Origin of the sequence: Cyclobacterium sp. SYSU L10401 (assembly GCF_010993705.1) — a bacterium.
Taxonomy (GTDB): domain Bacteria; phylum Bacteroidota; class Bacteroidia; order Cytophagales; family Cyclobacteriaceae; genus Cyclobacterium.
Map to the genome: position 1 here is coordinate 940,817 of NZ_WOFO01000001.1, position 115,343 is coordinate 1,056,159.

Genomic DNA, 115,343 nt, shown 5'->3' on the forward strand with positions numbered 1-115,343 from the left:
AAATCCATCCAAGTTGCGTTCATTGGTTTCTGTATTCCAATATCGGTATTGGCGGTATTATCTATCTCTTTGAAGGAGAAAATCAGAACGTTTAATAATTACCGACTATAGGAGAATGTCGGTTGTATCACTTGAGTTTTGTCTTTCTCGAAATTCTCGCCAGTATTTTTGAATCTCTTCTTGATGGCCTTGGCCAATTAAATTGATATCAGATTTTACAGCTATAGATTTTAGTTCTAGTTTTTCAAACCCATTAAAAATAATGAAGTGGTCTAGTCTAGGGTTTGAAATTTGATATTTAATACTTTTATGGTCCTCAGTAGAAATGGTAAAAAAATCATCATTTATATGAAGAATTTTTGATATTGATGTTCCCATCAAATCATTATGAATGATAAAAAAATTATTATTAATTAGAACCTCGTTATACATACCACTTAAATCCGTGAACATCCAAGATCCAATAATTTCTTGGTTATTTTGACTATTTGGAGAACATTGAGCAAATAAAACGGACATTATTAAATATTTGCAAGAATGGATTATTGTTTTTTTAAACAAAATCATAGACTGGTTTTTCATTAAAGTAAAAGCTTGGTTAATCTAAAATAATACAACAAGTCCTTAATACTGTTGAGTTTGGCCGTTTTGATGAAAGCATCGATGGTGGAGATGACGTGCGACTTGTTTTCCGGATCCAGGTTTTGGATCTCCTTCAGTTTTTTGAGTGTTTCGTTGTCGATCTGTTCGCATACCCTATCCTTGACCAGGTAATCCATGGTATAGCCAAGGACATCGGTGATCTTGGCGGTCCAGGTCAATTAAATGGAAGTTTTCGCTCCCTTCGTACTTGCCAAAGATATCACTGGAAGTTCCGATGAGGTTTACTTGGTTTTTCTGCTTGGGGACATCCATCTGCCTGTAAATCCATAAGGACGCTTTTTTCAGAGTTATATAATAGTGAACAATAAAAATACATCAGTACTATGTAAAATACAATTAATTTATTGCTTGTATGCAAAAATTAAAAGAGTTAGTACGGGGAAATTTGTAGGAAAGCGGCAAAGAGCTGCTCAGTAAAAAAGCAGCCAACGGTCATGAAAAAACTGGAAAAAGAGCTGTATATTAGTAAGGAAGGTTATATGGAAGCCTTTCTGGTGAACGAAACGGCAGAAAATGTCTGGTTTGATGATTTCACGGTGGAGACGACCCTTTCTCCCGTCATTCAGGAAACCCACTATGACCCCTGGGGTTTGGAGTTGACTGGTCTGGGGTACCAAAGAGAGGGGGTGAAGGAGAATCGGTATTTGTATAATGGGAAGGAGCTGCTGGATGATCTGAACCTAGGGTTGTACGATTACGGGGCACGTTATTACGATCCGGTGATAGGGCGATGGACCAGCGTGGATCCCATGGCAAGTGAAAGGGAATGGCTTTCTCCCTATAATTATGTGCAGAACAATCCGATGAATAGGATTGATCCTGATGGGATGTTGGATGAGTATAATTACGATATTGATTCGGGGGAATTTGAATGGATTAGTGATTATGGAGGAGAAGAACGTCAGTAGGTGAACGTTGTAAATAATGAGGGGGATGTGTTAATAAAGGGAAGTGTTCCGGGCAATAAAGTGCATGCGTACAAGCTTAGAGATGGTGTAGGCATAACAAATTATGACGCTATCCTGGATGATAGAACATATAATAGAAATAGTGGCTATGAGTATACATTTGCCGAATTTAAGTTCAGAAATAAAGTCAGAGGGTCAGATGATGTAATTGGTAGATTTTTAACTAAAACCGAAAGAGAAGGCAAGGCGATTCCCCTGATTTATCCGGAGGAATAAAAGTTATACGGTCATGTGGTTATGAGATTGAAAATGACAATCTTAGCGATAGATCAAAGCTTTGATGTAATGCCTTCTTTTTTCACAGGAGGAGCTTCCCTTAGAAAATTTGGGACGTCTATTAATGGGATAGGAAATGTTAGTAGTTCTCCGTTAAAAGGGAGCAGTGGTGTATCTGCCCTGACTAATTCGAGTGGATGGAATAGATTTTTACAGGCAAACAATGGTGTTTATTCTGGACAAGGGTGGCAAAAGAAAGCGGCAGCAGATTATTACAAATCAAACTTTTACAAGAAATGAGAAAGGTAAAATGTCTTGTGGTAGCAGTTTTTGGTTTAATGATTGCGACCTGCTGTACAAATAATCATGTAATAGAAACAATTGGAATTGACAGGATTGATACCAATGGTATCTATTTTTCGTATGAGTATCTGGATAAAAAACATATGGGTTCTTTTCCATTGGACCTTATTGATGAGAATTTTTACTCAACAGATAGCTTAAAAATCAAGATTGATAAGAATAATCCGGATGAGTTCGAGTTTGTCTCAGTAATAAGAAGAAAATGGCCAAAAGAAGAGGTATACATCCCGATAGACCCTTCAAAGGAAAAAATATCCCAATATCATTCGATTGATAAAAAACCATTGTTTGAAGGAGTAACAGACGATGCAAGTAACAATAGTGTAGTACAGGAATTTTTAAAAAAAGAGCTATTACAAATCCAACGGGAAATTTCCGGTCGCAAGGCAATTTACCTCATAATTGATGAGCAGGGCAAAGCATTTGTGGAAGAGATAGTAATGGCTGATGACACAACTGAAAATAATTTAAGAAAGATAGTTGAAAACATGCCGTTATTTGAACCTGGAGAGCATAAAGGGAAGAAAGTCAAGGTTTCCTACTTGGTAGAAATAAAATAAAGAAGACCATTTGGTGGTTTTTTTATCTACAGAGAACCATTAGGCTGTCCATTCTAATTTTTGCAAAGAAGGCTTTCATAAATGACGGATACTATGATATTGTACTGGAGGCACGTTTTTTTAGATAATTCTTTGTCTAACCAAAGTAAACGATCAATAACTATCTTCTGTGGGTTACATCAAAAAATGCCTTCAATAGGAATGTGGCTTTAGCCCATTCCTTGAAATTGCATTTAAGATCCCCCGGCTTTAGCCAAAATTTACGCGCATTATAAATGAATGACTGATATTCAATGCCTAATAGCCTAATAGTTTGGCTGAAACCAATAGCTCTGGATTATCCCATTGCCTGGAGCTATATGGCAATTGAGTCCAATAGATACAACTTTCTCCGCAATACTTGCTGATTTCTGCTATCAATAAAGTGTCTGGTTTATCGATTTTTTATTGCTTTTCTAAGCGCCGAAACGGTTCAGAACCTCCTAATTTGTACAGGCCTACGTTCAACGTGCGGATATAAGTTCATTGCCCTATGGCGGTACTATTTCTACCTCAGGCCGGGAAAATTTGAAAGGTTTTTTAGATAAACTCTGTTGGCACCCTAGCCGAACAGTAAATACGGGAAATTACGCAAGGCCTGCCCTGTTTTTCCGATCAGGAAAGCACCAGGGATGTTTTCAGCAAGCGGTAAGCCAACTCTTTTAGGGCATTTTCTATCCTTTCGGCCTCTTCCGGACTGGGTTTTTCCCTGCCGGAAGAGAAGGCATCGAAACGGTCTGTTCCAATACCTGCGTAGGCAGCCAATTGCTCCTTATTCAGGATGGCGAATTCGCTAAAAAAAGCGGGACATTGGTAGTAATGGTTGAACTCGACGGTTTCCGGGTCCAGGCTTTCAAATTCCCAGAGCAATTTTTTCAATTGAGTTTCCAGCCCCGGAATGCTTGGGGCAGATTGGGTCAGTGGATTGTTCTTGTAGGTGAGGCTGCCTTTATAGGTATTATTTTCTTTGGTAATTAACAGGTCGAGTTTAAGCGTGTTCATTGCAGTCTTTTTTTGGTTGATGGGATATTTGTTTTCGTACTCCCTTATTCGACCCTTTAAGGTAGGCAAAAAGTACAACAAGATCAGTAGGGGATACGATACGCTCAGCGTTTTTTTTTAAAATCCATGAATCGCTTCCCATGCCTGCAGGCGGTGTTTTGCGTTTATAGGGGTTTTGTTTTAATTTTCGACCCGCCGAATTAAATGATTGAGATCCAAACCTTCACTTTTCATTCTCTCTGCGAATCCATTTTGAGAGAGCTATCATCATTTGCAAAAAAAACTTTATGCCCATTCAGCTGTTAACACTATTCAGGTAATTATTCCGATACCCGGATAAATTCAATTGAGGCATTGGGGCTCATTGATTTTGTTCCCAAGCCGGTCAGTTATGCCATTACATTTGTTAAGCAATAATAAAATTCATGAAGAAGTTTAAAAAGTCCGAGATTGTACTTATGGTTCTGGTGGTAATTCTGATCGGGGTATCAGAATACTACTTTCTCATCGCAAATGAACCCCTCAAAGCCATTTTCATTGGTTTATGGTGCCCGACCATACTGGGCTTTTTGATCATATTTAACATGAAAAGGTAAAATGGAAAACTTAGACGTAATCATATTGACAATGGTAGTGGTAGTATCCTTTGTGGTATTTATTGTCACCTCTGTGCAGGAATTTGGCAAAATGGAGGAAGAACCCTGGGAATATGAAAAGGCCACCGGCCCCAGCAGGGCTGCCTTGTTCAACGTGTTGAGTTCCCTATTTGAAGATGATAAAATTCCGAGGAAAAACAGGGAGGAACTAAGGAAGACCATACAACGCAGCATCTCCGATATGGAAACGGATGGGGTCTATTTCGATAAAACCAAAAAGAAATCCGGTAAAAAGAAGAAATTCAAAAAAGAAGGGAAAAATGGTGAGAATAAGGCCAAATAATACATCTAGATAAATTTTTAGTTTGTCAAATCGAGTTTGATCATATACATTGAAGCATTTATTTTTTAAGAGTGGCTATTCTTTGAGCACTATAGAAAATGAGAAAAAATGATGATCGATTACTTTCGCTGCAAGCCCCTGCGCTGCTCCATTTATCTAGCCATAACCAATAAGTGCAGGGACCGAGACCGGAACATCTCGCCAAAGACAAAACCCCCGAAAAGCTACCCATCCACCGGCTACCACTAGAAAGTACCAACCCATCTGACAGCTTCGACTACCTCATTATGCACAAGGCCTGGCACCGGCATGTTAGAAGTGCCAGGAAACCGGAGGTGGGTGATGAGAGGGTGAGGGGGTAAAAATTATTATCTTGAGAATCTTAATTTTGGGACTATACGGTCACTGTAAAAAGGGGTATGGTCCATGTCAATTACAGTCAGTCTAATGGAATTTTTAGAAGACTTTAAAACTTCCAAATAACTTTTTTCCCAATAAAAAGCTATCATATCATCAATTGGGAGATCATCAGGCTTTGTGGTTTTCTCTTTTGGAATTGATTTGTTTCGTAGCTTGTATAAGCTTTTTCCGGATTCATCAATTATATCTAATTGAAATTTTTCAATATATATTGTTCGTTGGCATTCATTTATAATTTTAACTTTAATATACAGGTTGGGCGAATGGTTACGGAGATCATATTCCGCTGGGTGTTGGTCTATTTTAATCTTTAAATCCTTTTTTTGTTGTTTGATTTTTTTCATCCAGATGTTTGTAAACTGAAAAACCGATATGTCAAATCAGGGAGGTTACTCCGGTGACTGCTCCAACAATTGCAATACCTAACGAGTCCATTCCCAAATATACCAATAATTCCCTGTCCTTTTCCCCCACCTAATCCCTTGCGAAATTAGTCGCATGGGTCAACTAACCGTTTGCGAAGCCATTTCTGAGATGCCGACGCACTCTGCCAGGACACAGGAGGCTTCTTTTCCCTAATTTCGTAATCTGAATCCAAACAGGAAATGGGAGGCATTGTGGAATTTTGACTAGCCGGGCTTTAGCTAGATGCGAATTTGTGGACCTTTTGTATGTTGATTTGCTGTAACTCCATACCGAGCTGCATGCACTGGAGCATCGTGGCTTCTTTATGCCGATTTTGATGTCCTTATACGCGAAAAAAAATTCAATCAAATCGATTCGGAAAAAAGCAAATCCCGTGTGGTCGATGTTGTTGTCAATGGAAATGATTTCGTTAGTTTTCTGATGAATTTGGAGAGTTTTCCCGGGCCGTGGATTGGGTAGCTTTTCTATACAGTATTCCCAGGCAGTATCATTAATTTATTCACGAAATTATCAGCGAGGTTTTTATTAGCCTGGCGGCAAGCTCCTGAAGGGCTTTTTCCAATCTTTTTGCTTCTTCCTCCGTAGGTTTTTCCTTACCTGATGAAAAAGCCTCAAGCCTTGCTGTCTCTATTTGTGCGCTCATAGCCAATTCTGCTCGATTAAGAATAGCAAATTCACTGAAAAAAGCAGGACATTGGTAGTAGTGGTTGAATTCGACGGTTTCCGGGTCCAGGCTTTCAAATTCCCGGAGCAATTTTTTCAATTGTGTTTCCAGCCCCGGAATGCTTGGCGATATGGGTTTCCACCAAAAAGCGACGGTTCGTCCATTGCAAGCAGAGCCAAAACTCAGGAAAAGCCATTCTTTTATTGGCTTTCCCAGGAGCGTACCCTTCCAAAGACAGCTTTTGCTACATAAATTATCCGTAATGTCTGGCGTCGAGATGCAGGTGGTGCCCGCCAGAGGGAATAGGGATGCGGTCGTGAGAAATTCCCTGCGCTGGTTTGACAGGCATATAGTCGCTTCCCTGCGGTTGTTGCCTCAATTGGGATTTGCCACGAAGCGGTATTCGCTCGGAGGCAGGAGATTCGTATAAGTACCGGGTTAGCTCAGGTACCGGTACCGTCAGGCTTTAGGCAAAATAAGGGATCCCGACACTCCGAAGCTGACAGGATCCAAGTTGGATGGATGCAGGTGGTGGTTTCTTGTACCGAATGCAGGGTGTTTTGAATGCGGGCCGCATTCAGCGGAAAGCGTGCTATCGGGTTGAGAATCATTGCTTATTTACGATGGTGCTGACCATTAGGGCTGTTGCGATCAATGACAATTGACCCAAACTATAGTTATTGATCTTTTTTCGAACCACTTTCATGTCAACCGGTACCTCATTTGATTCCCATTCCAGGATGAGGTTTTTGTAGAGAGAGACGGTTTTCGAGGCCTTTCTTCCTTCAAATAAGGCTTTGAGTTGTTCCTTGCGCTTTCTACTTAGCAGCGAGTTGGCCTTATTTTTCACAAAGCGGTAGAAATTTTTACTTACGGAAACGTTTCCACTGGAATAATTTTCGTCCCGGATTTCTGCTACTTGTTCGTTAAGCTTCGCAATAAAGCGCCTGTAGAAGTCGTCGTTTATCTTTACTTCCCGGTCGATTTTGCTCATTATACCGAAAAAAGGCCTACTTAAAAAGGGCGTGGTTGCCCAGAAAAAACGCCTGTTTCTATCTTCTCCCTCAAAGATATACCGCTTCATCCGGCAGGTTAGCAGAAAATACGCGTGTTTGTCCCCGCTGTTTTTTCCTGGAAAATCTGACAAGGTTTGGTAGATGTAATCCGAAAGTTTTTTTACATCAATACCCGTTAGTTTGGCCGCTTCAGGCAGGGAAAACTCGTAATTCTCCCGAAGAATCAAGTCAACCAACTTTTTGTTGTCCGAATACCTGATGTTGTTTGTTAAATCGGGAAACACTTTATCCCCTCCGTCGCCGGTAAAAAAGGTAATGTTCCCACCGTATCGATCAAAGACTTTTCGGCAAAATTGGTTCAAATAATAGTACCGCGTAGGTTGGATTCCCATTTTAAACCGGATGGTTTCGGCAATGTCCTCACTGAAATTGGCGGTACTCAAACCGATTTTTTGCCAGTCTAGCTGCAAGCTAGCTGCAATTTCCTGGGCAATCACCACATCGGTGGTGGCCGATTTTTCCTCATCTTCAAACGTAACTCCCGTAACCCGCGCTCCTCCCTTGTGCAGTCCGGCGGCTACCGATCGAGAATCCATACCGCCACTGAGTGAGAGGATATTTTGTGCCGTAGCTCGTTGCTTGCATGCGGTAAGGAATACCGAGGCCATGCCATCCAAAGCAACTTCATCTACCTGGGAAATTGATTTGGCGGAAAAATCATAGGAATAACTCCTTTCAGTGGCGGTGATCTTGCCTGCCTTGACGTCCAAAAGCAGTTTTTCGGAGAGTTGGAGGTGGAAGACCTGATCAAAAAGCGTATGGGTGGACAGGTTGTAGTCAAAAACGAGGAATTCGGCGAGATGTAGCGGATTTATTGGAGCCTGTAAATACCCTTGCACAAATCGAATATCCCGCGATACAATCCATCTTCCGTTGCGGCTGCCGTAGTAAAGGGGCAGGCGATTCAGGTGGTCCCCAAACACTTTTACGGTATGGGATTGGAGATCTATTACATACAGGTAAAACTCCCCATCCACATCAAAAAGGTATTTCTCAAGTTCATCCTCAGAGCTGAGAAGTTGCTGAATACCGTCGAAAAGCGCCGAAGTGGGCCGATCGTAGACTTTACCCTCCAAAACCAGGACCGTATCCGTTGCCGTCCTACGAATGCTGTAGGGATATTCGTACGTGCTGTTTACCGTTACGGCCAATTGTTCATTGGAAAACAAAACAGTATGTGTAGAAGCGGAATTTTCCCATCCGTCTTCGTGTGAAAATAAAGATAATCCGAGCATAATTGGAAAAAGGTGAACCAGTAGCGGTGCTAGAAAATTTAATTTGATTCGGTTGAAAATGTTTTTAAAGGTATAAAAATGTATTTTAAATTCCAAAAAAAGAATGTAAAACGATTTTTTTTAAGTTAAAGACAGCAGACCTTCCGGAGAAATGGCATGCATTGCGTTTTGAATCAAGGTAGGTTTTTTTCTCTATGCATAAACTATTGAAGAGGGTTCACCCGTACGTTTTACGTGTTCCTAATAATCCAGCGTTTCGACAGGTTCAAGCTGATTATTGATCCCATCGGTGAAAATGGCCGCATGGGATTTTTTGTGGGGAAGGATTTGAACTTAGTTTTCTCCGTTTGGTATCTGTTTCGGTGTATCTCCAAAAGCCAGGTGTACGGTGATCTTTTTTTTCGAAAACGGTTTGCCATTCATTGGAATACCGGCAAGGGGGGTACAAGTGATTCTGGGTAATCGAATCGATTTGGAAGAAAGCGAGATGACGAGTACGGCCAGGATGTCTGGGAATATTGACAGGTTGTTGCGGCCTTTTTGCTCTGAATTTTTCCATGCCGGTCGGAAACAGACATAGGCCTGCTGGAGAGCAAAAGTAAGGCATAAATTATTAACCTGTCTGTGGTTGTCTGGCCTTAGAATACTACCGATGCAACCTCCTCCCATCGATCGGATCTTCCCCGTTCCTTGCAGCGTGGCATTTCCGTGGGTATTGTCAAAAGGGATGAAGCGGATCCTTTACGCCTTTTCGCAGAAGCGATGACCAAACGTAAGAAAGCCCAGAAAGAGAAGCATCCATTCGGTTTGATTTGGTTGTTTTTTGACCAGGACAATTGGTCGCAGCTTTCGGAGACTTTGGACAAAATGGAAAAGGAGGGTTAAATTAGCGTATAACGTATGGTACTTAAAGCAGTTAGGAACCTGAGCTATTGCGCATTACACAAAATCAATGTATCTTGAACCATGCATCCTTACATCCCCCATCTGCTGGAAGATATCGCCAGGGCCCACCGAGACCGGGATTCCCTGCAAAAAGAACCTGTTCTAAGCATCGAGGAGGAATTTGAAGCAATGGAACGCTGGCTTTCCGAGGTGCCGACCACTACTTTTGGCCATTATTGTGGGTTGAAAGCCGCTGAATTCCCTCTTGCCGAACAGCTATCGGAAGCGGATATGACATTGGTCCTGGAAGCATTCAAAAAAATGATGTTTTCCTGGAACCTGGATATTGATCTTCCGAAAGCGCTTCCCCTGTCCATTGCCTATACCATGACGATAGACACCCTTAATCAAAAAACCGCCATCGTTAGCGAGGGTTTTATGTCCTTTGATTACTGCTCCGGTTCTCCGGAGGAATGCGTTTTTAAGGAATATTGTTCCTGCCTAAAATACATAGACGATTTCGCTGCGGACAATGATGCGTAGCTTTCTATTGGAGGATTTTTGGCTTCGTTCCACACTTTGCGTCTCATATCTTGGTAATTATAAGATGAAAAGCTATCTTGTAGTGCATAGATGAGATAAAAATGAAACCTTATAAACCCGAAGAACTTCCCTTGACCAATTTAGATTGGTCTTCTTTGGTTGATTTACTCAGTACTGCAAATCGGCAACTTACCCGATATGACGGCTTACTTCAATCGATCATAAATCCTGAGGTATTGCTATCTCTGCTTCGGACACAAGAAGCGGTATTGTCTTCAAAAATAGAAGGTACTCAGGCGACATTAAAAGAAGTATTAGAGTACGAGGCAGATAAGGCACAGTCTTCTGAAAAACAAGGTGATATTAGAGAAATTATAAATTACCGAAAGGCACTCTTTACAGCCAAATCCAGATTAGAGGTGCTTCCTTTGTCTCTTAGATTGATTCGTGAGATGCATGCGGTATTGATGCAAGATGTCCGTGGCGAAAATAAAGCTCCTGGAGAATTCCGGAGAATCCAAAATTGGATTGGAGCCCCTGGCAGCACGATTGAGACAGCACGATTTGTTCCCCCAACAGTCCAAGATATGCTCAATGGTTTGGGTAATTGGGAGAAGTACATCCACTTCGAAGAAAAAGACCCTCTGGTACAGTTGGCAATTATCCATGCCCAATTTGAAATACTACATCCATTTTTGGATGGAAATGGAAGGATTGGAAGGATTCTAATTCCTCTTTTTTTGTTTGATAAAAATATTATCCGGGAACCCGTATTTTATCTTTCAGATTATTTAGAGAATCATCGAAGGGATTATTACGATGCGCTGAAAGATATCACAGATTCAGGAAGCTGGACTAATTGGATAAGATTTTTTCTTGGAGCGATTATTAGCCAATCTAAGAAGAATAACGATCAAATCCGGCAAATAGTGGCACTTTATGAGTCAATGAAGGAGAAAATTGTAATTGCAACCCATTCGCAATTTGCAGTAAATTGTCTTGACTTTATTTTCAATCGCCCAGTATTCAACAGTGGGAGATTTTACGAAGAGTCAGGAGTTCCGAGAGCATCTGCTTCCAGGCTGCTTGTTGCTATGGAGGCAAATAATTTGATCAAATGCATTGAAAAAGGAGCGGGAAGGCGTCCCTCTTTATATGTTTTCGAACCTTTGCTGGAAATTGTCAACCAGTAGTGATTTTGTGTCTCATCAAATAGCTATAAAGTATTTTGCGTCTCATATTTTCGCTTCTATGAGATGCTACAGCATTTGTGTCTCACGGATGAGTTACAAAAGAACGCATCTGATTTGCTAGAAAAAAGTCTGCTATCAATCAGACTTTTGAAACCAGAGCCGAAATTTCCGATTCCGCTCCGCTACATCAGAATAAACTTTCCCCCCAGCGTCTAAAATCAAAAAAAGCCCCGTCTTTTCCAAGAAGGAGCCTTTAAATTGTACCTTGGGCCGGAGTCGAACCGGCACGAGTGTTACCTCATTGGTGTTTGAGACCAACGCGTCTACCAATTCCGCCACCAAGGCATTTCAAACTAATCCCGTTCCTCGCCGAACGGGATGCAAATATGGGCAAAGAATTTTTCTCAAACAAAATTTTTACCGCCTTAAAACCTGAATATTTTATTTTTTACCTACCAGCAAATCCAGCCCATCGCCACAGATGGCTTCCATTGGTCAGGCAGGCTATTCCTGACTTTCAAAATTAATGAAAATCGGGCTGTCGTATTTTAAACCCAATAAATCCGCCCCGTGGCCATGGTTGATGCCTATCTCCAATAACCCCAGACTGTTGAAAAAAGCCCAGCAGTCTCCGGGCTCTACCTCATCGTAATTCTTTTGGATACTTTCCAGGGTTTCACGGCCAAAGGCAATCTGAAAATTGCCCGGATTGAGTTTATCAAAAACCTCCTTCGGGATGTTGGTGATCAGGTTGCCGTAATGGTCTATGCGTACCACATAGCCTACGATCTGCTTTTTGCTGGCTTTAAATTGCCTGCTCATCATTTTTTTGATGTTCTGAAGCGGCCCGCCAAAATCATGAATGGCTGCTCCACTGGCTACCTTGGCAGCAATAGGTGCAAGGATATCCTTGGCGGGAAAGCTGCTGTTCCTGATATGGATATCTGAAAATTTCACTACGATTCCCGGATCCTGATCGGCCAGCATGCTCAGTACCCCATTGTTTGGACCTATAAAGATGTGTTCGTTTAATTTGATCCCAATATAACCATCCGTGATGCTGCTGGTGGTATTCAGGGCCACCAAATGAACAGTCCCCTTGGGAAATTCGTTATAACTTGCACGGAGTACAAAGGCAGCATGGGCAATGTCATAGAGGGCAATGTCATGACTGATGTCCACAATAGAGAGTTGTGGATTGATGGATAACATTTTGGCCTTTACCACTGGTACGTAGTAATCTGCGTTTCCAAAATCTGATATGAATGTTACCAATGCCATACAAGCAAGTCAATTAAAAATTCGTACTTTTGTATAATTAATAAACAAAAATAAGCATTTTAAATTTGTTTTTAGAATCAGGTAAACAGAAGAAAATATATTGGTAGAAAAAGTCATTACATTGGAAAACATTTCCCTCCTGGACTTCCTTGGATCGGAAAATGAAAACATACGGCAGATATCGGCTGCCTTTCCCCAGAGCAAAATTGTTTCCAGGGGCAATGAGATCAGGATCAAGGGCCAGGCCCCGGAAATTCTAAAAATCAATGATATTCTCAACATGCTATTGGAGCATTTTAACCGGTTTGGCCAGGTCACTCCGGACAATGTGAAAGAATATATAGCCCTGGAAGGCACCCCTCCCAGCCAGGTGGAAACCAAAAATGATATCATACTTTTTGGCAACAAAGGTCTGGTAGTCCGGCCCAAGTCGCCAAATCAGAAAAAACTGGTAGATGCTTCTTATAAAAATGACCTGGTTTTTGCGCTGGGGCCTGCTGGTACGGGCAAAACCTATATTGCCGTGGCCCTTGCTGTCCGGGCATTGAAAAACAGGGAGGTGAAAAGAATCATCATTACCCGTCCGGCAGTGGAGGCGGGAGAAAACCTGGGATTTCTTCCCGGTGACTTGCAGGAAAAACTGGATCCCTACCTCAGGCCCATCTATGATGCCCTGGGGGATATGGTCCCTGCAGAAAAGTTGCGCTTTTATCAGGAAAACAGGGTGATAGAAATTGCCCCGCTGGCCTATATGCGGGGCCGAACCCTGCACGACGCCTTTGTGCTCCTGGATGAAGCCCAGAATACCACCAGTGAACAGATCAAAATGTTTTTGACCCGGATGGGGCCCAATTCCAAAGTGATCATCAATGGAGACCAGTCCCAGGTAGACCTCCCACTAAAACAGAAATCTGGATTAAGGGAGTCTTTGCGCATACTCAATGGCGTAAAGGGAATTGGGGTGGTCAATCTTTCGGGTAGGGATGTAGTCCGGCACCGACTGGTGAAATCCATTATTGAAGCCTACGAAAAGAGTGAATTGGAAGAAAAACAGGTTAAATGAGTATTTCCATAAAGAAAATCACAGACCAGGCCAGTCTGGAAAAAGCCTTCAGGATAAGAGAGCAGGTATTTGTAATAGAGCAGCAAGTGGCTCCTGATGAAGAATATGATGAATTTGAGCAGGATGCCTTCCAGTTTCTGGCCTATCAGGGACAGCAGGAAGCAGGGACGGCAAGGTGGAGATTTACAGACCATGGCATTAAGCTGGAGCGTTTTGCTGTCCTGAAGCCATTCCGGGGAAAAGGCATTGGTGATGCCCTGGTAAAAGCTGTGCTAGCCGATATCAGGAAACATCCCCTTAGCCAGGGAAAGACCATTTACCTGCATGGTCAGGTACAAGCCATGGGGCTGTATGAAAAATCCGGCTTTCAAAAATCCGGTGAGCTGTTTGTGGAATGCAATATCGATCACTACCTGATGAAACTTTTGCCCGAAAATAAAGTATAATTAACAAGTTATTCAATTACACCTTTTAATCGTTACTTTTATAATGAGACATGTAAAGCTTACTTTGGTTTTTATCGCAATGATTGGAATGGCTTGTCAGCCTGCTTTTTCCCAGAACCTGACAGACCCCACCCTGCCGGAAAATGAAATCAAAATCAATATCGTCAACACCATTGTTATCGGGTCACTTGAATTGGGCTATGAGCGTTTCTTGGATCAGAATCAATCCCTGGGCCTGGAGTTGATGTTTATGGACAGGTTTTCCTACGTTTCTGACAGCGGGGAGGGGGAGGAATTCAATGCCACCAGTTTTATGCTCTCCTATAACTATTATTTTGTCACAGCTTCCGATCCCTCAGGATTCTATGTATTGCCATTTTTGAAATACCGGAATGGTACCTTTTCAGAGACTGGGGAAAACAATCAATTGATTGAAACCAACCTGAATAGCTTTATGATTGGCTTTGGCGCCGGCTACAAATGGGTACACAACGATAAATTTGCCCTGGGTCCCTATGTAAATATTGCCCGTGGATTCAATAGTGATGTGAGCGACCGTTTTGATCCTGTAGAATTCAATGCCGGCTTTAGCATAGGGTTCAGGTTTTGATTATACCTCAATACTGAATTGAACTTCAGTGTTTTACATTGATTTTTTTAATTATTTTCCTTAACTTTTTCGGAAGTTATGGAGGGTGTCCATGGTTCCGAAAAGGCTGTTGGAAGCTTCGGGGAACAAGTGCCTAGGTTTTATTTTCACTTTTTTTATGAAGTTCAATGAATTTCCGTTCGTCAGGTACACGGTGTTCTTTGTTTTAGGAGTGCTGGTGTACCCGTATTGGGGTCCATTTCAGCCCGAATCATTTTTTATTTACCTGTTGATTTTTTGGGCAATTTTTACGGCTTTGTCCCTGGTATATCGGCCAGCACTCAGAAAAGCCTATTATTTCGCCATGCCTGTTTTGGCATATGGCTGTCTTTTTTTGGCCGGTATAAGTGTGGCGGCAATGCATGATGCCAACAATGACCCCCGGCACCTCATCCATCAGGAAAACATATCCGGCTACCTGGCCAAAGTATTGGAGCCAGATCAGAAAAAGGCAAATAGTTTTGGGAATTTGGTGGAAGTGGCAGCCGTAAAGACCCCTGCCGGATGGGAAGCGGTAAAGGGAACCGTACAAATTTACCATCGCTCAACAGCTGCTTTGGAACCTGGGGCTGTCCTGATGATAGCCGGTGCCCCGCAAAGAATTGCCCCTCCCAAAAATCCGGCAACGTTTGATTATGCCACTTTTATGGCCAGGAAAGGAATTTACCATACTCACTTCATTGATACAGACTTCAACCTGATCGCCAGAGAAGAATTGTCCTTTTGGCGGGGAGGGATATTGGCTTTGCGGCAACACCTGGAACAGAAAGTACAGGAATATGTCGGAGATGCGGCAGCCGTACAGATTGGCAAAGCGCTGCTTTTAGGGCAAAAAGAAGACCTGGATGAGGATATAGGTGACGCTTACGCAACTGCAGGTGCCATGCACATTCTGGCGGTTTCGGGATTGCATGTAGGCATCATCTATGGTTTTTTCTATCTTTTCTTTAAACCCCAGCGGATGAAGGGCTACAAGAGAGCCGTTTTTTTGGGTATGATCGTGATCCTGATTTGGGTTTATGCCGCCATTACGGGCCTGTCACCATCCGTTTTGCGTGCCGCTACCATGTTTACCTTTATTTCCATGGCGCAAATAAAATCCCGAAGCCCCTCTATTTTTAACCCCCTGGCCCTTTCCGCTTTGGTGCTACTGGTCTACGATCCCTTTTTGGTTTATGCGGTAGGCTTTCAGTTGAGTTATGCGGCCTTATTGGGGATACTTCTTTTTCAGCCCTTTATTGCCAGGCTTTGGTATCCGGAATCTAAATGGCTCAGTTATTTCTGGGATATACTCACGGTGGGCCTGGCCGCCCAATTGGCCACTTTCCCTTTGGCCATTCATTATTTTCATGTTTTTCCTACCTATTTTATGCTGTCCAACCTTATGGCCATCCCCGGAGCTTTTCTGGTCATGTCATTGGGTATTCCTTTTTTGTTATTGTCCTCCTTTCCCCTACTGGCTGCTGTGATGGGATATTTGCTGGACCTTACGCTGCAACTGCTAAACCTTGGAATTTTTAGCCTGCAGCATTTGCCTTTCTCTAAAATCGACCATTTGTATTTTCAACTTCCGGAAATGATTTTGATCTGGTCCTTGTTATTTTTTATCTACATGCTGGTTGAGACCAGGAAGAAGCAGGCACTTGTCCTGGTTTTTATCAGTCTGTTTTTGTTTTCAGGATACCGGATATATACCAGCTTCCAAAGGATGAATCAACAGTACCTGGTCATTTACCAACTGCAGCAGGGCATGGCAGTGGATTATTTTTATCAGGGACAGTTGTATGCCCTGGCATGGCAGGTCAATCCCGGAGATTTTAATTATCAAATCCTTCCCCACAGGATCAAAATCACAGGTGTTTCCCGGCATTTTTTGCTCGTCAGGGATAAAGGCAGGGAACTTCACCTGGACTTGCCCTGTGGGCGGCACCTTGCATTGGACAAGGAAACCCACCTGCCCATAGATAGGAGGGGAATGGAACTTCACCGTTGGGAAGCAGGAAACTGGCGCAGGTATGAACCAGCAAAGTTCCCTGAACCACTGCCAAAGGCAGCCCTGAAAATAAGTCTTAACAATAGGCGGGCATCCTTGTGATTGGCAGGGAAGGGAATTAATTTAAAGGAAATTTTAACATCAACGGGAAAATCCCTTTGTTTACAGGAATGGATCAATTGAAGACTTTGGCAATTGCCACGCTGAAAAAGCATTTCGGCTACCAGGATTTCAGGCCTTTGCAGGAAGAGATCGTGCTGTCCGCTGCCCGGGGGCAGGATACCCTGGCCCTGATGCCCACCGGTGGAGGTAAATCCATTTGTTTTCAGGTGCCGGGCCTGATGAATCCAGGTATCTGCCTGGTGATCAGTCCTTTGATCGCCTTGATGAAGGATCAGGTAGATCAATTGCGTAAAAGAGGCATCAAGGCCATGGCGATCCATTCCGGTATGAGAAAGCGGGAAATCGACACCCTGCTGGACAATTGTGTCTATGGGGATTATAAATTCCTTTATGTTTCTCCAGAGCGCCTCAAGACAGAAATATTTATAGAGCGGTTCAAAAAAATGGAGGTCAACCTGATAGCAGTGGATGAGGCCCATTGCATTTCACAGTGGGGCTACGATTTCCGGCCGGCGTACCTGGAAATCGTAAAAATCAGGGAACTTGCCCCGAAGGTATCGGTCATTGCGCTAACTGCTTCCGCCACTTTAACGGTAAGGAAAGATATTTTAGAAAAACTCAACCTGAAAAATCCCGGAGTTTTTGTCCAGTCTTTTGCGCGATCCAATCTATCCTATGTGGTCCGCTGGGCAGAAAACAAACTGGAGCAGGCCGTGGCTATTTTGCAGAAGGTTCCGGGGAGTGCCATTGTTTACCTCAGAAGCAGAAAAGGAACCAAGGAGACCGCTGGACATTTGCAGCAATTGGGTATATCGGCCACCTACTACCATGCCGGGCTGGAGCAAAGTGTCCGGAACCAAAGGCAAATGGATTGGATACAGGGGAAGACCCGGGTGATGGTGGCTACCAATGCCTTTGGAATGGGAATAGATAAACCCGACGTACGGGTAGTTTTACACCTTGATCTACCTGAAAATCTTGAAAATTATTATCAGGAGGCAGGAAGGGCTGGAAGAGATGGAATCAAGGCTTACGCAGTGTTGATGGTTCGTGAACAAGATTGCCTGGGGCTTACAGAGATGGCAGAAAATGCCTACCCACCCGAGGAATTGATCAAGCGGGTGTACCAATGCCTGGCAAATTATTACCGCATTGCCGTGGGAAGTGCCCAAATGAGTAGTTTCGATTTTGACTTTCTGGATTTTGCCAATACCTATGATTTAGATGTCAAGCTGGCTTACAATGCCATAAAGGTTTTGCAGGAAGAGGCTTTACTCTTATTTTCTGAAAGTGTCTTTTTGCCCTCTTCGCTGCATTTTCTGGTCTCTCAGACGAAGATCTATGAAGCCCAGATAGCCTACGCTTCCCTTGACCCTTTGATCAAATTGTTGCTCAGGCTTTACGGAGGAGAGTTGTTTGTCAATTACATCCGCATTCAGGAGAATAAGATTGCCCAGCTGCTTCAGATCCCTGAAAAGGAGGTGGGTAAAATGTTGCAAAAATTGGAGGACCTTGGTTTGGCTGCCTACTCCGGTAAGAAGGACCAGCCGCAGGTGACCTTTCTTACTCCCAGACTGGATGCAGGATCCCTGCCCCTGGACAAAAAAAGGATAGGCCTGAGGAGAGCAAGAGCCAAGGAAAAGGCAGAGAAAATGGTTGCTTATGCAAAAAATGATAAAATTTGCCGAACAGCCTTTATCTTGAATTATTTTGGGGAAAAGAGTGATTTAACTTGTGGAATTTGTGACACCTGTATCCAAAAGAAGAAAGAAAAGGAAGCGGATAAGCTGAATAAGAGACTGGGAGAAAAAATACTTAAAACTTTAGCGGAGGGAGAAGCGTTTTCTTTAGAGGAATTGTTTGATCTTGCCGGAGAAAGGCTGGACGAGCATGCCGTGGGTTTAATCAGAGAGATGGAGGATGAAGGCTTAATTGCCACTGGAGAAAATGGTAAAATCAGAATTAAATGAAATTTATTGAAGATTTGTTGGGCGGTCTGTTTCCCGGAAAAAACAGTAAGGTGGCCATCAGGGAGAATTTCTCCATTCCCAAAGAAGAGGAAGACAAGGCCTTGGGCTGGATGAATTCTTCGGAAGGAAAAGCCGCCTTAAAAAGTATTTATGACAATTACCATTTAAAAAAAGCCGGCGTCAATAAAGCCCCTGAGGTACATGTGCTCCAGTCCCCTTATGCCAATGGTTTTGCGGTGAGTTTCCAGGCACCCCTGAGCAAAGCTGATTTTTCCAGGATATTTATTGGTTTGGGTCAGGAAATCCTGGGGATGGGTTATAGGAGAGTAAGCCTGGACCGGAAAATAGAGGAAGTACATGACCTGGTAAGGGTGACAGAAAAATATTATTTTAAACCACCTCTATCAGCAGCAGACCTGGACAACAAAATAGATCAGTTATTTGGTAATATTAGTTTAGAAAAAATTTACCTCAACAATAAACCCAATTTCCTGAAAGTGTTGGTAACGGTTTATGCAGACAGGTTATACCTCAAAGCAGCACCTTTTGACCGGTTTATGGATCAATTATTCAAAGCAGACTAAAAATATATGGATAGCATACTTCTAAAAAGTTTTATTGGCAATTACAGGACCCCTTTCGAAGAAGAAAAAGTGATGGTGCCTGATTTTTTGGCACTACTGGATGACCCCATGGCCTTTAGCAGAGAAAGAAAAGAGGGACATTTTACAGCTTCCGCCTGGATTGTAAATAAAAGGCGGACCCATACCCTTTTGACATTACACCGCAAATTACACAAGTGGCTACAACTCGGAGGTCATGCTGATGGGAACGAAAACCTGTTGGAGGTAGCCATGAATGAGGCAAGGGAAGAAAGCGGCCTGACCTCTCTGCGTTTGGTGGATCGTTTTATTTTTGACCTGGACAGACACATCATTCCAGCCAATGCCAAAGATCCCCAACATTTCCATTATGATGTCCGGTTTTTGATAGAAGCGGAAATGGATGAACCTTTGGTCATAAGCCCGGAGAGTAAAGATCTTGCCTGGGTGGGATTTGACATGACGGCCGAATTGGTCGGCTATGAAGGTTCCATCCTAAGGATGTTGGAAAAAACCAGCCGGTCAGAAATTTTATTGTAGGCTTCACGGGTGCTTTTGGTTTTTGTACAGGTTTTATGGGGATTCTACACCCGGGAATCCCTATCTTTGCAAAAAATTTAAAATGCACAAGTACCTTTTAAAATATTTCGTCTTTTTATTGTTCATCACCTCTTGTCAGCCTTCGGCAGAGGATTTGTTTGAAGCCGGTGTAGCTGCCCTGGAAAAGCAGGAGTATCAGCAATCCATTGAATATTTTGACCGTGTGGTAGAAATAGAGGAGAATAATCCCACTGCATGGAACGCCAGAGGCGTGGCATTTTTTGAAATGGAAGCATGGGACGAGGCCATAGATTCCTTTTCCAGGTCGATTGATCTGGATAGTGCCAATTATAAGCCCTATTTTAACAGGGGAAATGCGTTGATGGAAAAAGAGTCCTTCAAAGAAGCCTTGTATGATTACAACATGGCCAATGGCCTGGATTTCAATCAGCCGGATATCTATTACAATCGGGGTTTGGCTTTATTGGGCCTGGAAATGTACGATGATGCATTGGTAGACTTTGACTTGGCACTTCGGGCAAATCCCGGGGACACCCGGGTACTCTTTAACAAAGCAAAAGCGCTATTGGGTAACAACGATCCACTTACCGCTATCAGCATCCTTAATGAGGTGGTCAGTTTAGATCAGCGAAATGCCGCTGCCTATTACCTGCTTGGAGTCACTGAAATGAGTGCTTTGGGAAATAAGGAAGCTGGTTGTACCCAACTGAAAATGGCCCTTTCCCTGGGTTATACCCAGGCCAAAGAATGGATAGATGAATTCTGTGAAGAATAATGGCAGAGATAGGAAAAGACATTGAAAAAGCGGCTGCCCTCTTGTCTTCCGGGAAGCTGGTAGCCATACCCACAGAAACAGTTTATGGTCTGGCTGGAAACGCCCTGGACGAACAAGCCGTATTGTCCATTTTTAAAACCAAGAAGAGGCCGAGCTTCGATCCGTTGATTGTGCACCTGGGGGATAAGACACAGCTAAGTGATTATGTGAAGGAGGTTCCTGAGGAACTGGAGGAACTGGCCAGTAAGTTTTGGCCGGGTCCTTTGACCTTGCTATTGCCCAAGAGGGGGATGATTCCCGATTTGGTAACCAGTGGTTTAGATACGGTAGGAATCAGGGTTCCCAGGCATCCTTTGACCCGGGAGCTGTTACAATCCCTGGATTTTCCCCTGGCAGCACCGAGTGCCAATCCCTTTGGCTATATTAGTCCTACTTCAGCCCTTCATGTGCAGGACCAGCTTGGGGATAAGTTGCCCTATATATTGGATGGGGGGACCTGTGAGGTGGGTTTGGAAAGTACCATTGTAGGAATGGAGCAGGGTCAGGTGATCATTTACCGGCTTGGCGGAATAGCGGTAGACCGCATTGAATCCGCGGTTGGAAAAGTATTGATCTTGCCTCAGTCCAGCAGCAACCCCAAATCTCCGGGTATGCTGAAGAGCCATTATGCCCCCGGAATACCCATGGTGCTGGGAAACCTGGACGAATTAATGACCAAATATCGGCAGAAAGGAATTGTTTTTGCGGTGCTCTCCTTTAACCGGTCTTTTCCGGAGTTATCACAGGAGCTACAGTTTGCCTTGAGCCCGGCAGGAGATTATGATGAAGCTGCGAGAAACCTGTTCCAGGGGATGCGGTTTTTGGATAGGGCAAAAGTGGAAATCATACTTGCCGAAGAGCTGCCGGAAATTCATTTGGGCAAAGCCATAAATGACCGCTTGAGACGGGCTTCTGCCAAATAAAATGCTTATTTTTGACGAAGTTTTAAACCTACAACTTATGAATAATAGAATTAAAATTGTGGATAATGTTGATTTTAAGGGTAAAAAGGCCCTGGTAAGAGTAGATTTCAATGTGCCACTGGATGAGAAATTCAACGTTACGGATAACACCCGAATCATATCAGCAGTACCTACCATCAAAAAAATACTGAATGATGGTGGTGCGGTGATATTGATGTCCCACCTGGGTAGGCCCAAATCTGGTCCGGAAGATAAATTTTCCCTTCGTCACATCATCACCGAGCTGAATAAGGAATTGGAGGTATCTGTCAAATTTGCCAAGGATTGTATTGGAAATGAAGCCAGCCAACTGGCTACCAGTTTGAATCCCGGTGATGTTTTGCTTTTAGAAAACCTCAGGTTTTACAAGGAAGAGGAAAAAGGCGATAAGGAATTTGCCGGAAAATTAGCCAAGCTCGGAGACATTTATGTCAATGATGCTTTCGGAACTGCCCACAGGGCCCATGCATCAACTTCAGTAGTGGCTGAATTTTTCAATGATAAAGTCGCCGGGTACCTGATGAGTGCTGAATTAAAAAATGCGGAAAAAGTATTGGAAGCTCCGGAAAGACCTTTTACAGCGATAATGGGAGGAGCGAAAATTTCTGATAAAATATTGCTGATTGATAAATTGCTGGACAAAGTAGACAACCTGATTATTGGTGGCGGCATGTCTTATACTTTTGCCAAAGCTCAGGGTGGTAATATTGGCGATTCCTTGCTGGAGGCGGATAAAATGGAATTGGCCCTTGAGCTGGTCGAAAAAGCAAAGCAAAGGAATGTAAACATCTTTTTACCGGAGGATTCTGTCACCTCCAAAGCCTTTGCCAATGATGCAGAACAAGGGACGGCCCGCAAGGGTGAAATCCCGGAGGGTTGGATGGGACTGGATATTGGTCCTGAAAGCAGAAAGAAATTCGCTGAAGTAATCCTTTCTTCCAAAACCGTTCTGTGGAATGGACCCATGGGTGTATTTGAAATGAGTAGTTTTGAAAAAGGTACCAAGGCAATAGCTGAGGCAGTTGTTGCAGCTACCGAAAAAGGAGCTTTTACCTTGATAGGAGGAGGAGATTCTGCGGCTGCGGTGAATAAATTTGGGTTTGGAGAAAGTGTTTCTTTCGTATCTACAGGCGGAGGAGCCCTACTCGAACTCATGGAAGGCAAGGTCCTACCCGGAGTCAAAGCGCTTGAGCCCTAAGATTTAAATTTCAGAGGCTGTTTCATGGTATTTGTGTGGGTCTCCCTTGCTTCGAAAGGGTTGTTCAAAAAAGGGAGTACAAAAATTCAGATCATAATCAGCCTCTGTTTGATTTTTCGGTAACCAGTAAGCAAGATTTAGCTCTGGTATGCGTTTTTATGTCAGGATAATCCGTTGAAACTATTGGCCTCCACACGGCAAGTGTAACTTATCCCATAGATTTTAGCTTAATTTGCTGTTATGTCCATTTCCATTCATCAACTTTCAAAGCGTTTCGGTCATCAAGAGGTTTTGAAAGAAGTAAGTTTTCAGGCCAACCCGGGACAGGTGCTTGGTTTTTTGGGGCCAAATGGGGCCGGTAAATCTACGACGATGAAAATCCTGACCGGATACCTCACGGCTGATGCAGGAGAAGTGTTGATAAATGGTATTGCTGTCAATAAGCACCAAAGGGAAGTAAGCAAATTGATAGGGTACCTACCGGAACACAATCCCTTGTACCCCGATATGTACATTGCCGAATTCCTTTCCTTCATGGGAGGATTATACCAGATGAAAGGGCAATTCCTTAAGGAAAGGATTCAGAAAGTAATGGAGCAATGCGGCTTGATGGCCGAACGTGGGAAAAAAATCGGGCTGCTATCCAAGGGGTATAAACAGCGTGTAGGCCTGGCCAAGAGCCTGCTGCACGAACCTGAAATCATCATTTTGGATGAACCTACCTCCGGTTTGGATCCCAATCAACTGTCAGAAATCAGGCAGTTGATCAGGCAGGTAAGCAAAGACAAAACACTGATCCTCAGTACGCATATCATGCAGGAAGTGGAAGCACTTTGTGACAAGGTGGTGATCATTCACAAAGGCAGGATCGTTGCTCAGGACCTGTTGAAACACCTTAAATCCACTCAGGACGATTCTCAACTTATTTTTGAGACGGAAGAGGAAATCCAACCTGACTGGTTGGAAGGAATGGCCTACAGTCATTTTGCCCATTCCAAGCCCGGGAGGATGGAGTTCGTCTGCAAGGACCCAAAAAAATTAAGACAGGAACTTTTGGGAATGGTGCAGCGCAGAAATTTAAATTTAATTAGTATCAGACAAGAGGAAAAAAACCTGGAGTCTGTGTTTTACAGATTAACCCAAAACTAAGGTATGTTGAGCCTTTTCTTTAAAGAAGTAAATGCATTTTTCAGCAACCTTTCCGCCTACCTGATTACCAGTATCTTTCTGGTTGCCCTGGGCCTGATCGTCTGGGTTTTTCCAGGGACCAGTGTACTTGATTATGGGTATGCAGACCTGGATCCGTTGTTCAGCTATACCCCATTTGTTTTTGTTTTCCTGATTCCTGCCATCACCATGAGGATGGTGGCAGAAGAGAAAAAATCGGGAACCTGGGAATTGCTCAAAACTTCTCCCTTGAGGAGCCACCAAATCATTTTGGCCAAATATTTTGCATCCCTGGTCCTGATCCTTTTTGCCCTTCTGCCTACAATGATCTACTATATGAGTATCGTGCAGTTGGGAGATCCGGTCGGAAATATTGATAGTGCCGGTTTTTTTGGGTCTTACATTGGTCTGTTGCTGGTGGCTGCTTTATTTGCAGCCATTGGATTATTCAGCTCTTCCCTCAGTTCCAATCAGATCGTGGCATTTGTAATCTCGGTGTTTATTTGTTTTTTGCTCTATGGAGGGCTTGGAGCCCTGGCTGCCCTTACCACCGGCCAATGGGCTGTATCGCTGGAGAGTTTGGGGATCAGTTTTCATTATGAACAAATGGGTAGGGGAGTCATCGTATCAGAAAACCTGTTCTACTTTTTTGGGATGACGCTGACCTGGCTGATATTTACCTGGATTTTGATAGGAAGGCATGAATAGGAACAACAAACATATTGTTTTCGGGCTGTTGGCCATCCTGCTCATTTGGATGCTGGTTGCCGGCATGGGGCAATGGTGGAAATTCAGGCTGGACCTGACCGAAGAAGGTCGTTATACTATTGGTGCCGCTACCCAGGAAGTACTGGCCAATATGGATAGTCCCCTGGAAGTAGAGGTATTGCTGAATGGGGATTTGCCCCCAGGGATGATGCGTTTTCAGAAAGGCATCACAGAAACCCTGAGCATATTCCGATCCTACAGCAATGAGGACATCAATATTGTTTACAATGACCCCTTGCAAATGGACAAATCTGCCAGGGAGGAGTATATCCTGGAGCTTGCTTCCTATGGGATTAACCCTACCAATCTTCACAGTACGCAGAACGGAGCGCAAACCACAAAGATGATTTTTCCCGGGATTGTGCTCAGAAGTGCAGACTATGAGTTGGGGGTTTTACTGCTGAAAGGCGAAAAGGGCATGGGGCCGGATGAAATCCTCAATTTATCGATAGAAAACCTGGAATTTGAAATCAGCCAAGCCATAAAGAGGCTTTACACCCGGGACAAAAGGGCGGTGGGGGTCATCATCGGGCAGGGAGAAATGGAAGAAGATGAGGGCTATGGCATGGTAGAGGCATTAAATGAAGATTACGAGGTTTATAAAGTCCCTTTTGACCAGGCCAAATCAGTAGAAGACCTCCTGTCTTTCGAAGTGTTATTGGTAGCCGGTCCGAAGGAAGCCTATGGGGAGCGGGAAAAATACCTCCTGGACCAATACCTGATGTATGGAGGAAACCTGTTGTTTTTTGTAGACCAGATGGCGGTAAATCTGGAAGAAGCAGGAGGAGAGGGTACGGTAGCCATGCCTTTCGATACAGGACTGGATGATTTATTGTTTCGATATGGTATCCGGATCAACCGGGACCTGATACAGGATCTCAATTTTGGGTACCATCCCGTGGTTGGGGGGGAGTTTGGAGACCAGTCTCAAATCATTTCCCTTCCCTGGCCGTTTTACATCCAGGCGGGCAAAATGGCCGATCATCCCATAACCAAGGGATTGGATCAGGTCCAGTTTCGTTTTGCAAGTACCTTGGATACCGTAAAGGCAGATGGGGTGAGCAAAACACCCCTGATATTCAGCAGTAATTATAGTAAAAAGCTCAGTTCCCCTGTAAGGGTGGCCTTTGAAGACATGTCTTCAGAACCTGATGTTACTTCCTTTACTACAGGGAGCCTTCCGCTGGTCTACCTTTTGGAGGGCAATTTCACTTCCTTTTTCAAAAACAGGTTCGTGCCTCAGGAATTTGATGAAGCCGCTTTTATTCCTGAAGGCAACCTTGGCAGGGTTCTGGTAGCCGGAGATGCAGATATCGTCAAAAGCTGGATAGATCCCAGCGAAAAAACGCCGGTACCTTTGGGAGCCAATCCCTATTCAGAAAATGTCATGGCTAACAGGGAGTTTTTACAGCATGCGGTAAACTACCTGGTGGATCCGGATGGCATCATGGCGGCTAAAAGAAAGGAATTTCAAATCAGGCCCCTGAATAAAGTAAAAATCAGTCAGCAAAAAACACTATGGCAATCTATCAATATATTTTTTCCGGTGGCAATGATCATTTTACTGGGGTATCTGCAATTTGTTTTCAGAAAAAGAAAATATGAAAAGCACTGAGCAAGGAAAATTGGCTCCATCAGGTTAATTTTATACCATCAATTCAATTCCTGATGAGGGCTTTTATGATTTTATTTATAACTTTACCCTGTTAAATCCATTGGATGTTTGAGTGGAATCAAATATTGCGAAAGGACAGCGCTAAAGGTTCCTGATTTCATCATTTTTGTGGTGCTTAAAACAAATAACGTTTTACATTTGACCTACTTAAAAAGCTTATACATATGAAATTTATTGTTTCTTCTTCATCACTTCTGAAGCACCTGTCATCCATCAACGGAGTAGTGACAACCAACCCGGTGGTGCCGATTTTGGAAAATTTTCTTTTCGAAATTAAAGATAGCAAACTGACCGTTACTGCTTCAGATTTACAGACTTCTATGATGACTGAAATAGAAGTAGAGGCTAAAGAAGATGGAAATATTGCGGTTCCTGCCAGGATCCTGATTGAAACCTTAAAAAATCTACCTGAGCAACCGGTTACTTTCAGCATTGACAAGGAGACTTACAGCGTTGAGATCAGCTCAGATAACGGTCGGTACAAATTGGCCGGTGAAAATGCCACGGACTTTCCCCGAATTCCCGGTGTGACCAATGCCTCCTCCGTTGAAATGTCTACGGAGATTTTGAGCAATGCCATTGCCAATACCATTTTTGCTACCAGCAATGATGAACTCAGACCGGCCATGACAGGAGTTTATATCAACCTGAGCGAAACCAATACCACTTTCGTGGCTACCGATGGCCACCGTTTGATACGCTACAGGAGGGTGGATATTGCTTCCCCTGAAGCGGCCAGTATCATTGTGCCCAGGAAAGCCCTGAATTTATTGAAGACAACCCTTCCTTCAGACAATGTGCCCGTAACGGTGGAATTTAACAGTAGCAATGCTTATTTTAAATTCAACCATATCAAAATGATCTGTAGGTTGATTGATGAGCGTTTTCCGGATTACGAAAATGTCATCCCGCAGGATAACAACAATGACATGACCATCAACAGACAGGAATTTTTGGGCTCCCTCAGGAGGATAGCCATTTATGCCAACAAGACCACCCACCAGGTCAGGTTGAAACTCACTGGGAGTGAACTTCAGGTATCGGCAGAAGATCTGGATTTTTCTAATGAAGCCAATGAAAGACTTTCCTGCGAGCATGAGGGTGAGGATATTGAAATTGGCTTCAATGCCAAATTTCTGGTAGAGATGCTCAATAACATTTCTGCCAAAGAAGTTACGCTTAAATTTAGTGCCCCCAATAGGGCTGGCTTGATTTTACCATCGGATATGAGCGAGAATGAAGACATACTGATGCTGGTCATGCCCGTCATGCTGAGCAATTATGTATAATCAAAAAATAAAGTAGGGGCAGGAAAAGTCCGGTTTTCCCGGGTTTTTCTGCCCCTGTTTTTTGTTGCCTGGTAAGAAGGCCCAGCCCTATTCCAACATTTTTACTTTTTCACCACTTCGATATTGGTAAACCAAATGATCTTGTCTCCATTTTCCAACCGGTGGTCCTGAGCAATTTTGATCCCTCCAAAATCGGCTACGTTTTCCCAGGTGAAGGCCCTGCCTTCAGGTCCATCTCCTCTTCGGAACACCCATTCTTTGATCATGTGGTTTTCGTCTATGTATATGTCATAGGCGTCACCGGGAGTATACCCGTCAGAATCATTGTAGCGGACAATGATTTTAGTGGTCATGTCACCATTTATGGGGGAACGTTGATTTTCAACGATTTCAGGTTCATAACCATTATCCCAGGCCAGTTGGAAGGGAAACAATAACCAGTATTTGTCATTGATGAATTTCTGGTCCACGCTTTCTACTTCAGCAGACTTATTGGCAATTAAATAGGTAGCAGTGGTATCCGGACCCGAATAGGAAACTTCCCCCTTTTCCAGATCCCAGGCCCAGTCCCTTACCAATACAGTAGCGCTGTCTCTTCGGACATTCCAGGTATAGGCTATGGATTTGACTTCATCTATTTGATCAAAGCCATAGGCTTTGGCCACTTTCATCGGAAGGCTTTCCGTTGATTCTTCGGTTTTCGGAGCACAGGACCCCAATAAAATCAAGAAACAGCATAAGAAAACGGTTGAATTTTTCATGTTAATCGTGTTTAGTGGTAGTGGTCAAGTTAATCAATTATCTCTATTATAATGGGTTATTGTCGAAAATATCTTACCTGGGCCGGGTCCATTGGTACTTTTTTCCGGGGATGGCTTTGACAAAGCCTAAAAATTCCAGATTCAGCAATTTAATTGCCAGCTGGGGAATGGGAATATTCAGATCCCTGCTCAACCAATCAATTTCTGCAGCTGTTTTTTCATACAAGCGTTCCAGGATTTTCAATTCCAAAGGGTCCAGATCTGAGGTGTCAGGAAGCGCTGGTGCAGAAGCACCGATTTCCTTGTCCCAGGAAAGAGATTCCACAATTTCTCCCGGCCCCATGTATATGCCTGCCTTCATGCTTCTGATAAGGTTATTGCATCCTTCACTGTATGGGGATTGCAGGTTTCCCGGAACAGCAAAAACCTCCCTGTTGTAACTATAGGCAATTTCCGCAGTAATCAATGCGCCACCTTTTTGGGCAGCCTCTACTACGATAAGGGCATCGGATAAACCCGCAATAATGCGGTTTCTTTGCGGGAAATTGCTTGGGTTCATGGCAGCTCCCATCTTAAATTCACTTAAAAGGCCGCCGTTTTCCTTCATCTGTTCTGCCGTTTTTTTGTGAGCTGCCGGGTAAATGGTGTTTACGTCAGAGCCCAGCACAGCAATGGTTGGGAGCTGGTTTGAAATGGCCGCCCGATGGGCTTCAACATCGATCCCATAAGCCAGGCCACTGATGATGGTAGGCTGGAACCTGGCCAGTTCCTCCGTGATTTTTTGTGTAATGCTTCTACCATAAGTGGTGGCATTTCGCGTGCCGACGATGCCTATGGTTCTTTTTGGATTAAGGTTAAGGTTTCCTTTTGAGAAAAGGAATGGAGGCGCATCAGGTATGACCTTCAATCGGTCAGGATAATTTTCATCCAGGTAGCAGTGAATTCCAATTCCCTGTTTGTCTGCGGTTTCAATTAAATCAGAAGCCTCTTTTAGATAGTTGTCCTTCCCTTTCCTGTAGGCCAACAGCTTAGGTCCTATGCCCGGGATTTTCATGGCTTTTCCATGGGATAAATGGAAAAATCCTTCGGCAGAGCCACAATAATTGATAATCGTTTTGAATATAGCCGGTCCTAAGTTAGGAAAAAGACTAAGGGCTACGTGGTACAATAACTTATTTTTCTCCGTGGTTACCATCCAGATTTTCCCTGATTTCTGTCAAAAAGCTTCTGATTTCATGTAACCTTTGAATCATAGAGGCTGTATCCTGGATCTTATGCAGGTCCTTTTTGATGATTTCCTGGGCGCCGGCAAGGGTGTAACCCTTCTCCTTTACCAGGTGGAAGATCAACTGGATTTTGTCCAGGTCATCCCTGGTAAACCTGCGGTTTCCTTTTTTGTCTTTCTTGGGTTTGATGATATCAAATTCACCCTCCCAATACCGAATCAATGAAGTAGCTACTTTAAATTTGTCGGCAACCTCACCGATAGAATAATATTTCTTTTCTATTTCTTTTTCTCTGTATGGCAATGGATTGGTCTTTTATTTAATCAAAAATAAAAAAATAATCTGTTAAATGTAATAACTGATCCTTTAATAAATTGATTGAAAGGCTGGGTTTTAACCAGAACTAAAAAAACCTTCTCTCCACCTGGGAGAGAAGGTTTTTTGTAAGAGATACGCTAAATCCTTCTTAAGACAAAGATTGGTTTTCTCTGGAGGCAAGCTCAAGTATTTTATCAAACTCACTTGGTTCCAGATCTTTAAAGAAATAGTTAACCGGATTTACATATTTATTATCTTTGATCACTTCATAATGCACATGTGGAGCGGTAGAGGAACCGGTATTTCCTACGGTTCCGATCTTGTCACCTCTTTTAATCTTATTTCCCACTTTTACATTGAAATCATTCATGTGTGCGTACCTGGTGCTAAAACCAAAACCATGGTCGATGACAATGGATTTGCCGTAGCCTCCAAATTCGGTCCGAACTTGTTTGACCACGCCATCACCCGTAGAATAGATGGGCGTTCCTTTGGGAGCGGAAAAATCAACTCCGGTGTGCATTTTTCTCACTTTTAAGATGGGGTGCAAGCGCATGCCATAACCTGATGCCAACCTGTTTAATTCTTCATTATGGATGGGTTGTATGGCAGGGATAGAAGCCCAATACTCCTCCTTGTTCATAGCCGTCTCTGACAATTCATTGTAGGACTCCCATTGAATAAAGAGCTGCCGTTTGAGGGTTTCTACCTTACTGGAAACTGAAATGATCATTTTTTCCTGGTTAAGTCCCTTTTCTTTGATCTCGCGGAACCGGTCTGAACCCCCAAAACCTGCTTTTCTCACAGAGTTGGGGATGGGCTCGGATTCGAAAATCACCCGATATAAATTATCATCCCTTTCCTGAAGGTCTGCCATCATGGTATTCAATTGCCCAACTTCCTGCTCCAATAATTCGTAATATAGTTTCAACTCCCGGTTTTCTTTCTTCAGCATCAATTCCTTGGGGCTGTCAAAATAATAATGGAATACCAGGAGAATCCCTACTGCCAGAATGGAGGACAAGGATAAGAAACCTAAAACGTTAAGGGTTACATCCCACTTACTCCTGACATATCTTTCATATTTGCAGGTTTTGGGATCGTAATAATATTTTATTCTACTCATTTAACAAATAGTACGTTAAAACTTTTAATTTTGTATTCTGAAAAAACCCGGGTGATCAATTTACTTCCTGAGAATCATTCAATTGGGTGTTTGGGTACAAAGATAATCCAAAAATATCAAAGATTCCAACTAATCAAGTTTAAGCTAAATAAACATGAATTCCAAACAAATAAGAAGCCATTTTATTGAATTTTTTCAATCTAAACAGCATCAGTTTGTTCCATCCTCCCCAATCGTAGTTAAGAATGACCCCACATTGATGTTTACCAATGCCGGTATGAATCAATTTAAGGATTTTTTCCTGGGAAACGAGACTCCGGATAATCTACGAGTTACTAACAGTCAAAAGTGCCTTAGGGTTTCGGGAAAACACAATGATTTGGAAGAAGTTGGGGTAGACACCTATCACCACACCATGTTTGAGATGCTAGGGAACTGGTCCTTTGGTGACTATTTCAAGAAAGAGGCGATACATTGGGCCTGGGAATTACTTACTGAAGTGTATCAGTTACCCACAGAGCGCATGTATGTAACCGTATTTGGAGGGGATTCCGAAGATGGATTGGATGAAGACAAGGAAGCCTATTCCATTTGGGAAACTTTGGTGGACAAGGAAAAGATTTTGTATGGTTCCAAAAAGGACAATTTTTGGGAGATGGGTGAAACCGGCCCCTGCGGACCTTGTTCCGAAATACACATCGATATGAGGGCGCAGGAAGAAATTGACAGGTTGCCAGGTAAAGAATTGGTGAATGCCGATCACCCGCAGGTGATTGAAATATGGAATTTGGTTTTTATCCAATTCAATAGATTTTCGGATAAGGGGTTAAAAGCATTGCCTGCCAGGCATGTGGATACCGGTATGGGTCTGGAACGGTTGGTAAGGGTGATCCAGGGGAAAACGTCCAATTATGACACCGATCTTTTTGCCCCCTTTATTAAAAAGATTGAAGCCCTTTCGGGATTTACCTATGGGCATTCAGAAAAGACAGACATTGCCTTTAGGGTGGTAGTGGATCATATCCGGGCGATATCCTTTACCATCGCAGACGGTCAGTTGCCTTCCAATAATAAAGCAGGCTATGTAATCAGGAGAATTCTTCGCAGGGCAGTAAGGTATGGCTACACGTTTTTGGAGCTAAAAACTCCTTTCCTGTATCAGTTGGTGCCGATCCTGGCCGAAAAATTCGGAGAATTTTTCCCTGAGGTAAAAGGGCAGGCGGATTTTATCGGTAAAGTAATTTATGAGGAAGAAATGGCTTTTCTCAGAACCCTGGATAAAGGATTGAAAAACCTGGAAAGTATACAGGAATCTCTGAAAGCCAGAAATGAGCAGGTGATTCCTGGTGATGTGGTGTTTGAACTATATGATACCTACGGCTTTCCACTTGACCTGACTTCCCTTATTGCCAGGGAGAATGGCCTTTTTGTAGATGAAAAGGGCTTTGAGGCTTCCATGAAGGTGCAAAAAGCACGCTCCCGATCGGCGGCAGCATTAGAAACAGGAGACTGGGTGACAGTAAATGAGGAGGACAGTTCCGTTTTTGTAGGATATGATGTGTTGAGTACCCAATCAAAAATCATAAAATACAGAAAAATAAAAGATAAAAAGGCAAGCAGCTTTCAATTGGTATTAAAGGAAACGCCCTTTTATGCAGAAAGTGGCGGGCAGGTAGGTGATACCGGCACCCTGTCCAATGGGAACGAAACGATTCGGGTGCTAGACACAAAAAAAGAAAATGACCTCACCATACACAGGGTAGATAAATTGCCGGAAATCACCACCGGCGAGTTTTTTTGCCAGGTAGATGCGAAAAAAAGAAAATGGATCAAAAACAATCATTCGGCCACCCATTTACTTCAGTCCGCCTTGAAGCAGGTTTTGGGTGAGCATGTGCAGCAGAAGGGATCGCTGGTCAATGAAAAATTACTCAGGTTTGACTTTTCCCATTTTGCCAAAATGACCGTGGAAGAGATGGACCAGGTCGCCTGCCTGGTCAATGAAAAAATCCGCGAAAATATTCCTTTAGATGAAAGGCGGAATGTACCGATAGCCGAAGCCAAAGCCATGGGGGCTACGGCCCTGTTTGGGGAAAAATACGGAGATCATGTACGGGTAATCACTTTTGACCCTTCCTTCTCTATTGAACTTTGTGGGGGGACACATGTGCAGGCAACGGGCGAAATCGGTTACTTTAAAATCGTCTCTGAAACATCTATCGCAGCCGGTGTACGCAGGATTGAGGCAGTAACTGGATATCATGCAGAAGAATACGTCAATCGCCACTTTCAATTGGTTCAGGATATTCAGGAAGTGTTGAAAAATCCTAAAGATTTGGTAAGTTCCATTGAGCATTTGATCGAGGAGCGTTCCACCTTACGGAAGGAAATAGAGGGCTTGCAATTAAAGGAGACCGAACAAATCAAGGAAAGCCTGAAAAATCAGGCAAAATCCTTGAACGGTTACCAATTGATCCTTGGTTTGATTAAATTGCCTCATGCAGAGTCACTGAAAAAATTGTCCTTTGAATTGAAAAACGAAATGGAAAGCCTGGTGGCTGTCTTGGCAGCAGATATTGGGGGAAAACCCCAGGTTGCGGTGGTGATCAGTGATTTGCTTGTAAAGGAAAGGGGATTAAATGCAGGGCAAATGGTTAAAGAGCTGGCTAAGGAAATAAAAGGAGGGGGCGGCGGCCAACCCTTTTTTGCTACAGCAGGAGGTAAGGATTCTTCCGGATTACCTGAGGTACTAATAAAAGCTGAGGCCATTCTTCAGCTGTCTACTAAATAATTTTGCAGCATCCAGATTTGGTTTTAGGGTAAATCTCTGCCAATTTTGGAACGATTAATGTAATGAGTAAAAGATGATTGAAGAGAAGTCTGTTTCCCAGGTGGAAGAAGCAACCAAAAAGAAATACGAGTTGGTTATTGGACTGGAAGTCCATGCACAATTGCTCACCAAAAGCAAAATGTATACTTCTGATTCCACTGCTTTTGGCAACATGCCGAACACCAATATTTCGGTGATTACACTGGGACATCCTGGTACCTTGCCAAAAGTCAACAAAAGGGCAGTAGAATATGCCATTAAAATGGGATTGGCCTGTAATTCTTCCATCACGAGGAGGAATGTTTTTGCCAGGAAAAATTATTTTTATCCAGATCTACCGAAAGGCTACCAGCTGACCCAGGATAAAAACCCCATTTGTGTGGGAGGGCATGTACCCATTGTACTGTCCAGCGGTGAAAAGAAAAACATTGCGCTTACACGTATTCACATGGAAGAAGATGCCGGTAAGTCAATCCACCTGGCAGGTGAAGTGGATACGCTGGTTGATTTTAACCGGGCAGGTGTCCCTTTGATTGAGATCGTTACCGAACCGGATATGCGGTCCTCAGAAGAAGCCTACAATGTACTGACAGAGATCAAGAAGATGGTCAAATACCTGGGTATTTGTGATGGCAACATGGAGGAGGGATCCCTTAGGTGTGATGCCAATGTTTCGGTCCGGCTATGGGGAGATGAGGTACTGGGCAAAAAAGTAGAGGTGAAAAACATGAATTCTTTCCGGAATGTAGCCAGAGCCATTGAGCACGAATACGAAAGGCAGGTTCATCTTTTGGAAAAGGGAAAGGAAATTGTGTCTGAGACCAGGACATTTGACGCCACTAGCGGAAATACAGGCAGTATGCGTACCAAGGAAGACCTGAATGACTACCGGTATTTTCCGGAACCGGATTTAAGCCCTGTAGTGATTTCAGAAGAGTGGCTGAACTCCATCAGAGAGGAAATGCCCATATTGCCAAGGGAGTTATTTGCGAAATTTGTAAACAATTACGGCTTGCCGGAATATGATGCGGGAGTTTTAACTGACCAGAAGGAAATCGCTTTGTGGTTTGAGACCTTGTGCCACCATACAGAAAACTATAAAAGTGCCTCCAATTGGTTGATGGGACCGGTTAAGTCCTATTTGAATGACCTCACCCTGGGAATTGAAGATTTCCCCATTGTGCCCAAGCAAATGGCTGCCTTGATAGCCCTGATTGATGCCGGAAAGGTAAGTTATACGGTGGCTTCGCAGAAAATTTATCCTCGAATGCTCCAACATCCCGAGCAATCTCCATTGGAAATTGCCCAGGAGATGAATTTGATTCAGGAGAGTGATGAAGGAACGATCAGGCCGGTTATCGAGGCGGTTTTGGCCGAAAATGAAGTAAAGGTTCAAGAGTATAAATCAGGAAAAAAAGGACTTATGGGAATGTTTATGGGAGAAGTAATGAAAAAATCAAAAGGTAAAGCTGATCCCAAGGTTGCCAGTAAAATTTTATCAGAATTATTGAATCAGTAAATATGAAAAGTTTAATGCGAGCAATACTGCCTATCGGGCTAGTTGTCCTATTGTTTATGTCCTGTGGAGAAGAAAAAGGCCAGGAGTTTGACGGTAAAATTACTGTTTCGGGGGAACTGGAAAGCGTGCCTGATGGGCAGTTGATCATTTCTGAATACAATGATGACAGGATCAGTGCACTGGATACACTGGTCATAGATAGTGATGGTGAATTCTCCTATGAGTTGACCTTGGAAAGTCCTAATTTTTACGAATTAGATCTTTTTGGTGAAAAGACCGTTCGCCTGGCACTTTATGATGAAGATGTTCAGGTTTTCTATAATTTTCAAACGGAAGAGCTGGAAATTTTGGGATCACAGGATAGTCAACTGATGTTGAAGATCGATGAACTAACTACCCAATACCAGGAGGAGGGCAATGCGCTGAACACCGAATTTTACGAAGCTATGGCAGACAAGGACCAGGAAAAGATACAGTCAATTCAGGAGCAGGCCATGGAATTGGAATTAAATCATGCAGAAAGGGTAAAAGGAGCCATAGCGGAAATGGAAGGAAGTTTTGCTGCCCTTGCAGGACTTGGAATGCTCAATCCAAGGACAGACTTCAATTACATGGACAGCGTCATTGTAGATTTGGGCGAAAAGTATCCGGATATGAAACTGATCAATTCCTGGAAACAGGAATTGGAAGAATTGCGGGCCTTATCCATTGGGCAACCTGCGCCGGAAATATCCTTGCCCAATCCGGAAGGAGAGACGGTTAGCTTGTCAGACCTGAGGGGGAAATATGTATTGGTGGATTTTTGGGCAGGATGGTGTAAACCCTGCAGAGATGAGAATCCCAATGTAGTGCGTTTGTATAATAAGTACAAAAATGAAGGGTTTGAAGTGTTTGGTGTTTCTTTAGACCGAACCAGAGAAATGTGGGTAAATGCCATTGAGGAAGATGGATTAGAATGGACCCAGGTATCTGATCTGAAGTATTTTAATTCTGAAGCTGCTGCCACCTATCAGATCAATGCCATACCTGCTACTTATATGATCGATCCTGAAGGAAATATCTTGGCGAAGGATTTACGTGGAAAATCTTTGGAACGAAAATTGGAAGAGTTGTTTGACTGAATACCCCACATAATCAATAAGGGATAAGATTTACGTTAAAGTAAATATTTTATCAAAATGTACCGTATATAGAAAACCATGTTTTAAATGTGTATTTGAGGAAATTTTTCCCTATAATTGGTCAAGTTTGCGATTAAAATTTCTGAGTTGAACCATTGAGAAAAAATGATATCATAAATAAAAAAAATCGTCACCCAAAAAATTTCTAAACTTAATAATTCCAACTACTCAAAAGCGTTAATTCAATATTTCCATTCTCCTATTGTAAAATCATAAGAAAGAGCAAATCACTAAAACCAAAGATAGCGTTCATTCCGATTTTACATAAAACTTAAAAACCATTCAATTCTTATGAAAAAAAGACACCTAAAATTCCCCTTGACAAGGTCGCTGACTGTAATGCTATTTGTGCTGTTAGCCCTGGGAGCATGTAAAAGCAAGAAAAAGGTTGTGGAGGCTGAGCCCGAACCTGCACCTGTAGAAGAGCCGGCACCAGAACCAGAGCCAGAACCAGAGCAGCCTTCTGCAGAAGAAGTGGCTGTCGGAAAATTGGAAAATTACTTCGATGCTGTGGCAAATGCTACAAATATTCAGAGCGCAAACAATACGATAAGAGAAGCATTGGGTATGTTTTCCAATCAGAATACCCCGGTATTGATTGTAATTCATGAAGAATCCGGCGTAAAGGATTATGATGAACCTACGACGATAGAACGTTATCTCAACTATTTAAAAGACACCCAAAAGAACCTGAATTTTATCAGTGATATCAGAATGGATGGGTCAGGTAAGGTTACCGAATTAGAACTAAGAAGAAGATAATTAATAAAAAAAAGAAAGTTAGCGATTATGAAAAAATATATTCCATCCCTTTTGATCTTTTTCCTGGCTACCACTATTTCGGTATTTGCGCAGGATGAAAGCATTAGCCCTCAAAGAAAGCAGGCCATTGATTCTCTCGCCTTGGAAAAGGTTAAAGATCTTAGTAAATATATCAGTATCATCGGAAGTAAAGAGACGCAGTTTTCTGAAGCCACCAGAGTAATGGATCGTGCAGAAGAACTTTTTGCTCCTGACGCTGAAATGGGAGTGTCTTCCATCAATACCAATGAGATCGCCTATTATAAAATCAGGAGGTATTTTGAAAGATTAATGGCCCTGAATTACGATCGGGTGAATATTAGTTGGTATGATATCCATTATATCAGTGATCTGGAAAGACAGCCAGATGGCAGGTATGTAGGAGTGATTACCATCTATCAAAGGTTTGAAGGGACTTCTCAGGAAGCCGGATTAAACTATAGAGATACCACGAAAAAAGACATTACCATTTACGTTGAAAAGAAACAGACCCAGATATCCGGAAGAACTATCGAGTTTTGGGATGTGTTGCTGGGAGACGTGAGAGTGACTGAAACATCAGCATGAGATTAATATTCATTATTTTAATTACCATAATTTTACCTATAATTTCCGTACCGGGGCAATCTTTTGATAGCTCCGGTCGGGTTATAGATGACGGCAGATTTGCTGCCGCCACCAAACAAGTCAACCAATTTTTCAGAAGATTTAATGCAGAAGAAAGTAAAGAAGGGGACGTAAGGTACATGCCTGGTGATGAAAATTACCGGGATAAGGCATTGAGAAAATCTTTCATCAATATACTTTTTGATAATGAAACTTCAGATGTGTCTAATGATCTGAAAAGGGAATTTATCAACCATGTTGTTTCTGATACCTATCCCCAATATTTAAATTTTCACGGCGGGGAATGGTTTGCCGAAGTCAATACCGTGTTTAACTACAACGGGAAAAGACAGGATGTGATCTTGTTTTTGAAACTACAACCCCAGGGGTTGGGCTATGAATGGGTCATTGAAAATGTTAATTTTCCCCCATTTGCTGCTGCATTTAACAAACCTGAGGGGCAGGACAAAAAATTCCTTCATCCTCTCAGTCATGAATTGGGTTTTATGAACCTAAAAAAGGCCATGCTGGATAATCCCAAACCGGAATCTTACACTCCGGATGGATACCAACCTGATTTTCTTACCATTTTTCTATATGAAATCAAGAACAACAGGATGAAATTCGAAACCGTAAAAGATACAAAATTTCATTTTTTCCAAATTGATAAGTGGTATTTTGAACTTACTCAATTCAATCGTCCGGGATTTAATACAGGTTGGTTAATTGCCAATTTATTGAAACTTGAAGAGGGCGATAAAGAAATTATATTGAATTACATCTATGACAGCAATTAAAATAAATATTTCACTGCTACTGTTTTTTTTTGGTGGTATGGCCCTGGTACTGGCACAGGACCTGGGGGAATATAGCAAACAGGAAATAAAAAATTTCAGCCAGCAAGCCGAAGACCAGGTCAGGTTTTTGCAGTACTTTCTTAATACCGTAGGAAGTGATGAAACCTCTGCCAGAGACAAAGATGTGATCATCAGGGAGAGTTATAAAAAAATCTTCAGGGATGAAAATGTACAGATTGAAGATGATCTTCTGACGGACAGAAAAGTAATCACCAATAAGAATGTGGTGGCTTACTTGAAAGACATCGAGTTTTTCTTCAAAGATGTCGCCTTTGAATTCAAGGTCAAGGAAGTAAAGGCCAAGTTGAATGACAATGACGAATTGTTTTTTGAAATATCCCTGGACCGGACCTTAACCGGTATGGGATTGGACAATGAAAGCATTGAAAACACTAAGTCCCGCTACATTGAAATTAATTTGGATCGGGATTCAAATGAGCTAAAAATAGCCAGTATTTATACCACCAAACTGAGCAGAGATGAAGAGTTGCTGGAATGGTGGTCTACCCTTTCTTTGGAATGGGAGAATCTCCTAAAAGAGCGATTCGAGATAGAGGAGGACTCTGTAGGTCTGGACATGTTGTATAAAATTTCGGGACTCGACACCCTGGACCTCTCCGGAAACCGGCTATTAGTAGATATTTCGCCCATACAGGTATTCAGAGACCTGAAATACCTGGACATCAGTAATACCCAAATCCAAGAATTAGGCCCTGTCAGTAACGTGACATTTTTATCTTACCTGGATATATCCAATACCCCCACTACTGATATTCAATTCATTAAATATTCTGACAAACTCAGTTATCTGGATATCTCAGGGACTGAAGTAAGCAATATAGAGGAGCTTTCCAGCTTGAAAAGTCTGCAAACTTTTAAAGCTTCAAAAACACCTTTAATGGGTTTCGGCGTAATGGAAAATTTTATTGAGCTGGAGGAATTAGACCTTGAAGAGAGTGGATTCAACAATATTGAGAACATAAAAAACCTCGTTAATCTTAAATTGCTCAACCTGAAAGGTAATTATTTGATCAATTTTGGATTTTTATCTGAACTCAAGGGCCTGGAAGAGATAAACCTGGAAGCTACCAACATACTGGATCTTTCACCATTAGCCGCCTTACCAAATCTTTGGAGAGTCAATATCAATGGTACGGAGGTAAGTCAACTGGATCCTTTAAGTGGTTCAAAATCAGTCAGGAGAATCTATGCAGACCGTACCAGCATTTCTGAAAATGCTGCTGATACATTTGCGCGGGTCAACCGGAGGATTTTGCTCATTCATAATGTAGAGAACCTGCAGACCTGGTGGGAAACCCTTCCCAATGGATGGAACCAGGTTTTTATTGAGCAATTTCCTCGTTTGGGCCAGGGACAACCAACCATTGAAGAGCTCTCTGAGCTGGTTAATATCGATTCCCTGAAGCTGGATGATAGCAAGGTAGTGAACCTCAGACCAGCCTTGAAGTTTAGAAATGCTGTGTTTATTTCTTTTGAGAACACCATGGTTGAAGACCTGTCTCCTCTCGCAGAGATAAAAAATTTAACCCATATTCATGGAGATAGAACCGGCGTGACCAATCTCAGGGCCTTGCAGGAATTGAAGGGTCTTAAAAAAGTGTCTTTTGTGAATACCAAGATAAGTTCGATAGACCCATTGAAGCCTTTGCGATCCCTTGAGCTGATTTATCTGGACAATACCGAAGTGCCGGATTGGGAGATTTTTGAGCTGGCAAGAGTGCTCCCGGAAGCCAACATTATTTTCAGGACAGAAGCCTTAACAGATTGGTGGGAAGCCTTGGACAACGAATGGAAGGATCTGTTTCAATCCTATTTTGATTTATCAGAAGACCCGGATAAAGAAGCACTACACAAAATGACTGCCAGTCCGGAATTTTCCATTGATGGTGCGAATATTTATGACCTGGAACCTTTGCTTTTATTTTTTAATTTGAAGGATCTGAGTGTTAAAAATGTGCCATTGCAGGATCCTTCTGCGCTGTCAAGGTTGGAAATGCTCGAGAAGCTGCAGGTAGTAGAAACCCCCTTCACTGATCTCAGCGTCTTGCAACCCCTTTCCTTTTTGGAGGAGCTGGATGTTTCCAACACCTCTGTAGAAGACTTAAGTCCTTTGAATAGTCTGGGTAGGTTAAAGCAACTAAACCTGTCCGGAACGAACATCAGGAACCTCAAGGGGATCGAAATGCTTTATGATTTACGCTTTCTGGATATTGCCAGCACAAATGTGAGAAACCTGAAACCCATCAGCCACATGATTAATCTGGAAAACCTGATTTGTTACAATACGCGTATAAGCAGCAGGAACATAGAAAAATTCCGGGAAGACTTGCCAGATTGCGATGTAAGGTACTATTAGGTTTTGATATATAGTTTATAAAAAAAAGCCCGAAAGGGCTTTTTTTTAATCTTCTTTGATGAAAGAACTTAACATCCAGTGGTGCAATTCCAGGCTCTTAATAAAGGCGATCAACATGTCCTCTGTAGCTGTATCTCCTAAATCTGCCACTTTTACTGCACATTCATTCATGTTGTCTACCAGTATCTGAAAATCTCTCAGGACTTCCTCTACCATTTCCTTAGAACTTAAATCAGTCCCCACCTCTTCAATGTCTGCATGTTGAAGGTATTCTTTCATCAGACTATACGGTGTCATTCCAAAGACCCTGATCCTTTCCGCAATCAGGTCAATGTTGGAAAAAGACTCATCGTACAACTCCTCAAATTTATCGTGCAAATCGAAAAAATCACTTCCCGTTACATTCCAGTGAAAGTTTCTCAGTTTCTGGTAATGCACATGGTAGTTGGCCAATAGTTTATTTAAAGAACCAACAATTTTTTCTGATTCATCCTTATTATATCCAAGTTTTTTGAAAACCCTTTTTTCTGCTGTAATACTCATAATAGTCAATTATTTTAATAGTTTATTAATAAAATTGCTACTATCAAACGAGCACAAATTATGCCAAATTATGACTTTCAATACGGAAGGATCTCCAAGTTGTTGTAATTTTATTTCGTTTTAATGAATAAATGAGCCCTAATCAGAATTTTCATCTGATAAAACTTGATAATAATCAACGATGTAGTACCTGGTTTAGGCTCATTCTCAGGATTTCGCCCATATTGCGGCATTTCAAAAAATTGGGGTTGTCATAATGTCTTGCCAGCTCTTGTTTGAGGGTGTTGGTATTGGCTTCTGTGGAGATGATATCCCTTTCCATGCTGTTTAGAATATCGGCTATTTCTTTTGGTGAACTTTTTAGTCGGGTGGCAATCAAAGCCCTTTCCTCTTTCTGGTACTGGGCCATGGACTCAGGAGTGATGTGTCTGATTCCCAACTGAATCAAAGCATTGTTTTGTTTAAAATATTGGGGTAAGTAAATGGATTTTTTTCCTTCGTAGGATTGTTGGTCAAAGTCAATAGACCTTATCCTGTAATGGGTTTCCTCGAAATCCGGCGTGACATCTATGACAAAATTGGAGGAATGCATGTCTCCCAATAAACGCACAAAGCACCTTTCGTTGAATTTAACAAATTCCTTGGATAGCCTTATGGGATTCAGTAGTGGGTCATGGATCTGTTGCTTCATAAACTGCTCACCGGGGATCCCGGCGATGTGTTCTTCAATCAGGGAATCCCTGTAGACCAGGTAGCCTATCCTGTTGGGGGATAGCAGGTGCTCCAGTTCCAAACCGTATACCCGGGAGGCATCGGCATTTTTGATATAGAAGTAGTCAAAGTTATCGTTGATGCGATTGACAATCCTCACCCTGAAAGGCTGGGTATTGCCATAGGTACAAAGGTCTATCCTGTCCACATAGAGGTGTTGCATCACACTCATATCCCCGTCTGCTTTCAGAAGGGCATAGATTTTTTTAACCTTAAAATGGATCTCATTCCTATCAGACTCATCATAAAAAACAGTCTCCCAAAGGGTATCATTTCCTTTAAAGTCATACAGGGCGATGGAATTGCTATACCTTAGCAGCTCTTTGTAATGGATGGGAATATCCACCTCACGCCCATATTTGATCAGGTAATGCCTGAGATTTTCACTGATGGGGTATACAATCTTCTTTTTACTGATGACTGCCATGCGCTGTTGTTAATTTCGATCTTCTATCATGGCTTCCTGTTTTCTTAGCTTTCTATCAAACAGAAAGGGACCAAAAGGGAGCACGGAAGCGATTAAGGCAAACAAAGCATTCTGAAATGACCAGCGCAACTTTCGGGAAGTGGGAAATAAGACCAGAATATACAGGATAAAAAGGATCCCGTGGATCCAGCCTACATAAGTGACCATGTCAGGTAATTCAAATATCCATTTTAAAGGCATGGCGATAAATACCAGAACCAGCATGGAAATACCCTCTGTGATGCTGATGATTCTGAATCGCTTTAATATGGCTAATCTTTCTTCGTTTGTCATGTTATTGTTTTTTAATGTTGAAAAATACCTGCAGCGTGTTCCACAGTTTTCTTTTTAAACCCTCATTCTTTTCCAATTCTTCCAGCTCATCTGCAAAGAAATAGTCAAATGGCTCCTGTGAAATATGGTAGTTATTTTTTTTCATTTTCATCAGCGGGTGGTGTAAGGTCCCAAAAAGGATCATTTTATTGGGGTCAAGCTGTATTAAAGGGTCTTCGTTAGAATCCTTTAGTGATTTTTCAGACACCAATGCAATGTCTTTCAGTGAGAGGTTTACAGCCCTGAATACCTTAAATAGGAACTCTCTGGAACTTTCCTGAAGCTGGTCACCCTGATAGATTACCAGTATCGATTTTTGGAAGGCTCCTTCAAATTGTATGGGCTCAGGGTCCTGCTCCTCCGTGCCTGCTTCTTCAATTTGTGGTTCTTCTACTACATTAGATGTTTCGGCTGCCAATTCCATTCTGGTTGCCAATTGGTCAGCAGCCATTTTTTCATGGATTTCATTCTTGATGACATATAGGTCTTCAGTAAGGAAAAGGGATAATTCTTTGCTATTCATTTCAAATCAGCTATGGGTCTTTAAATTACAAAAATTATTGTTTCTTGCTGACCCCGTCCAGGTCAAACAGGGATTTTAATTCCGTCGCATCCTGAGGGTCCATGCGATTGGCCAGAATCAGTCTCAGCTGTCTCCTCCTTAGCGCTCCTGCATACAATTCTTCCTCTTTTTTACCATTCGGGACCAATTCCGGGACTTTTATGGGCATACCTTGCTGGTCCACCGCCACAAAAGTAAAAAATGCCTTGTGAGAAGCATATTTTTTATTGGCCGGAATGTCTTCCGCAAACACCTCTATATACACCTCCATAGAGGTGGAAAAAGCCCGGGTAACCTGTGATCTGAGGGTGACGACATTTCCCAGGGCTATGGGGTTTTTAAAAGAGATATTGTCTACTGATGCGGTTACGACTATGGAATTGGAATGGCGCTGAGCAGCTATGGCGGCTACCACATCCATCCAATGCATCAATTTTCCACCCATCAAATTATTTAGTGTATTGGTGTCATTCGGAAGGACCATTTCGGTCATGATTACCTCTGATTCCTTCACCAGTTTTTTGTTCATTTCCATAAAAACACCGTTTTATTGCCAGCCCTCTTCGCCCAGAAGGGGCACAAATGCAAAATTGTCAAAATTTTCTTTCAGGATTTTTTTATCTGTTTGTTTGGTTAAACGCAGCATTTGCTGCGTATTTCTATCTCCTACCGGGATGACCATCATTCCGCCAATTGCCAGCTGCTTTAATAGGGTTTTGGGTACGGTAGGTGCTCCTGCAGTTACAATGATTTTATCGAATGGAGCCTGATCCGGTAGCCCCTTGCTTCCATCCCCGCAGTAATGGTTTACATGTACGCCGATTTTTGGAAGAAATTTCCGGGTTCTGTTGTACAACACCTCATTGAACTCAATGGTGTGTACTTTTGCTCCCATACAGTACAAAATACCTGCCTGATATCCGGAGCCAGTGCCGATTTCCAGAATTTTATCTCCTGGTTTTACTTTTAAAAGCATGGTTTGGAAAGCTACTGTATAGGGCTGTGAAATGGTTTGCCCTTCACCAATTGGAAAGGCTTTGTCCTGGTAAGCATGACTTAGCAAAGCCGAGTCAAAGAAAAAATGGCGTGGGAAGTTGTTGATGGCTTCTAAAACCGCCTCATCTTTGATCCCCTTTTGACGTAGGGTATTGGTGAGTGTCCTCCTTTGTCCTTTGTGTAAATAGCTGTCTTCCAGTCTCAACATGGTTCTTGATCTTATCTTATACCGATTGAATAGCTAAGTTAATGCTAAAAATGGCTTACTTTGTCATTCAAACAAGATTATCTCTTTCAGCGTTTACCTACTGTTTCTCTTAAAGAATAGAAATATGTTCACAGGAATTGTCGAATCCATCGGAAAGGTCATACAGGTAGAACGAGATGGTACCAATAGGCATTTTGATATACAAAGTTCCCTGGCAGGGGAATTGAAAATAGACCAATCGGTAAGTCACAATGGGGTTTGTCTGACAGTGGTGGCTGTGGATAAGGATGTTTATCGTGTCACGGCCATTGAAGAAACCCTGCAAAAGACCAATTTAGGAGTTTTGGAAAAAGGGCACGCCCTCAATTTGGAAAGGTGCATGCCTGCCAATGGCAGATTTGATGGGCACATTGTTCAGGGACATGTGGATCAGACGGGTACCTTACTGGACATCAGTAATAAAGATGGGAGCTGGATATTCGATTTTGCCTATGATAGCCATGCAGGCAACATTACCGTAGAAAAAGGTTCCATTTGTGTCAATGGTACCAGCCTTACCTGTTTCAATTCCAGGGAAGGTGGTTTTAGTGTGGCCATCATCCCCTATACCTATGAGCACACCAATTTTCACCTACTCAGGCCAGGTGACGCTGTAAACCTGGAATTTGATATTATCGGAAAATACATTCAAAGGCTGCTTAAAGGATACCAATAGTTTGGCTTTCAAATTTTCTTTTCCAGATGTTCCGGAAGAGGCAGACCACCATCCAAACCAATAGGGCCAGAATGATCCCAAGCAAAGCACCTGCTAAGATGTCCATTGGGTAGTGTACGCCCAGGTATATCCTGGTGTAGGAGACTATGGCTGCCCACAAAAATAACCAGCCAAAAGATTTGATCCGATCTTGCCCCACTTTCCATAGGTAGGTGGCCAGGGCAAAGGTGTTGGCAGCATGGGAGGAAGCGAATCCATACCTGCCTCCACAACCGGAATAGTTCCAAATAACCTCCTCCCACCTGGAATCATGGCAAGGGCGGAGCCTTTCAAAAAATGGTTTCATGATGCTCGAAGTCAACTGGTCTGCCAGGACGATTACAAGTACCAGCCCAAGAATGTACCATATGCTATCTTTTTTGTAGGTTTTAATAATCAGATACAACAAATACAAATACAAGGGTATCCAGATGAATCTCCCTGTCAGGGCCAACATGATGGGGTCCAACCAGGACAGGTGTAGTTGGTTGAGGAAGAGAAACAAAGCCTCATCCCAATCTTTAATCTGTTCAATCATTTCGCTGCGTTTATCCAGTCCACGCCTTTCTTGAGCCGGTCAAGGGTAAGGGCCTCTGCTGATCCGGGTTCTGGGGTTTGATTATATTCCCAGCGTGCCAGGGGGGGCATACTCATGAGGATGCTTTCTGTCCTGCCATTGGTGTCTAATCCAAACTTGGTGCCTGCATCCCAGACCAGGTTAAACTCTACATACCGGCCCCTTCTCAAGGCCTGCCATTGAAGCTCTTTTTCCCCATAGGTTTTGGCCGAATGTTTGTTCATGAAATACCGGTAAATTTTCGGAAACAGGTAGCCCACCTCTTCTACAAAGGAAAGCAATTTTGGGAAGGGCATATCCGCATCTGCCATCAGCCTGTCAAAGAAAATGCCACCAACACCTCGGGTTTCTTCCCGGTGGGGAATATAGAAATAGTCATCTGCCCATGTCTTGAACCTGGGGTAATAGTCTGGATGGTAGCTGTCGCAAAGGTCCTTAAGCTGCCGGTGAAAATACTGCGCATCAACATTGTCTATATAATGAGGACTAAGGTCTATGCCCCCTCCAAACCAATAGGTGCCATTACTCATTTCAAAATAGCGGATATTCATGTGAATGATGGGGACCAGTGGACTGATGGGGTGAATCACTATGGATACACCTGTAGCAAAAAAATCTGCTTTTTCCAGCTTAAGTTTTTTTAGGATTTTTTTTGGAGTAGGACCATGGACAGCACTGAAAGCAACCCCACCCTTGGCGATGATGTTTCCGTTTTTCATCACCCGGGTAGTCCCTCCGCCTCCCTGTGCTCGCTGCCATTCATCAGATATAAACCTTCCCTGTCCATCTTCATCTTCCAGCTCTCCACAGATATGGTCCTGAATGGTTTTGAATTTTTCTTTGATAACTTCTTTGTTGATTTTCTCCATTCCTGATTTCTATCGATAAAATTAGAAGGGATAGCCGATCCCAATATTGAATACTTGCTGACCTTTTTCCCCAAAGGGTTGTTTGAAGGAGATGTTATCCAAAATAAAACGCTCCTTCTCGGGTCTGGCAGGATCATAAGCTTTTATACCCATGTCCAGGCGCAGCACAAGGAAATCAAAATCCATCCGGAGACCCAATCCGGTTCCAATGGCCAATTCTTTATAGAATCGATTTACCTTAAAATCGGTTCCTTCCCGGGAAGGATCCACTGCAAATGTCCAGGTATTGCCGGCATCTATAAAGAAGGCACCATCAAAATAGCCAAATAATTTTCTTCTGAATTCAAACATGGCTTCGAAAAGAATTTCTCCTGGCTGTTCAAACCGGTAGTCAAAAGTTCCATCCTCGCGGGTTTCGGGAGTAAAACTTCCTGGTCCCAACCTTCGGGGTTGCCAGGCCCGGATACTGGTACTTCCTCCTGCAAAAAAATATTTTTCATAGGGTAGTACTCCTCCGCTGATCCCATAGGGTTTGGCCAGGCCCAGGTTGAGCCTGTAAGCAAAAGTGCTGTTATTGGTCAAGGGGATATACCTTCTGAAGTCCGATTGGAATTTTAAAAATTGGAAATAATTCAAATTCCGGTCCGCCAGCCTTTCCGGATCGACAAAGTTGAAGGTAGTACCGCCGCTTTCTACAAACAAACGCCATAGGGAAGCCTGATTTCTCCGGTACAGGCCATACTGGTTAAAATTGATGATGACCTGACCTGATATGCTACTGACGTAGGATGGAAGAAAGGAATTGATCAGGTTATTACCCTGGGCTTGCAGCTCTTCCAGCCTGGACCGAAAAAGAGAATCCAGGTTGGATCGGATAAGGTTGGCATCCAGTAAGTTTACCGAAAACTGGTGCTTCAGGTTTCTGGTGGCCCATGTATAGGCCAGGATGGTGTTCAAGGCATCCCGGACATATTCCGGCCGATTGACATAGCTGTATCCGAGCAGGGTTCTGGTCCTGGGATTGTAGCGACCAAATTTTTCCAGTGTACCAAAATTAAAAGGGACCAGAAACTGGGGATAAATAATGGAAGCAGAGGTGGACAGCTCCCGGCTTCTGTAGACACCTCCTTCGGTAGTGGCTGAGGCCACTCCTTCCAGTCCAGCCCTGAAATTAAACTCAAAGATTTCCAATCCACGGAAAAGGTTTCTGTTTCGCAGGGAATGACTGAAAAAAGGACCGGGAAGTTGCTCTGTTACACTCGCACCAAGTTGATTGGTGATTTGGAATTTTTGATTGGGTCGGGTAAAAATCTTCGTCCGGATGCGATTATCCAACGTGTCAAAAGAAATGTTTACAAACCTGAAAACATCCAGATTGGCCAATTGGCGCTGTGTTTCGATGACTGCATTTTTACTGTAAACATCCCCTTTTTTCTGGAATATACGTGATCGGATAATTTTTTCTGCATACCGGTCCTGGTACATGATGAATTGTACATTGTCCCATTCAGAGTGAATTTTTTCATCCGGAATGATGTCATTTGGGCTGGCTATGGTGAAGATGATGGAATCAATGGTGTAGAGGCGGTGGTTCTCACCCTGACCTGGTTTTCTGATGAGTTGTTCAATGACCACTTTTTTATCCAGGGTGTCTTTAAACACATTGTATTCAATAAAAGATTTTGAAAAGGTATAATATCCATTGTCTTTCATTAGGTCTTCTACCCGCTGCCTTTCTTTGGTCAGGTTTGTCTGGGCATATTTTTCACCTTCCCTTAGCAGACTGAAGCGCTGGTGTTTCTCGAGTAATTGATAAATAGACGGATCATCTGATTTGGTAAATATACTATCGATCCTGTAGCCTGCATTTTCTTCAATCAGGTAGCTCACTTCGGCCTTTTTCCCGGTAATATCAATTTGCGTTTTTACTTTCGCATCAAAAAATCCATTGTTTTGGAGGTAGACATTTATTTGCTGCCTGGAGGAGGCTACTTTTGCGCTGTCCAGTATCACTTTGGCATTGCCTGTCCGCATAAACCAGTTGCCATAGTCCAGTTTCCGCTCCAGGTTACTGATGCTGCTTTCCAGTTTCCGATATCGTTTTTCTACTTTCCTGGAGGAATTCCCTTCATTGATAAGCTGTGATAGTTCCCTGGCTTCCACCTGGGTTTGTTCTAACCTGGAGCTTAGCTTAGAGCTGTCATAAAAGGCAGTACCCAAATGATAGACCATTACCCCCGGAGAGAGATTGAGTACAGGTATCCTGGTATTGGGCTTTTGTTGGATCAGGCTTCTGATGGCATCTGCATCACTTTTTTCAATACCCTCCGTTTGGACATCATACAGCAGCAGCTCATTTTGTTTTAGCCCCCTTGTCAACGAACAGCTCCACAACAACAGGATCAAAAAAAGAAAGTTTATATATTTGATTTTCCTCACTTCAACACTCATGGCTAATGCTAAGCAAAAATACAGTTAAGTTTATTAAATCCTTGCAACAGAAAAAATTCCGTAGGCAAGAAATGGCTTTTTTTGTGGAGGGAGCCAAAAATGTAACGGAGTTACTGCTTTCAGATTTCACCATTACCCATTTACTTCTTACAGACAAATTCCTTTCCGAGCAGCAGACTCTGTTGGCTAGGTTTGAAGGAGAAAAAATAGTGACCACACCTAAAGCATTGAAAAGCATGGGTACTTTTTCCAGTAATGAACAGGCCCTAGCTGTTGCCCGGATCAAACCCAATGCTCCCCTGGAAATAAGACCTGGAGAACTGATCCTGGCCCTGGATGATATACGGGACCCCGGAAACCTGGGAACCATCATCCGAATTGCAGATTGGTATGGGATTAAAAAAATCTTGCTCTCTCCGGAGACAGCTGATGTATACAATCCAAAGGTGCTGCATGCGAGCATGGGTTCATTCAGCAGGATGAGTTTTGAATATGTGGATTTAAAGTCAAAACTGTCGGATGTGGCTGTTCCTGTTTATGGAGCTTTTCTGGAAGGTGTATCTATCCATGATTTTGAGGGAGGTACTGATGGGGTATTGTTGATGGGCAACGAGTCTCACGGGATTCGGGATGACCTGAAAGCCCTGGTCTCTCAAAAGCTGACCATTCCTGCTTTTGGAGCTGCAGAATCTCTCAATGTGGCCATCGCTACAGCTGTGATTTGTGATAATTTCAGGCGTTTAAACAAGTGAAAGGTTAGGTTGCGTTGGGACATTCCGATAGGGTAGTAAAGGAAAGAATTATTGGTGATTTTGGGCTGCGACAAATACCTATTTCCGATTCCATTTTACAGCTTCATTTTTTGGAGGATGGATCCGGGGAATAATAATTAAAAAAAATTAACATCAATCATTTGCAGATAATTTAATAATTTAGTTAATTAACCTTTAAATCCTCTTTTAAATATATACCGACGTGTGCTAATCTACATCTACAATGAAAAAAGTCACTTTTATTTATGTTTTGCCTATTTTATTAGGTCATTTGATTTCCTGTAGTGAACCCGAAGCGGAAAGCCAGGAAGTTCCTATGGAGAACTTTAGAGATGAAGTTAAGGCTACTACTGTACGGGTAGGTCAGTCTGAAAGTAAATCCTTCGACTACCTGATCAATGCTACCGGTAAGATAGAGGCAGCCAATGAGGTGATGGTTATTGTAGAAAGGCCTGGTTACCTGCTGGAGGTGGCAGTGGAAGAAGGGCAGTGGGTGGAGGCTGGTCAGGTGATAGCCCGCCTGGATAAAACGGACAGTCAGATGGACTGGGAGAAGTCACAGGTGGATTTGAGATCGGCTACAGCAGAATACCAAAGTCGCAAAATTGCAGCTGATGTGGAAACCTACCTGATGGATTCCCTGGACAATGTGGATAGGGATGAATTCTGGAAGGCTTCCAGTGGCTTATTGTCAGCCCAGATTGCGGTAAGGGAGGCTGAGCGAAATCTGGAAAAAACAGACATCAAAGCTCCGATCAGTGGGGCCATTGCAGACCTGCAGCTGAAAAAGGGAAGTCTGGTCAATGCTGGAGATGAGGTTTGCCTGGTTTTGAGCACCAATGTCCTGGAAATGAAAGTAAAGATTTTGGAATCAGATATCGTCTATGTAAACAAAGGGCATAGGGCTGAAGTGTACCCAGTCTCAGGATCTGGAGAAGGCATTACAGGTACCGTTACCAGTATTAACCCCAAAGTAGACGAAAGCGGACTGGTACAGGTCACCCTTACCCTCAGCAAAGCCGGAAGCCTGCTTCCGGGTATGAATGCCAGGTCTGTGATCCGCGCACCACAAAACAACAGTCTGGTGGTACCCAAGGAGGCAGTTGTATACCGTTCTGGCAGGCCTGTAGTATTTACCATAGATAACAATGAGGCCATCTGGAATTATGTAGAAGTAGGCAAAGACAATGGGAGGGAGATGGAAATCCTGGATGGGCTGGTAGCCAGCCAGCAAGTAATCATCAGCAACAATGTACAGCTGGCCCACCAGGCTCCGGTACAGGTTTTAACAGAATAAAGTTATGGTTAGATTTTTACTCGCCAGACCCATAGCGGTGGGCATGACCTTTTTGGCATTTCTAATTTTCAGTCTGATTCTTTTTCGTACCCTGCCGGTTTCTTTATTGCCACCCATTGATGTACCTCAGATCGTAATCAAGGTAAACTATCCCAATACTTCGCCGGAATCGATAGAACAAAATGTACTGCGTCCCATTAGGGAAGGCATGGTCACCCTGAGCGGATTGCAGGACATGGAGAGCAAGGCCGGATCAGAGGTGGGAAATGTCCGGTTAACTTTTGACTATCAAACCCAAATGGAACTGGCATATATTGCAGTGAATGAGAAAATCGACCGCCTGACCAATAGTCTGCCTGAAGACATGCCCAGACCCCAGGTAGTCCGAATCAATACCAATGACATCCCAATTGTCCGGTTGCAGGTGGTCCCATCTGACGGAGTGGATTTTGCAGCAGTATCCTTGCTGACGGAGAATGTAATCAAAAAGAGGCTGGAACAATTGGATGGGGTGGCCATGGTAGACATCAATGGCCGACAGGAAAGGGTAATTGTCGTTACCCCAAATAAGCCGGTGTTGGCTGGGCTTGGCATGCAGGAAGCTGACCTTATCCGGGCCATAGAGGCAGGCAATAGTGAATTGCCCGGGATCAGCGTGGAGGATGGTCAGTTTCGGTATTACCTGCGCCTGGCAACTCGCCTGGAAACTCCCGAAGACATCAAAAACCTCCCGGTTCGAAGCCCTTCCGGCTACACGGTAAATCTGGCAAAGGTAGCAGATGTAAAATACGATCTGGCCAAACCCACAGGATTTCACCTGTTTCAGGGCAAGGAAGGGTTGGTGGTGACCATTCATAAGCAGGCAGCAGCGAAAATGAATGAAATCATGCCACTGGTATATGAAGCTGTCGCCTTATTTGAAGAAGACTACCCTCAGGTTGAATTTGACCTTACCCAGGATCAGTCCACCTTACTCAATGCGGGAATTGATAACCTGCAGACCAGTTTGTTTTTTGGAGGCTTGTTTGCCTTCGGGATTTTGTTTGTATTTATGGGTAATTACAGGACCCCCATTATCATTGGGATAAGCCTTCCGGCTTCCCTGGTTATCAGTTTTTCAGTTTTTTACTTTTTCAATATTTCCATCAATGTGATTTCTTTAAGTGGCTTGGCTCTGGGCCTGGGCATGCTGATTGACAATGCCATCATTGTACTTGACAATATCAGCAGAAAGAACAAAGAGGGCATGTCCCTTTTTGAATCTTGCGTCACCGGGGTCAATGAAGTCATGTCTGCCCTGATCAGTTCGGTGCTTACTACACTGGCTGTGTTTGTCCCCCTGGTTTTCCTAAGCGGAATAGCAGGAGCCTTGTTTTATGACCAGGCGGTTTCTGTGGCGGCAATTTTATCAGTATCTCTTTTGGTCGCCTTTATTTTGCTGCCACTTTTGTACCATTTGTTCTTTAAAAATAAACCATTGCAAGCAGCGAAGCAGGACAGCCGCCTGTTTTTATGGCTTTTAGGGAGATACAAGAGGGTGTATAAAGGATTATTTGCCAGGAGAGGTTGGTCCTTGCTCTTTTTGTTGCTTTTAATTCCCCTCCTTTTGTCTACCGGTTGGCTGCTCAGGGTAGAAGGATTACCTCCTATTGAGAAATTTGATGTCATGCTGTCTATGGATTGGAATGAACCCATCAGTGCCAGCCAGAACAGGGAAAGAATAGAGCAATTAATGGAACAAATGGAGGGTGAGTTTCAGATGGCGGAAAGTGATGTGGGGCTGAGGCAGTTTTTATTATTTGAGGGAGAAAATGCGATACAGCAAGCGGATCTTTACCTCTTATTTGAAAGCAGGGAGCAAAAGGAAGGCATCAGCACAAAAATGGTTCGGCAGCTACAAAATGAATATCCCCTGGCCAGTATTGACCTGAGAGATGCACCCAATGCCTTCGACCAGTTGTTCAGCTCTGACAGGCCTTATTATGAAGTCAGGTGGAAAGACCTTGGGGCCAACAAACCTGTATCAGCCAATATCATGGATCCCTGGTTGGAAGATTTTCCGGTTACAGACTGGTCCAAAGGACCGGGTTTGCAGAAAGGTTCTTCGGTCATTTTTCGTACTGACCTGGAAAAAATCGCACTTTACGGGTTAGAAGTGCAGCAATTGATTGATAAAATCCAACAGCTTTTTGGCAATTACCTGATTACCGATATCAAGCGATTTGGAGAGATCACTCCAATATTGCTGCTCAACGATCAGGTTGATTTTCAGACTTTGTTGAAAAACAATTTTCTTTATGGAGAAGAAGGTGTTCCTTATGCTTTGGATGAGTTTATTCAGTTTTCCTATGACGAACATTATAAATTCGTAACAGCAGACAGGTCAGGTATTTATCAGTCGTTGATGCTGGACGGTCCTGACCCTTATCAGCATGACAGGGAGGTAAGGAACTGGGCGCTGGATAAAAATCTAGCGATTGATTTTACCGGGCAATTCTTTCAGGACAAGGAAACCATCCGGCAGTTGTTGGGGATTTTGCTGATAGCCATTTTATTGCTCTACTTTATTCTGGCTGCCCAATTTGAAAATTTCCTGCAACCCTTGATAGTAATTCTCACACTCCCTTTAGGGATTGGAGGAGCCTTTCTGGTCCTTTGGCTTACCGGCACTTCCCTGAATGTAATGTCTGCCATTGGCCTGGTGGTCATGCTGGGAATCATGGTCAATGATGCCATATTGAAGATTGACACCATCAACCGGTTAAGGAATCGCTATGAGGAGGTAGGATCAGGATTGGCTGATTCCCTGGAAAAAGCCCTTTATATGGCGGGGGAAATCAGGTTAAAGCCCATTGTTATGACTTCGGTAACTACCATTCTGGCCTTGCTTCCGGTTGTTTTTAGCGCCGGCCTGGGAGCGGATTTGCAGCGCCCTCTGGTGTTTTCTGTAATTGGAGGGCTCACCATTGGTACTTTTACAGCATTGTATTTTGTTCCTTTGGCTTATTGGTTTTTGGCTCGGGGCTGGAAATTTAAGAAGGTTTATGCCTGAAAATGGGTTGGGCATTACCCCCTCCTCAATTCAATGACCGTAATTTCAGGCCATATACCTACTCTTCCGGAAAAAGCATGGAAACCAAATCCCCGATTGACATAGAGGAACTTGCCGGCTTCCTCGGCCAGGCCTGCCCAGTTGGGGTACCGGTACTGGGCCGGAGACCAGCGGATAATGGGGGTTTCTATTCCGAATTGCATGCCATGGGTATGTCCACTCAAGGTCAGGTGAATGTTTTTAGGATGCTTTTTTACCTGCTCATCCCAATGGGAAGGGTCATGTGAAAGCAAAATTTTGAATTCATTCTGATCCACATTTTCCAGGGATTTTTCCAGGTCCCCTTTGGCATGAAAGCCTACGCCCCAATTTTCTACTCCAAGGAGACGGATTTTCTGGCCATCTTTTTCGATCAGTCTGCTTTCATCCAGCAAAAGGTCATAGCCCAGCTTTTTATGTTTATCCTTCAGACTTTCAAAATTCGCTTTTTTGGCTTCCGGACTTGACCAGGAGGTATAATCTCCGTAATCGTGGTTCCCTAGGATGGAAAACTGACCAAAAGGAGCTTTTATTTGAGCAAAGGAGCTTAGCATCGGGTCGATTTCGTCTGCCTTGTGGTTGACCAGGTCTCCCGTGAAAACGAAAAGGTCGGATTTTTGGGCAACAGCCAGGTCGGCACCTCTTTTTACAGCATCGTAGTCTGTAAAACTTCCGGCATGAATATCAGACAACTGGGTGATGGTGAATCCATCAAAGGCTTCCGGCAGGTCTTTAAAATAAACCGTTTTACGGATGGTCCTGAAATCATATTTCCCTTTGAATATACCATACACAAATCCTGTAAAAGGGATGGCGGCCAGGGTAAAGGCCAATTGGCTCACGAACTTCCTTCGGGAGGGCATATTGCTTCCCGTCTCTGAGGATGTGAAATAGGAAAACAAGGAACTCATAGAACGGAATATATCCTCCCCGAAAAGGATGAGAATCACTGAAAGCTGTGTCACCGAAATAGTTAGAAAAAGATTCAGAGACTTTTGGGAGCTGGTAGTAATTTTACCCTCCTGCATGATGGTAAAAAAAGTAAAGCCTATCCATAAACTGATGCCGGCAGCCACTATCCAGTAGACGGTTTTACCTGTGAGCAGAAAATGGGTCGGCAGCACGGTTTTGACTCCCTGGTAGACGTACCAGTTCAGGAAAAACAATACGGCCATTAAAATGATGATGAATATGGTGCCTCCCACTTTTGTCATTGTTTTTTTTGCTACCCTGATTAATCGCAAACCATTGGAAAAGGTTTGATTTCCAGGTAAAAAAATGGATTAAATTAAAAAAGAACCTGGATTACTTAAAATGCTTCGATATTTACTGTAGCCGACAAGGTAGCAGGCTGCAGGTTTTCTCCTCCGTAAGTGCCATGCACAGGCAAGGTTTTCTGAGGAAGAAAACTGCATGCCAATGGAATGTAATGTTCATCTGTCATCAAACCCAGGCTTGGATCCAGTCCTACCCAGCCTGCTCCCGGAAGGAAAGTTTCTACCCAGGCATGAAGTTCGTGCCCTTCGTCCAGCTCAGGGTTAAAGGCATATCCACTCACGAATCGTGCTGCCAGGCCGAGATGCCTGATGATTTCAATGAGCATCCAGGACAGATCCCTGCATGATCCTCTCCCTGCAGCAAAAGTTTTGGTAGCAGGCCAGAGATTTTCTTCTTCCCGGATGATGTGTTTCCAGTCGGCATGAATGGCCGCATTCAGTTGGGTCAGAAACTGTATGGGGTCCTTGGTGGTCAATTTGTCCTTACCGTACTTTCTAAGCAAGGGGTTGTTGCTGTGGTCCAGGTAGGCCCTGAGTATGGGAAGGTCTTCTTCCAGGTATTGAAAAGGTGTTTCAGCAGATAAATCGAGCTTTTTGATAAACCATTGATCTACCAAAAACAAAAAAGGATTAAATTTGGTATGTACGGTTTCAAAGGACACCTTAATGGAAAGCATGTTTGTCTCTCCGGTGAACCAGGCCTGAAAATAGGGATTCCCCTCTATGCTATACCTTTCGTTTAGTCCTTCCGGTTCCGGTTGAATATGTAAACGGTAATTTCTTACCTCCAGGTAATTTCTGGTAAGGGGTTTCATGAAAATGCTGTGGGGATTTAGCCCTACAGACCTGTGGTAATCATAAATGGTATGGTGTTGGATTTTTAGACGCATGGTTTAAGATTTAATTTAAAATGGAAACCCCGCATCAGTTGTTTTCAAATGGTGTGGCAGCTATTCACTTTCTTCTAACTCTACATGAGAAAAGGCTTTTTTCAGAATGTCAGCCGGTAAGTTATTGATGGTTTCTTTTAAGGTATCGTTCCAGAATTCAGACAGGTGATTTAATTCATGCTGCTCAAACCGGTTTTCAACGATATTGTAACTGTCATTTTCCATGACAACTGTATCAACGGGATAATCTACATCATTGGAACTGATCCGTGTAGCATCAAAGGCCAGGAAAGCGCTTTTCAGTGCAAAATAAAGCGGCGCATCGTATTTCAGTGATCTCCTGAGTACAGGATTCCCAAACCCCGTATTTCCAATGATGACAAAGGGGGTTCCCTGCCGGATTTCTATCCAGTTGCCCTGGGGGTACAGGAGGTAAAGCTTTGGTTCCTTGTCTTCTTCCAGTTGACCCCCAATAATGGAAAAAAGGTTAAATGAGAAACCTGATTTTTCAAGTGAATGCATGTCTTCCTCCGCTACCCGTTTTACCTGATCGGCAAAACCATTTACCGCTTTGTATAATTTATCGTAAGAGGCATCCTCTTTCTCAATCAGTTCACCAAAATAGGTGATGGCTTTGTCCCTTACGGACCGAAGACCGGAGGTCATGATAAAGAAAGCGTGCTTTTTTCTATTGACAGTATATAATTTTTTTGAGGTGGTAGTTTCATTACCTGAGGTTATTCTGGTGTCTGATAAACCAACGATCCCGTGTTTCGTTTTTATTCCAATACAAAATGTCATCCTTGCTCCATGGTTTGGCTTACAAAGTTATCTTTTATTTGGAAATAATTGTCGTTTATTTGATTGGATATGTGATTGATTTTGACTTGAAGGTGTTCCAGGTATTCATGAAGGCCTGTTGCAATGATATCGTTGACATCATCAAATTCCAACTTGGAACGAAGCTCTCCCATGGATTTTTCAGCGCTGTTGGAATAGCCGTAACCGTTGGTGCCGGATATTTTGAACAAGCTCTGTTCGGCTTCTTTGAGACAGAAAAAAACAGAACGGGGAAAATATTTATTGAGCACCAGAAACTCTACTACCCCGGATGGATCGATATTGCCATAGAGCCTCCGGTAGGTGTTAAATGCCGTAACGGATTTCAGTAAGGCCATCCAGTGCAAGAAATCCAGCGGAGAACCCACCTCTTTCGGGGAGGGAAGCAGGATGTGGTATTTCACGTCCAGTATCCTGGAGGTTTTGTCTGCCCTTTCCAGGTATTGACCCAGCTGTCTGAAATACCATCCCTCTGTTCTTGCTACCGTGCTGTCTGCGATTCCATATAACAACAAGATTTGGGACTTCACACTTTCGAAGAAGCTCCTGGGGTCTTCTTTTTTCCAGGTTTTGTTTTCTGAAGCTTTCTTTACGAAATGATACGTTTCATTCAGCTTTTCCCAGGTTTCCTTGCTGAGGTTTTCTCTTACCATCCTGGCATTTTCTCTGGCTTTTGAAATAGAACTGATCAGGGAGTTGGGATTTTCCTCATTGAAGGCCAGAAAATAAATGACCTCCTGCATGTCGTAGGATTGGTTTGAGGCCTGGTAAAGTGCTTTATCCCCCGTAGCCATGACCAATGGTTCCCACTGTTCTTTCAGATCTCCCGGAAGGTCCAGCATCAGGTTGAAATTGACATCAATAAACCGGGCATAATTTTCGGCCCTTTCCAGGTACCTGCCCAGCCAGTAAATCGAATTTGCTACTCTACTTAACATATTGGTTGTTCTTGGTTAATACAATACCCAGGTATCCTTACTGCCACCTCCCTGGGAGCTGTTGACCACGAGTGAGCCTTTTTTCAGGGCTACCCTGGTGAGTGCGCCTGGGATTACTTCTATATCTTTGCCATAAAGAATATAAGGTCTTAAATCTACATGCCGCCCCTCAATGGCTTTGTTATCTATGATGGAAGGTACGGTAGATAGGGATAGGGTGGGTTGAGCAATGTAATTATTTGGATTGGCCTTGATCAGTTGTCTGAATTTTTCGTGTTCTGCTGCATCGGATTTGGGGCCGATCAGCATGCCATATCCTCCGGCTGCATTGGTTTCCTTGACCACCAGACTGGCGATATTTTCCAAAACGTACTTCCTGTCTTTTTCTTCCCTGCAGAGGTAGGTAGGGACATTTTTTAAAATGGGTTCCTGGTTCAGGTAATATTTGATGATCCGCGGTACATAGGCATAAACTGCCTTGTCATCTGCTACCCCGGTTCCCGGCGCATTGGCCAGGGCAATATTGCCCGCCTTATAGGCTTCGAAAAGCCCGGGGACTCCCAGCATGGAGTCCGGATTAAAAGCCAGGGGATCCAGAAAGGTGTCGTCAATCCTGCGGTACAATACGTCAATTTGCTCCAGTCCTTTGGTGGTTTGCATGTATACTTTTTTATCTACCACGAGCAGGTCCAGGCCTGAAACCAATTCTGCCCCCATTTGCTGGGCCAGGTAAGAATGTTCAAAGTAGGCGGAGTTGTAGACCCCCGGTGTCAAAACGCCTATGACGGGTTTGGGCTTATCGGAAAGGTATTGTAGCATGTCCAGCAGTTTGGTACTGTAATCCGAAACAGGCCTCACTCCCAGCTTATTGAAAAGTTCAGGAAAAGCCCGCTTGATGATTTCCCTGCTTTCCAGCATGTAAGATACCCCTGACGGGCACCTCAGGTTGTCCTCTAAAACGTAAAATTCACCATCCTTATCCCTCACCAGGTCTGTACCGGTAATGTGACACCAAATCCCCTTGGGCGGAGTGAGTCCCAGACAGGGTTCGAGGAAATCTTTACTCCCCACTATCAATTCCTTTGGAATGATGTTGTCCTTAAAGATCTTTTGTTCGTTATAGATGTCGTGGAGGAAAAGATTTAAAGCTTCGATCCTTTGTTTGAGCCCATCTTCCAGGACCTGCCATTCATGGGCCGGAATAATCCTGGGGATGATGTCCAGGTGTAGGATTTTTTCCTGACCGGCTTTGTCATGGTAGACATTAAAGGTCATGCCCATGGCCATTTGGGCTTTGTCTGCCGAATATTGGAGATGGCTTAGTTTTTTTGCAGAACTGGTTTTTATGAGTTCTCCAAAGCTCTTGTAATGCTCCCTGAGCGCCTGGTTTCCTTGGTACATTTCATCATAAAAGGCCTGCTGGTCGTTGTGGATTACCTTCATCTCGGTTTTTTAAAATGAATTTATCAATAGTAGATTTAAAATAATAGCTTAAAAATTTAATCAAATATTTTTAAAACTACAATTTTTTAGGCCAAATCATGGTTTTTTACGGGCAAAATTTAAATCATTTTTTTCATTTTAATGCCAAATAGGTCAAATTTCAAGGCAGATTTTCTGCTTTTGACAACCAGAGAATGAAGGCATATTCCATGGCCAATTCTTTCAATGCCCTGAACCTGCCCGAAGCACCGCCATGGCCTGCTTCCATATTGGTATGCAGAAGTAACAGGTTGTCATTGGTTCTTAAGGCTCTTAATTTTGCTACCCATTTCGTAGGCTCCCAATATTGCACCTGACTATCATGAAATCCCGATGTGACCAGTAGATGGGGGTAGGCTTGCGGCTTTACATTGTCATAGGGTGAGTAAGAAAGGATGTAATCATAGTAAACCTTGTCCTTGGGATTGCCCCACTCATCAAATTCCCCAGTGGTAAGGGGAATGCTTTCATCCAGCATGGTAGTCACCACATCTACAAAGGGCACAGCAGCAATTGCCCCATGAAAAAGGTCGGGGCGCATGTTGATGACAGCACCTACCAATAATCCCCCGGCACTGCCTCCCATGGCGAATAACTTTTTCGGGTGAACATATTTTTGTTCCACCAAATGATCGGCACAGGCAATGAAATCGGTGAAAGTATTTTTCTTGTGAAGCATTTTCCCCTCTTCATACCAGTGCCTTCCCATTTCCTGACCACCCCTGACATGCGCCATTGCAAAAACTATCCCCCGGTTTAGCAGACTCAGCCGGTTGGTACTGAAATAGGGGTCTGTACTCAGGCCATAAGCCCCATATCCATACAATAAAAGGGGGTTTCTACCTGTTTTGGAAAACAGATCCTTTTTATAAACCAATGAAATGGGTATTTCCTGACCATCTGCTGCCCTCGCCCAGATCCTTTCGGATTGATAAGCCTCAGGATCGTGACCGCCTACTACTTCCTGTCGCTTCATTAGGGTTTTCTCCCGGCTGTCCATGTGGTAATCGTAAATGGACGAAGGGGTAGTCAGGGAGTTGTAGCCATAACGGAGCACATCTGTATAGTATTGGGGATTGTTTCCTACCCAAACCGAGTAGGTAGGGTCCTGCATGCTGATGCTGTGATCTTTCCGGCCATCCCATGACCGGATTTCCAGGCGGCTCAAACCGTTGAAGCGGTTGCTGATTACCAGATGATGCCTGAAAACTTCGAAGGCTTCGAGCAATACATTTTCCCGGACGGGAACCAGGTCCTCCCAATTTTGTTTTTCAGGGGCTTCAATCGGTGTTTTTACCAATTTGAAATTTTTAGCTCCATCGGCATTGGTGAGGATAATAAAATGTTCCTCATGGTGATCCACCTCATATTCCAGGTCTCTTTCCCTTTTATGGATAATTTTCCAGTCCCCTTCTGCTTCTTCGGCAGGCAGGTACCTGTATTCCGTTGATACCGTGCTCTGACTGGCGATGAGCAGGTATTTAGCGGATTTGGATTTTCGCACGCTTACCGTAAATGTATCATCCTTTTCTTCATAAACCAGGCTGTCCGAAGCCTGATCATCACCCATTACATGTTTGTAAACCTGGAACGGCCGAAGGGACTGAGGGTCTTGCCTGCTGTAGAATAATGTTTTATTATCATTGGCCCAGACCATGTTGCCGGTTACTGAATCAAGTTTATCCTCCAGCAATTTGCCGGACTGCAGGTTTTTAAAATAAATGGTATAGATCCTCCTACCCACAGCATCTGCTGCGTAGGCGAGCAAAGTCGTGTCTGGAGAGACTGCCAGGGCATTGACATTCATATAGGTTTTGCCTTTGGCCAGTTGATTGACATCCAATAATATACTTTCTTTGGCTGACAGATCCCCCTCCTTACGGCAATGAATGGGGTATTCTTTGCCCCTTTTGTACTTTTGGTAGTAGTAAAACCCATTTTTGAAATAGGGAACGCTGGAATCGTCCTCCTTTATCCTGCTTTTCATTTCCTCAAAAAGCCTGGACTGCAAGGTTTTGGTCGGTAGCAGGCATTTTTCTGTATTTTCGTTCTCCTGATTGAGATAATCTATTACTTCCGGGTCCTCCCGTTCTTTCATCCAATAATAATTGTCGGATCGGGTATGTTGATGAAACACAAGGTCTGTGGGTAATATTTTTGCTGTAGTCGGGGCTGTATTTTTCTGTTTTGCCATTTTGCCAAATTGAATTTTTTAATTGGTATTTCCGGGGAATTTTTATAGATGTTTTTAATTTATTGCTATATTGAAGGGTTTTCAAACTTTGTTTTACTAAAACCTTTATTTACTTCAACCAACAAAAGTATGGGATTGATTAAAGAATTCAAGGATTTTGCTGTCAGAGGCAATGTCGTAGACCTGGCTGTAGCCGTGATCATCGGAGCCGCTTTCGGAAAAGTGGTTTCTTCATTGGTAAATGACATCATCATGCCTCCGATTGGGCTATTGGTCGGTGGGGTTGATTTTACCGATCTGGTGATCGTGCTTAAGGAATCTTACCTGGATCCGGAAGGGGCAGAAATCGCTGCTGTGACCATGAATTATGGTAATTTTCTTCAGTTTGTTGTGGATTTTTCGATAGTCGCATTTGCTGTTTTTATGATCGTTAAGTTGATCAATAACCTGAAGAGAAAGGAAGAAGCGGCACCTACCCCTCCTCCACCCACAGTGAATAAAACGGAAGTGTTGTTGGAAGAGATCAGAGACCTGTTAAAAAAACAGGATTGATGGCTTGAAATAGTAACCGGTAGGAGGTTAATCAAGGGCCTTTTACCGGTTAAATTGGTAACGCAGTTGAAAGGTAGTTTCTGTTATTTCATTTCCCCTGATTTCCTGAAGTCCTGAGGCGATGGTTTCCCTGTTGGTATAAATGGTTTTAGCCCACCTCAGCCAAAAGGTGATTCGTTGGTTAACCTTGTATTGTCCCAACAGGTAATACCGGTATCCTTGCCCATATAAGCTGGGGATAGAAAATGCCCACAGCACATTTCTTTCATAGAGGAATTGCCTGTTCTCAAAGTCATCGGTATCAAAAAGGGCAATTCTTCCGCTGATTTTCCAGCTACCCATGTTGGCAGTAAGATCTTGCATAATGGCAAAACCATTGCTTTTTTTTCCGTTGATCTCAAATGAACTCTGCTGAACCCTGGATTTAAACTGCCACCATTGGCTGGGCTGGTAAGCAAGGCTCCAGACGAAATTTTTTCGCTTCCCTGAGGCAATCCTATATTGGTTGGTAGTTTGCTCTTCCGAAAGCAGGTTCCTGCTTTTGGTTTCCTCCCTCCATTGAAAAAAGGCTGTAAGTTTTTTGTTTGGCTTGTAGCTGAAGCGGCTGAGCCATTCATTTCCTGCAGAAGGAGCATATACCCGGAAGCGCAACCAGGGAAAGGTAAAGTAATCGTAATAGGCCGACCAGTTTATTTTTCTGTTGGGTTTGAAATTGAATCCCAGGTATAATCCTTCTTCATTTATGGGCCTGGACCCTTCAGAAAAAGCATTTCCATAGAAAGAATGGAAATTTCTGTCAAATCTCCTCCATACCAGAGAGAGGTCGAAGTGGTGGTTTAAACTGCTCATGATTCCAATCACGTGACCTTTTCCCCGGCTTTTTGACAGGGCGGATTCTGCAAAGAAGTAATGGTTGGAAAAATTATAGGAAAGATAAATGCTGCCGGTAAAATTATTTCTTCCCCTGAATTCAAATTGGTTGTAGACCCTTTCCGCCGGCAGTATGGACTGGCTGTATATGGTATGCAAAAAATTGGCGCCCAATTGTAGGGCATTGCCGCTACTTCTGTATTGCAGGTTGGTACCAATATTTTGCTCCCTGGCCTGGCCTTTTCTTTCTATTTCGTTTTGGGTGCGGTGGAGTCCTGAACTGAGCAGGGAGGATAAGTAACTTTCAGCGGTCTCCAGGCTGTCGGAGATCAGCTGAACATTGGCATCTCTTGGAGCATTGGAATACATGCCGGTCCATTCCCAGTTGTCTTTTTGAAAAGTAACCGCTGCACCTCTGAAAAAGCCTGCTTCAAGTACAGAGGTATAGGGCCTTAATCCCAATGAGCTTCTCCTTACTGTGGCGATGGTTTCTGCCCCTTTTCCAACAGAAAATCCGGAACCAAATACCAGTCCCTGACCAAACTGAAGTTGATAATCACCTAAGGCCAGGGTTTTCCAGGGCCCTTTGTCATAGAGTACGAAATGAAAGGACATGAAATCAAAACCATACCTACGGGATTTGGGCTCCAAAATGAATGGTTCGCCGGCATCTTTGTCTGCTGTTAATCCTATACTGAAATCCCCGGCTTGTTGTAGCCTGAACCTGGCATACAAATCATCCGGGCTTCCGAGATATCGGCTACTGAGTTGCCCGTTGCTGAGGGTGTCTGGCGGAGTAAACCCTTTTCTGGTTTGCCAAACCCGGCGATGTCTGAATATCAGGTAGGCATTTTCTGCTTCCTTGAGGCGTTGAAACCCTGGAATTTCAGGATGGGCTGATTGTGTTTGTAGTTGGACAAAAGGGAGTATGTTTGCTATGGTTTCCAGGTTCCATTCGGGAACGGCCTGCAGCTCGTAAATAGAAATGAAAGGGCCAAAATTCTTTCTGTATTCCAATAGGGATGCAATTTGTATGGGACTCAGGATATACAATGAGCGGAGCTGTTCGGCCGTGGCCTGTTGCAGGTCCAGTGGGTTTAAGTGTACCTGCAAAAGACTCTCATAAAGGTCCTCATAGGCAATGTCTTCTTCCTGGAAGGAAAAGCGCTCCTCTACGAAACTTTCCAAATCCAGGTTTCCTGTATTTTGGGCTGGCAGTCGGAAGAGGATCACCATGGATAGAAAACTTGTAAAAACCAAAAGTTTCAAGGTGCCGAAAGGTTATAGTTGAAGGAGAAATGATGGGTAAAACCCAGCAGGTAATTGCGGCTCATGGCATAGTCGACCTGGTACCTTTGGGGTTTGAAACCAATACCAAAAAACAAGTTGTTGGGTTGGGTATTGATGCCTGTCCTTGCCCAAAACCTTTGATCAAAGTTGTAGGCCAATCCTGCCTTGAACAGTGCAGGAGATTGCAATTCTTTCTCTGTTTCCAGGTTGACCATCAGGTGGTCTGAAGGCCGGTAGGAGAGGCCTGCTTTCATGGTGGTGGGTAAATAATCGCCGCTGGCCTGGCTCACAGCTGACCGGGTCACATTATACATGTGGGCACCAAAAAACAAGCCTGGAATAAGCTCTGCTGTTCCCCCAAATTCAACTACCGGCCGGGCACTTCGGCCAAAACCTTCAATATTGGTTTGAAAATAGCTCAGTTTGATCCCCAGGCTGGCCAAGCCCAGCTGATTGGCCATTCCAATTCCGATTTGTTGTTGGTTAAAAAGGGTACCGCCATAGCTGGAAAGACCGATTCCTATGTTTCCCATATGCTCCGTTGGAATGGTCATACCGGCCGAAAGGGTGGTCAATTCGTTTAAACCCAATCGGTGATCGTATCCGGCAAAGGCGGTAAGCTCCCCAGGACTGCTCCCCAGGGCTCCGATATTATTGAAAACCGCCCAGGGATCACTTAGGGTAAGGCTGGCATTTCCAAGTCCCATACTTTGGGCTCCCTTTGGAAAATGATCCATACTGTTTTGAGCCCTGGCATTCCCAAACGGCAGGGTAAACAAAAGTATGCTACTCAAAATCCATTTCTCCATGATCAAAAAAATTGGGGAAAAATAAATTCAGAAAGTAATATAATACAAAAAAATGTATTTTTAAAACAAAATGCTGGATTATAATGGAGCCCTTACATTGATAAAAAAATTCCCGGGACCGGTATTGGTAAATGAATATTCAAAGCGGAATACGGCATCATAGATACCGATAAGGTCGAGGCCCAGACCAAAACCTGACAGGTAACGGTTGGTCAATCGGGCATTTTCCGGCAGCCGATTGGCATCCCTTACATAGCCCTGGTCAAAATTCGCACTGAGGTAAAGTTGAAAGGGAAAGATTGAAAATTCTTCTATTGGCATAAAATCAGATATATCGAAGGCTATGTTCAGTAATTCATAGCGCAGACTGTTTTTATGCACAAAGGTTTGCTGACCCTCGATCACATTTACTTCATAACCTCTGATAAAATCTGGTTTATAGCCAATGCCCCTGACAAGGGTATAAGGTTGCCTTTTACTGAAAAATGCGGAACCTGAAATTCCTGAGGCAAAAAAGAATTTCCCACCCAGAGGGGTATATTTGCTGGCCTGAATGGAGAATTCAGTTTCTCCAATATCATCTCCTGAAAAGAGACCATACTGGGACAGGCTCATATCCAATAATGTACCCTGAGTTGCATAAGCCACATTATCCCGGTTGTCATGCCTGTATCGGTACGTGGCCTGAAAATATTTCAGTCTTTGGCTTTCATGCGTGAAATAATCAGGGTTTTGGTCCAGGACATCTTCATGAATACGGGTATTGTGGAAGCCCAAGGTCAGGAAATGGGTATTGTAAAAACTTCCCCGGAAGTTATAGGTTAAAAAAGCATTGATGGTTTTGCGTAGCACATCCTCCTGCTGGTTTCTGTAAAAAAACTGTTTATTATCTACCGATCTTATGGGGATATTTTTATTGGTATAATAATTGAATTTGGCGGCCAGTCCGTGGACCTGGTTTTTATCAAAATAAGGAATGCTGTAATTCAAATCAATGGCTTGTGTAAAACCCAATTGTCCTATGATACGGAGTTTTTCATTTCTGCCACCTACGTTATTGTGGTCCAGCTTGATGCCGTAGTTTACCCTTGAAAAATCCCTGTCCTGATTGATCCACCATTCTGAAAAGTTTCTGTCAGCCAGGTTAAAAATGATGCTAGGTAGAATGTACCACCTTTCTTTCAGGGAAATCAATAATTCTACCTGATCATCTTCCATAAAAAGTGGAGTAAGGGTAACGGTAGTAAAGAGCTGTAGGTTATAAACTTTTTTTTGATCTGCCAGTAGCAGTTCCACAAAGTCATTCCAATCGTAGACTGCCCCTTCCTCAATATCCATTTCCCTTAAAATGATCCTTCTTTGGGTTTTTTCATTTCCTACGACAAAAATATTATTCACGGTCACCCGTTCCGGAGGGTTGGATTGCCCCAGAGAATCCATGACAGGATTGTCCTGAGCCAGTCCCCGCCCGGTTATCAAAAAACATGAAACCAATAGGAAGAAAAGAGAAAATAAAAATTGATTTGTCAATATGACCCGTAAGTTGATAGGTGGATAGAGAACTTTAACGCTATTTTTTATCTTATATGCTATAAATACGATAAAAGTGAAGCAAATAGTCAAGAAAATCGCAGTATTTCCCATCTTGGTATATCAATATCTCATATCTCCCTTGTTTCCCAGGTCTTGCAGGTATTATCCGACTTGTAGCCAATACATGAAAGAAGCCATTTTGAAACATGGGGTTTTTAAAGGAGGATGGCTGGGCCTAAAACGAATAGGCAGGTGCCATCCCTGGGGAGGGCAGGGACATGATCCTGTCCCTTGATTTACTCACCAACAGCTTTTTTCTTTCCGTATTTTAAGGCATAAAACACCAGTCCGATTCCGGCAAGGACCAACGGAATGCTCAGCGCCTGACCCATATTGAAGGCCAGGTTGTCCTCAAACTCCACCTGATTTTCCTTGAAAAACTCCCAAACGAACCGCATCCCAAATACGGAAATCAGGAATAGTCCCAGGAATAGACCTTCAGGAATAGTAGAAGTGTATTTTTTCCATCCCAGAAACAGGAAAATAAATATCAACAGGTAGGTGATTGATTCGTAGATTTGGGTCGGATGCTTGGTTATCCCAAAGGTTTTGACCACGGCAAGGTAATGGCTTCCCTGGTCAAGGATTTCCATATTCAGGGGAGCTTCCGGATCCTCCGCCATGTATTTTTTGGAACTGCTGAACCGGGTTAGTGCATACTTTATGTCTCTTTCCAGCACTCCTCTCAGGTCAGCCTCATCAAAACCCCCCTTGCTGATCTGAATGTCTATGTTGACCGGAACCTGGCCGGATCCGTTTAGCTCTTCGTTTCTGTCCGAAGGTTTATATGCCGAGATAGACTCAATGGGCAGGTTCATGGTTTGGAGGATTTCCTCAGTATCTCTGGCAAAGACAAAACCTGAATCTGTGCCGGTAGCTTTGCCCCCGATTTCTGAATTCATAAGGTTGCCGAACCTGATCAGCGCCCCTGTGAGGGCGACCACTATTACTATCCGGTCCACCACCCAAAGGTAAGATTGGCCAGGAGTCTTTTTGGCATACAGCCAAAGGGCAAAAAGAATCCCTATAGCTGCCCCATGGCTGGCAAGTCCGCCTTCCCATACCTTGAGGATGTCAACGGGATTACTCAGGTACCTGGCAGGTTCATAGAAGAGTACGTGTCCCAAACGTGCGCCGATAATGGTAGCCAAAACCATGTAGATGGTCAATCGGTCTACCAGGTTTTCATCCTGACCTTCCTTTTTGAAGAAGTGTACCATGATTTGTTGGGAGATGATAAATCCCATGGCGAAAAGAAGACTGTACCAGCGGAGTCTGTCAAAACCTGAAAAAACGGCAGGGTTGGGACTCCAAACCACGTAATACAAAATACTGTTGATCATTGCTTCTGATTTTTTCGCTATTTGCCTAAAGTAATTCCTCTAAATTTTCCATTTCCTTTAATTCCTCCTGATATCCCCCGGACAAAATGGGGAAACGATACCAGGTTTTGGGGTCTACATTAAACTCATCCAGATGAAAAGATGGGGCAAGTCTTTCCCTTTTCCACTGGTTTCTGGACCACAGCCTAAAGAATTTGGCAATGTAACTTTTTAAAATAGATGGTTCAAGAGAAAGTTCCTCTTTCAGGTTCAGGTAGATGTCAACTGGCGAGCGTTTGTCCCGTATCGCCAGCTGTTCAATGGCTGTAAGGATCCGATAGGGCATCAGGTCCTCTTCATCAGTTTGTTTCCTTTCCAATGGTCTCAGTTCAGCGGTGGGCTGTAAGGAATTGACTGCCTTAAGGCCCTCATAACCCAATGCCTTCTCTGCCCACTGAAGCCATTGTAGAATAAAATCTTTGGAAACTGCTGCAATGGGTGAAATACTGCCACTGGTATCCCCATCCATGGTGGTGTAACCCACATCCCCTTCACTCCTGTTGGAGGTGCTTAAAAGCAGAGACTGGTTGATGTTGGCCAGCATCCATATGATGGGTGATCGGGCTCTGGCCTGTATATTTTGCAGGGCAATGTCGTCTCCTTCCCATTCCAGCTTTCTTCCCAGGGCCGTTTCGATCTTTCCGGTATAGGAAGCTACCTCCTCATCAATTGACCACTGATGGAACATGGCCCCGATGCTTTCCGCAAGCGTTTTCGCACTGTTTAAGGTGTCAGGAGAGGAGTTTCGGCTGCCCTGATAGGCGGTGGTGAGCAACTTTCCGGTAATGTCCCTGATGCTGCTTTTAGGATCAATATCTGAAGACCGGTGAATTTTCTCCAAAAAAAGTGGGGTACCCAGGCTTTGAACCCCTCTTCTCACCATTTCTGCTACCAAAACGGCTATGGTAGAAGAATCCGCCCCCCCACTCAGGGAGAGGACAAAGCCTTTACTCTTGCTTTTTCGGAGGTAATCAAACAAAGCCAGTGATACTGCTGCTGCAAATTCCTCATTTTTGGTTTCCCGTGCATTTTTTTCCGGAATACTTATCGGGTCATTTAAGGGGTAGTTAAAGCTTACCAGCTGGTAATCCTGAAAAGACAGCAAGGGGTTTTGAAAAAGGAGCCTTCCCTTGTGTGCAAAAAGCATCTCCCCATCGAAAATCATCCTCCCACTTTCATTGCCCAGCAGGTTGACATAGAAATAGGCGGCATTCAAATCTTCAGAACTTGTGGTCACCAGAATTTCCCTTTGTTCGCTTTTTCCCATGGCGAAGTGGCTGGCACTGGGGTTTAGGATAAGTTCTGTTTTTCTGTCTTTGAGTCGGTATCCGGGGCGATCATCCCCTCGCCAGGCATCTTCACAGATTTCAAACCCATATTTAATGCCTTTTTTTTCAAAGATCATGTCGCCAAAAGGAACGGAAATCCCATCAAAATCAAGGGTAGTCATCTCTCCGGCTTTCCAGGCTGTAAACCAGCGGCACTCGTAGTGCACGCCATCAATGGCTAAAAACTGTTTGGGAACAAAGCCAAGGACATGGCCATTTTCCAGGACGGCCATGCAGTTATATACTTTTTGGTTAATCCGACAGGGTAATCCCAGGCAAACCGTAATTCCTTTGGTGAAAGGCTGAACTTTTTTAAGGTAGGTCAGTGCTTTTTTGGGATACCAATAGCTGAGGAAAAGGTCTTCACTTCCATAGCCGGTAAGGCTCAGTTCAGGAAAACAGAGCAAATCCACCTTTTGCTCTTTTGCCTTTTGAATGGATTGCAGGATATGGTTGAAATTCCCGTCCCAATCCAGTGGGGTTTGATTCAATGTGGCACCTGCAAGAATAAGAGAAGACATAAAGTTAAATTTTCATTCAAATTAATGAACGCCCTGTTAAAAGATAATTTGTAATTTTTCGCAGGCTATTCTGGCAGCTTCCTGTTCGGCTTTTTTCTTGGTAGGTCCTTTTCCTTCCGAGAAGGAGGCACCTTCAATATTCAATACCACGGTAAATTCCTTGAATCTTTGATTGCCATCTACGGATTTTAACTCAAAATCAATCTCCTTGTTATCTTTTTGGGACCATTCTATAATTTTACTTTTAAAATTAGTAGTGGTGGTAATGATGTTGTCCAGGTCAAAGAAAGGGTTAATCAATCTTTTATTGATAAATGTTTTACAGAAATAATAGCCCCGGTCCAGGTAGATGGCTCCTATAAGTGCTTCCAGGGTGTCCCCGTAGAGGGATTTGAATGAATTGGGGACCTTACCATCCATTTCTGATTCCACTATTTTGGGCAGTCCTATTTTCTGACCTACCTGATTTAAAGCTTCCCTGTTGACGATTCGGGAACGGGTTTCGGTAAGGAAACCCTCATCCCGGTAGGGGAACTTTTGGAAAAGGTACTCGGCCACTATAGTTCCCAGGACAGCATCACCCAGGTATTCCAGCCGTTCATTACTGATTTTAACTCCGGATTTGAATTCTTTAGATACCGAAACGTGTCGGAAAGCCAGCCTGTAGAGGGATAAATTTAAAGGCTTGCTACCCACTATGTTTTTGATAGCGGAAGCAAGCCTTTTTTCTTTCTGGTTGTAAGTTAGCTCCTGAACCCTGAGCAACCGAAGTAATTTCAAATTTAATCCTTGGTTTTTTTGAAAATGATGGAACAGTTGTGGCCGCCAAATCCAAAAGTGTTGCTTAGCGCTATATTTACTTCCCGCTCCTGTGCTTTATTGAAAGTAAGGTTCAATTTGCTGTCCACTTCTTCATCATCCGTAAAATGGTTAATGGTAGGAGGGACCAGGTTATGTTTCATGGCCAGTATAGAAGCGATGGCTTCCACTGCCCCTGCTGCACCCAATAGGTGTCCTGTCATGGACTTGGTGCTACTGATATTCATCTTATAGGCATGATTACCAAAGATTTTTTTTATGGCTTTCACTTCACTCAAATCTCCCAGGGGAGTTGAAGTACCGTGAACATTGATATAGTCAATGTCTTCTGCAGAAATCCCTGCATCTTCCAGGGCAAATTTCATAACGTTGGCGGCTCCTCTGCCTTCAGGATGTGGGGCGGTGATATGGTAGGCATCTCCAGTCATTCCTCCCCCAATCAATTCGGCATAGATCTTAGCTCCCCTGGCTTTGGCATGTTCATACTCTTCCAGAATAAGGGCTCCTGCACCTTCTCCCAAAACGAATCCATCCCTGTCTTTATCAAAGGGTCTGGAAGCTGTGGCCGGGTCATCATTTCTTTGAGAGAGTGCCTTCAGGGCATTAAAGCCTCCTACACCTGCTTCGGTGACTGCTGCTTCAGAACCTCCCGAGATAAATATATTTGCTTTACCCAAACGGATATAATTAAAAGCATCTATCAGGGCATTGGTGGCTGAAGCACAAGCCGAAACAGTGGCGAAATTTGGCCCCTGAAACCCATATTTGATTGAAATAAACCCAGCAGCTATATCCGCAATCATCTTAGGGATAAAGAAAGGGTTAAATCTTGGGGTACCTTCCCCATTGACAAAATCGGTAACTTCATCCTGAAAGGTTTTTAGGCCACCAATTCCAGATCCCCAAATAACGCCTGCTCTGCTAAGGTCAATCTTTTCCAGGTTTAAACCTGAATCATTCATGGCCTCCTCTACAGCCACCATGGCATACTGGGTATATGGATCAATTTTTCTTGCTTCCTTTCTATCTATAAATTGCGATATGTCAAGATTTTTTACTTCGCAGGCAAATTGGGTTTTGAATTTTGAGGCGTCAAAACGGGTAATAGGCGCAGCACCACTTACACCATTTGTCAAACCGTTCCAATATTCGTCAACGGTATTTCCAATTGGTGTAAGGGCACCTAAACCTGTTACTACAACTCTTCTTAAATTCATAAATGATTTTAAGTATGGGTTATTTTACGTTAGCTTCCAAATAGCTAACCGCCTGGCCAACCGTACCGATCTGTTCAGCCTGGTCATCCGGAATGGAAATGTTGAATTCTTTTTCGAATTCCATAATAAGTTCTACAGTATCCAAAGAATCAGCACCAAGGTCATTGGTAAAGCTCGCTTCGGGAGTAACTTCAGATTCTTCGACGCCTAACTTATCAACGATAATGGCTTTTACTTTTTGTGCAATTTCAGACATTTTGTGATCAGTTTAGTTTAAACACTCCGCAAAGAAAATTATTTAATACCTGAATGTCAAAAAAAAAGGCAAACTAAATTAAGAACTTTCCATCAGAGATAGAAGTTGGAATAAAATTTTTAACTTTGTTTTTTTAAATTCTTCCTAAATGAAGAAAAACAAACTTCATGTTGAAACGGTATTTGATTTTGATCTTTTAGGCCTTGTAGCCCCTCTAAAGGACTATAAACTGGCCTGGCTGATCAACCGTTCACTTGGGATTAATTTAAAAAAATCGACAGATTATCAGATGGAATTTCTCCATCAGCCGGATTTAATTATTTCTCAATTTATATTAGAAAAAGAACATGGCTACATACAATTATTGAGAAATAAGTCTTATCCGGTAAGGGGGCACTCCAGATTTCTGGTCCCGGAACTCCGGAGCATGGATTACTTTTTACTCTGCCAGGACTTTACTTACGAAGTGGATTTTAATACGTATATTGACGGCCTTTCCAGAGTAAATGGGATCCATAGCATTGTGAAAATTGATATCAACAAATTAAAATCAAAAGAAAACCTGTTAACATATTAAATAATATATAAAAATGAGAGTACCTATTTTTAATAAAACCAAAATATTAGCTACCGTTGGTCCTGCCAGCAACACCAGGGAAACCATCACCGAATTGGTAATGGCCGGAGCTGATATCTTTAGGTTAAACTTCTCCCATGGAGATCATTCGATTCATGCGGAGGTGGTCAAGACCATACGCGAGGTAAATGAAACATTGGATTTTAATATAGGTATCCTCCAGGATCTTCAGGGGCCAAAAATACGGGTAGGAGAAGTGGAAAATAATGGCGTGCTCATCAAACAAGGAGACCCCATTACCATCACCAACGATCCGGTAATGGGTACGGCATCATTGGTAAGCACCGTTTATCAGAACCTTCCTAATGATGTGGCACAGGGCGATCGTATCCTGATCGATGATGGTAACCTGGAATTAGTCGTTTTAAAGACGGATGGTAAAAATGTCGATTGTACCGTGGTACATGGTGGCATTTTAAAATCCCGAAAAGGAATCAACCTTCCCAATACCAAGATCAGTGCTCCCTCCCTTACAGAAAAAGACCTGATTGATCTGGAGTTTGGATTGAAAAATGAAGTGGATTGGATTGCCCTTTCCTTTGTGCGTACAGCGGATGATATCCTGGATTTACGGGAGCGGATCACCAATGCTGGGAAGGATTGTAAAATTGTAGCCAAAATTGAAAAGCCCGAGGCTTTGGATAATATTGATGAAATTATCCAGGCGACTGATGCCATCATGGTGGCAAGGGGAGATTTAGGCGTCGAAGTACCCATGGAAATTGTCCCGCTTTGGCAAAAGAGAATGGTCGAAAAATGCAAGATTGCCTGCAAGCCTGTAATCATTGCAACCCAAATGATGGAAAGCATGATCGTCAATCCCAGACCTACAAGGGCGGAAACCAATGATGTGGCCAGTGCAGTATTGGATGGGGCAGATGCGGTGATGTTATCTGCAGAAACAGCCTCTGGCAAGTTCCCCATTGCTGCAGTGAAATCCATGAGCAGAATCATTGACCATATAGAGGTCAATGCCGATATTTACCATAACCTTTATAAAATTCCTGAAGATACAGAAAGCTACCTCAGCAATAACCTGCTATTGATGGCCAGCAGGCTGTCAAGAAATGTAAAGGCAAAGGCCATTGTAGGCATCACTACTTCTGGATTTACCGCTTTCAGGATTTCGTCTCACAGGCCATCTGCGGATATTTTTGTTTTTACCAGAAACAAAAGACTCCTGACCCAATTGAGCCTGGTATGGGGAGTCAGGGCCTTTTATTATGACAACAGGGTTTCTACCGATGCCACTTTCCAGGATATTCAGGATAAGCTGAAAGATGAAAATCATGTAGCTGAAGGAGACATTATTATCAATACCGCCAGCATGCCCTTGAAGTCAAAAGGCAGAACGAATATGCTCAAAATACACGTGGTGGAATAGTTGACCCAGCGGAAAATTTTCCCTTTGGGTGGATTTGGTAAGTAGCTGGTAATCATATAGAAAGGCAGCCTGAAATGAAACGGGCTGCCTTTTTTATAGGTTCTCCGGCCCCTCAGGCGAAACCATGATTACTTTTTCCCTATCCACCATTACCGCCCCCGCCGGGGAGCCCTTCACCTTGCGGACAAATTTGCAGGGAGTATAAATCACCGCTGCCAGGGAACTGCTTTTGTTCTTGGAATAATAGGCAGCCAATGAGGCCGCCCTTTCCAATACAGGGTTTGGTAGGGACATGCCCGACTGTTGTTTGATGATCACATGGGAGCCGGTCACATCTTTGGCATGGAGCCAGATATCCTCTTTCCAGGTATATCTTCGGAGCAACTCATCATTGGATTTTGCAGATTTCCCTACCCAGACTTCAAAACCGCCTATTTCAAATTTTTTATAAGGCAGCTGTACCTCTACCTGTTTGACGGCATGGTGCTTTCCAGTCTTGATAGCTGTCTTCAAGTCACGAAAATCTTCCACTTGTTGCCATTCTTCTTCCTCCAGCTTCAATTCAGCCAATTGTTTTTCCTTTACTGCAAGGTTTTTACGCAGTTGTTCGAATTCAATTTTTTTGTTTTTGCTTTTTTTGTACAGGTTTTCTGCATGTTGTTGTGGACTGACTCCTTTTTTCAACCTTATTTCCCTCAGCTCGTTGGTGTAAAAATCAAATAAATTTACTTTTTCCGATCCGGCAGGTATTTGATGGAGGTTGGCCATGATGATGTCTGCCGTCTGACTCAGCGCAGGTTCATTTTCCATGGTTTGGAGTTTCTCCCGGGTTTTCTGAAGGTAATTCTCTGTTTTTTTTCTCTGATCGGTTAAAGACCTCAACAGCGCCTGTTTCTGGTTGTCAAAGGCTTGTTGGACGACTGCTTTTTGGTAGTAATTATTGGCAGCTTCCAGGGGATCAGTAGTAGATGTAAGGGCATCGGGACAGGGGAGGAGGGTTAGCAGGTATTTCCCCTCTTGCTGAAAAACCGAAAACAAGGGGCTGTCCATCATGTCCCGCACCTCCTGTATCAAATGGTATCTCCGTTCAAGATCTGCTTCCAGGTAACCCTGTTTTTTCAACCAGGCCCTGGGAAGCTTCCCCAATGTAGGTAAATACTGGCTGGCATTCCCTTCCAATTGCTTGAATCTATCCCAACTTAGATCCAGCGGTTTTTCCAGGGATGCAATGGTAAGACCCATGTCTTCCTGAAGATCTTTTCTAAATAAGCGTGTAGGAAATCCCTCTTTGGAAGGATAAAGCATGATATTGGAACGGCTTCCATGCATTTTGAACAGCAGCAACAAACTATTGTCTAGTTCCAGAAAAAAAGCCCTTTCAAATGCCAGCAGGTGAAGGTTTGTTACTTTATGGTTCACAATTTCAGGAAACAGGTCAACGCTGTTTTTTTTGCTTCTTTTAAAATCTCTCGGAAAACTCAAGCTGGAATTAGATGGGAGCAGGAGTGCCCGGATAAAAAAAGGTGTGTCTTTTTCATTTTGAAATTCTATGATCAGCTCTTCTTTATTCTGGGAAAAGCAGGTCACCACCCTGCTTCCACGAGTTTTGTTTTCCAGTGCAGGACAAAGAAATCGGAAGAAATGGTAATTCAGGTGCATGTCAGGTGCTGATTTGTAAGCCGTCAAATGCCAGGGCCACATTATCGGGCAGGTTGCTTTGCACCGTTTGGTGCAATCCCAGCTTGTGGCTGATATGTGTCAGGTAGGCTTTTTCGGGCTGGATTTCTTCAATGAATGCCAGGGCTTCTTCCAGGGTAAAGTGAGAGATATGGGGTTTTATTTGCAGGGCATTTAATACCAGTGTTTTTGTCCCTTTAATTTTTTCAATTTCAAGTGGAGGAATAAAATTGGCATCCGTAATGTAGGTAAAATCGCCAATTCTGAACCCAAAAACGGGTAGTTTGTGGTGCATGACCTGAATAGGAGTGAAGTTGATTCCCATCACCTCAAAAGGGAGGTTGCTAATTTCCCTGAGTTTTACCCGGGGTATTCCCGGGTATTGATTTTTCGCAAATATGTAGGAAAATTCTGCCTTGATCTGATTCAGTACCTGCGGGGTGCCAAATAGCGGGATGTCAGTTTGCTGTTTGAAGTTATAGGGCCTGATATCATCGAGACCGGCAGTATGGTCTTTGTGTTCATGGGTGTAAACCACAGCATCAAGTCTGGGAATTTTGTTTTGCAGCATTTGCATTCTGAAGTCGGGACCAGTATCTATGACTATGCTTGTATCCTGCTGCTGGATATGGAGAGATGTCCTAAGCCTTTTATCCCGAAAATCCAAAGAACGGCAGACCTCACAAGTACAACCAATGACAGGTACGCCTTGAGAAGTTCCAGTCCCTAAAAATGTTATATTCAAAGCTTCAATTCAGTTTGTTTAAGTTCAATCAGGAAATCTTGCTGCTTTTGGTCTTCAAAAGATTGGGGGTTAAAATCGAGGGTTTTTAAGATTTCCAACAAGGCGTTTATTTTACCTTCCAGTGTAAAATACTTATTGATGATAACGATTTTGGTGTCTTTTAGGATACAATAACCTGATTTAAAATTGCCTTTTTCATACCTGAGGTGGTATTCGGAGACAGCAAAAATATTTTCCAGTTTGTCCAAATAACTTTTGGTGTACCTGATGGGCATTTTACTTGAAAATATGTTTTTTTACAGTTGAAAGCAGTAGATCATAATCCAATGGTTTTTGTACATAATCATCAAGACCCGCCTTTTTAAAATCATCTAGTGTGAAATTTTTATAGTTTCCGGTGATGGCTATGATAGGGATTTCTGATTTTTTTGGATCAGGGAGCTTTCTGATGGCTTTGGTACAGGCAATGCCATCCATGACAGGCATGTTGATGTCCATCAATATCAGGTCAAAGTCCTCCTTACCCAGCTTATCCAACACCTGTTGACCATTTTTAACTGCTGTAATATGAAAATTTTCAAAAAGCAAAACGTTTTTTGTTAAATTGATTATTACAGAACTATCCTCTGCCACCAGTACTTTTTTGGGGTCACTCATATTTAGTAAATATTTTATTGTTTTCAATAATCTTTTGATAGGTTTTAAGACCCTCTTCCAACTTTTCTATGTCCTTGTGTATTTCCGTATGATCAAACTGTTTGATTTTTTTTTCAAAACTGGCTGTAGCATTATGGATGACAATAACGCCCAATGTACCCGAATTGCCTTTCAATATGTGAAGTTTTTCTCCAATTTCCTCAAAATTTTTCAAATCTGCCAATTTTTTTATCTCTTCAGTGAGGCTTTCCGCTTCTTCCAAAAAGTCACGATACACTGATTTAATGTTTTCCAGGTTATGGTATTTCAAAAGTTGCTGAATGACGGATTCGTTTAGATCCGCTTCTTTTTCCTGCTCATTCTCTGGGTCCAGGGGGGTATTTATACCGGGTTGTAAATGATAATGAATCGTTTCCAAAAGGTCTTTGGGTTTGACTGGTTTGGCAATGAAATCATCGAATCCCGTTGATAAAAAATATTCCCGGTCCCCCTGATTGGAATAGGCCGAAATGGCAATGATGGGAATGTTGGTGATTTCTTCTTCCTTGATGATTTTAAGGCAGGATATCCCATCCAGCTTGGGCATTTGAATGTCCATTAAAACAATGTCGAAATTGGTTTTTTTAAGCATTTCAATGGCTTCCATGCCATCAGAAGCCGATTCAAAAAAATAGTTGTGTCCAATTACATTTTCAAAAACCCTGCGGTTTAGCGCATTGTCATCTACGATCAGGACTTTTTTGTTTTTCATGGCTGAAATTCCTTAACTTCGGGATTCTATTTTAGGTTTCACAAAATTTGACTCCCATCAACAAAATACTTTTAGTCGTCGCCGGTCCAACTGCTGTAGGCAAAACTGATTTGTGCATAAATTTAGCCAAAAAATTTAATACTGCTATTATTTCCTCGGATAGTAGACAATTTTTTCGGGAAATGAATGTAGGTACCGCCAAACCAGATAAAAAGGATTTGCATCAAGTCCCCCATTATTTTATAAATAACAAATCTATTCATGAGGCCTATGATGTAAAAGCATTTGAAAAAGAGGCAATGGATCTGCTGAACAGACTTTTCTTGGACCAGGACCTGCTGATCATGACCGGAGGCTCCGGTTTGTATATTGATGCGGTGGTGGATGGGCTGGATGAAATGCCAGCGATTGATTTGCAAATCAGGGAAAAACTTAACCTGGAATACCGCAAGAATGGCCTGCCTGAATTGCAAAAAAAACTATTGGATCTGGATCCTGATTATTATCGGCAGGTTGATCTCAACAACCCCCAACGCCTGATCAGGGCGCTTGAAGTCTGCCTGAGTACGGGTGAGCCTTTCAGCCGATTCAGGATAAAAAGGAAAAAATACAGGCCATTCCAGGCATTGAAAATAGCACTTAACAGGGATAGAGGGGAGCTTTATGACAGAATTGACCAAAGAATGGATGAAATGATCCAACATGGCCTTTTTGAAGAAGCAGCTCAACTGTACCCCTATCGGGAATTGAATGCCCTTCAGACGGTAGGTTATAAAGAAATATTCGGGAACCTGGATGGTGAATACGATAAGAAGGAGGCCATTAGGCTACTGAAAAGGAATTCCAGGAGGTATGCCAAACGACAGTTGACCTGGTTACGGAAGGATCCGGATTATACCTGGTTTCATCCGGATTCATACCCGGAAATACTGGCCTGGGTGTTGGCTCATATGTCACGGTGACCCAGTAGCCTGGCAACAAAGGAGTAAGGCTTTGTTTTTATGAGCTTATTGTGTTCATACCGGATCCTTTTTGCTTGAAGGATCTTTTCTCCTAGCAGAGCGATTTTTTCAGGGTCATGGTTTTCCTGAGGTGATTTCCGGATTTCACTGAATTGCTGCTCCGCCAGGGTCAGTTTAAAGTCAGCCCTTGGAGGTTGATCTTTCTGTGCCGGATCAGTATTTAGTTGATCCAAAAGCCCGAAGATATCTATCAATCCTGCCTGCATGCTTTTTCTTTTTTGTAGCAGGTTATAATGTACCAGTATGGCAAACAAAAAGACGAACCCTCCAAGAGAGATAAAAATCGGTATAAATCCCATGTCAAATGCTCAACAATTCCTGAAGCCTGAGGTATTCCTCTTTCAGGGGTTTGCTTTTGCTGATACAGTCTTCAAACGGGGAGTAAACAACCTGATCATTGATGATACCTGCCATGCAGTTTGATTCACCTTTCAGTAATCCTTCCACGGCTGCCATGCCGCTTCTGCTCCCCAATATCCTGTCCTTGGCAGTAGGACTCCCGCCTCTTTGGATGTGTCCAAGGGTGGTCACTTTGAATTCCTTGTCATCCCCCTTAAACTGGGATTTTACCCGATCCATGATTTGAGCAGCTCCGCCTTCTTCATCACCTTCGGCTACCACCACAATACTTGAAGTCTTGGATTTCCTAAGCCCCTTCAGGGACTTTACCACATCTTCGATGGTGGTAGTGGTTTCAGGGACCATGACGAGTTCTGCTCCACCGCCTATACCACATTCTATAGCGATATATCCGCTATCCCTTCCCATTACTTCAATAAAAAAGATGCGGTCATGGGCTGCAGCCGTATCCCGGATCTTGTCTATGGCTTCCAAAGCTGTGTTTACTGCCGTATCAAAACCAATGGTGTAATCGGTACCAAATATATCATTGTCAATGGTGCCTGGACACCCTACGGTAGGTACGCCATATTCTTCGTAAAATATTTTGGCCCCTGTGAAAGTACCATCCCCTCCGATGGCTACCAAACCTTCTATGCCATGTTTTCCCAATTCCTCAAAAGCCTTTTTTCTACCCTCTTTGGTCCGGAAATCCTCACTTCTGGCTGATTTCAATATGGTTCCACCTCTTTGAAGGATATTGCTTACAGAGTGGGATTGCATTTTTTTAATGTTCCCATGAATCATCCCATCATAGCCATACATGATGCCATAAACATCAATCTCGTGGTAAATACCGGTTCTGACTACAGCCCTGATACAGGCATTCATTCCGGGAGAATCCCCTCCTGATGTAAATACTGCAATTTTTTTCATAGTATTGTTCTGTAATATATGGAAACCTAATAGTGAAAAAACAGGATGTTTTCCTTATGGTATCAATAATTCGAATGAGCTTATAAAATTAAGGAAATAACCTTAATCGCTCCGCATGAATTAAAAAAAGGATGGAAAATTATTTCCATCCTTTCGGTAATCTTATGCTCCCTGCATTTTTGCAGCTTTATTCCTTTCATTTTCATTCAGGTGAATTTTCCTCATCCTGATACTCTTAGGCGTGACTTCGAGGTATTCATCTTTTTGAATATATTCCATGGCTTCTTCCAGGGAAAACTTCCTGGCAGGAGCAATTTTTGTATTCGTATCTGATCCGGAAGCCCTCATGTTGGTGAGCTGTTTTCCTTTCTGCACATTGACGACAATGTCATTGTCACGAGAGTGTTCACCAATTACCTGTCCGGCATATAGCTCTTCTCCCGGGTCTACAAAAAAGAATCCCCTGTCCTGTAACTTGTCAATGGCATATGCCGTGCAGGCACCACCCTCCATTGAAATCAAAGAACCATTGATTCTTCCCGGAATTGTTCCCTTAAAAGGTTCGTAAGCAGAAAACCGGTGATTCATGATGGCCTCTCCTTGTGTTGCGGTCAAAACATTGTTTCTCAATCCGATCAATCCCCTGGAAGGAATTTTAAATTCAAGGTGCTGCAAATCGCCTTTTGGCTCCATGACCAGTAGCTCACCTTTTCTTTGGGTAGCCAACTCGATTACTTTACCGGCAGCACTATCGGGGACATCTACTACCAGGGTTTCGATGGGTTCATGTTTTTCTCCATCGATGGTTTTGTAGATTACCTGAGGTTGGCCTACCTGTATTTCATACCCTTCCCTGCGCATGGTTTCTATCAGTACAGACAAGTGAAGGATACCCCTTCCATAAACCAAAAACTTGTCCTCACTGTCCGTGGATTCAACACGCAAAGCAAGATTTTTCTCTGTTTCTTTCATGAGCCTGTCCCTCAGGTGCCTTGAGGTTACAAACTTGCCTTCTTTTCCGAAAAACGGAGAGTTATTGATGGTGAAAAGCATGTTCATGGTAGGCTCGTCAATGGAGATCCTGGGTAAGGGCTCCGGATTCTCCAGGTCTGCCACCGTATCTCCTATATCAAAACCTTCTATGCCAGTGATGGCACAAATATCTCCCGGCTGTACCTCAGTGACCTTGTTTTTACCCAGGCCTTCAAAGACATGCAATTCTTTTACTTTGATTCTTTTGGTACTGCCGTCAGCTTTGCAAAGTGCATACTGCTGTCCTTCTATGATTTTGCCTCTTTTTACCCTTCCAATGGCAATTCTGCCCACAAAGTTGGAGTAGTCCAAAGATGTTATTTGCATTTGGGTTGTTCCTTCATCAATTTTTGGTTCAGGAATGTATTTGACTATGGCATCCAAAAGAGGAATAATGGAGTCGGTTGGTTGCTTCCAGTCAGGCCCCATCCAGTTGTTCTTGGCAGAGCCATAAAGGGTATGGAATTCCAATTGCTCTTCGGTTGCGTCCAGATTAAACATCAGTTCAAAAACCGCTTCCTGCACTTCGTCAGGCCGGCAGTTTTCTTTATCCACCTTGTTGACCACCACAATAGGAGTAAGGCCTAATTCAAGGGCTTTTCCTAAAACGAAGCGTGTTTGGGGCATGGGTCCTTCAAAGGCATCTACTAATAGTATGACGCCATCAGCCATCTTTAAAACCCGTTCCACCTCTCCCCCAAAGTCTGCGTGACCCGGAGTGTCTATGATATTAATTTTGATGTCCTGATACCGGACAGAAACATTCTTGGAAAGAATGGTAATGCCTCTTTCCCTTTCCAGGTCATTGTTGTCCAGGATAAGGTCCTCAAATTGCTGGTTTTCTCTGAAGATTTTTGAGGCATGAATGATTTTGTCAACCAGGGTAGTTTTGCCATGGTCAACGTGTGCGATGATCGCAATATTACGGATACTCTGCATGTGTAATTGAATTAAGGTGCAAAAGTATGAATTTTATTTAGAAAATATATTGAAATGATTGGATTTTAACGTTTTGAATTTTCAACCAGGACCAATAATTTTACCGGAATGGGGTAAATTTCCTGAATGAGGCGCATTTGCTTACTTTCAGAAAATGAATTAATTGCATGAAAAAAACTGAAATAAAATTACAGGTATACCAATTTGTAAATCAAACGGGTATACCTGTCTTTAACTTCAAATGAATTTACCTGAACAGCATTGCCAAAATTAATTTTAGGGCATCACCCGGATGCCTGCGCTCCGGTAGGTCCTTAATTTTTAGCGTTAAACTTTTAGAAGCCACCAGCATAACCGTCTTTTCGTGATTCAGATGCGCCATAGTACACCTTGTTTTCATAATCAACCATGATTCCCTGGTAACCTCCAAATCCATCCGGCCTGCCATATTTGACATCATGTCCCAATTTGGATAAGCTTCTGATTTCTTCGTACCCAAAACCATATTCCAGGTAAAGTGTACCACCATCTTCCATGATACTTCCTGTAGGTTCGGAAGAGCCGGTATGGTTGATCCTGGGGGCATCACCAGCTTCCTGTACATTCATATCAAAATCGATGATATTGATAACGATTTGGGCATGTCCCTGGGGTTGAATCGCTCCCCCCATCAGGCCAAAACTCATGAATGGTTTTCCATCCTTTGTGATAAATGCAGGTATAATGGTATGAAAAGGTCTTTTTCCAGGTTCGAAGGCATTGAAATGCTCACTATCTCTTACATTGAACATTTGCCCCCTGTTATGTAAACCAAATCCCAATCCGGTAGGCACCATTCCTGATCCCATTCCTCCATAATTGCTTTGAATCAGGCTTACCATATTCCCCTCTTGGTCCGCAGTGGTTAGGTAGATGGTGCTACCCTGATTGAGTTCACCGGCATCCAGTGTCCTTAAGGCAGCATTGGGATCGATTAAGCTTCTCCGGTTTTCTGCATATTGTTTGGAAATCAATTCCTCAACAGGAATGGAATTAAAATCCATATCGGCATAATATTTTGCCCGGTCTTCATAGGCCAGCTTTTTTGCTTCAGTAAAAGTATGGATGTAGGCAGCACTTCCAAAACCCATTTCCCTAAGGTCAAAACCTTCTAAAATATTTAACATTTGCAAAGCTGCTATTCCTTGTCCGTTGGGAGGAAGCTCCCATATATCATATCCTCTGTAGTTAGCAGAAACTGGCTCTATCCATTCTGAACGGTGTTCGGCAAGGTCATTGTAGGACAAGAATCCTCCATTCTGTGCCATATAATCAGAGATGGTTTGAGCAATTTTTCCTTTGTAGAAAACATCCCTACCTTCTTCAGCAATCAATGTCAAAGTCTTGGCCAGGTCTGGATTTTTAAATATCTCCCCTTTTTTTGGTGCTTCTCCATCAAAAGTAAATGTTTCTTTAAAACCAGGGTATTGAATCCTTCTAGGGACTTCCCGTGCCCAACGGGCAGCAATTATTTCAGTTACCGGAAACCCTTCTATCGCATAACTAATGGCGGGCTGAAGTAAGTCTTTCATAGGTACAGTTCCAAATTTACCATGAAGCTCATACCAGCCATCTACACATCCCGGCACTGATACAGGTAGTGGGCCCAGGTAGGGAATGACATTGAATCCCTTTTCCTGAAAATAATTGATATCCAGACTTTTTGGGGACCTTCCGCTGCCGTTAATGGCATGTAATTTTTGCGATTTTTCATCCCAAACGATAGCAAATAGGTCGCCTCCGATACCGTTTCCGGTTGGCTCTACCAAACCCAGGACTGCATTCGCAGCGATAGCAGCATCCACGGCATTCCCTCCATTTCTCAATACATTTAATGCCGTCTCTGTGGCAAGTGGATGGCTGGTTGCAGCCATTCCGTTTTTTGAGATGGTTTCTGACCTGGTTGCAAAAGCCTTACCTGTGCTTCTTGTTTGAGCAAGAGATGAAGCCTGGCCGATAATGGTGATGAGCAATAGGGTGATCAGTAAGTTTTTCATGAATCTATGCGTTTAAGTTTTTGGATGCAGTTTATCAGGGTACAAGATTAATGGGTGTAGGATCGAACAATCCAGGTACTGGTGAAGGAGCATTGGTATTGGAGTTGATTTCACTTTGGCTGTACAGAAACCTTTCGGGTAAAGTGTTGCCTACGTTGGGAGTAGGGTGAACCCCCGCTGCTTCCATTCTTGTTCTTCTGATATCGATAAAACCGAGCTTTTGCCCGAAAAATGCCACATACCTCTCCAGTAGAATTTCATTTAATAATGATTCTTGCTCATCCAAACCCTGTTTATAAGCCATTCCACCGGCAGTAAAGTCCACTCTTTCGTAGGGCTCATAGCTGAATTCAAAGGCGCCGTTACTATAGGTAGGATGCAGGGATTCACCTGAATTTAAATAGGACCGATAAGCATTTAATTTTTCAAGCCCCATTTCAAACCCTTGAGATCGCATTCCTGCTTCAGCCTGAATCAATAAATTTTCCTGATAGGTGATCAATGGGAAAGATGCATCCCTTGCAAAAATTCCGGTATTATCGCTTTCACTCGAGGTATTGGGCGTAATATTGGAAATGTTATCTGTTTGGAGAAAATAAAATTCAAACCTGGCTTTCTCGTTGGTTTTGGGATTTCCTTTATACTCCGGGGCATCCGGGTTTAATATTTTACTTAAATAAGTGTTTAATGAACTCATGTCCCCGGATCTTCCCCGTTGAAGGAAGGCAAACATCAGGTTTTCATTGCTGTTGATTACGGTGCCATGAGGTGCCATTAGTGAGTTTTCAGGGCTGCTTATCCCCATGCCGGCCTCTTCGAAGGCAGCAGGGTAATCTCGTTGTTCAAGATACAACCTTGCCTTGAGGGTATGAGCTACTTCAATCCATTTTTCTCTGTTGCCCTGAAGGAATATATCGGCATCAGCCGAAACCGATCCTATGCCTGAATTCAGTAAGTCCAAAGCTTCATCCAACATTGCCTGAAGGTTTTGGTATACCTCAGGTTGGGGATCAAATTTTGGGTTTGGAAATGAGCCAATATTGCTTGTCTCTGAAAAGGGGATATCTCCCCAGCAGGCTGTTGCAGTTCCCAATGCATTGGCTTGAATTACTTTCACTATACCCATCATCAGCCTGTTATCCAATGCCTCAGACTTTTCTATAATGATATTGCCGTTATTGATTACTCCTGCATAAATATTTTCCCATATTTGATCAAAAGTAGCCCCAGTTGCATTGTAATTGCTGAAGTCCGGGTATTGTCTGGCAATACCTGTAAAATATCCGGACCACATGCCGGCTACCCTTGCAGTATGTCCCTCATGAATGGACATATTGGCAAGTTCAATTCCTGTGAGCATCAGTTCTGCGGAGGCATCCGTGGGATTGTTAGGATCCGTATTCAGGTCATCGACGATCGATTCGCAGCCAAAATGACCAATTGTCAGTAAGATGAAAATGGTTTTTATTATAGGATTTTTCATTTGTTTAGTGATTTTAGCAGTGGAATGTATTAGTAATTCAGCTTGATGGAAAACAAAAAGGAACGGCTTCCGGGGCTGTTGAAATAATCATACCCTCTGGCAAAGATATTTCCGGAGTAATTGGTGTCCGGATCAATACCTGACACATCTGTCCACAAAAGAAGGTTTCGACCAGTTACTGAAATTTCAGCTGACTGGAACCTTGTAAGGTTCCGGAAACCAGCAGAGTTAATAAGGTAGCTTAGGGATAACGCCCTTAATCTCGTCCAACTTCCATCTTCAATGAATTGTTCTGGAGCAGAACCCAGTCCACTGCCGAGGGAAGTATAGTAAGATTGATCTAACAAGACAGGGCCTCCTCCAAAATCATGGATATTACCTCTGACAGTACTTCCGGCAGGGAAACTTTCTCCTGCATAATTGGTGAGGGTTTGGTCCAGGACCACTTCATTGCCAACATCCTCATGGGTACCAAAAGTATACATTACCCCTCGTGTCAAACCGAAAAAGTCTCCTCCCTGGAAAGTTTCAAATAAAACATCAAGGGTAAGCTTTCTGTAGGTCAGGGTAGTACCAAACCCACCTCTCCAATCGGGGTTCGGATCCCCGATCACACCAGAGGTTGGATCTGCCATAGGAAAATTGTTTTCATTCAATACCAGGCTTCCTCCTGCATCCCTTTCGAATCTACCTCCCCAGAAAACGCCGGCCTGATATCCTTCTACTGCGCGCATGTCAGCCCTATCGGCTCTACCAGCCAGAATTAGGGATTCTGTTCCAGCCAGATTTGAAACTGTATTTCTATTTCTGTTGAAGTTTCCGTTCAAACTCCACTTGAAATCGCCTTTTGAAATCAGGTCAATTCCCAAATCGATTTCCCATCCTTTATTTTCCAAAGTGGCCGCATTGGTGTAAGTAGAGGAAAACCCTACCGACGGGGCCAGAGAAACGGGTATGAGCAAGTCTTCCACTGTATTGGCGTAATAGGTGATGGAAGTTCTGAGTTTATTGTCCATAAATCTCATGTCCGTACCCAGCTCATATTCTGTTTTCCTTTCAGGCCTCAATTCAGCATCACCAAGTTCTGTATCAATCAGATAGGCTCCATTGCCAAACTGGGATCCGTTGATATTGTCTCCCCAGGGAGAATTCGAGAAACTCGTAGACGAAAAGGTCGTATTGGAGCGATAGGGCAGGGGCTGCACGCCTACTACCCCGTAAGATGCGCGGAGTTTACCAAAATTGATAAAGGATGAATTATTGACTATTCCCAATTGGGAGAATTGCCAGGCGATATCAGAAGATGGATAATAAAATGTTTTGTCAGACATTTCTCCGAAAGTAGAGGCAGATTCACCAGCCAACGATACATTGATAAACAAAGCATCTTGTATGCTCAGGTTCAGGTTGGAGTAAACCCTGGCTACACGGACGTTTCTGTTATAATTTTGCGGAGTTCTGTTTTCTTCTATTGCGTTGGAAAAATTTGGGGGTGAATTGGGGATTAGAAAACTTCTCATTGTTCCTCCGCTGGAGACAAATTTCCTGTCATTGACATTAAACCCAACAATTAGACTGGTTGAAATACCCGGGCTGAAATCCTTTACCACCCTGCCAATTAAATCGAGGTTTACTTCAGATTCAGTGGTAATGGATTCAGAATAATATCCTTCACCTGAACCGGCAGAATCACTAATTGGAAAATAAGTTTTCCTTTCATCGCTGTAATTGTCTATTCCCAATCTGGTATTGAATGTAAACCAGTCTACAGGTTTGACTTCAAGATCAAAACTATTGATGAATCGATGTACCAGGGAGGTGTTTTCGGGTTCATACATGGTCCACAAAGGGTTGTTGAAGATAGGAATAGGAGAATCGCCCAGGTATCGTCTGTATGACCTTTGTCGGTTTTCTATCGGAGTGGCATTTTGCCCCTCATAATAACTTCCTATATAATGTTCATTATTAAAATCAGGAGGAGTTCGCAATAGGCCCAGTTGTGCACCTGAGGTATTGTTACCCCTTCCTACCCTGTTGGAAAAACTTCTGGTATACCCTGTTCTGTTGGTGATTTTCACAAAATCATTGAATTTTCTGCTGGTATTCAAACGCAGGGTGGTCCGTCGGTAATCGTTATTGCCCCGCATCATGCCATTCTGATTTAAATCTCCTATGCTAAAATAGTAGTCAGATCTATCATCCCCGCCGCTGATGTTGATGGCATTGTCCATAAAGGTACCTGTTCCATAGACTTGTTTGAAATTATGGTCAGCATAGGTGTCTTGGGTATTTTTTTGAAGAATGGGATAATATCTGGTGCCATCCCGGGCTTCGAAAAAGCGACCGCTTTCATCCACCACATCAGGTGAACCTGGTCGATCAGCAATTTTATCTCCCCAGGAGTTGGGATGTGTTGGGCTGTAATTACCGTTTATTCCCTGACCAAAATTGCTTTGGCCGGTATGAAATGTATTGACACGGTCAAATGATAAGGTGGAGGAGATGCCAATATTGATTTTATCTCCTTTTTTTCCGCTTTTGGTGTTGATTACAATAACCCCATTTGCTGCTCTGGAACCCCATAATGCAGCTGCAGAGGCACCTTTTAGTACCTGGATGGATGCGATGTCATTGGGATTGATGTCGTTTAGCCTGGATTGTTGGACTACGCCGCCACCTCCGGCCCCCTCTATGGAATTGCTGATGGGAACCCCATCCAGAATGATCAGTGGTTGGGTATTCCCGGTGATGGTGCTTTGACCCCTTATTTGAATCAGAGCTCCGGCACCCGGGTCCGCTCCCTGTGCAGAGATCTGAAGCCCGGATGCCTTGCCTGCCATTCCTGAGATCAGGCTTGCTTCCCCTGATTTTACAATGCTTTCTGATGTTATTTTTGAACTTGTGGCTGCAAGGTTGTCCGGATCTTCTTCAAAATTAAGCGCAGTTACTACGATTTCTCCCAGTAATTTTGTTTCTTCTTTCATGATCACATCAATGGTATTGGAAGCGCCTATTTCAATCTCACTCTTCAAAAAGCCAATAAAAGAAAATACCAGGGTGTTTTTGTCTTCGGGAACATTAATGGCGTATTTTCCATCCATGTCAGAGATGCTTCCGGTTTGGGTTCCCTTGATCACTACGCTGGCCCCGGGTATACCCTGGCCCTTTTCATCCATAATAGTGCCATTGATGTTTTTTTGCTGGGCCTGGGAAGTAATTAATGGTCCAGCAATCAACAAACAAATACAACAAAGTTGCTTGAGGTAATAATTTGGTAAAAGATTAAACATAATTGTAATATTTAGTGGTTAAGTGATGATTTAAACCAGATTTTTGGTAATCCGAATAACGGGTCAAATGGACTGGTTTGGTCCGTGGGCTATTTGGGAGGAAGTTTTCTTATCGTGTAACAGAAAGCGGACTGGCTTCCCTGAAAAGGGAAATCAGATACGCTGACTATTCAGTCAATGGTTCAATATTCATCAACCAGGGAGTGTGAAATTAAAAAAATGGGCGATTAGGGCGAAACGCCCCAATTCAACGTGTTTTTTTCGAGTACTATTTTTCTACTGAAAATTTAATACTGAAAGGGATATAAGCTGTCGGATTGGTACAGGCAATAGGTTTTGAGATTTACCTGCTCCATTTATTGTTAAGGTTTTAATCTATTTGAAGTAAATATACATCATTTCTATTTTAGAAAAAAAATTATTTTTTCTAAAAAGGCTTATTTTTTAACCTAAAAAAGTAAAAAAAATGATTTTTAATTAAAAATAGGTTTAAAATATATCTTATTAATTAATTCCCATTAATAAAAACACGTAAATAGGTTAAAAAATAAAGCAGTTGTATTTTTGAGGCTAAGTAGTAAGCCAAATGGGTAGGGAAAAACTTTTATCGAAATGAAGTTTTATTTATTTCACTTCAAAAGGACGACTTTTTAATACCACATGGCTGCCGGGATAATCTATTTCCAAATCATTTTCAGCAGTCACAAGGATCATTACAGGTTTGTTTCGGGTAGTCGCTTCAAAGGCTGCTTTTCCCCTGTTTCTGAAAATCCCACTGTTATTGGCTATTTCTCCCAGATTTTTTATTCCCTGATCGGTATCTATCCAAACCAAATAGTGTTTTTTAGGCGGAGATAGCCTTTCAGGCAAGGCCAGGTTATTTACATTTAATTCCAACTCATAGGCTCCCTCTTTATTCTTACTGATTTTGGCAGAAGGCTCAGCAGCAGGTACCACGGCTGATACTGGAAAAGTGATTTTAGTAGCGCAAGAAGTAAACCCGCCGAAAATTAAAAGAATAAGGATGAAGAATGAATTGGCTTTTAGAAAGTGGATCATGCTTTTCATTTTATGTTTGTTAGGTAAAATTTAAAGTAAGCAGTACTCATTGAAAGATTGTATGCATACGCTTTGTCTAATAACTTATTCTTTTAAATATAGTTATTTTAACTCATTGTTTATACTCTTTGAGCCAAGGATAGGGTACGCCTGAACAAGGTCAGCCTGTATCAATCAAGGATGGGTCATGAATTTCCAGCTAATGGTACCTATGTGGTCTGGTTTTCCCTTTTCTGCTTTCGAAAGGCGCCCTTTCCAATTTCCATCCCCATCTTTTTCGACTTTGATCTCTCTCCATGAAAATTCCCCCTGCTCGTAGGCATAGGAAACCCCATCATCATCATAAAGTAGGTAGGTGGAGGGGGTTTTCCCATAATGCCTGATTTCCAGATCAAAGGTTTGTCCTTTTTCAGGCGCATGAAGCATGGGTTCCATCATAGGGATAATTCCCCCATCTTTGACAAAAACCGGAATCTGGTCCAACCTTGACGCTATAGAGATGATTTCTCCATTACCGACAAAGGTTCCGTCATAGAAATCGTACCAATTGCCTTTTGGTAGTACCACTTCCCGCTGAGTTTCACCCGCAAAAAAAGGGGCAACCAAAAGAGAGGGACCTGCCATGTATTGGTCTTTGATCTCCTTCTTCATCGCTTCCTGATAAGGGTTGGACTCCAGGTCGGAAACTTTGGGATCTTGGTTTTGTACTTTCTCTTCAAATCCCGGTTCCAGATTCATGCCTCTGAAAGGGGGTATGCCTTCAAAATGGTATTGGGCAAAGCTGCTGTACCAATAGGGCATCATTTGCATGCGTAATACTGCCATGGCTTTTACTTCCTCTTCCACCTCAGGGTAGGTCCAGGGTTTGGTGCCACTGGCCCAGGCATTGATCATGGCCATGGGAGAAAATACCACCGTTTGAAACCTCCTCAACCACTCCTCAGCGGTATCAGAGGCCCGGGCTTCAGGCGTCCATAAAATCCCTGCATAGCCGCTGTTGATGAGTGCGGTAATGAAATCCCGGTGGTTGTAATAATCATTGTAAAGCACATAGGGAAAGGAAACCCCACCACCATTGGAGGCCCTCACCAGTCCGTATGTTCGGCGGTCCTTTTCCCGAAAGAGTTGGGCACTCTGCTGCTGTACGAGTAATCCGTAGGTTTGTCGTAACTGTTCTGCTGCCAGACCTGAAGGGAAAGTGGCTACATCCGGCCACAGCCAGCGGTCATAGCCATCTACCTCATCGATCTTATATCCACCCACTCCCATGTCGATATGGTCTTTTTTGAATTTTTCCCAATAAATCGTGCGGGCCGTTTTCATGCTTAAATCAGGCACTGCTCCTGCCCAGACCGTGTGGCTGCCATAATAAGGTTTCAGCTCTTCATAAAACTCAGCCTCTGGTGATACATAAGGGTTGATCCACAGGTTTAATCCCACACCTTTATTTTTCAGGCTGGCTGCCAGTGCTGCGGGATCCGGAAACCTTCCAGGGTCCCAGTCAAAGGTATTGGGGTAGGATTTACTCAGCCATCCAGGTTCCAGACCTATGAAGTCCAGGGGAAAACCCCTCTTTTCAAATTCGTCTACTTCTGAAATAACATCCTCCTGATTATACAGCCGGTGAACCCTTTGGGTGAAACCCAGACCCCATCGTGGAGGCAAGGGGCCTCCTCCATTGAATAAGTTAAACCTTTGCACAGCTTCTAGCGGTGTGGGGCCTGCAAACAAATAGAAGTCCACACCATTGGCGGGGACAAGAATTTCCACCCCATCGGAGTAAGGGCTGGCTGTCCATTGAGGATCTGTATTGCGGTCTCTTGCCACCGCAGGATCCTTGCTGTCCAGCCGTGAAGCGGAGCCTGCATAAATATCCAGGTACCTGGCGGAGTTGATGAAAATTCCATATCCCCGGTCTGAAACATAGAAAGGTACCGGAGCATGTGTTCTGCCATTATCAGCCCCACCATAATGATCCACATGGAGTCTCAATATCCGGCCTCTTTGATGTACTGTTTTGAAATTCAAACCAAATCCGAAAAGTTGTTCCTCCCTTTTCAGGGGAAATTTCAAATAGGTCTTGCCATCTTTTTGCAGGGCCGCTATCTCATTTTTATCCAGCGGGAATGTTGCCTCTCCCAATTTTTCTAGAGCAGCCATTCTGGTGTCAGGAGCCGCAGCCGATAAAAGATCATAGCTTTCAGGCTCCCCAGTGGAGCCTTTCCAGATTCCAGGGGCGATAGGCTCCCATTGGATTTCCTGACCGAAGGAAGAAACCAACGATCCAATAAATAAAAATAAGCTGCATATGGAATTTTTCATGTTTGGAAAGTATTTTGGAGCAGGTAATATTCAGAAAAAAATCGGATTTTGAAAACCATACGTAATATGACTGTGATAAATGGTAGGAATGGGTGGTCGTTAAGTATATTTAAAAACCAATTGGTAAGCCTTCATGGATACTGTCTTGTTTAAATTTTGTCTTTTTATGGCCTTTATGCCATTTTTGGTAAAGCCGTCGTCCTCGCAGGATTTATGGAGTGAAAGGCAATTGACCTTTAAAGCCCAAAATCATGAGTTGGACCATAACCAGAATTTTTCTCCCGATAGTCAGTGGATAGTATATGATACCCGACCTAATCCTGCTGGAATAGCCTTGAATGACCGGATTGAAAAGGTGCATGTGGACAATGGAAACACGAAAATTCTTTATCAGGTCGAATCCCCAACTCCCTTTGGTCCGGGAGTAGGAGCGGTGAGTTATCATCCTTTCCTTAACCAGGTGGTTTTTATTCATGGCCTGCCTGATTCCGATGCAGACAGGCCATATGCGGGCCACAGGCGCCTGGGAATGATTGTGGATGAATCTTCAGGAAACCAATCGTATTGGATGGATAGCAGGGATATTACACCCCCGTTTACCGCAGGAGCTTTGCGGGGAGGTACCCACCGCCACCAGTGGAGTGGAGATGGGAACTGGCTGGGCTTTACCTATAACGATGCCTTGATGGTAGCTCTGGAGGAAGAAACAGGTAAGGTCCATGATTTGAGGACGGTCGGTGTGGCAAAAAAGCAAGCCCCTGAGGTAAAACCAGATTTGGATCAGCCTGGAGAAAACATTCAGGGGAGTTGGTTTTCCGTATTGTTGGTCCAGGTGGTTGCTGCACCTGTACCTGGTAGCCAGGAAATCAGCCGGGCCTATAGTGACTGGTGGGTGGGAAAAAAAGGCTATCAAAAGGAAGACGGCTCCTGGCAGCTTTCAAGGGCATTTTTAGGAGATTTGGTAGATCGGAATGGAAGGAAGCTGACCGAGGTTTTTATCGTTGATATACCGGAGGACATTCACAAAGCCGGTGATGCCGGACCGCTGGAAGGGAGTCACACCACCATGCCCACGCCTCCCGGGAATACCGAATGGAGAAGGTTGACCTATACCGAAGACAGGAAATATCCCGGAGTAACTGCAGCACCGAGGCATTGGGTGAGTTCCTCCATGGATGGTGCCTTTGTAAGTTATCTGGCCAAAGACAATAAGGGACTTGTGCAGGTGTTTTTGGTGCCGACTTTGGGAGGGGAGTCCATGCAGGTAAGTTTCCATGATACCCCGGTCCAAAGCATGGTTCGCTGGCATCCTGAAACCAGAGAATTTGCCTATGTCTGCGACAATGCGCTTTACATTAACCGGCTGGATGGTCTGGGTAACCCAGGGAATCCGATCAGGATCAGTAATGAATTCGAAACAGCCCCCTTTTCTTTGGTTTATTCCCGCGATGGCAATCGGCTGGCTTTCAATAGGGAGGTGGAGGGATTCGTTCAGGTATTTATCTCTGAAAGGCCATGATTCATTCTTTCAGTTCATACCATTCGATATCCGTAAGCGGAGGACGACGACCAGTTTTTACCGGGGCATAATTTTCGGACAAATAATCCAGTATGGCTTCTTCCTGTTCTCCCAGTTCCCAGAGATTTTGGGTCGCTTGCATCCACCTGATCATCTTTTTCCAGCCCTCCCGGTCTGCCCGGTTTTGGGTAACCAGTTTGGCAGAATGGCAGGCAGTACAATGAGCAATGACCAGATCCAATCCTTCGCTGGCAATGAATCCCGTTGGTTCATGTATTCCGTCTTTGATTTCATTTTCCACACCTTCTACGGCCAGGGGCTTATCGGCATTTCTTATTTCTCCGTCGGCCGGGGGAGCCTCGGTGAAGGACTGGAAATAAATACCGAAACCTATCAGCATCAGCACCAACAGTCCCGCTCCCATCAATAATCTTAAATTACCAGGTAAATGTTGCATGCTTTCAGGATACTTTTATAGCTATTCGGTGGCAGGCATTATTGAGGTAACCTTTGGGATTCCATCCGGGGGGAAGCATGGGTTGACTGTTTCCTTCATTGTCTGTTGCTTTTGCCCAGACTTCATAGTAGCCCTTCTGAGGAAAGTCGATTTCGGCTTCAAATTGTTGCCAGGCATAAGGGTTGACTGCAGGACGCAGGTTACAGGATTGCCAGGTTGCTCCGAAGTCAATAGAATACGCCATTTTACTGATATTTTGCGAGCCTGTCCAGGCATGTCCCCGGATATTTAATTTTTGGTTTTCCCTTAGGATGGCCCCGGATTTCGGATAAGTGATTAGAGATTTTACAGGCATTTTATCAATGGTGCACATGTTCTCATTAGCAACATTTGTTCCGGGTTCTACGGGCTCACAAGGAACAGCATAGGAGGGTGGAGCCATTTTTTCTCCATCGTGTACCCTATCCCTTACCGCCAGGGTGTGAATCCACTTTCCTGAAACGGAGGCTGGAAATCCCGAAGCGATCAGTCGCAATGGATGCCCATGGGCAATGGGGATATCCCGATCATTCATGGCAAAAGCCAAAAGGGTCTGATCTTCCATGGCTTTGGAAATGGGGATTCCCCTGGAAATGGGGTTTTTGTTAGGGTCCCTGCTGAGGTGTGTATCTGCACCATAATATCCGATGTAGACCGCATTGTCCTGTATACCTACGTCTTGAAGAACATCTCTTAACCTGATTCCTGTCCATTTAGCACAAGAAACCGCTCCTACCGTCCATTGATTACCATCAGCAGGAGGATAGAATTCGCTTCTCCCATTTCCGCCACATTCCAAAACAAGGTGGTAGCTGTGTTGGCTAAATTTTGCTTTCAGCTCCTCCAGGGAATACGTTTTCTCCTGCCTGGAGGATTCACCTTTGATAGTCAGGGTCCATTTATCGACAGCTATGTTTTCGGGAATTATCCCATTGTTTCGGATAAACATTTTATCGGCCGGAGTAACGACATCATCGAGCAAATGTGCCTGGGCCTCCACATTCCATGGCTGGTCGTTGAGGACCACCATTTCTTCATGTTTTCCAAAGGGTGTGGCGGGATCTTTTTCCTGCGATAAAGCCAGGGGGAGGTAGCCCTCTGGAAGGGCATATACTATTTCAGCACCCAAAAGTGCTCCCAATGAGCTCAGTGTCGTTCTTTTAATGAAATGTCTTCTGTTGGAAGGGTTTTTCATATTCGGTCAATTTTTTTAAAGCAAATTAGCCCTTTTGGGCGATTTTTTCAATTCTAAAACTGTCCATTTACCGGGACTGTTTCAACCCACATTGAAATAAGCATTTAATTCTGCTGTCATATCGTATTTTTCCTGAAGGTCCTTGACCATTTCTCCTTTTTCCAACAGGACGATGCGGTCACATATTTCTATGACATGGTTGAGATCATGGCTGGAAATCAAAAAGGTCACCTGATGGTCGGCCTTTTCCTTCAGGATTAATTTTTTCAGCCTGATCTGAGAGCTGGGGTCCAGGTTTTCAAATGGTTCATCCAGAAGAACGGCTTCCGGGTTTCCCAACATGGCGGCAGCGATCCCCACCTTTTTGATGTTCCCCTTTGAAAGATCACGGATGTACTTTTTGTTACCCAGAATTTCACCATTGAAAAAATCACTGAATTTCTCCAGATGCAGGCTCAGGTCCTGTTCGGAAAGTTGGTATATTTTTCTTAAGGCGGTAAAATACTCCTCAGGACTCAAAAAGGAGAGCAACATGTTTTCATCCAGGTAAGCGCCTACTTTTGTTTTCCATTGTTCCCCTTTACTTACATCCTCTTCATCGACCCTTACTTCCCCCTCGGTAGCCCTAACCAGATCCAGCATGATACGGAACAAGGTAGTTTTGCCCGCACCATTGTTTCCTACCAAACCGAAACACTGGCTTTTAGGGATGCTTAGCTCCGGGATATTAAGCACCGTAGTTTCGCCGTAAATTTTCTTCAATGCATTTATTTTTATCATAATTCCTGTCGAAATGAGGAGGAAATCTCATACTTATTCTGAATGATCTTCTCAGCAATAGAAGCAGATATGCGGCGAAATACCAGAATCCCAAAAGATCCGGCTATGCTCATGGCCAACAATCCTGCGTAATCGCCAAATAAATAGGCAAATGGTAGAAATACAGCGTATGGTGCAGCTATCAGCGGAATAAACATGAGAAACTGGGATATTCCCATCCCTTCATAATTGAACATAGAACCTTTATTCAGGTCCATTGGTTTGGGTTTCCATAGCGCCAGGTAAATGACCAGGTGCATCGTTACCCCAATATTGAATAAAAAGGTGGCCAGGTGGATCAGCAAAACATCCCAGCCAAAATAGACATAAGGTACTGAGAGTATGAAACACAGTAGGGAAATACCTGTAAATAACAGGTACTTTCCCCTGACCAGGGCTTTCAATCCATTTTTTTGGTGAACATAGAAATCAAAAGCAGGGGAATTCCAACTCAAAAAAAGTTGTCCGTATTGCAACATAAAAATGCCGGTGATAAAAGTTCCTACAAAGATGAATTCATAACTAAAGCCGGATGTGGTCTGATAGGCCGGGTTGTTGTAAAAGATCAGGCCGTACAGTAGGAAGATCAGGCATAACATCAGATAGGTTCGGCTTTTTTTATGCCGGATAATCAGTTTCCATTCCAAATTGGCCATTTCCCCGGCAAGTCCGAATTTTGACAAAAACCCCAGGTTTTTATTGGCAAACTGCAGGTGCTCCCCTTCACTGAGTTCCTCCAAATAGGCATTTTGGCGGTAGAATGCAAAGCAAAGAAAATAGCTGAGGATCAACACTGTCAAAAGCAGAAAAATGGGTACCGGGCTTTCAAGGGCAAAGGTAAAAACGGGCTCAAAGAAAGCCCCCATATCATAAATACCGAGATAATTGGCTCCAAGGCTAATCAGCAGCGTAGTGAAAACGGCTATAGTTCCTGTCATGCTGTCTTCAAACCGTTGCTTGAACCAAAGGATAAACCAGTGTATGGACCAGCTGGTAAGTACTACCGCTGTCAACCAAATTCCGGCAGGAAATGTCCCATACAAGGGCTGAATCTCGAGAAATGCAAAAGGGCCGAAAACAAGTAATGAGATGATATTTAAAGGGGATATAAAACTACTTCCAAGTAGGAAATGAATGATCCTCGATTTGGAGAGGGGCAGGTGCAGAAAGCTGCCGAGGCTGATGACGGGTAATTGCTGTATGAAGTACCGGTATATGAGCTCTAAAAGGAAAAAATAAAGCAGGCAACTGTTGATGAATACCACAGCATCGTCTTTTCCCAGGACATCTTTGACCAGTTTATTCAATACCAGGCCAAATAGAAAAAGATAACCCAATAGAAAAATACCGATAAAAAACACGAAAATCCCAATAGCGAGGCTTCTGGCAAAGGAAGTACTCCTTACCCTTTTTAATATTTCCAGTTTTATCAGGTTTTTCACCATTTAGTTATTGGGTTTTACTGTCGCCTATTCCAAACGAATCAAAATACAATTTCTAAAATATAAAAAATTTAACAACTGCTGTTAAATATTTCCTGTTAACTGTTAAATATTACATCTTTGGAAGAATACTCAAGCCTATGGATTCAGAAATTTTCTTAAGTAACATGCAGCAAGAAGACCTGGTGGCTGCCATGGATTTAAAGACAGCTGAAGGTTGGAATCAAACACAGGCGGATTGGGAGTTGTTCCTGACCCAGCATCCCCGCCTTTGTCTGGTGGCCAAGGCAGAAGAAAAAACAGTGGGTACGGTGACGGCCTTTGTGTATGAAGGTAAATTGGCCTGGATTGGGATGATGCTTGTGAATCCCCGGTTCCGGAGGAAGGGGATCAGTAACCGGTTGATGCTTGAACTGATGGACAGGTTGAGTTTCTGCCCTACCATCAAATTGGATGCTACGCCTGCAGGACAATTTGTATATGAGAAATTAGGTTTCAAGAAGGAGTATTCTCTTTTCAGATGGATCAGAAAACCAGTTTCTTTGCTGCCCAATAACGACCTTTCCCCGTCGGTTTTCAAATTGGGTATTTTAGAGCTCAGGGATTTAATGGAGCTTGATGCGCAGGTATTTGGTGCCAACAGGGAATTGGTGCTCCGGCATATCTGGCATTCTTTGCCCGGGGGAGCATTCGTATGCAGGGAGCAGGGTGGGGTAAAAGGCTTCCTGTTGTGCCGAAAAGGTAGTCGGTATATACAACTGGGTCCAATGGTAGCAGAAAATGACACCATAGCTAAGGCCCTTCTCCACCAGGCCCTGATGCAGTTGGGTGAAAAGGAAGTGGTATTGGACATGGCCGCTAACCGCAGCGAAATGAAAACCTGGCTGGAGCAACAAGGCTTTGAAATGCAAAGAGAGCTGATCAGAATGTATTTGCATACCAATGCCTGCGCAGGCATTCCGGAAAAATATTATCTTATGGCAGGGCCTGAACTGGGATGAGGTTTGCAGCCAGGATAGTTTTTGGATTTTTTTGGCGCACACTTTATTTTAAATGACAAATTTTCAGTGCCTTAACTTTTGGTAAGGGGTAAAAAGGAAAGATGAGGAGATTTAAGTTCAATTAATTTTATAAATTGCGGTGATGGAAAATTTTGTTGTTTCTGCCAGAAAATACAGGCCCTCCGACTTTAAAAGTGTGGTAGGGCAAGGTCATATTACCACTACCCTGAAAAATGCCATAAAAAACAACCACCTGGCACAGGCTTTTTTATTTTGTGGCCCGAGAGGAGTAGGTAAGACCACATGTGCCAGAATTCTGGCCAAAACCATCAACTGTGAATCCAGGCAGGATACTGGAGAAGCCTGCAATTCATGCAGCTCATGCGAGGCATTTAATTCCAACAGTTCCTTTAATGTACATGAACTGGACGCTGCATCTAACAATACAGTGGAGGAGATTCGTAACCTGGTGGAGCAGGTGAGGTATGTGCCTCAGAAAGGGAAATACAAAGTGTATATCATAGATGAGGTTCACATGCTCACTACTTCCGCTTTCAATGCTTTTTTGAAAACGCTGGAGGAACCCCCCAAACATGCTGTTTTTATCCTGGCCACTACCGAAAAACACAAAATCCTTCCTACGATTCTTTCCAGGTGTCAAATATTTGACTTCAACAGGATTCAAATTCAGGACATCAGCCAGCACCTGGCTTATATTGCCAAAGAAGAGGAAATCGATTATGAAGAAGAGGCCCTTAGGCTGATAGCCACGAAAGCTGACGGGGCACTCAGAGATGCCTTATCCATTTTTGACCTGATTGTTACTTTTTCTGCCGGCAATAAGGTTACCTATCAGGAAACCATCAACAACCTTCATATACTGGATTACGACTATTATTTTCAAGTAACGGAAGTCTTGCTGGAGGAAAGCATTTCCAGGGCCCTGTTGATTTTTGATGAAATTTTGAAAAAAGGATTTGACGGGCATAATTTTTTGATCGGATTGAGCGAGCATTTCCGGGAATTGATGGTTTGTAAAGACCCGGATACGGTTCAATTGCTTCAGGTTTCGGAGGCGGTAAAAAGTCGCTATACTACCCAGGCCGCCAAAGCACCGCTTTCTTTTCTTTTATCGGCCCTGAATATTTGTAATCAGGCAGACATGGCTTACAAAAGCAGTAAGAACCAACGGCTACATGTAGAACTGGTTTTGATGAAACTGGCGAAATTGCCCCACGCAATCAATCTTGCGGCTGTATCTGAGGCAGATCCAAAAAAAAAAGTATAGCTAATGAAGACAAAAATCCTGGACAAGACCTACCCCCGCCCCCAACCGGACCTGGTAAGGTAAGAGAAGGATCGACTGTAAAAAAGACCATTTCCATACCCGCCAGTCTGACCGATGTCAGAAATCAAATGAAAGCCAGACCGGTAGATAAACCGGTCGGGGAGGAAGAAAAAAAGCAGGCACCACCCAAAGAAACAGGCGGCCAACCTCAGGAGGCACTCACGGAGCAGGGTGTAAAGGACATGCTGGAGGAGGTAAAGATGGCTTTCAGTGAAGACCACAAAAACATGGAAATGGCCCTGTTGAAACAACCCTTTGAAGTCAGGGACTATCAGCTGGTATTTTTTCTAAGTAAGGGGCTTCAGGAGGATTTGTTTTCCAAACTCAAACCTGAACTCACCGGTATCCTGCGCAGAAAATTTAACAACCCCGAATTGGAAGTAAGTTTTGAGGTCAGGGAAGAGGCCATTGATCCCTCAAAAAACCTGTATACATCCAGTGAGAAGTTGGGATTCCTTTTAAAAAAATCACCCGCCTTGAAAGAACTTAAAAACCGTTTTGGCCTGGAAACAGATTTTTAGAAGTCCAGCCCGATTCCAAAATTAATGAGGTTTTGTAGCTGTATGGCCCGGGAAGAGCTGCCGTCATCCTGTTCAATAAAAACACTTTCGTCGTAAATCAGGATGGTTTCAATTCTGGTAGTAATGTACCTGTTTACCTTCAGGCTGATGACGGAATTGAAATTGACTACCATGTTTCCGAGTTTTTCATAATTTGAAAAGAGATTGAGATCTGTTTTCCACCGGATGTTTTCCATTACCTGAATGTCAGCTGTAGTGCCCATAGAGACACCAGCCTCAGGCCTTACTTTTTCTCCCGGGATTACACCAAAAGCGCCTACCCGGCTGAGGGAATCATCCAGAACAATGGTAAACCTACCAGTAAATGGAGAGATAATGGTTGAAAATTTTCCATCGTTTTCTAAGGAGGTTTGGTAATTTAAACCGGTAGAGGATTGTATATAGCCCGGACTTAGAAAGTCTGAGATCCTGTTGCGACTGTCTCTTTCTGCGCCGGAGGGCCGGAAATACCTGTAACCTTCCAGGAGTTGGGTCCGGGCATCAATTTGAGTGGACAAGTAAACTTTCTCACTCAACTGTCTCCCGTATTTACTTGAAAAATTAAAGTTGTCATTTGATTTCCGCGTGGGATAGGCCCTTCCCGTTTGTCGGTTTATTCCATAGTTAATGGAAAGTTTCGTGTCCCAGATGATATTTTCTTTTTCGTAATTGGCAAAAAGCTGAACACCTGTATTCAGGGCAAAAGAGCTCGCTCCTCCTGCTGCCCAGTTACTTAAGCTTACCTGTTGCAGACTGAAATTAAAATTCCCGCCTTTTTTCCAATATATGGGAGGCGCTTCGGTGGTAAAAATCAAAGAATCGCCTTGCATTACCAGTGTATCTCCGCCAATGATGACCGTATCAGCCTTGGAAATATCCTGAGAAAATCCGGTTTTGGTAACCACAAATAAAATCAAAAAGAAAATAATCCTACCGGGCATGTTTGTCTTTAGCTTTGGGGCAAATATACAGTCAATTCGTTTATTTATTTTCTGATTTCAAGTTTTTGTCCTACTGAAAGGAGGTTGTCAGGTCCGATATTGTTCCAGTCTTTTAGCTCCTTGACAGAGACGCCATATTTATTGGAAATGGCATAGAGCGTGTCTCCGGGCTGGACCTGATGATAAAGTGGATCCACCTTTTTTTTCTCCTCCCTGTTTTCCCTGACCAGAATGTCTTTGGTCCCGGATTTTTCAGGCGTATTGATTTCCTGTTTTTCAATACTGATAGAAGGCGCCTGTTGTTTGGGTTTGGCGGGGATCAATTTTACCCTTGCAACCGGTTCATTTCTTTTGTAGTATTTTCTCAGACGCAGGACCATTCCCGGAAGGAGTTGTTTGTCTTTATAAATGCGGTTTTTGGCCATAAGGGAGTGCAGGCGGATTCCATATAGTTGTGCTATGCCCCAAAGTGATTCACCAGGTTGTACGACATGTTCCTCTTCCTCTGCCTTGCCTTTTTTTCTCCGGGTATAATAATACTTGCCACTTTGTACCGGATCAGCCGGTTTCAGGTCGTTTGACCGCCTCAATTTTCTCACACTGATATTGGCCTGTTGAGCCACCTGGCTTTGATTGTTGCCGGATGCCAATATTCCTCTGACACCATTGATTCGAATCTGGTCGGGTTGTCTGGCTTTATTGATATTCCCCTCTACCCGGGGGTAGCCCAGGGCATTTTTTTTAAGTGGTGATAATCCCTCATCAGTTGCTACGGGAGCATTACTGGCCAGGACGGGCCTTTCAGGAACAATCCCCTGGAGGATGTAGGTAACGACATAGGTCCGGTCTCCGGGTATCTTGCCCCTGATTGCCCATTTGTTATACTCCTTCAGGTGGTTTTCACTCACTCCCAGAATTTTTGATACAGTTTTCAGGTCTGTAGGTCCTGTTACAGGATACTCATGTAGGTATTCCCCATTACTCACCAATTGGTTAACCTGTTGTTCGTAAGCAATTTTGTGGGCCAGGAATTTTTTCAGGTACCAGTAGGTCGATCGGTCTATGTCCATGGTTTGCTGCCCTCTGTACCTGTCCTTGTAGTAGTTTCTGGCACCGCCCAGACCCATTTGGTAGGAGACCAGTGTGATGGCCCAGTTGTCGAGGTAACTTTGGTGCTTTTTGAGGTAGGTTGCTGCACCCCTGGTGGCGGAAACGATACTTTTCCTTTCGTCAATCTCCTGGTCTACCCGGAGGTTAACTTCTTCAGCAGTAGCTTTTTTAAATTGCCAGAAACCAACAGCATTTGACGTGGAGACGGCATCCGAAATCAGGCTGCTTTCCTGAATGACCAGAAATTTAAAATCCTCCGGCACGCCTTCTTCCCGCAAGACACGCTCCACAACAGGAAGGTAGAGGTTAATCCTGTCCAATTTGACCTGAAAATGGGTATTGCTCCTGTATTGGGCAGCTACATCTTCCTGTATTTCCTTTTGGGCAGCAGCATTGAGGCGTAGGGTCATGCCTGCAAAATAAATGGTTTTGGGCACCTGAGGCACCTGACCTGATACAGCAGACAAACTTAATAGTAAAACAACTAAACTGCTTATGGTTATTCTGATCATTTTTGCTTACAGCTTTCTTGCCAACATGATACCATCTCTGATCGGCAAAACAATATTTTCTACCCTTGGATCTGCCTGGACTTTTTCATTAAATGCCAATATGGCAGCCGTATCTTTGTCCAGTTTTTTACGGTTTTGGGCCAGCACTTTTCCAGACCAGAGGATATTATCGGCAAGGATCAATCCACCCGGCGCCATATCCTGAACGACAAGATCGTAATAATTGACATAGTTTCGCTTGTCTGCGTCAATAAAAACGAAATCAAAAGGCTGCTTAAACGCTGGCAGTAACTCCAGGGCATTCCCTATGCGGTAATCTATTTTAGCAGCCAATCCTGACCTGGAAAAAAAGCCCCTGACCATGGTTTCCAACTCTTTGTTAATGTCCAGGCTTACGATTTCCCCCTCTTCTCCAAGACCTCTTGCCATGCAAATGGTAGCATATCCGGTAAAAGTACCAATTTCCAATACCCGCTTGGCACCACTTAACCTGACCAGCATTTCCAGTAATTTACCTTGCAGGGGACCTGAAAGCATACGGGGTTTGAGTACTTTCAAATGTGTTTGCCGGCTGATATGGGCCAGCAATTCATCTTCCTGAGTACTATGTTGGAGACAGTAAGCAAATAATTCTTCACCGATCATTATCCTTTGGGTAAATAAGTGAGAAAGCTGAATTTTTCATCATCATAAACCTCGTTAGCCAGGTCTTGCAGGTCTTCTGCCGTGCAGGAACGGATTTTGGAAAATATATCCTCCAACGATTCAATCCTGCCTTTATCCAGCAGGCTTTTGCCGTATACCAGCATCAAACCTGAATAATTCTCCTCTGCCATGGCCATTTGCCCAATGGTTTGTTCCTTTCCCATGTGCAACTGCATGGTGCCCAACTTTTTTTCGCGGATTTTTTTGATTTCCCTGAGCACGATTCTTTTTGCCTTGGCAGCAGTTTTTTCTTCGGTCCCATAATAAATACCTATGAAACCCGTATCAGTAAAGGCCTGATAGATGGATTCTATGCTGTACACCAGCCCATGTTTTTCCCTCAGGGCCATGTTGAGTCTGGAATTCATGCTCGGTCCCCCCAGGATATTATTCAGCAGGTAAAGCTGAAAACGCCTGTCATCTTTGATGGATAGAGCTGGTTTGCCTATGGCACAATGGGTTTGGGTCAGTTCCTTGTAGTAGATGTTGGTTTTGGGTTGGTAGCCATTGGTGGATTGTCTTACCGCAAGACTTTGCTTCGCAGGGATAGCTTCCAGTAATGGTTCGAGCCTTTTCAGGGCCTTTTTAAAGCTGATATTGCCAACCACCGAACAAACAATCCTGGAGGTGTCCATGTGCTTTTGTATAAACTGTATAAAATCCTCCTGGCTGAAACTGCCCACAGTTTCTTCCGTGCCCAGGATGTTATACCCCAGGGAATGGTCTGGATACAAAAGGGCATCAAATTCATCCTGTAATGAATCTTCAGGAGAATCCCTGTACATGGCCATTTCTTCCAAAATGACCTGCCTTTCTTTGTCTATTTGCTTTGGGGGAAAAATACTATGGAAAGTAATGTCACAAAGCAGGTCAGCCGCCTTATCCCAGTGCTGCTGGAGTACCGTTGCGTAAAAGCAGATTTTTTCCTTAGTGGTGTAGGCATTCAACTCGCCTCCTACGGAATCCAACCGATTGATGATGTGAAAGGCTTTTCTTTTTTCAGTGCCCTTGAATGCCATGTGTTCCCAAAAATGGGCCAATCCCTGCTGGGAATACAATTCATCCCTGCTGCCAATATCCAGCACAAATCCACAGTGCACCAACCTGGTACTATTGACCTCCTGATGAACGATTCTGATCCCGTTTTTTAATTCCTTGATTTGGTATGCCATGAGACGCTTTTCAAAGCACAAAAATAAGAGCAAATATTGGGAAAGAAACCGGTAGGCCGAAAAAATGGATGCCCGTAGGTATTGGTGACATTGGCAGTTTGGCCACAAAATCATCAAACCCCCATTAGTTGACCGGATAGTGTCAGTTTCTCCCTAAACTTACCTGACGATTAATTTCAACCGTTGGACTTTTTTTTCATAATGGATTTCAAGAATCAACAGTCCTTTCGGTAAGTTTTTCATTTCCTCGTTCAGGTCAATGATGTTTTTGTTCCATTCCTTTTCTCTGCTGAAAGTTACTGCTGGAGAAATAAACCTTATTTTCACTGTTTGGAATTCAGGAATTACCGGTCCCACATAGTGTAACCAGAGGGCCTTTTCTTTAAAGGGGTTGGGATAAATTTTCCAATCAGGAGCATTTTGGGGTCTCTCCGGTACCATCGCAGAAATTGTTTCACCGTATTCACTGCTTCCGTCCAGGTTGAACTGCCGAATCCGGTAATATACCCTTTGCCCATTTTCTGGCACAAATTTATCCTTGAAAGTATAATGACTGGTAACTTGGCTGTTTCCCACACTTTTGACCTCTCCTATAGCCTCAAAATTGTTTATGGACCCGATGGATTTTTGAATGACAAAATGGCTGGACGCTGTTTCCTTGTAGGTGGACCAATTCAAAATGGCTGTCGACTGATCATGATTGAATGAAACTTTCATTTTTCCCCAGGTGATAGGCAATGCCCCAAAATACAACACTTCAAATGTCCACTCACTGGAGCAGCCAAAACTGTCAGTGACGGTAAGGAAATAATCACCTGCTACAAGTTCCGTGAGGTTTTGCTGGTCACTCGTGAAACCATCAGGTCCAGTCCAGGCAAGGGTGTAATCTCCAGTACTGTGGATATCCAGGCTGATGGCCCCATTGGGGTTTTCGTCATCTGTATGGTCTGTGGTTGTTCCCGTCAAATCAATTTCCTCAGGGACTTGAACGGATAAATTGAAGGTGTTTTCGGTGCCATTGGCGTCAGTAACCGTAAGTTCAGCTGTTCCGGATCCGTTATACTCCACATTGGGATTGGCAAGGGTTGAGCTACTGACGGTGGCATTGGTAAAACTCCAATCGTATTGATAATTTTCCCTTCCACCATTCGTGGTGCTTGTGAAGTACACGGTACTTGTCCCATCAGCTGGGCAATCATAGCTGTATTCAAACTGAACCGCCAGCGGAGCATCCACCACGATGTCCGAAGTTAACTGGCATTGACCTTTAGGGTAATCATTACATACGTACTCCTCTGAGAAGTCCCCTGATCCACTGGTAGTCCATGCCATCAGCGAATTACTTAAGACTACTTCCTCTCCACAGACCCAGTTTAAGGGAAATGCAGTCAGGGTCAGGGTATCAGCTGTGGTTTTTGCAGGTGGAATAATTCCAAAATAATAATTCAGAAACATGGTATTGCCACCCACCGACAGGTCAGCTAATAAACGCCCATTGCTTACCCCACTACTTGAACTCGTCTGGTAAACAAAGGAAATATAGGTAGTTTGCTCTATTCCCGGCGTACAGGTCAGCAGGGAGCTGGTGATGGGGCTGCCGTCCAGATCACTCAGGTAAACAGATTCTATGGTATAGTTGTTGGAGGTGCAAGACCCCTCACAATCCCTGAGATCTAGTAAATCATCCTGATTTTGAGCAAATCCACCAAGGGCTAAACCCATTACCAGGCATGTCAAAAACAATATTCTAATGACAAACCTCATTTTTCATCAGTCGAAAATTCTATATTATCCCTTATCTAATGATTTTTATGGGATAGTAAAGTAAATATACGAAATTTAATTCTATTTTTTAGTGAGAAGTTCAAATTGGGATACGGTAACCAGTTATTATCAGTTGGGTAGTTGGCGACTATGTTTACAGGAAATGACATCCCTTTTTTCTGGTCTTTAATCTGTTCGAAAATTTCTTAATTTTTTTTTAAGGAGGTTTTTCGAGCCCAAATGCACTTTCCTTAAAACGATTTACATTTATCATTTTTCGTAATCAAGGTCACCGTAATCTATTGATTTTCATCACTTTTACAGGTTTGGAAATTTCCTTTTTTGTCCTCAACTTTGGCTTTAGATAGGTACTGAAAGGATAGAAAAACCTGTTGAATTGTTAAATTTTTAACTTTTACATGTTATGAAAAATCAATCGAAGTTAATTTTGGCCAATTTGTTTGCTTTGGTCTCTGTATTGGTGATTCTCGCCATTTCACAGCTTTTGAATGTGAACATGGCTTTGGGGTCAGGAGCGGTGTTTCCACAGACGTTGCTATTGGTAGTCCCTCAACTGGGATTTGTATATTTACTCTGGAAGTCTTTCAAATTGGAAAAAGCCAAAGCATTTTCCTGATTTTTTTAATTGGTTTATTTGTTGGTTCGGACCGGCCATTCATAGGAAGTATGAGTGGCCGGTTTTTTTATAGAAAAACAATTACCTGCTGGTCCCATCTTACTTTTGTATAATGACTTTTTTAAAGATGTCATGGGCCTGCTTTCGTTGAACATGTATCAGGTAAACTCCCCCAGCCAGGTTGGAAACATCAAAAAATACCGTTCCCTCCCGGCTGTCCCGGGTCTCCATTGTTTGGCCCCATTGATTGATCAGGCTCACCGAATGAGAGGGTCCGATTTGATGAACGAATAAAATTTGGTTGGCCGGATTGGGATATATTTGGATAACATCTGAATCATCCGCATCAGAGACTCCCAAAATCAGGCTGTTGGCCAGGAGCTTTTTTGGGTCCAGTCGTATTTTTACTGGCAGGTGATCAGAGGTGTTGGTCAGAAAGTTAGTCCAGCCACGATCGGGTACTACTATCCTTGCAGATTGTGAAAGGTAGCTTTCAGCCAGTTCATGGCTGAGGATCACGTGATCAATGATATCTTCCGAAAGAATGTAAGACCTTAACCCCGCCTGGGACAGGGCAAGCGTAACCGGGAAATAGTTTTCCTGATCCAGCATAAAATGGATAAATGAAGTTTCGGAACCGGATACAGTAGAGGCACTGGTATCCGAAATGGTTTTGTCCAGGTCATCATTAAAATCTCCAAGGATAAGCAGGGGCTCTTTTCCATAATAATGATCCAAAGAATCCTTTAGTACCGCCAGGTCATATTTTCTCATGGCATACCTTGGATTGGTGGCACTTTCCCCACCGCCATTGGACCGGGCATGCAGATTGACCAGCGAAATGGTTTGTTGGATACCATCCACCCGGGTTTCTGCTTCCATTAAGAAAGGAAGTCGGCCACTGGCCCAAAAGCGGTTGGGGTCAGAGGGGTATTCCGCAAGCGCCTCTGAGGTGACTCCTTGTAAAAGTACCCTTGAGGATAAGGGCTTTACGTTAGCGGTTTTGTAAAGGAAAGCCAGCTTTTGGGCAGAATCAAAGGCCTCCGGTCCATAGGAGACAGCCGGAGAAATCACTGCTTCATAGCCTTCCAGTGTCGCCAGGAGCTTATCGAACTGATTGAGGTTGGTGATTTCCTGCAAGGCATAGATATCGGCATTAATGGATTGGATCAACCGGCTTACATTTTCCAACTGCAGTCCGGGATCCGAGGGACCCTGATAGGGGAGGTCTGAGCCAAACCAGAACAAATTCCAGGTGACAATATCCAGGGTTTTTTCCTGACTTAGGGTAGACCCGGAAAGAAATGAAACCTGCTGTAAGGTATCTGCGAAGGAGAAGGAAATCGGACCATGGAAAGCCCCATCTGATTGTGGTTCGAAACGTATCCATAGCCTATTGTTTTGGCCAGCCTCTTCAGCGGTATAGGAAAGGCTTCGGGTGAATCCATTGGGTGTTTTGGAAATGCCAAAACCTTCCGCTACCTGAATATTGAGATCCCCGACAGGCTCAGCCAATAAGAATTCAAAACCTTTGATTTCAGTACTGGCCTGCCCCAAAGGCACCGTTCCAAAATGCATGTAGTCAGTATTTCCCAGGTTGGTGCTAAGAAAGGGTTTTGGTGGTTTGTCAGCATTGGTGATGGTCCAATCGTCTAATGTCCAACGGGCGGCACCCTGTTCCGGAGAAGAAAAATAGACTATTGCCAGCCGTATTGGGTGGGTTTTAAATGGGGCAAGGTTGATTTTTCCTGAGTAGGTCCATTCATCCCCCCGGGCAAATCTGTCTCCGAGAGGAATCCACTGAGAGCTTGTAGGGTCGCCGGTATCATAATCTGTTGAAACATATAGTTTAGGCCTCGGTCCATCAAAGGCCACCCTGCTGAAAAATGAAAGTAAAGGGTACTGAAAATTATCCAGGTCATATTCAGGACTGATCAGCCAATTTTCATTTTTCAGTGCGGTACCTGCGTAGCCATTGACCTGTAGGGCATTTGATTGACCGCTTTTCGTATGGATGTCCTTATGGCCAAAAGTAGTACAGGCCCATTGTTGATTGCCGGCAACCCCGAAAATATACCAACCTTGTGGAATACCCTCCACACAAGTCTGGTTAAAATCCTCTTTTATGGATAAGGCATCACCTGATGTTTGGGACGAAAGTGCCTGGGTATTAAAAAAATGTATTTTGCCAAACAACACCAAAAGGAAATACAGCAGGTACATTTATTGAAGAATTTGGCCTGTAAGTAAATTGATCAATTGAATTTAGTTAAAAAAAAGTAAAAAATAGAATCCAGCAATAAGGTATTTTGATAGCCTGTGTTTTTCCTGAAAGTCTGATTTACGTTTATTGGGTGTAGTATTAGGTTAGTAGGTTTAATTTTTATTTAGGCAAGACCACAAGATATTTTTGATTGATGAATATTAGAATGCTGTTTTCGCTGAGTCATTTCTGAAACTTCTTAAAGAACGACAAAATTTCCGTGTACTTTTCCATAAGAAAAATTACCCAGTGCCCTTTCGCCGGGTCAGCCGATTTATTTTGCGGTTTATTCAAATTTTCAAAGAATTGGCACATTTTTTTCGGTAATTACTATTAACCAACAAAAAATAAAAATTTTGATTATGTTAAAGAAATTAAATCTCATACTACTTACTATAGGCATAGCAACATTTGCATTTGCCTGCGGTTCCGGAAGCAACAATACCAATGAAGAAATGAGTTCTGACGATGAAATGATGGCTATGGAAACCGAGCCTGAAACAACGGAACTCGAGTCAGCAGTAGCTGTAATTTCCGGAGCAAGTGGAAGCAATGTTAGCGGATCGGCAACATTCACGGAATTGGAAAATGGAAAGGTTAGCCTGGTGATCCATGTAGAAAATCTTTCTGAGGGAGAACATGCGCTCCACCTTCATGAAAATGGTGATTGCAGTGCAGCAGATGCTACTTCGGCAGGCGGGCATTGGAATCCAACAGATGATCCCCATGGAAAACGGGGAGAAAATGAGTACCACAGTGGTGATATTGACAATATGGTCGTTGGGGAAGACGGGGTAGGTACCGTCGAGATGGAAGTTGAAGGTTGGACCATAGGCGATGGAGCAAATAGTGATATCCTTAACAAGGCGGTGATTATCCATGCTGATGCCGATGACTTTACTTCCCAGCCTTCCGGTGCAGCCGGTGCAAGGGTAGCCTGTGGAGTGATTCAGGCTGGCAGTTGATCATTAAATTCCCTGGGAAAAATTATGCTTAAGGCATAGACCAATCTGGATTTTCAGAGCAAAATGGATAAATACATTTGCAGGGTGTGGTTTCAATTTCCCATTTAGGATCAAAAATTATCCAAAAAAGAAAAGGAAGAATCTTTAAAAAAACCCAATGGTACCTACCATTGGGTTTTTTAAAGATTTACCACTTGCTAAGTGGAGGAAGACGCTTTTTCTAAGGGAAAAACTTGAATGATTAACCTCTAAAAACCGTAAATTTCTTTACGGAATAGAGAAAAAAAAATTACATTTATAATACAAGATTGATTTATACCCCATAAATAACCTTAGTGAATCGCTTCATTCAACATATTAATAGGAACCATCCATTTTCAATAGGTATTTTATTTGGGTTTTTATTGTTCTTTTTGAACCTGACTCTTTACCAGAGTTGGTCTGGAAACAGCCGGGAAACAGTGGAAACCAAAGTCAGCAAAAGCGATTCAGAACGAAGCCCTATCCAAGACCCAGACAATAGTGATTCATCCCCGGTAGGAGAAGAAGACCAGAGAGACAGTCCGGATGAGCAGAATTGGGAGAGTTTCTACGGTTTTGGTGGTATACTTTATGTTTCAGAAAAAGGGAATACCATCTATTTGTTCTCCCTCAAGCAGCTGGAAGACAGCTATTTTAACCGAAGACATGTCTTGCTTTTTGTTCTTCACCATTCGTGGAGGAGTTTTATTTCTGATTATTAGCCAATGATAAAGGCTATCCCTGCCATCATACCTTTAATAATTAATCTCATTTATGGTGTTCACCATACGAAAAGAATTTTTAAAGATTCAGTTTAAACCTGCCACATCTAAAATCAGAACTACAAGACATGTTATTAATATTAGGACCCACCCAAGGAAAAATTATTGCAGTAAAAGTCATGGAAAAAATTACCCATGAGGATTATGGAAAGCTTTTGCCTCTTTTGAACAATAAAATCAATTCCAATGGAGAGGCTTATTTTTACATGGAGATGGAGGAGTTTGATCTGGAGGCTTTTCATTCATTTTGGGAAGAGATGAAATTTGATACCAGTCACTTCTGTAATTTCAGTAAAATAGCGCTGATAGGAAGCACTGATTGGAAAACATCCAGGATGGAAATTGTCACCAAATTTGGTTTCAAAGCAACCCGTTATTATGACACTTCTGAAAAATCGCAGGCCTTATCCTGGTTAAAAAACAGTTCCAAAATAGATCTGCCAGCCAATAAAAAGCAAGTCGTATAAATTGTCTGTATTTCATTGGCCTGTCTTTCGGGATTTCTTGTCCCCCATCCGGATCAGGCAAACCCAAAGATAAAGGGGAAAAGGAAGGTCACAATAATGCTCCAGATAAAATATACCGGAAGATATAGCCCAATGGTTTCCCCTACCCGGGTAATTTGCCCCTGCTTTAAAGTGACCTGATAGAGTTGAAAAGTCACCATCAGAAGATGGATTAAAATCAACACATTTCCTCCCAGAACAGCAGCCCTGTTTGGGCTCATGCCCCATTCGGAGATGCGGAAAAGGATGGCGGAAACTGCGATTCCGTTTACAATCAGGGTGAGCACTGATAACAGCAAAAGAACCCAGATTTCCCTTTTGTGGTTACTGATGTTGGCTATTTCAGAAACAGAAAACAATATGATGGCCATTACTCCAATCAAAAGCCCATTGAAAGTCAACAAAAACTCCCGGTCATTATAGGGGTCTTTTCCTGTAAAGCTCATGGCCAGCAAATACATCAGCAGCATACCCAATACCAAAGGAGAGAAGATTTTAGCGATAACGGGAGAAACCTTCCCGACCAACTGGGGATTGGTCTGGGTCAGATAGGTCCCAGCTATGGGGGCTGCACAGAGCCCGAAAATACCGATATAATCAAAATAAAATCTTTCAATTTGAATGTCAATAGCAGTAAAAAGCCCAATGGTCAGGGCAGTCAAAAGTCCCCCTGCCATCAATATGAGTGTAGTCATGATGATGGTGTCACCATTATACCTCATGTATCCTAGCCATTTCCGGGGATGGTTGCCATTTCCACCCATAAAAGCCCATCCCAAAATCACCCATAGAAATAGAAGCAGGTGCATACTGGAAAGTAGCAGGGTATCGCTTTCCGGCAAATCGGGGAAAAGATTGATATAAACCAACCCCAGCAGGGAAGCCAATGCCATGGGTAAAATTTTCTTTAGAGGCAACTGGTGTTTTCGGATAAAATAGGCCGTTAAGCCCGGAAAGATGATGAATCCTATATTTCTGGCATAGAAGTAATCTTCTTCCAGGTGTAGAATGGCAGGTAATTTGGCAATAAGGCCAGCTATAGCTGAGACCATGATCAGGAACAACAGGTCCTTCCTTGTACCCCAAACAAACTCAGGTTCTGTATAATTTAACCTTTCATTCCAGTAAGCTGCCAGTGGGCTGCCTTTAATTTGAGGGTAAAGGGAATTGAATGTCTGTTTAAAAACTGTTTTGTTGGACCGGTATAGTTTTTCAAGTTGTCCGGGATCGTTTAAGTGGTCAATGATTGATTTTTTCATGTGTCTATAATTTGTTCTTTAATGGTCACATGGAATCTCGCATGTCTGATAGTCATTCCAGTGTGTGACGGCTACGTCATGCTCGATTTCATCTGTTTATAATTTGTTTTAAGCGGTCAGATGGAATCTTTGACGATTAAAATAATCATTGCCCTGTGTGTTTAATGATTATTTTAATCGTGTCGATTTCATGAATTTATCGTTGAATGTGATGAAGCAATGGAATGGCTGAAACCAATAAAAGGAGGTTAACCTGAATGCCAAGGTTTAACAGGTCAATTGGTATTTTAAAAGAACTTTGTATTTCAAAGTGTGTACAACTTTCTATTCTCGTCATGTTTTTTAAGGTCATAGGTTTTAGTTTGGGTCCTCCTGAATAATTTTGGCTATGGTGGTTTTAGGAAGTGCCTTTATTCCGAAAGTCCCTGTATCAGTTTTTCCAATGCCTCCAGGTGTGCATCAAAGGCCTTTTTTCCGCTTTCGGTTATGAAATATTTGGTATTGGGTTTTCTGCCCACAAAGGATTTTTTCACTCCAATAAAGCCTTCTTTTTCCAGGGCCTTTAGGTGGCTTGCCAGGTTTCCGTCCGTCAAATCAAGAAAGGTTTTCAGAGCATTGAAATCCATTTGATCATTTACAGCCAGGGAGGACATGATTCCGAGCCTGATCCGGCTTTCAAACGCTTTATGTAACCCATCGATTGATATTTTCAC

Annotated in this window: 106 protein-coding genes and 1 tRNA gene; 47 read left to right on the plus strand and 60 right to left on the minus strand. The window is 43.2% G+C overall.

Annotated features, from left to right (window positions below):
- Positions 1-105: 105 nt before the first annotated feature.
- Together GL182_RS03900 and GL182_RS03905 are read right to left on the minus strand one after the other, a co-directional pair.
- Complete coding sequence (locus GL182_RS03900; RefSeq protein WP_205603569.1) at positions 106-519, minus strand: hypothetical protein; 414 nt, start codon at positions 517-519, stop codon at positions 106-108.
- A gap of 62 nt (positions 520-581) precedes the next feature.
- Complete coding sequence (locus GL182_RS03905; RefSeq protein WP_240469562.1) at positions 582-821, minus strand: DUF1804 family protein; 240 nt, start codon at positions 819-821, stop codon at positions 582-584.
- 276 nt (positions 822-1,097) lie between these two features.
- On the opposite strand from GL182_RS03905, the gene GL182_RS03910 reads away from it, so the two are divergent.
- From GL182_RS03910 to GL182_RS03925, 4 genes are read left to right on the plus strand one after another with little or no spacing between them, the layout of a single operon-like run.
- Positions 1,098-1,571, plus strand: a complete 474-nt coding sequence (locus GL182_RS03910; RefSeq protein ID WP_163378236.1) for an RHS repeat-associated core domain-containing protein — start codon at positions 1,098-1,100, stop codon at positions 1,569-1,571.
- Positions 1,572-1,847, plus strand: coding sequence for a hypothetical protein (locus tag GL182_RS03915; protein WP_163378237.1), 276 nt, complete (start codon positions 1,572-1,574; stop codon positions 1,845-1,847).
- A gap of 21 nt (positions 1,848-1,868) precedes the next feature.
- Positions 1,869-2,147 carry a hypothetical protein gene (locus tag GL182_RS03920; RefSeq protein ID WP_163378238.1) on the plus strand — a complete coding sequence of 93 codons (279 nt, stop codon included), beginning with the start codon at positions 1,869-1,871 and terminating at the stop codon, positions 2,145-2,147.
- Positions 2,144-2,770: a hypothetical protein gene (locus GL182_RS03925; RefSeq protein WP_163378239.1), complete on the plus strand. Its 627-nt coding sequence runs from the start codon at positions 2,144-2,146 to the stop codon at positions 2,768-2,770. The genes GL182_RS03920 and GL182_RS03925 overlap by 4 nt, the downstream gene beginning before the upstream one ends.
- Positions 2,771-3,424: 654 nt before the next feature.
- On the opposite strand, the gene GL182_RS03930 is transcribed toward GL182_RS03925, so the two are convergent.
- A complete protein-coding gene (locus tag GL182_RS03930; RefSeq protein ID WP_163378240.1) occupies positions 3,425-3,811 on the minus strand; it encodes a hypothetical protein in 387 nt (128 codons plus the stop codon).
- Positions 3,812-4,408: 597 nt separating this feature from the next.
- On the opposite strand from GL182_RS03930, the gene GL182_RS03935 reads away from it, so the two are divergent.
- Both GL182_RS03935 and GL182_RS03940 read left to right on the plus strand, forming a co-directional pair.
- Positions 4,409-4,750, plus strand: coding sequence for a hypothetical protein (locus tag GL182_RS03935; protein WP_163378241.1), 342 nt, complete (start codon positions 4,409-4,411; stop codon positions 4,748-4,750).
- Positions 4,751-4,923: 173 nt separating this feature from the next.
- On the plus strand, positions 4,924-5,112 hold the full coding sequence (locus tag GL182_RS03940) for a hypothetical protein (protein WP_163378242.1): 189 nt from the start codon (positions 4,924-4,926) through the stop codon (positions 5,110-5,112).
- Between the two features lie 6 nt (positions 5,113-5,118).
- Here GL182_RS03940 and GL182_RS03945 read toward each other — a convergent pair whose 3' ends face one another.
- Together GL182_RS03945 and GL182_RS03950 are read right to left on the minus strand one after the other, a co-directional pair.
- Positions 5,119-5,514, minus strand: a complete 396-nt coding sequence (locus GL182_RS03945) for a hypothetical protein (protein WP_163378243.1) — start codon at positions 5,512-5,514, stop codon at positions 5,119-5,121.
- A 581-nt stretch (positions 5,515-6,095) separates the two neighbouring features.
- Positions 6,096-6,359 (minus strand): hypothetical protein, encoded by a 264-nt coding sequence (locus GL182_RS03950; protein WP_163378244.1) that lies wholly within the window; start codon positions 6,357-6,359, stop codon positions 6,096-6,098.
- Between the two features lie 163 nt (positions 6,360-6,522).
- On the opposite strand from GL182_RS03950, the gene GL182_RS03955 reads away from it, so the two are divergent.
- Positions 6,523-6,690, plus strand: coding sequence for a hypothetical protein (locus GL182_RS03955; RefSeq protein WP_163378245.1), 168 nt, complete (start codon positions 6,523-6,525; stop codon positions 6,688-6,690).
- A gap of 177 nt (positions 6,691-6,867) precedes the next feature.
- Here the strand turns inward: GL182_RS03955 and GL182_RS03960 are convergent, their stop codons facing one another.
- On the minus strand, positions 6,868-8,571 hold the full coding sequence (locus tag GL182_RS03960) for an asparagine synthase-related protein (RefSeq protein WP_163378246.1): 1,704 nt from the start codon (positions 8,569-8,571) through the stop codon (positions 6,868-6,870).
- A 966-nt stretch (positions 8,572-9,537) separates the two neighbouring features.
- Here GL182_RS03960 and GL182_RS03965 point away from each other — a divergent pair.
- Together GL182_RS03965 and GL182_RS03970 are read left to right on the plus strand one after the other, a co-directional pair.
- Positions 9,538-9,999: a hypothetical protein gene (locus tag GL182_RS03965; protein WP_163378247.1), complete on the plus strand. Its 462-nt coding sequence runs from the start codon at positions 9,538-9,540 to the stop codon at positions 9,997-9,999.
- A gap of 101 nt (positions 10,000-10,100) precedes the next feature.
- Entirely contained in the window at positions 10,101-11,192 is a 1,092-nt protein-coding gene (locus GL182_RS03970) for a Fic family protein (protein ID WP_163378248.1), read from the plus strand.
- Positions 11,193-11,453: 261 nt separating this feature from the next.
- On the opposite strand, the gene GL182_RS03975 is transcribed toward GL182_RS03970, so the two are convergent.
- Positions 11,454-11,537: transfer RNA gene (locus GL182_RS03975), tRNA-Leu, on the minus strand.
- A 159-nt stretch (positions 11,538-11,696) separates the two neighbouring features.
- Entirely contained in the window at positions 11,697-12,473 is a 777-nt protein-coding gene (locus tag GL182_RS03980) for an S-adenosyl-l-methionine hydroxide adenosyltransferase family protein (protein WP_163378249.1), read from the minus strand.
- Between the two features lie 100 nt (positions 12,474-12,573).
- Here GL182_RS03980 and GL182_RS03985 point away from each other — a divergent pair, with 100 nt between their 5' ends.
- The 14 genes from GL182_RS03985 to dnaN all read left to right on the plus strand — a co-directional run bounded on the left by GL182_RS03985 (position 12,574) and on the right by dnaN (position 27,753).
- Positions 12,574-13,536 carry a PhoH family protein gene (locus GL182_RS03985; RefSeq protein ID WP_163378250.1) on the plus strand — a complete coding sequence of 321 codons (963 nt, stop codon included), beginning with the start codon at positions 12,574-12,576 and terminating at the stop codon, positions 13,534-13,536.
- Entirely contained in the window at positions 13,533-13,982 is a 450-nt protein-coding gene (locus GL182_RS03990; protein ID WP_163378251.1) for a GNAT family N-acetyltransferase, read from the plus strand. Before GL182_RS03985 ends, GL182_RS03990 begins: the two co-directional genes overlap by 4 nt.
- A gap of 43 nt (positions 13,983-14,025) precedes the next feature.
- A complete protein-coding gene (locus tag GL182_RS03995; RefSeq protein WP_240469564.1) occupies positions 14,026-14,592 on the plus strand; it encodes a DUF3575 domain-containing protein in 567 nt (188 codons plus the stop codon).
- Between the two features lie 157 nt (positions 14,593-14,749).
- Positions 14,750-16,726: a ComEC/Rec2 family competence protein gene (locus GL182_RS04000; protein ID WP_163378252.1), complete on the plus strand. Its 1,977-nt coding sequence runs from the start codon at positions 14,750-14,752 to the stop codon at positions 16,724-16,726.
- A gap of 68 nt (positions 16,727-16,794) precedes the next feature.
- On the plus strand, positions 16,795-18,717 hold the full coding sequence (locus tag GL182_RS04005) for an ATP-dependent DNA helicase RecQ (protein WP_163378253.1): 1,923 nt from the start codon (positions 16,795-16,797) through the stop codon (positions 18,715-18,717).
- The gene (locus tag GL182_RS04010) at positions 18,714-19,301 is read left to right on the plus strand and encodes a hypothetical protein (protein ID WP_163378254.1); all 588 of its coding nucleotides are present in this window, start codon (positions 18,714-18,716) and stop codon (positions 19,299-19,301) included. The genes GL182_RS04005 and GL182_RS04010 overlap by 4 nt, the downstream gene beginning before the upstream one ends.
- A gap of 6 nt (positions 19,302-19,307) precedes the next feature.
- Entirely contained in the window at positions 19,308-19,859 is a 552-nt protein-coding gene (locus GL182_RS04015; RefSeq protein ID WP_163378255.1) for an NUDIX hydrolase, read from the plus strand.
- A gap of 82 nt (positions 19,860-19,941) precedes the next feature.
- Positions 19,942-20,655, plus strand: coding sequence for a tetratricopeptide repeat protein (locus GL182_RS04020; protein WP_163378256.1), 714 nt, complete (start codon positions 19,942-19,944; stop codon positions 20,653-20,655).
- On the plus strand, positions 20,655-21,617 hold the full coding sequence (locus GL182_RS04025; RefSeq protein ID WP_163378257.1) for an L-threonylcarbamoyladenylate synthase: 963 nt from the start codon (positions 20,655-20,657) through the stop codon (positions 21,615-21,617). The genes GL182_RS04020 and GL182_RS04025 overlap by 1 nt, the downstream gene beginning before the upstream one ends.
- A gap of 37 nt (positions 21,618-21,654) precedes the next feature.
- The gene (locus GL182_RS04030) at positions 21,655-22,854 is read left to right on the plus strand and encodes a phosphoglycerate kinase (protein ID WP_163378258.1); all 1,200 of its coding nucleotides are present in this window, start codon (positions 21,655-21,657) and stop codon (positions 22,852-22,854) included.
- A gap of 240 nt (positions 22,855-23,094) precedes the next feature.
- Positions 23,095-24,003, plus strand: a complete 909-nt coding sequence (gldA, locus tag GL182_RS04035; RefSeq protein WP_163378259.1) for a gliding motility-associated ABC transporter ATP-binding subunit GldA — start codon at positions 23,095-23,097, stop codon at positions 24,001-24,003.
- A gap of 3 nt (positions 24,004-24,006) precedes the next feature.
- The gene (gene gldF, locus GL182_RS04040; RefSeq protein WP_163378260.1) at positions 24,007-24,729 is read left to right on the plus strand and encodes a gliding motility-associated ABC transporter permease subunit GldF; all 723 of its coding nucleotides are present in this window, start codon (positions 24,007-24,009) and stop codon (positions 24,727-24,729) included.
- A complete protein-coding gene (gldG, locus tag GL182_RS04045) occupies positions 24,722-26,404 on the plus strand; it encodes a gliding motility-associated ABC transporter substrate-binding protein GldG (RefSeq protein ID WP_163378261.1) in 1,683 nt (560 codons plus the stop codon). Before gldF ends, gldG begins: the two co-directional genes overlap by 8 nt.
- Positions 26,405-26,628: 224 nt before the next feature.
- Complete coding sequence (gene dnaN, locus GL182_RS04050; protein WP_163378262.1) at positions 26,629-27,753, plus strand: DNA polymerase III subunit beta; 1,125 nt, start codon at positions 26,629-26,631, stop codon at positions 27,751-27,753.
- Positions 27,754-27,854: 101 nt separating this feature from the next.
- Here dnaN and GL182_RS04055 read toward each other — a convergent pair whose 3' ends face one another.
- From GL182_RS04055 to GL182_RS04070, 4 genes are all read right to left on the minus strand, one after another.
- Positions 27,855-28,514, minus strand: coding sequence for a hypothetical protein (locus GL182_RS04055; protein ID WP_163378263.1), 660 nt, complete (start codon positions 28,512-28,514; stop codon positions 27,855-27,857).
- 73 nt (positions 28,515-28,587) lie between these two features.
- Positions 28,588-29,709 carry a DNA-processing protein DprA gene (dprA, locus tag GL182_RS04060; RefSeq protein ID WP_163378264.1) on the minus strand — a complete coding sequence of 374 codons (1,122 nt, stop codon included), beginning with the start codon at positions 29,707-29,709 and terminating at the stop codon, positions 28,588-28,590.
- Complete coding sequence (locus GL182_RS04065) at positions 29,687-30,043, minus strand: MerR family transcriptional regulator (RefSeq protein ID WP_163378265.1); 357 nt, start codon at positions 30,041-30,043, stop codon at positions 29,687-29,689. The genes dprA and GL182_RS04065 overlap by 23 nt, the downstream gene beginning before the upstream one ends.
- Before the next feature lie 163 nt (positions 30,044-30,206).
- Entirely contained in the window at positions 30,207-31,184 is a 978-nt protein-coding gene (locus tag GL182_RS04070) for a M23 family metallopeptidase (RefSeq protein WP_163378266.1), read from the minus strand.
- A 154-nt stretch (positions 31,185-31,338) separates the two neighbouring features.
- Between GL182_RS04070 and alaS the strand changes: the two genes are divergently transcribed.
- From alaS to GL182_RS04105, 7 genes are all read left to right on the plus strand, one after another.
- Positions 31,339-33,975, plus strand: a complete 2,637-nt coding sequence (gene alaS / locus GL182_RS04075) for an alanine--tRNA ligase (protein WP_163378267.1) — start codon at positions 31,339-31,341, stop codon at positions 33,973-33,975.
- A gap of 73 nt (positions 33,976-34,048) precedes the next feature.
- Entirely contained in the window at positions 34,049-35,533 is a 1,485-nt protein-coding gene (gene gatB, locus GL182_RS04080) for an Asp-tRNA(Asn)/Glu-tRNA(Gln) amidotransferase subunit GatB (protein ID WP_163378268.1), read from the plus strand.
- Between the two features lie 14 nt (positions 35,534-35,547).
- On the plus strand, positions 35,548-36,654 hold the full coding sequence (locus GL182_RS04085; protein ID WP_240469566.1) for a TlpA disulfide reductase family protein: 1,107 nt from the start codon (positions 35,548-35,550) through the stop codon (positions 36,652-36,654).
- A gap of 351 nt (positions 36,655-37,005) precedes the next feature.
- Positions 37,006-37,476: a nucleoid-structuring protein H-NS gene (locus GL182_RS04090; RefSeq protein WP_163378270.1), complete on the plus strand. Its 471-nt coding sequence runs from the start codon at positions 37,006-37,008 to the stop codon at positions 37,474-37,476.
- 27 nt (positions 37,477-37,503) lie between these two features.
- The gene (locus tag GL182_RS04095; protein ID WP_163378271.1) at positions 37,504-38,082 is read left to right on the plus strand and encodes a hypothetical protein; all 579 of its coding nucleotides are present in this window, start codon (positions 37,504-37,506) and stop codon (positions 38,080-38,082) included.
- Positions 38,079-38,918 (plus strand): hypothetical protein, encoded by an 840-nt coding sequence (locus GL182_RS04100; RefSeq protein ID WP_163378272.1) that lies wholly within the window; start codon positions 38,079-38,081, stop codon positions 38,916-38,918. Before GL182_RS04095 ends, GL182_RS04100 begins: the two co-directional genes overlap by 4 nt.
- The gene (locus tag GL182_RS04105; protein WP_163378273.1) at positions 38,905-41,355 is read left to right on the plus strand and encodes a leucine-rich repeat domain-containing protein; all 2,451 of its coding nucleotides are present in this window, start codon (positions 38,905-38,907) and stop codon (positions 41,353-41,355) included. Before GL182_RS04100 ends, GL182_RS04105 begins: the two co-directional genes overlap by 14 nt.
- 45 nt (positions 41,356-41,400) lie before the next feature.
- Here GL182_RS04105 and GL182_RS04110 read toward each other — a convergent pair whose 3' ends face one another.
- From GL182_RS04110 to GL182_RS04135, 6 genes are all read right to left on the minus strand, one after another.
- Positions 41,401-41,898, minus strand: a complete 498-nt coding sequence (locus GL182_RS04110) for a Dps family protein (protein ID WP_163378274.1) — start codon at positions 41,896-41,898, stop codon at positions 41,401-41,403.
- Between the two features lie 175 nt (positions 41,899-42,073).
- Entirely contained in the window at positions 42,074-43,096 is a 1,023-nt protein-coding gene (locus tag GL182_RS04115; protein WP_163378275.1) for a hypothetical protein, read from the minus strand.
- A 9-nt stretch (positions 43,097-43,105) separates the two neighbouring features.
- Positions 43,106-43,429, minus strand: a complete 324-nt coding sequence (locus tag GL182_RS04120) for a DUF3817 domain-containing protein (protein ID WP_163378276.1) — start codon at positions 43,427-43,429, stop codon at positions 43,106-43,108.
- 1 nt (position 43,430) lies between these two features.
- Complete coding sequence (locus GL182_RS04125) at positions 43,431-43,991, minus strand: hypothetical protein (RefSeq protein WP_163378277.1); 561 nt, start codon at positions 43,989-43,991, stop codon at positions 43,431-43,433.
- A 34-nt stretch (positions 43,992-44,025) separates the two neighbouring features.
- On the minus strand, positions 44,026-44,565 hold the full coding sequence (locus GL182_RS04130; RefSeq protein WP_163378278.1) for an acyl-CoA thioesterase: 540 nt from the start codon (positions 44,563-44,565) through the stop codon (positions 44,026-44,028).
- A gap of 12 nt (positions 44,566-44,577) precedes the next feature.
- The gene (locus GL182_RS04135) at positions 44,578-45,234 is read right to left on the minus strand and encodes a protein-L-isoaspartate(D-aspartate) O-methyltransferase (RefSeq protein ID WP_163378279.1); all 657 of its coding nucleotides are present in this window, start codon (positions 45,232-45,234) and stop codon (positions 44,578-44,580) included.
- A 124-nt stretch (positions 45,235-45,358) separates the two neighbouring features.
- Here GL182_RS04135 and GL182_RS04140 point away from each other — a divergent pair, with 124 nt between their 5' ends.
- Entirely contained in the window at positions 45,359-45,949 is a 591-nt protein-coding gene (locus GL182_RS04140) for a riboflavin synthase (protein WP_163378280.1), read from the plus strand.
- On the opposite strand, the gene GL182_RS04145 is transcribed toward GL182_RS04140, so the two are convergent.
- The 3 genes from GL182_RS04145 to GL182_RS04155 are packed head-to-tail and all read right to left on the minus strand — an operon-like array spanning position 45,933 to position 49,885.
- Complete coding sequence (locus tag GL182_RS04145) at positions 45,933-46,526, minus strand: phosphatase PAP2 family protein (RefSeq protein WP_163378281.1); 594 nt, start codon at positions 46,524-46,526, stop codon at positions 45,933-45,935. The two genes, GL182_RS04140 and GL182_RS04145, sit on opposite strands and share 17 nt — an antisense overlap.
- Positions 46,523-47,434, minus strand: coding sequence for an oxygen-dependent coproporphyrinogen oxidase (gene hemF, locus GL182_RS04150; protein WP_163378282.1), 912 nt, complete (start codon positions 47,432-47,434; stop codon positions 46,523-46,525). Before hemF ends, GL182_RS04145 begins: the two co-directional genes overlap by 4 nt.
- Positions 47,435-47,455: 21 nt before the next feature.
- Entirely contained in the window at positions 47,456-49,885 is a 2,430-nt protein-coding gene (locus tag GL182_RS04155) for a BamA/TamA family outer membrane protein (protein ID WP_163378283.1), read from the minus strand.
- Positions 49,886-49,890: 5 nt separating this feature from the next.
- Between GL182_RS04155 and GL182_RS04160 the strand changes: the two genes are divergently transcribed.
- The 3 genes from GL182_RS04160 (at position 49,891) to GL182_RS04170 (ending at position 55,007) form a co-directional block, all read left to right on the plus strand.
- Complete coding sequence (locus GL182_RS04160) at positions 49,891-50,637, plus strand: TrmH family RNA methyltransferase (protein ID WP_163378284.1); 747 nt, start codon at positions 49,891-49,893, stop codon at positions 50,635-50,637.
- A 244-nt stretch (positions 50,638-50,881) separates the two neighbouring features.
- Positions 50,882-51,955, plus strand: a complete 1,074-nt coding sequence (locus tag GL182_RS04165) for an efflux RND transporter periplasmic adaptor subunit (RefSeq protein ID WP_163378285.1) — start codon at positions 50,882-50,884, stop codon at positions 51,953-51,955.
- Between the two features lie 4 nt (positions 51,956-51,959).
- Complete coding sequence (locus tag GL182_RS04170; protein WP_163378286.1) at positions 51,960-55,007, plus strand: efflux RND transporter permease subunit; 3,048 nt, start codon at positions 51,960-51,962, stop codon at positions 55,005-55,007.
- Between the two features lie 14 nt (positions 55,008-55,021).
- Here the strand turns inward: GL182_RS04170 and GL182_RS04175 are convergent, their stop codons facing one another.
- The 6 genes from GL182_RS04175 to GL182_RS04200 all read right to left on the minus strand — a co-directional run bounded on the left by GL182_RS04175 (position 55,022) and on the right by GL182_RS04200 (position 62,667).
- The gene (locus tag GL182_RS04175) at positions 55,022-56,260 is read right to left on the minus strand and encodes a metallophosphoesterase (protein ID WP_163378287.1); all 1,239 of its coding nucleotides are present in this window, start codon (positions 56,258-56,260) and stop codon (positions 55,022-55,024) included.
- Between the two features lie 95 nt (positions 56,261-56,355).
- The gene (locus GL182_RS04180) at positions 56,356-57,213 is read right to left on the minus strand and encodes a transglutaminase N-terminal domain-containing protein (protein WP_163378288.1); all 858 of its coding nucleotides are present in this window, start codon (positions 57,211-57,213) and stop codon (positions 56,356-56,358) included.
- Between the two features lie 60 nt (positions 57,214-57,273).
- The gene (locus GL182_RS04185; protein WP_163378289.1) at positions 57,274-58,014 is read right to left on the minus strand and encodes a peptidase; all 741 of its coding nucleotides are present in this window, start codon (positions 58,012-58,014) and stop codon (positions 57,274-57,276) included.
- On the minus strand, positions 58,011-58,991 hold the full coding sequence (locus GL182_RS04190; RefSeq protein WP_163378290.1) for an alpha-E domain-containing protein: 981 nt from the start codon (positions 58,989-58,991) through the stop codon (positions 58,011-58,013). Before GL182_RS04190 ends, GL182_RS04185 begins: the two co-directional genes overlap by 4 nt.
- A gap of 15 nt (positions 58,992-59,006) precedes the next feature.
- Positions 59,007-60,434: a circularly permuted type 2 ATP-grasp protein gene (locus GL182_RS04195; RefSeq protein WP_163378291.1), complete on the minus strand. Its 1,428-nt coding sequence runs from the start codon at positions 60,432-60,434 to the stop codon at positions 59,007-59,009.
- Between the two features lie 160 nt (positions 60,435-60,594).
- A complete protein-coding gene (locus tag GL182_RS04200) occupies positions 60,595-62,667 on the minus strand; it encodes a S9 family peptidase (RefSeq protein ID WP_163378292.1) in 2,073 nt (690 codons plus the stop codon).
- A gap of 129 nt (positions 62,668-62,796) precedes the next feature.
- Between GL182_RS04200 and mscL the strand changes: the two genes are divergently transcribed.
- On the plus strand, positions 62,797-63,219 hold the full coding sequence (gene mscL / locus GL182_RS04205) for a large-conductance mechanosensitive channel protein MscL (RefSeq protein WP_163378293.1): 423 nt from the start codon (positions 62,797-62,799) through the stop codon (positions 63,217-63,219).
- Positions 63,220-63,261: 42 nt separating this feature from the next.
- Here mscL and GL182_RS04210 read toward each other — a convergent pair whose 3' ends face one another.
- The 3 genes from GL182_RS04210 to GL182_RS04220 form a co-directional block, all read right to left on the minus strand.
- Positions 63,262-65,358: a ComEA family DNA-binding protein gene (locus tag GL182_RS04210; RefSeq protein ID WP_240469568.1), complete on the minus strand. Its 2,097-nt coding sequence runs from the start codon at positions 65,356-65,358 to the stop codon at positions 63,262-63,264.
- Positions 65,355-66,188 carry a hypothetical protein gene (locus GL182_RS04215; RefSeq protein ID WP_163378294.1) on the minus strand — a complete coding sequence of 278 codons (834 nt, stop codon included), beginning with the start codon at positions 66,186-66,188 and terminating at the stop codon, positions 65,355-65,357. Before GL182_RS04215 ends, GL182_RS04210 begins: the two co-directional genes overlap by 4 nt.
- Positions 66,189-66,266: 78 nt before the next feature.
- Positions 66,267-67,718 carry a BamA/TamA family outer membrane protein gene (locus GL182_RS04220; protein WP_317167781.1) on the minus strand — a complete coding sequence of 484 codons (1,452 nt, stop codon included), beginning with the start codon at positions 67,716-67,718 and terminating at the stop codon, positions 66,267-66,269.
- Between the two features lie 76 nt (positions 67,719-67,794).
- Here GL182_RS04220 and yidD point away from each other — a divergent pair, with 76 nt between their 5' ends.
- Positions 67,795-68,016 carry a membrane protein insertion efficiency factor YidD gene (gene yidD / locus GL182_RS04225; protein WP_163378295.1) on the plus strand — a complete coding sequence of 74 codons (222 nt, stop codon included), beginning with the start codon at positions 67,795-67,797 and terminating at the stop codon, positions 68,014-68,016.
- A 1-nt stretch (position 68,017) separates the two neighbouring features.
- Here yidD and GL182_RS04230 read toward each other — a convergent pair whose 3' ends face one another.
- The 5 genes from GL182_RS04230 to GL182_RS04250 are packed head-to-tail and all read right to left on the minus strand — an operon-like array spanning position 68,018 to position 73,304.
- Complete coding sequence (locus GL182_RS04230; RefSeq protein ID WP_163378296.1) at positions 68,018-69,124, minus strand: prolipoprotein diacylglyceryl transferase; 1,107 nt, start codon at positions 69,122-69,124, stop codon at positions 68,018-68,020.
- Positions 69,125-69,149: 25 nt separating this feature from the next.
- On the minus strand, positions 69,150-71,012 hold the full coding sequence (gene nadE / locus GL182_RS04235) for an NAD(+) synthase (RefSeq protein ID WP_163378297.1): 1,863 nt from the start codon (positions 71,010-71,012) through the stop codon (positions 69,150-69,152).
- A 36-nt stretch (positions 71,013-71,048) separates the two neighbouring features.
- Entirely contained in the window at positions 71,049-71,792 is a 744-nt protein-coding gene (gene rnc / locus GL182_RS04240; protein ID WP_163378298.1) for a ribonuclease III, read from the minus strand.
- A gap of 2 nt (positions 71,793-71,794) precedes the next feature.
- Positions 71,795-73,048 carry a beta-ketoacyl-ACP synthase II gene (gene fabF, locus GL182_RS04245; protein ID WP_163378299.1) on the minus strand — a complete coding sequence of 418 codons (1,254 nt, stop codon included), beginning with the start codon at positions 73,046-73,048 and terminating at the stop codon, positions 71,795-71,797.
- Between the two features lie 19 nt (positions 73,049-73,067).
- Positions 73,068-73,304, minus strand: a complete 237-nt coding sequence (locus GL182_RS04250) for an acyl carrier protein (RefSeq protein ID WP_010855324.1) — start codon at positions 73,302-73,304, stop codon at positions 73,068-73,070.
- 148 nt (positions 73,305-73,452) lie between these two features.
- Between GL182_RS04250 and GL182_RS04255 the strand changes: the two genes are divergently transcribed.
- Positions 73,453-73,881, plus strand: a complete 429-nt coding sequence (locus tag GL182_RS04255; RefSeq protein ID WP_163378300.1) for an IPExxxVDY family protein — start codon at positions 73,453-73,455, stop codon at positions 73,879-73,881.
- 13 nt (positions 73,882-73,894) lie between these two features.
- Positions 73,895-75,325, plus strand: coding sequence for a pyruvate kinase (gene pyk, locus GL182_RS04260; RefSeq protein WP_163378301.1), 1,431 nt, complete (start codon positions 73,895-73,897; stop codon positions 75,323-75,325).
- Positions 75,326-75,418: 93 nt separating this feature from the next.
- Here pyk and GL182_RS04265 read toward each other — a convergent pair whose 3' ends face one another.
- From GL182_RS04265 to GL182_RS04285, 5 genes are read right to left on the minus strand one after another with little or no spacing between them, the layout of a single operon-like run.
- Positions 75,419-76,984 (minus strand): NFACT RNA binding domain-containing protein, encoded by a 1,566-nt coding sequence (locus tag GL182_RS04265; RefSeq protein WP_163378529.1) that lies wholly within the window; start codon positions 76,982-76,984, stop codon positions 75,419-75,421.
- 1 nt (position 76,985) lies between these two features.
- A complete protein-coding gene (locus GL182_RS04270) occupies positions 76,986-77,747 on the minus strand; it encodes an MBL fold metallo-hydrolase (protein ID WP_163378302.1) in 762 nt (253 codons plus the stop codon).
- On the minus strand, positions 77,744-78,022 hold the full coding sequence (locus tag GL182_RS04275; RefSeq protein ID WP_163378303.1) for a hypothetical protein: 279 nt from the start codon (positions 78,020-78,022) through the stop codon (positions 77,744-77,746). Before GL182_RS04275 ends, GL182_RS04270 begins: the two co-directional genes overlap by 4 nt.
- Position 78,023: 1 nt before the next feature.
- Complete coding sequence (locus GL182_RS04280) at positions 78,024-78,404, minus strand: response regulator (RefSeq protein ID WP_163378304.1); 381 nt, start codon at positions 78,402-78,404, stop codon at positions 78,024-78,026.
- Entirely contained in the window at positions 78,397-79,155 is a 759-nt protein-coding gene (locus tag GL182_RS04285) for a response regulator (RefSeq protein WP_163378305.1), read from the minus strand. The genes GL182_RS04280 and GL182_RS04285 overlap by 8 nt, the downstream gene beginning before the upstream one ends.
- A gap of 47 nt (positions 79,156-79,202) precedes the next feature.
- Between GL182_RS04285 and miaA the strand changes: the two genes are divergently transcribed.
- A complete protein-coding gene (miaA, locus tag GL182_RS04290; RefSeq protein ID WP_163378306.1) occupies positions 79,203-80,117 on the plus strand; it encodes a tRNA (adenosine(37)-N6)-dimethylallyltransferase MiaA in 915 nt (304 codons plus the stop codon).
- Here the strand turns inward: miaA and GL182_RS04295 are convergent.
- The 8 genes from GL182_RS04295 to GL182_RS04330 form a co-directional block, all read right to left on the minus strand.
- Entirely contained in the window at positions 80,102-80,476 is a 375-nt protein-coding gene (locus GL182_RS04295; RefSeq protein WP_163378307.1) for a hypothetical protein, read from the minus strand. The two genes, miaA and GL182_RS04295, sit on opposite strands and share 16 nt — an antisense overlap.
- 1 nt (position 80,477) lies before the next feature.
- Positions 80,478-81,452 (minus strand): 6-phosphofructokinase, encoded by a 975-nt coding sequence (gene pfkA / locus GL182_RS04300; RefSeq protein WP_163378308.1) that lies wholly within the window; start codon positions 81,450-81,452, stop codon positions 80,478-80,480.
- Between the two features lie 162 nt (positions 81,453-81,614).
- On the minus strand, positions 81,615-83,423 hold the full coding sequence (typA, locus tag GL182_RS04305) for a translational GTPase TypA (RefSeq protein ID WP_163378309.1): 1,809 nt from the start codon (positions 83,421-83,423) through the stop codon (positions 81,615-81,617).
- A 335-nt stretch (positions 83,424-83,758) separates the two neighbouring features.
- The gene (gene ggt / locus GL182_RS04310; RefSeq protein WP_163378310.1) at positions 83,759-85,459 is read right to left on the minus strand and encodes a gamma-glutamyltransferase; all 1,701 of its coding nucleotides are present in this window, start codon (positions 85,457-85,459) and stop codon (positions 83,759-83,761) included.
- Between the two features lie 34 nt (positions 85,460-85,493).
- A complete protein-coding gene (locus tag GL182_RS04315; RefSeq protein WP_163378311.1) occupies positions 85,494-86,942 on the minus strand; it encodes a SusD/RagB family nutrient-binding outer membrane lipoprotein in 1,449 nt (482 codons plus the stop codon).
- Positions 86,943-86,971: 29 nt separating this feature from the next.
- Positions 86,972-90,232: a SusC/RagA family TonB-linked outer membrane protein gene (locus GL182_RS04320; protein ID WP_163378312.1), complete on the minus strand. Its 3,261-nt coding sequence runs from the start codon at positions 90,230-90,232 to the stop codon at positions 86,972-86,974.
- Between the two features lie 624 nt (positions 90,233-90,856).
- Positions 90,857-91,300 (minus strand): hypothetical protein, encoded by a 444-nt coding sequence (locus GL182_RS04325; RefSeq protein WP_163378313.1) that lies wholly within the window; start codon positions 91,298-91,300, stop codon positions 90,857-90,859.
- A gap of 165 nt (positions 91,301-91,465) precedes the next feature.
- Positions 91,466-93,613 carry a TIM-barrel domain-containing protein gene (locus tag GL182_RS04330; RefSeq protein ID WP_163378314.1) on the minus strand — a complete coding sequence of 716 codons (2,148 nt, stop codon included), beginning with the start codon at positions 93,611-93,613 and terminating at the stop codon, positions 91,466-91,468.
- A gap of 166 nt (positions 93,614-93,779) precedes the next feature.
- Between GL182_RS04330 and GL182_RS04335 the strand changes: the two genes are divergently transcribed.
- Positions 93,780-95,132 carry a DUF3748 domain-containing protein gene (locus GL182_RS04335; protein ID WP_240469570.1) on the plus strand — a complete coding sequence of 451 codons (1,353 nt, stop codon included), beginning with the start codon at positions 93,780-93,782 and terminating at the stop codon, positions 95,130-95,132.
- Between the two features lies 1 nt (position 95,133).
- Here the strand turns inward: GL182_RS04335 and GL182_RS04340 are convergent, their stop codons facing one another.
- The 4 genes from GL182_RS04340 to GL182_RS04355 all read right to left on the minus strand — a co-directional run bounded on the left by GL182_RS04340 (position 95,134) and on the right by GL182_RS04355 (position 99,087).
- A complete protein-coding gene (locus GL182_RS04340) occupies positions 95,134-95,589 on the minus strand; it encodes a hypothetical protein (protein WP_163378316.1) in 456 nt (151 codons plus the stop codon).
- A gap of 4 nt (positions 95,590-95,593) precedes the next feature.
- A complete protein-coding gene (locus GL182_RS04345) occupies positions 95,594-96,823 on the minus strand; it encodes a sulfite oxidase (RefSeq protein WP_163378317.1) in 1,230 nt (409 codons plus the stop codon).
- 81 nt (positions 96,824-96,904) lie between these two features.
- Entirely contained in the window at positions 96,905-97,603 is a 699-nt protein-coding gene (locus GL182_RS04350; protein WP_163378318.1) for an ABC transporter ATP-binding protein, read from the minus strand.
- Entirely contained in the window at positions 97,600-99,087 is a 1,488-nt protein-coding gene (locus tag GL182_RS04355) for a DUF5687 family protein (protein WP_163378319.1), read from the minus strand. Before GL182_RS04355 ends, GL182_RS04350 begins: the two co-directional genes overlap by 4 nt.
- Positions 99,088-99,224: 137 nt before the next feature.
- On the opposite strand from GL182_RS04355, the gene GL182_RS04360 reads away from it, so the two are divergent.
- The 3 genes from GL182_RS04360 to GL182_RS04370 all read left to right on the plus strand — a co-directional run bounded on the left by GL182_RS04360 (position 99,225) and on the right by GL182_RS04370 (position 101,954).
- Positions 99,225-100,085 carry a GNAT family N-acetyltransferase gene (locus tag GL182_RS04360; RefSeq protein ID WP_163378320.1) on the plus strand — a complete coding sequence of 287 codons (861 nt, stop codon included), beginning with the start codon at positions 99,225-99,227 and terminating at the stop codon, positions 100,083-100,085.
- Positions 100,086-100,227: 142 nt separating this feature from the next.
- On the plus strand, positions 100,228-101,373 hold the full coding sequence (locus GL182_RS04365) for a DNA polymerase III subunit gamma/tau (protein ID WP_163378321.1): 1,146 nt from the start codon (positions 100,228-100,230) through the stop codon (positions 101,371-101,373).
- Between the two features lie 128 nt (positions 101,374-101,501).
- Complete coding sequence (locus GL182_RS04370; RefSeq protein ID WP_163378322.1) at positions 101,502-101,954, plus strand: DNA polymerase III subunit gamma/tau; 453 nt, start codon at positions 101,502-101,504, stop codon at positions 101,952-101,954.
- Here the strand turns inward: GL182_RS04370 and GL182_RS04375 are convergent.
- The 5 genes from GL182_RS04375 to GL182_RS04395 form a co-directional block, all read right to left on the minus strand.
- Positions 101,951-102,934 carry a DUF3078 domain-containing protein gene (locus tag GL182_RS04375; RefSeq protein ID WP_163378323.1) on the minus strand — a complete coding sequence of 328 codons (984 nt, stop codon included), beginning with the start codon at positions 102,932-102,934 and terminating at the stop codon, positions 101,951-101,953. The genes GL182_RS04370 and GL182_RS04375 overlap by 4 nt on opposite strands.
- A 44-nt stretch (positions 102,935-102,978) precedes the next feature.
- Entirely contained in the window at positions 102,979-104,556 is a 1,578-nt protein-coding gene (locus tag GL182_RS04380; RefSeq protein ID WP_163378324.1) for a LysM peptidoglycan-binding domain-containing protein, read from the minus strand.
- Positions 104,557-104,562: 6 nt separating this feature from the next.
- Entirely contained in the window at positions 104,563-105,201 is a 639-nt protein-coding gene (locus tag GL182_RS04385; RefSeq protein WP_163378325.1) for an O-methyltransferase, read from the minus strand.
- Positions 105,201-106,433: a M16 family metallopeptidase gene (locus GL182_RS04390; protein WP_163378326.1), complete on the minus strand. Its 1,233-nt coding sequence runs from the start codon at positions 106,431-106,433 to the stop codon at positions 105,201-105,203. The genes GL182_RS04385 and GL182_RS04390 overlap by 1 nt, the downstream gene beginning before the upstream one ends.
- A gap of 159 nt (positions 106,434-106,592) precedes the next feature.
- Positions 106,593-108,155 carry a PKD domain-containing protein gene (locus tag GL182_RS04395; protein WP_163378327.1) on the minus strand — a complete coding sequence of 521 codons (1,563 nt, stop codon included), beginning with the start codon at positions 108,153-108,155 and terminating at the stop codon, positions 106,593-106,595.
- Positions 108,156-108,621: 466 nt separating this feature from the next.
- Here GL182_RS04395 and GL182_RS04400 point away from each other — a divergent pair, with 466 nt between their 5' ends.
- A complete protein-coding gene (locus GL182_RS04400) occupies positions 108,622-108,834 on the plus strand; it encodes a hypothetical protein (RefSeq protein ID WP_163378328.1) in 213 nt (70 codons plus the stop codon).
- A gap of 99 nt (positions 108,835-108,933) precedes the next feature.
- Here the strand turns inward: GL182_RS04400 and GL182_RS04405 are convergent, their stop codons facing one another.
- On the minus strand, positions 108,934-111,057 hold the full coding sequence (locus tag GL182_RS04405; RefSeq protein WP_163378329.1) for a T9SS-dependent choice-of-anchor J family protein: 2,124 nt from the start codon (positions 111,055-111,057) through the stop codon (positions 108,934-108,936).
- A 402-nt stretch (positions 111,058-111,459) separates the two neighbouring features.
- On the opposite strand from GL182_RS04405, the gene GL182_RS04410 reads away from it, so the two are divergent.
- The 3 genes from GL182_RS04410 (at position 111,460) to GL182_RS04420 (ending at position 113,332) form a co-directional block, all read left to right on the plus strand.
- Complete coding sequence (locus tag GL182_RS04410; RefSeq protein ID WP_163378330.1) at positions 111,460-112,062, plus strand: superoxide dismutase family protein; 603 nt, start codon at positions 111,460-111,462, stop codon at positions 112,060-112,062.
- 413 nt (positions 112,063-112,475) lie between these two features.
- Positions 112,476-112,805 carry a hypothetical protein gene (locus GL182_RS04415; protein WP_163378331.1) on the plus strand — a complete coding sequence of 110 codons (330 nt, stop codon included), beginning with the start codon at positions 112,476-112,478 and terminating at the stop codon, positions 112,803-112,805.
- 128 nt (positions 112,806-112,933) lie between these two features.
- Complete coding sequence (locus tag GL182_RS04420) at positions 112,934-113,332, plus strand: STAS/SEC14 domain-containing protein (RefSeq protein ID WP_163378332.1); 399 nt, start codon at positions 112,934-112,936, stop codon at positions 113,330-113,332.
- Positions 113,333-113,385: 53 nt separating this feature from the next.
- Here GL182_RS04420 and GL182_RS04425 read toward each other — a convergent pair whose 3' ends face one another.
- Both GL182_RS04425 and GL182_RS04430 read right to left on the minus strand, forming a co-directional pair.
- Positions 113,386-114,630, minus strand: coding sequence for a hypothetical protein (locus GL182_RS04425; RefSeq protein WP_163378333.1), 1,245 nt, complete (start codon positions 114,628-114,630; stop codon positions 113,386-113,388).
- A gap of 410 nt (positions 114,631-115,040) precedes the next feature.
- Positions 115,041-115,343 (minus strand): winged helix-turn-helix domain-containing protein, encoded by a 303-nt coding sequence (locus GL182_RS04430; protein ID WP_163378334.1) that lies wholly within the window; start codon positions 115,341-115,343, stop codon positions 115,041-115,043.

Excerpts from the sequence above, each read along its gene's own strand:
- GL182_RS04085 (WP_240469566.1), top strand. The coding sequence starts at position 35,548 with ATGCGAGCAATACTGCCTATCGGGCTAGTTGTCCTATTGTTTATGTCC.
- GL182_RS03920 (WP_163378238.1), top strand. The coding sequence starts at position 1,869 with ATGAGATTGAAAATGACAATCTTAGCGATAGATCAAAGCTTTGATGTA.
- GL182_RS04005 (WP_163378253.1), top strand. The coding sequence starts at position 16,795 with ATGGATCAATTGAAGACTTTGGCAATTGCCACGCTGAAAAAGCATTTC.
- dprA (WP_163378264.1), bottom strand. The coding sequence starts at position 29,709 with ATGGTAACCACGGAGAAAAATAAGTTATTGTACCACGTAGCCCTTAGT.
- GL182_RS04380 (WP_163378324.1), bottom strand. The coding sequence starts at position 104,556 with ATGATCAGAATAACCATAAGCAGTTTAGTTGTTTTACTATTAAGTTTG.
- GL182_RS04125 (WP_163378277.1), bottom strand. The coding sequence starts at position 43,991 with ATGAATAGCAAAGAATTATCCCTTTTCCTTACTGAAGACCTATATGTC.
- hemF (WP_163378282.1), bottom strand. The coding sequence starts at position 47,434 with ATGGAGAAAATCAACAAAGAAGTTATCAAAGAAAAATTCAAAACCATT.
- GL182_RS04285 (WP_163378305.1), bottom strand. The coding sequence starts at position 79,155 with ATGAAAAACAAAAAAGTCCTGATCGTAGATGACAATGCGCTAAACCGC.
- GL182_RS04115 (WP_163378275.1), bottom strand. The coding sequence starts at position 43,096 with ATGGCAGTCATCAGTAAAAAGAAGATTGTATACCCCATCAGTGAAAAT.
- GL182_RS04255 (WP_163378300.1), top strand. The coding sequence starts at position 73,453 with ATGAAGAAAAACAAACTTCATGTTGAAACGGTATTTGATTTTGATCTT.
- GL182_RS04090 (WP_163378270.1), top strand. The coding sequence starts at position 37,006 with ATGAAAAAAAGACACCTAAAATTCCCCTTGACAAGGTCGCTGACTGTA.
- GL182_RS04020 (WP_163378256.1), top strand. The coding sequence starts at position 19,942 with ATGCACAAGTACCTTTTAAAATATTTCGTCTTTTTATTGTTCATCACC.
- GL182_RS04410 (WP_163378330.1), top strand. The coding sequence starts at position 111,460 with ATGTTAAAGAAATTAAATCTCATACTACTTACTATAGGCATAGCAACA.
- GL182_RS03900 (WP_205603569.1), bottom strand. The coding sequence starts at position 519 with ATGTCCGTTTTATTTGCTCAATGTTCTCCAAATAGTCAAAATAACCAA.
- GL182_RS04425 (WP_163378333.1), bottom strand. The coding sequence starts at position 114,630 with ATGAAAAAATCAATCATTGACCACTTAAACGATCCCGGACAACTTGAA.
- GL182_RS04000 (WP_163378252.1), top strand. The coding sequence starts at position 14,750 with ATGAAGTTCAATGAATTTCCGTTCGTCAGGTACACGGTGTTCTTTGTT.
- GL182_RS04295 (WP_163378307.1), bottom strand. The coding sequence starts at position 80,476 with ATGGGATTTATACCGATTTTTATCTCTCTTGGAGGGTTCGTCTTTTTG.
- GL182_RS04015 (WP_163378255.1), top strand. The coding sequence starts at position 19,308 with ATGGATAGCATACTTCTAAAAAGTTTTATTGGCAATTACAGGACCCCT.
- GL182_RS04360 (WP_163378320.1), top strand. The coding sequence starts at position 99,225 with ATGGATTCAGAAATTTTCTTAAGTAACATGCAGCAAGAAGACCTGGTG.
- mscL (WP_163378293.1), top strand. The coding sequence starts at position 62,797 with ATGGGATTGATTAAAGAATTCAAGGATTTTGCTGTCAGAGGCAATGTC.
- GL182_RS04320 (WP_163378312.1), bottom strand. The coding sequence starts at position 90,232 with ATGTTTAATCTTTTACCAAATTATTACCTCAAGCAACTTTGTTGTATT.
- GL182_RS04370 (WP_163378322.1), top strand. The coding sequence starts at position 101,502 with ATGAAAGCCAGACCGGTAGATAAACCGGTCGGGGAGGAAGAAAAAAAG.
- GL182_RS03960 (WP_163378246.1), bottom strand. The coding sequence starts at position 8,571 with ATGCTCGGATTATCTTTATTTTCACACGAAGACGGATGGGAAAATTCC.
- pfkA (WP_163378308.1), bottom strand. The coding sequence starts at position 81,452 with ATGAAAAAAATTGCAGTATTTACATCAGGAGGGGATTCTCCCGGAATG.
- pyk (WP_163378301.1), top strand. The coding sequence starts at position 73,895 with ATGAGAGTACCTATTTTTAATAAAACCAAAATATTAGCTACCGTTGGT.
- GL182_RS04055 (WP_163378263.1), bottom strand. The coding sequence starts at position 28,514 with ATGAAAAATTCAACCGTTTTCTTATGCTGTTTCTTGATTTTATTGGGG.
- dnaN (WP_163378262.1), top strand. The coding sequence starts at position 26,629 with ATGAAATTTATTGTTTCTTCTTCATCACTTCTGAAGCACCTGTCATCC.
- GL182_RS03990 (WP_163378251.1), top strand. The coding sequence starts at position 13,533 with ATGAGTATTTCCATAAAGAAAATCACAGACCAGGCCAGTCTGGAAAAA.
- alaS (WP_163378267.1), top strand. The coding sequence starts at position 31,339 with ATGAATTCCAAACAAATAAGAAGCCATTTTATTGAATTTTTTCAATCT.
- GL182_RS04395 (WP_163378327.1), bottom strand. The coding sequence starts at position 108,155 with ATGGGTTTAGCCCTTGGTGGATTTGCTCAAAATCAGGATGATTTACTA.
- GL182_RS04375 (WP_163378323.1), bottom strand. The coding sequence starts at position 102,934 with ATGCCCGGTAGGATTATTTTCTTTTTGATTTTATTTGTGGTTACCAAA.
- GL182_RS04355 (WP_163378319.1), bottom strand. The coding sequence starts at position 99,087 with ATGGTGAAAAACCTGATAAAACTGGAAATATTAAAAAGGGTAAGGAGT.
- GL182_RS04335 (WP_240469570.1), top strand. The coding sequence starts at position 93,780 with ATGGCCTTTATGCCATTTTTGGTAAAGCCGTCGTCCTCGCAGGATTTA.
- GL182_RS04100 (WP_163378272.1), top strand. The coding sequence starts at position 38,079 with ATGAGATTAATATTCATTATTTTAATTACCATAATTTTACCTATAATT.
- GL182_RS04120 (WP_163378276.1), bottom strand. The coding sequence starts at position 43,429 with ATGACAAACGAAGAAAGATTAGCCATATTAAAGCGATTCAGAATCATC.
- GL182_RS04420 (WP_163378332.1), top strand. The coding sequence starts at position 112,934 with ATGTTATTAATATTAGGACCCACCCAAGGAAAAATTATTGCAGTAAAA.
- GL182_RS03910 (WP_163378236.1), top strand. The coding sequence starts at position 1,098 with ATGAAAAAACTGGAAAAAGAGCTGTATATTAGTAAGGAAGGTTATATG.
- GL182_RS04385 (WP_163378325.1), bottom strand. The coding sequence starts at position 105,201 with ATGATCGGTGAAGAATTATTTGCTTACTGTCTCCAACATAGTACTCAG.
- GL182_RS04105 (WP_163378273.1), top strand. The coding sequence starts at position 38,905 with ATGACAGCAATTAAAATAAATATTTCACTGCTACTGTTTTTTTTTGGT.
- GL182_RS04145 (WP_163378281.1), bottom strand. The coding sequence starts at position 46,526 with ATGATTGAACAGATTAAAGATTGGGATGAGGCTTTGTTTCTCTTCCTC.
- GL182_RS04230 (WP_163378296.1), bottom strand. The coding sequence starts at position 69,124 with ATGATCAACAGTATTTTGTATTACGTGGTTTGGAGTCCCAACCCTGCC.
- GL182_RS04325 (WP_163378313.1), bottom strand. The coding sequence starts at position 91,300 with ATGAAAAGCATGATCCACTTTCTAAAAGCCAATTCATTCTTCATCCTT.
- GL182_RS04175 (WP_163378287.1), bottom strand. The coding sequence starts at position 56,260 with ATGACAAAAGTGGGAGGCACCATATTCATCATCATTTTAATGGCCGTA.
- GL182_RS04110 (WP_163378274.1), bottom strand. The coding sequence starts at position 41,898 with ATGAGTATTACAGCAGAAAAAAGGGTTTTCAAAAAACTTGGATATAAT.
- fabF (WP_163378299.1), bottom strand. The coding sequence starts at position 73,048 with ATGAATTTAAGAAGAGTTGTAGTAACAGGTTTAGGTGCCCTTACACCA.
- GL182_RS03955 (WP_163378245.1), top strand. The coding sequence starts at position 6,523 with ATGTCTGGCGTCGAGATGCAGGTGGTGCCCGCCAGAGGGAATAGGGAT.
- GL182_RS04160 (WP_163378284.1), top strand. The coding sequence starts at position 49,891 with ATGCTAAGCAAAAATACAGTTAAGTTTATTAAATCCTTGCAACAGAAA.
- GL182_RS04215 (WP_163378294.1), bottom strand. The coding sequence starts at position 66,188 with ATGGAGAAATGGATTTTGAGTAGCATACTTTTGTTTACCCTGCCGTTT.
- gldG (WP_163378261.1), top strand. The coding sequence starts at position 24,722 with ATGAATAGGAACAACAAACATATTGTTTTCGGGCTGTTGGCCATCCTG.
- GL182_RS03995 (WP_240469564.1), top strand. The coding sequence starts at position 14,026 with ATGAGACATGTAAAGCTTACTTTGGTTTTTATCGCAATGATTGGAATG.
- GL182_RS04265 (WP_163378529.1), bottom strand. The coding sequence starts at position 76,984 with ATGCACCTGAATTACCATTTCTTCCGATTTCTTTGTCCTGCACTGGAA.
- GL182_RS04330 (WP_163378314.1), bottom strand. The coding sequence starts at position 93,613 with ATGAAAAATTCCATATGCAGCTTATTTTTATTTATTGGATCGTTGGTT.
- GL182_RS04070 (WP_163378266.1), bottom strand. The coding sequence starts at position 31,184 with ATGAGTAGAATAAAATATTATTACGATCCCAAAACCTGCAAATATGAA.
- GL182_RS04250 (WP_010855324.1), bottom strand. The coding sequence starts at position 73,304 with ATGTCTGAAATTGCACAAAAAGTAAAAGCCATTATCGTTGATAAGTTA.
- GL182_RS04155 (WP_163378283.1), bottom strand. The coding sequence starts at position 49,885 with ATGAGTGTTGAAGTGAGGAAAATCAAATATATAAACTTTCTTTTTTTG.
- GL182_RS04190 (WP_163378290.1), bottom strand. The coding sequence starts at position 58,991 with ATGTTAAGTAGAGTAGCAAATTCGATTTACTGGCTGGGCAGGTACCTG.
- GL182_RS03930 (WP_163378240.1), bottom strand. The coding sequence starts at position 3,811 with ATGAACACGCTTAAACTCGACCTGTTAATTACCAAAGAAAATAATACC.
- GL182_RS04200 (WP_163378292.1), bottom strand. The coding sequence starts at position 62,667 with ATGGCAAAACAGAAAAATACAGCCCCGACTACAGCAAAAATATTACCC.
- ggt (WP_163378310.1), bottom strand. The coding sequence starts at position 85,459 with ATGAAAAACTTACTGATCACCCTATTGCTCATCACCATTATCGGCCAG.
- GL182_RS04010 (WP_163378254.1), top strand. The coding sequence starts at position 18,714 with ATGAAATTTATTGAAGATTTGTTGGGCGGTCTGTTTCCCGGAAAAAAC.
- nadE (WP_163378297.1), bottom strand. The coding sequence starts at position 71,012 with ATGTCTTCTCTTATTCTTGCAGGTGCCACATTGAATCAAACCCCACTG.
- GL182_RS04315 (WP_163378311.1), bottom strand. The coding sequence starts at position 86,942 with ATGAAAAATCCTATAATAAAAACCATTTTCATCTTACTGACAATTGGT.
- GL182_RS03945 (WP_163378243.1), bottom strand. The coding sequence starts at position 5,514 with ATGAAAAAAATCAAACAACAAAAAAAGGATTTAAAGATTAAAATAGAC.
- GL182_RS04140 (WP_163378280.1), top strand. The coding sequence starts at position 45,359 with ATGTTCACAGGAATTGTCGAATCCATCGGAAAGGTCATACAGGTAGAA.
- GL182_RS04345 (WP_163378317.1), bottom strand. The coding sequence starts at position 96,823 with ATGAAAAACCCTTCCAACAGAAGACATTTCATTAAAAGAACGACACTG.
- GL182_RS04025 (WP_163378257.1), top strand. The coding sequence starts at position 20,655 with ATGGCAGAGATAGGAAAAGACATTGAAAAAGCGGCTGCCCTCTTGTCT.
- GL182_RS03970 (WP_163378248.1), top strand. The coding sequence starts at position 10,101 with ATGAAACCTTATAAACCCGAAGAACTTCCCTTGACCAATTTAGATTGG.
- GL182_RS04195 (WP_163378291.1), bottom strand. The coding sequence starts at position 60,434 with ATGAAGGTAATCCACAACGACCAGCAGGCCTTTTATGATGAAATGTAC.
- GL182_RS03980 (WP_163378249.1), bottom strand. The coding sequence starts at position 12,473 with ATGGCATTGGTAACATTCATATCAGATTTTGGAAACGCAGATTACTAC.
- typA (WP_163378309.1), bottom strand. The coding sequence starts at position 83,423 with ATGCAGAGTATCCGTAATATTGCGATCATCGCACACGTTGACCATGGC.
- gldF (WP_163378260.1), top strand. The coding sequence starts at position 24,007 with ATGTTGAGCCTTTTCTTTAAAGAAGTAAATGCATTTTTCAGCAACCTT.
- GL182_RS04135 (WP_163378279.1), bottom strand. The coding sequence starts at position 45,234 with ATGTTGAGACTGGAAGACAGCTATTTACACAAAGGACAAAGGAGGACA.
- GL182_RS04350 (WP_163378318.1), bottom strand. The coding sequence starts at position 97,603 with ATGATAAAAATAAATGCATTGAAGAAAATTTACGGCGAAACTACGGTG.
- gldA (WP_163378259.1), top strand. The coding sequence starts at position 23,095 with ATGTCCATTTCCATTCATCAACTTTCAAAGCGTTTCGGTCATCAAGAG.
- GL182_RS03965 (WP_163378247.1), top strand. The coding sequence starts at position 9,538 with ATGCATCCTTACATCCCCCATCTGCTGGAAGATATCGCCAGGGCCCAC.
- GL182_RS04365 (WP_163378321.1), top strand. The coding sequence starts at position 100,228 with ATGGAAAATTTTGTTGTTTCTGCCAGAAAATACAGGCCCTCCGACTTT.
- GL182_RS04405 (WP_163378329.1), bottom strand. The coding sequence starts at position 111,057 with ATGTACCTGCTGTATTTCCTTTTGGTGTTGTTTGGCAAAATACATTTT.
- gatB (WP_163378268.1), top strand. The coding sequence starts at position 34,049 with ATGATTGAAGAGAAGTCTGTTTCCCAGGTGGAAGAAGCAACCAAAAAG.
- GL182_RS03935 (WP_163378241.1), top strand. The coding sequence starts at position 4,409 with ATGGAAAACTTAGACGTAATCATATTGACAATGGTAGTGGTAGTATCC.
- GL182_RS03925 (WP_163378239.1), top strand. The coding sequence starts at position 2,144 with ATGAGAAAGGTAAAATGTCTTGTGGTAGCAGTTTTTGGTTTAATGATT.
- GL182_RS04030 (WP_163378258.1), top strand. The coding sequence starts at position 21,655 with ATGAATAATAGAATTAAAATTGTGGATAATGTTGATTTTAAGGGTAAA.
- GL182_RS04275 (WP_163378303.1), bottom strand. The coding sequence starts at position 78,022 with ATGCCCATCAGGTACACCAAAAGTTATTTGGACAAACTGGAAAATATT.
- GL182_RS04095 (WP_163378271.1), top strand. The coding sequence starts at position 37,504 with ATGAAAAAATATATTCCATCCCTTTTGATCTTTTTCCTGGCTACCACT.
- GL182_RS04400 (WP_163378328.1), top strand. The coding sequence starts at position 108,622 with ATGAAAAATCAATCGAAGTTAATTTTGGCCAATTTGTTTGCTTTGGTC.
- GL182_RS04130 (WP_163378278.1), bottom strand. The coding sequence starts at position 44,565 with ATGGAAATGAACAAAAAACTGGTGAAGGAATCAGAGGTAATCATGACC.
- GL182_RS04165 (WP_163378285.1), top strand. The coding sequence starts at position 50,882 with ATGAAAAAAGTCACTTTTATTTATGTTTTGCCTATTTTATTAGGTCAT.
- GL182_RS04185 (WP_163378289.1), bottom strand. The coding sequence starts at position 58,014 with ATGACATTTTGTATTGGAATAAAAACGAAACACGGGATCGTTGGTTTA.
- GL182_RS04340 (WP_163378316.1), bottom strand. The coding sequence starts at position 95,589 with ATGCAACATTTACCTGGTAATTTAAGATTATTGATGGGAGCGGGACTG.
- GL182_RS04180 (WP_163378288.1), bottom strand. The coding sequence starts at position 57,213 with ATGCGTCTAAAAATCCAACACCATACCATTTATGATTACCACAGGTCT.
- GL182_RS04390 (WP_163378326.1), bottom strand. The coding sequence starts at position 106,433 with ATGGCATACCAAATCAAGGAATTAAAAAACGGGATCAGAATCGTTCAT.
- GL182_RS04280 (WP_163378304.1), bottom strand. The coding sequence starts at position 78,404 with ATGAGTGACCCCAAAAAAGTACTGGTGGCAGAGGATAGTTCTGTAATA.
- GL182_RS04170 (WP_163378286.1), top strand. The coding sequence starts at position 51,960 with ATGGTTAGATTTTTACTCGCCAGACCCATAGCGGTGGGCATGACCTTT.